The sequence below is a fragment of the Nostoc sp. C057 genome, assembly GCF_013393925.1.
Classification (GTDB): Bacteria; Cyanobacteriota; Cyanobacteriia; order Cyanobacteriales; family Nostocaceae; genus Nostoc; species Nostoc muscorum_A.
On the sequence record NZ_CP040281.1, the window covers coordinates 2,958,435 to 3,073,777 of the forward strand.

Here is a 115,343-nt window from a genome sequence, read left to right on the forward strand (position 1 = left end):
ATCTGACATCTTTTTGGCTCAACGCCAGCATATAAAAGCGACCATTGCCATTTAAAATTGGCAGCAGTGGTTTGATGTGAAATCGGTCTGTAACCACAACCAACTCTTGAAAATCAATTGGCAGCGTATAATAGCGAAAAATATTTTCAGAAATAAAAATCGCTAACCCTGGCTCTCCCTTTTGCTCCCAAAACTCTTGGGTATCAATTTCATGGGATTTTTCCAATAATGCGATCGCATCTTTTTCCTCCAAACCCGCATCAATTAAACGAGTCTCCGCTTCCTTGACCAAATTTTTAAAGCGAATTGGATTTTGTCGCACTTCTGGCCCGGCTGGGTGCATTGGCATATAAATTGAAACACAATTCCCTTTTGGCTGTTCTATTAATGTCTTTATTTCTTCTCTAGAAATTAATTCCATAAGATACCCCTCCTATAAACGGATCAAAAACATCAGATCAGATCATCGATATTCAACGATCTGATAAGACATTATTCTCAGATGGTGGCAGTTAAAGTCTAACCGTTTGCTTCTGAATTTATTTCACCTTAAGGAGGGTTTAGTTGCATCTTTCTTTTGATAGGCAATATTCATCAATGGAATTACTAATGAAAACCCCAAATTTAAAATCTGAAATTGCTAGGAACATCAAATGTTTGGCGTGTTAGAGTTAGTGCTTTCTGACTTGATACCGATTCTACTACCTGGCTTGCTAAGACCTAAAGTTACTCGTTTCATAATCCAGTACAAACCTGCAAGTACCACAAAGGTGATAGCAATAATTACCAAGGGTTGTTTTCCCAGAATTTCTTCTACTCCTTTGGTAAGTACGGCATCGGGTTGAGTAATAAAATCCCAACTGTTGAAACGTAAAAATCGTCCCCAATAAACACCAACAGCGCAGAGAAAATGTGTAATTAACTCAACGCGCCAAATCCATTGACTCTTACCGATGCGATGTAAGTAGTAACCCCAATTAATTAACGATATTACGTAAGCTTCAAATCCACCGAGAATTACTAGCAAATACAGAGGTATGAGTATTAAAGTAATCATCCACACAGATTGAATTGTGCGGATATCATCTATCAAGTGGATTACATCGGTCAACAAATACGGTGCATTTGGTAAGAAAGCATAGAAAACTAAGAATCCTAGCCACCAAAGCCAAGTGCCACCGCGCCTCATGCGAAATAGCCACACACTCAAAGCCAAAGGTATAAAAGCCAGAAATAAATTCCAAGTCATCCAACTCATATTAATTTGCAATACTTGTATAATTCTGGCTATCAATTCTTCTTTCATAGGTGCTAACTCAGAAGATGTTTGATTGTTTTAGATTGACTCTGTAATGTTAGTGTTAATAACCTCAGTGATTGACTGATGAAATTTTTTACCCCCAAGGAAATTTATTTACTCTAAGACCAGACAAGGCTTTTGTGTCGCTTAAAAGGAAATGCACACTTAATATTATGTCTGAAATTTCTAGTTTTTATGTGTTTCATACTGGGGGATGAAATTTATCAATCAATCAGCTTAAATCACTAGTATAGCCAGAAAATCATCAGGGTAAAATCTACCACTGAGACGAAGCCTGAGCAAATAAAACGCCACTAATAACTTCTAGTGGACTTTTTTAATTGCAATGTTGCCTCTGTCCTGGGTATCATACATATTGATTCCATTTTGTCCTGCTAGAGTTCCAGAAGCACCTTAAAACTTTTGCCAAGACCACACCCCAAACTCTCTCAGTTTACAGGGCTATGCTGTACATACAAGTCTTCTAGAGTCGTTTCACAGGCTTTTGATCCGCTTAAAAAAAGAGGTGGTTTCATACGAAGAAAGAAAAATACATAAGTCTAGATTTTTCATTTTGTGGCACGGCTTTTCCCCCTCTCCAAACCTCTCTCCGCTTCGGGGAGAGGCTTTGAAACACCGTTTTAGTTTTCCTCTACTTGTATAAAACCACCCTAAAAAAAGGCTACGGTGTACACACAAGTCTTTAAAAGTTGCCCCACAAGCTTTTGATCCCCCCAACCCCCCTTAAAAAAGAGGGCAAAAACCTCTCAAAGTCCTCCAATTTATCGGAGGATTTAGGAGGAGCTACAACATTTTGGTTTTGTAGAGAGATGTGTACACCGTAGCTAAAAAAGGGGGGCAAAAGAAGCTCTCAAATCACTAACGTACTAGTACTCGACTATGGGGGCCGATCGCTTGTTTGGGTGAAGCGGGTATTGTGCAGCTATTGGTAGAATCCTGTAAACAAGCAGCTTGAACAAGGGTTGCAGGGTTAACCATTACTTGATTACCCTCTAAGGAATTACCGTTACTGAATTCCATATTAGGTGTAGTAGAAAGGGATGGAGAATTACTCCTTGTAGCTGTCGGGGAAGCGATCGCACTTCCATTATCAACTACTGGTGTAACAGTGAATTCATTTCCACCATCAACTATTGGTGTAACAGTGAATTCACTTCCACTATCAACTATTGGTGTAACAGTGAATTCACTTCCACCATCAACTATTGTTGGCAGAGTAGATGTACTACCACCGCTAATTACTGGCGGGGGAGTAGGTGTACTATCACCACTAACTACGGGTGTAGGAGTTGGCGTACTACCACCACCAACTGGTGTGGGAGTTATAAGAGTTGCATTTGCAGGTACTTTGATGGTTATCCTCGCTAGGGGGGAGTTAGTCATTTCCAAAGAAGTCACCTTTGGCGAACCTGGGATATCGGACTTGAAATCAAAGACAGTGGGGGTTGCACCACCATTGCGATCGCTATATCGGACTCCATATCCACTCACTTCAAAGGTTCCTTGATATTGATTTCCGGTTTTTGGATCGGTCACAGTACCAGTGTATAAGGCTTTTGTGAGATTAAATTCATCCTGAACTACTCCTTGAAATGTGGTTCCTGCTAATCTTCCCTGGTATTTATAGGGTGTTAACTCACCACCAGAGAGAATCGGCGAATTCAGAACGCCATTAAAGGAGACAATCGGAATGCCTTTAAAGTCAACAAAGTAATGCAGGCTACCATCAGAGCGTGTTTGTACCTTCACATAGTCTGACTTGTATACAGGAACGTAATTAGGATTGTTCTTTGTACCTAAATTCCGTGAGTAAGTCCCTGCGTCATCTGTATCAACACGAGTCGTACTGCCATTGAAATTAGGATTAATGCTGGGAAGTTGGATAGTACCTGATAATGTACCAGTGCTTTGAATGGTGATTTGAGCAAAAGCACTTGTTCCAGATGAGGCGATGATGGCTGCGGCTAAACTGCTGCTACTAACAACTGCACAACCCAATTTAGTTAATGAATCTAATTTCATGAAAAATTTGCTCCTTTAATCACATATAAAAAAATACGCGCAGCTTCTCGTTCCTTCTATTGGGCGATGCAAGCATTTCATACTGAATTAGTCAGTACAAAAATAGCGCTTTTTATTACATTTTCATCGGTATAAAGTTAAAACCGGAAAGTTGCTCTTAATGCTCCAACGACTAAAGTATCGTTAGCAGCATTGTGATCGGGATTGAAAATGACGAATAAGCCTGGAGTCAGGGCGATATTATCACTCAGTTGGGCGCGGTAAAAAAGTTCTACGTGAATTGATGTGTCACTACGTCCACCTGCTGTTCCCCCATCAGAAAACTTGGGAAAATTGAAGCCATCGGGTAAAGTACTCGAAGTAATTTTGGGCGGTTGTCCGACGAGAACGCCCCCTAAATTTCCAGGACGCAGCAAATTGGGAAAGGCCGCGAACACCATCCAGTTTGTAGTTTCTACACTTCCAGGAAGGTTGAATGGTTTGGAAGAAGTAAAGCCACCCCAACCGCCCAATTGCAAGTTAGGGTTGATTCGCCAAGCAACGGTAGCGCCAATGGCTTGGGTATCAAAAGCTGTTGCATCTGCAAAAGGCGAAATCAGTTGAGAATCGCCGATACCACTTCCTAATAAGCCATCTGGGGAGTGGGAATAAAGATAATGTACGCCGATATCGATGTTATCGGTGGGCGCTAAACTTAACTGAGTGCCAGCAGTAAATCTACCGCCGAATAGTCCGCCCTGATTGATGTTGCCAGAAAAACTAGGAATTTCTGCACTATAAACGCCTTGCAAACTGATGCGATCGCTAATTTGCCAATCAAAGCCTATACCACCAGTGCCGTTGCCAATACTTAAAATCGGGTTACGCTGACCAAATAGAGAAATTGCACCGTCGCTAGAACCTTCTAAAGGACTAATACCCCGAAAAGTGTTGATGGGGTTGACTCCCGCCGTACCTACGACAATTCCGAAGTTATCCGAGACGACAAATCGATAAGATAAGTCACTAACAACTAGATTGTTGTCTGTATTTGACTCGAAACCCAACCGCCCCATATTGGTAGATAGCAACGCTGCATTAGAACCCAAATTACCCGCAGATAGCCCTGTTAACAGCAAATCTCGCCCTGTAAATGAAGTTGCTAAGGTTAGTTGGGCACTACTTGTAAAAGTCAGATTGGTTTTTCCCTGACGTTCAGGAACTCCATCTCTAGGAAACAAATCCACATCGGGGTTATTGGTTCCCTGAACGCTAAAAACGGCTTGACCAAATAATCTGGTAGTTGTGGAAAACTGATTGGCTTGTAATTCAGTAGTCCGGTTTTCTACAGCCTCAACACGCTGCTGTAATTGCTGCAATTCTGCTTGAAATTCGCTTTGCAACCTTTGCAGCAGGATTAAATCTTCACTATTAACAGTATTAATTTTATTATTAGCGTAGGCGTAGCCCGCCGCAGGCATCGCTTCGTTAATCTTCTCTAAACAAGCGTTTAAACCAGCCGCAAATTCATAACGACTGATGGTGCGGTTTCCCAGATAATTCCTATCGTGGTATCCCGCAATGCAGCCATAGCGTTCTACTAGAGATTGCAAAGCATCAAAAGCCCAGTCGGAAGGTTGCACGTCTTTAAGTTGTGACACCGATGTGACTTGAGACATTTGGTTGTCTGAGTCTGGAGGCTGAGGAGATAGAGAGAATTCTTCTGTGTTTTCCTGGTTCTGGACAACTTCTATTACAGCTTGAGTATTTTTTAACTCAGGTAAATTAGGGGAATTTATAAATTGAATTTTTTCTCTGCTTTTTTTAAGTATATTTTCGTACTTATGCTTTGTAGCTGATGAAGTAGTTATATCTGGCTGCACAAATTCAGGTGGTGTAATTTCAGCAGGCGATAGAACTTGAGATAAATTTTCTTGTGTTGACTGCTGCACCAGATTATCTGGCGTGATTACAGGCTGTTCTGGTAAATTAAGGGCAGAGATTGGCCCTGTTGCTAGCACACCCGCCATCAGTAGACTAATATCACTCATGGTATTTCATTTGACTTACACCAATATTTCTTTTGACAGACAAAGTTGGTGTATATCAGGAAATTTCATGAAAAAAGAGTGATAAAAATTACTATGGCTGTGGTTGGGGAGAAGGGGGCGGGGGGAGCAGGGGAAGCAGAGGGAGAAGAACTATTTATTGATTCTTCAGCCATACCCAATGCCCAATTCCCAATTCCCAATTCCCAGATAAATTATTCTGGCTCGCTACAATACTTATTCATCTGATTGACTAACGTATCTGACTTCTTGCCAAGAGTTGTAGCTGTTGTCAGTGCTGAGTCAATTTCGGTTCTAGCCTTTTGGATTTTTTCTCTACCCGATTCTGAAGCTTCTGCTGTCTTGGTTGCACCAAGCGCTCTACCGGCTTTGGCGATCGCTTGACTAAGATTCTGAAAAATATTGACAAAACCGCTTTGATATTCTTTCAGCTTGGGATCTTTTAAATTCAGTTCCTTAATCGATTTAGTCACAAATTCTAAATCTTTAGACAGTTGTATGCTGGTGATGACTTGCCTTCCTTTATTGTTATCAATCAGAGAAGTTCCGGCATTTACAACTCGAATCAGTCGCTGGCACTGAGAAACTTTATTTTCGCTGCAACTGGTAACGAACAAAGCGATGCTCAGGCTAACAGGAGCAATAACAGTATATTTATGTAAAACAGACATTAACACCCCAACAGCAATAAAACCCAAAATATAGTATCTAATATTACGGGCAATGGGCAGAGAGAATAGTGGATGATTCTTTAAACTCCACTTCTGTGCCCATGCCCGAATGACACTAAGATAAGCGCAAACCCCTTATTAACCGGCTTTTGAGTGTGGGGAGTGTGGGGAGAGAGGGGAGTCAGATTTCTTCCCCATCCTCCCACACCTCCCACACCTCCCTCAGACAAAGGTTTCACGTTTTCCTAGTACCATTGGCCCATGCCCCAATCTCAAATTACCAATCTATGGGCAAACCTAACTGGTCTAAAGTAGCACCATCTTGCAAAAGTGGCTGAATATTGCCGTCTATTTGAATTCGACCACCAGACAGCACTAAAGCGCGTTGCGTAACTCTACCTAACCAATGTAGATCGTGGGAGGCAATTAACATCACCTGCACTGGTAACTTTAACAACACTTGCGCTAAATGTCTTCGCCATGCTGGATCGAGACCGTTAGTCGGCTCATCCAAAATTAGAATTGTCGGGTCTAGGGCTAAAATTGAGGCTAGGGCAGCAAGGCGTTTTTGTCCACCAGAAAGTTCGTGAGCGGAACGATTAGCGTAGGCTTCTAGTCCGAAATCAGCTAATAACTGCCGGGCGCGATCGCTAGCCTCTGCTGGTGAGATTCCGTAGTTGCGTGGGCCAAAGGTAATATCTTCCAAGATGGTGGGCATAAATAGTTGGTCGTTGGCATCTTGAAAGCTAAAGCCAATTTGACGACGTATTTGGGGTAGAGTTTTGGTTTCTAGCGGGATGCCATTAATGGTAATTTTCCCCGTTTGGGGTTGTTTTAAGCCGATTAGGTTCTCTAGCAAGGTGCTTTTTCCAGAACCAGTTGCTCCCATCAAGGCGACGCGATCGCCTTTATTCAAAGTAAAAGAAATTTCTTGTAATACTGGCTCCTGGCGAGAATAGGCATAGGCCAAGTTCTCAACTTCAACGACAGTTACGTGGGGGTTGTGGGTTGGTGGTTGGGGATTAGATGTCAATGATTTCAAGATTCACAAACTCAATATTGCGGAGTGAGGATTGGGTTAAATTTTGTAAGAAGTTAGGGTTACAGTAGCAGCGATCGCACAAGCTAGTAATACGGCAAAACGCTCTTTCGGTCTGAGAGGAGAATCGATGGGCAATTGCCCGTTGTAACCGCGAATTACCATTGCCCCATACACTCGTTCTGCCCTATCTAGACTGCGGAGATACAAGGCTCCAATCATGGCAGCACTAGCGTAGCGCAACCATCCCGTAGTTCCATTCAGACCACGTAATTGAGCGCTGCGCTGCATCCGCGTTACTTCTGAGAGCAAAATTTCCATATATTGCCCAGCTAACAACAAGTTTTCCTTTAAAGGTGCTGGTACGGGTAAGCCTTTCAGGGCAATACCAAAGCTGTGGGGCGGTAAGGTTAACAAAAAACTATTCATAGTAACTAGACAAACCAGCGAACGAAGCAGTAAAAAGCTGGCTCTTTCCCATCCCAAAGGCAAGGCTAGCAACGACAAAAAAATCAATTCTGTACCGAGTAATCCTCCCAAGTGGCGAATTGATACGCGCAACAGCCAAGCCCACAAAAGTGCGATCGCGGCATATACACCTAAGCAATACCAAGCATGATATTTTAGTAACGCTGCTCCCACCACAATCACTAGAGACAGCTGCAAACGTAACGGTAAAGAAAGTTTAAGCATTCTTCGGTTTCACCACCTTGGCAATCCCAAAGGCTACAGCAAAGCAAACTGTAGCTCCCATAAGTCCAGCGATACTAGTACCAATCGGCCCCAAACCCTTAATAGTATAGTCAGCTAAGGGAGTCGGCACAATTACCCGGACTTTCGCAGCTAAATCAATGAAACCTGTATTTTCAGCGACTTTTTCTAAACCATCAGGCCAGGCTGAGGCAAAGAGTGACAGCACTCCTGCAATCAAGAAAATGGTGACAATAGGCACTGACCAGCCGCGAAATTCCTGCTGTTCCCCTGGTAACAAATCTGGTCGGGCTGTAGCTAAATAAGTCAGCACACCCCCAGTAATTATCCCTTCGCCAATGCCAATCAAAATATGTACGCCAGTCATAGCTGGTAAAACTATGGCTACAGGTGCAGTACCAGAGAGGGCTAACTCAATAGCACAAGCTATAGCAGCTACCACTACACTTACACCAGCAGCTATACCAGCAGCTAGGGGTAAACGCCCTTTAAATCCCCCCAACAGCCGTTGCAAGGTTTGGGTTAAAATCCAACCTACCCAAACACCAACTACTGCCATATTGAAAATGTTTGCTCCCAAGGCTGTAATGCCACCATCAGCAAATAGCACAGCTTGAATAATTAAAACTGTGGCAATACACAATGTCCCTGCCCACGGACTACCCAAAACGATCGCAGCTAAGGTTCCTCCTAATAAGTGACCACTAGTACCTCCTGCTACCGGAAAATTGATCATCTGGGCGGCAAAAATGAAGGCAGTGGTTAATCCCAGTATGGGCGCACGACGAATACCAAAAGCTTCTTGCGATCGCTCGAAGGCAATAAAAAGTGCTGCTACACTGGCTAAACCAGTAGCCCCTGCCACCGGAACAGAAACAAATCCATCAGGAATGTGCATGATCTACCCTGTATTTTTTAGATGTTTATTTACTCAATACCAGCAATAAACAAAGGCATTAAATTAATAACAAACAAAATTTTCACCTTTTTTGCAATGCCCTCTTGGGGGATTTTATGCTGTTACTTTTGAGAGATTTACAATCCAATGGCTGCTAAATAGTATACTTAATTTACACGAATATTAATTTTTGTTAATTTTATTTTTATATATGTCGAGAAATTCTTGGAAAAGTCCAAATCTCTTGACTTTAAGAAGCTAATATGTATCTGATTGGGACATTCTGAATGCCAAAAAGCTTGCTAGTATCGTGCTTTTTATCTATGAGGCTACTACACAAACATTTTGGATTTTGAATTGCTTTCTAGCTCTTATGGTTGATAAGATAATAATCGCCATTTAAGGCGGGTTTCATTGATTTTAACTACACTTTTTATGGCAACACAGCGTTACTATGACCTAAAAATATTTAACTATATAGCTAAATATCAAGGTAATTTAGCTGTATTCAATAATAACTCAGGATTCAGAATTCGATTACTTCTTAATCTGTACTCATTACTTTTTTGTTGACCACCAATTTTAAAATTTGGTAAACTAGTATTTTTTTTACTTATAGTTATTAACCAACTAATGATTTTAGATTAGTATAACTAATATACTAATCTAAAAAAGTCTTTACATAGTCTCGACCAACTGTATATTTGCTGACTTCGCTGCCTTAATGGTACAGTATTGATTAATTTTTGGGATAAAAAATTGTGTAAGCGTTGATACGTAACACAAAATAGTGGTTAAACTTAAAATTCAGTTGAAGAAGGCAGAAGGCTTAATTTAGAAGGGGTTTGAATCCCCTCCTAAATAGGATGAAACTTAGCTAGCGCATCACTAATGTTAAATAATCACAACGAGGGATTTGAGATTTTGATTTTTGTTCTTAGATTTTAGAACGAACTTAAATCTCAAACGTCAAATCTACAAATCCATTGGTATAAGGTCTGGCAATGAGAATTATTTTCAAAGGTGCATTTTATTTTTACAAAAAAATTATCTCGTTGCTACCTACATCTACTGACCCTTGTGTACAGATTGTAGATACTAGTTCTGCCTCACAAAATAAGCACTGGTATAATTATTGGCAAGCTCGCCTCCCACCTTCCTGGCTTCACCCTTTGCTGATTTTGATGTGGTTGCTCATCGGCATTAGCTTACGCCTAACCAACTTGACAACAAAGTCTCCTTGGACTGATGAGTTTTCCACCTTGGTGTTTAGCTTGGGTAACAATTTTTTATCAGTACCCCTAGATCAGGCGATCGCACCTGATATCTTATTACAACCACTACAACCAAACCCAGCAGCTAGTATTGGTGATGTCATCCATAACTTAGCTACACAAGATAGTCATCCACCTCTGTATTTTGTGCTGGCTCACCTGTGGATGAAACTATTTCCTAGTGAAGGAGGATTAGTATCGCTATTTGCAGCGCGATCGCTACCTGCTATATTCGGTGCTGCCTCAATACCGTGTGTTTACGTATTAGGTAAAGTAGCATTTCGTTCGAGAATAGTGGGACAATTGGCTGCTGCCACGATCGCAGTATCACCCTACGCCGTATTTTTAGCACAAGAAGCACGTCATTATACTTTGGCAATTTTATGGGTAATTGGTTCTCTCACCTGCTTAGTAATTGCCACACGTCATATTCAAAACCGCACACCTTTACCTATATGGGTAGTACTTTCCTGGGTAGCAGTTAATGCTTTAGGTATTGCTACTCATTATTTTTTCACCTTCACCCTCTACACAGAAGCCGTAGTTTTGATTTCTCTGGCTTGGCTTCAATTGCAAACTAGCACCAAATTTTCTCTCCTCTTCTCTTCTCTCTGGCGGCGAATTTATGCCGTTGCGGTAGGTACTTTGGTGGCGGGTTTAATTTGGATACCAATCTTGTTAGAGAACAAAAATCGTGGAATTTTGACCGAGTGGATTCGAGGTTCGCGCGTTGGACTAGATTGGTTAAGCCCAATTTTTCAAGCTTTAGGAACATTGATTGCAATGATTTCCCTGTTACCGGTTGAATCTTCTCAAGCTTTGGTGGTGATTCCTTCTGGAATAGTGATGCTGGCTTTCTTTATTTGGGCAGTACCAATTTTGCTGCGTGGGATCAAAATTCAACTACAGCATCCAGAAAACCGGATTATGATTCAGGTGTTTATTGGAATTGCGGTTAGTGCGATCGCTTTATTTTTGATCTTTACGTACTTTTTGGGTATTGACCTGACCAGAGGCGCTAGATATAACTTTGTTTACTATCCTGCGATCGTTGTCTTGCTAGGTGCAAGTCTTGCAGTTTGTTGGCATCCTCCCCAAGAATTGATGGAAAGAGAACAAGGGAAAAATGGCATACAAAGCATAGGTAAATGGGGAATAAACGGTAAAAAAGCCGTGATGTTAATTTGGCTGATGGGATTTTTTAGTGCAGTCACAGTAATCTGCAATCTCGGCTATCAAAAATATTATCGCCCTGACCTGTTTGTGCAACTCATCCAACAAAGATCCCCAGTACCAGTACTGATTGCCACTACTCACAAAAGTTATATACACACTGGGGAAATGATGGGAGTAGCTAGGGAGTTGAAACTTGCCAATTCGCCCCAAAATTCTTTGTTTCTCCTTGCCCATCAATATCATGATCCGAATACTTCCACCATTGCTTTAGAAAATACTTTAAAGACGCTACCACGACCTTTTGACTTGTGGTCGGTAAACTTTCATGCGCCAGTAGCAGAAGCCGTCAAAACCTGCGTCGCTGATACTAAATCTTTGCCAAGCGTAGACGGCTACGAATACGAACTTTATCATTGTTAGCAGAGTTAATAAACTGGAGAGTGTTGAGCCTGAACAATTCAAATTGAAAGTCTCTCTCCTAGAAGGCTGCTGTGTACACACAAGTCGGAAAAACTTCATCCACCAAAGATTTGCAGTGCGTTACGCTGGCATGACAAAGCTAAATTGTTGCAATTATGGCGATGCCTACGCATTTGTTATTTCGGCGAACTCATCTTAAAATTTTCTCAATATCTTGTGGGGTGGGCATCTTGCCCGCCCTGATTATGCAACTTGAATGCCGATTAGCTTACAGGCAGAAAGTAGTATTGAGAAAGCACGTTAAGAAAGTACGCGACACTATCCCTCTTTTATCAGTTTTGAAAAACAATAATCTTGTTGCTAACAGGACAAAACTGTTATGAAAATTCTTTTAGTTGAAGATGAATATCGGATTGCAAAAGCACTTGCAGAAGTACTAATTGACCAAAATTATCTTGTTGATATTGCTAGTGATGGTCAAGCAGGATGGGAGTTTGCTAAAGCCTTTCCTTATGACTTAATAGTATTAGATTTGATGTTACCAAAGTTGGATGGTATAACTTTGTGTAAACAACTACGACAAGAAGGCTATTCTACACCTATTTTGTTACTAACTGCAAAAGACAGTAGCACAGACAAAGTAATCGGGTTAGACGCGGGAGCAGATGATTTTGTTGTCAAACCCTTTGATTTACAAGAACTAATGGCTCGGATTCGTGCTTTATTAAGGCGGGGAATTACTATTTTACCCCCTGTGTTTGAGTGGGAAAAATTGCGTTTAGATCCAAGTAATTATGAAGTGACATACAATGAACAACCAGTACATCTGACTCCCAAAGAATATAGAATTTTAGAATTGTTTTTACGTCACAGTCATCAAGTGTTTAATCGCAACGAGATTCTGAAACATCTTTGGTCTTTTGAAGAGCCACCAGGAGAAGAAACAATCAAGGTTCATATTCGGAGTTTAAGACAAAAATTGAAATTTGCTGGAGCTAATGTTGATTTTATTGAGACAATCTACGGTTTAGGTTATCGACTCAAACAAACTTTTTAAATTGATGCTTCAGGCTTTAGGCAGGCGGCTTTTATTTTCATATTTAGGTGTAATGGTAACAATTTGGGGGACTTCTACTACAATTGTTTACCATTTTTTATCTTATAATCTTTATCAAAAATTAGATAGTGAAATTATCACTTTAGCAAATGCAGCTGCTCACAACTTAATAGCAGCGCCAGTAGACAAAAAAGCAATCAATACTAAAATACCTCGAATTTTAGATAATGATGATGATGGAGATTTAGATATTCCTTGGCAAGATTTACGTGAAAATCATCAAGGAGTAGAATGGTTTGATGCTAATGGTCGGCTATTGGCTAAAGCGGGAACCACTATTTCTCGAATGTCTTTTACTGCTAACTTTGACATCAGCCAACACCATAAAATTCGCAGTATTACTATTCCTGTTTATCTACATAGTTTAACTGGAAGAAAAAAAAAGCTTCAAGGCTATGTGCGGGTAAGTGAATCTACAGAAGAATTAGAAGAAGAACTAAATAGAGTTTTATGGGGATTTGAGTTAGGAGGATTGATTGTAATAATTCTTAGCGGCTTAGGTGGTTGGTGGCTAACAAGACAATCTTTACAGCCAATTGAGCAAAGTATCCAGCAATTAAAACAGTTTACTGCCGATGCTTCTCACGAGTTGCGTAGTCCTTTAACAATTATTAAAACTTCGGTTGAAGTGATTATGAGTTATCCAGAGAGAATTCATCCAGCTAATTTAAATAAATTGGAAGCAATATCATCTGCAAGTAATCAAATGACTCGATTAGTAGAAGATTTACTTTTATTAGCTCGAACTGATGCAGTAACGAGTCCTAAAATGATTGCATGGATCAGTATTCCTTTAGATGAATTATTAGAGGATTTGGTAGAGTTTTTGGAACCGCAAGCGGTATCTAAGGAAATTACTCTCAAGTCAGAAATATCAACCGAAGTTTTTATCAAAGGTGAAGCTATTCAACTAAAGCGATTATTTTCTAATTTGTTGCAAAATGCCTTGCACTATACACCTAAAGGAGGGACTGTCATAGTTTCTCTAGTTAAACTTGAGCGGTTTGTAGCCATAAATGTTCAAGATACTGGTATTGGTGTTGCTCCAGAACACATTCCGTTAATTTTTAATCGCTTTTGGAGGGCAGATCAAGCTAGAAATCAGCGAGAGGGAGGCTTAGGTTTAGGATTAGCTATTGCATTAGCGATCGCTAGAACTCATGGAGGAGATATTACCGTCACCAGTGAAATCGGTATTGGTAGCTGCTTTCAGGTACGTTTGCCATTAGCTTCTTAGTTTAATTCTTAGGGTTTTGCCGAGTTTTTTTACCAAATAAACCAGACATATTTAATCCTGTCACCAACAATCCCAAAAGTCCTAATCCATTCAAAATTGGGTAGATTCCTTGCAGATGAAAGATTTCACCTGTATGGATACTTAAGAGGAAGCTAGCTGGAACTCCTATACCAATAGACCACTCGCGGACAAAGGTTGTTAATATCCCAGTCAGCACGGTTAACATCAGTGGCACAGATAAGATGATGCCAAGGATACGATGATACTTACGAAATAAACGTTTCATGGTATTTTTCCGGTAGTAGAAACTTTTTCCCAATACAATGTAGGCTCAATATCACCAGAAATGCAAATGAGATGAGAGAAATCGAGTCTTGTCAGACAAGACTCGAAGTCAGCAATTGGTGTGAGGAGTCTTGATAGACTCTGTTCTTAAGGTAAAGCATGACAAGTAAAAAACTCGGAAAGAGAAAATATTGGTTCTTTCCGAGTTTTTTACCTTGATAGCTTTAATATTTGAATAACAAAAATATTACCTAATATTTTTGTTCCTAGTCAGCATAATTTATAAACACTAGTACAGGTCGAGACCCAAAATTAAAGCATGGGTGACTTTTGATTTCCGCCTTGCGGTACTAGTCTACACAAACGAGTTTTGATGAGGAGTTGAGAATGAATCGTTTTAATCCAGTACTGATAGTTGCTGCAATCAGCATGATGACTTTGCTTGGATGCAATAAGGGTGACGAACCTACTGCACAGACACCACCTACCGGGAGTTCTATCTCCGATACAACAGCCACTCCCTCTGCTACAACCACCCCTGATGTTCCCACTCCCGCTGCGACAACCTCCCCTGGTGCAGCAGCCACTCCCACTAAAACAACTGAATTTCAAGGTCTACAAGGTGTTGTTACCAATACTAAGGCCGCAGTTCAGGCGGGAGATTTTACTAAAGCTAAAGGGGAATTTGATAAATTTGAAGATTTCTGGTCAAAGGTTGAGGATGGAGTTAAAACTAAATCTCCCACTACCTACAAAGAAATTGAAGATAAATCCGATGAGATTAAGGCAGGGCTGAAAGCCTCTGCACCAAATAAACCAAAATTGTTAACAGCCTTAGAGGTTCTTAACAAGGATGTCACTAGTGTTGCCAAGCCTTAAGAGCTAAATACATAGACTGAGTATTTGTTGGCTAGTTTGCTAGTAGTACGTCAAGTTGAAATTGATGGATAAGCAAGTTTGTAGTAAGGACTTTAGTCATGATTATTTTAAGCACTTTAGTGCTTACTACAAACTATCAAAATTAATTTAGACATTGTACTAGTCCTGATTAATTTTTTGTGTGAGAAATAAAAATGTTAAAAGCAAAAGTTCTATGGAGTTTTCTTCAGCAGGCTCCATTCGTTGTGCTTGTTGCCTCAGCTGTTAGTTATGGTGGGCTGGCAATAGCATCTCCTGCAAATAATACTACATCAAAACCTGAAAATAACCAAACCGAGCAATCTCTAGAGTCTCCGGCAACTGCTAATGCTGTCGCGCAAGTTACTTCTGTATCTCAATTATCAGATGTGCAGCCAACTGATTGGGCATTTCAAGCGCTGCAATCATTAGTAGAACGTTACGGTTGTATTGCTGGATATCCCAATAGTACATATCGCGGTAATCGAGCGATGACGCGATATGAATTTGCGGCGGGTTTGAATGCTTGTCTACAACGCGTCAATGAACTGATTGCTACGTCAACTAATGATTTGGTTAAGAAACAAGATTTAGCCACATTACAAAAATTGCAAGAGGAATTTACCGCCGAACTAGCAACCTTACGCGGTCGAGTTGATGCGCTGGAAACACGCAGCGCCGAACTGGAACAGCATCAGTTTTCTACCACTACCAAACTCAATGGTGAAGCGATTTTTGCAGTAGCAGGGGTTGTGTCAGGAGATAATGCTAGAGGAGGAAAAATTAATCGCAATCCTATTTTAGGCGATCGCGTCCGTCTCAACTTTGATTCCAGCTTTACAGGCAAAGATTTACTCAGAACCCGACTGCAAGCCACAAATCTGAATGCCTTCTCTGCAAATTCTACATTTACACCAGAAGGTGACTTCCGGTTTGCTGGTGGTACTTTTGATAATGGTAACAACAATGCTGTTGGGATAGATGCGCTGTTGTATCAGTTCCCTCTCACTCAGAAAACAAATGTCGTTGTTGAAGCAAACGCAGGTGCAGCTGATGATTTTACTAATACAGTAAACCCTTACTTAGATGGAGATGGTGGTAGCGGTGCTCTTTCTCATTTTGGGACTCGCAACCCTATTTACTATCTAGTTAATGGTGCTGGTTTAGGAATTCAGCATCAGTTTAGCAAGAATCTAGAACTAAGTTTGGGGTATTTAGCTAACGATCCTGCTAATGCTCAAAATGGAAGTGGTTTATTCAACGGTGCTTATGGAGCCATAGCCCAGTTAACGGTCAAACCGACTGATAAATTCACCCTTGGTTTGACTTACGTTAATTCTTACAACAATGATTTCACTGCCAATGGTAGTACAGGCAGCAACCGTGCTAACCTGCGTTCGGCTTTACTGAATAATCCCAATTTACCAGATGATTTAGCTGCATTTTCTGGTGCCGATTTGCCAGTATCCAGTAATGCTTATGGTGCAGAAGCATCATTACAACTGAGTGATAAATTTATTTTGGGTGGCTGGGCTGGTTACACTAACACTCGGATCTTAGCAAGCAATGGAAGCGGAATTAATCGGGGAAGTCTTGATATCTGGAACTGGGCGGTTACTTTAGGATTCCCCGACCTTGGTAAAAAAGGGAATCTAGCTGGTATTGTGGTTGGTATGGAACCTTATGTGACAAGTTCCAGTGTTGCCCAAATTGGCAAAGACAAGAACAATTCCTATCATCTAGAAGCGTTTTACCAGTATAAGGTGAGCGACAATATTACCATTACTCCCGGAGTTATTTGGTTGACTTCGCCGGATAACAACAGCAATAACAATGATGCTGTCATTGGTGCATTGAGAACTACTTTTACTTTCTAAAGGTCATAAGGGATTTCCAGTTAAAAAACATCCCCTTGTAGGGGCGGACAGATGTGCCGCCCCTACTTTGTATCATGAGTATGTTTCGGTCAAGATGCCCAATACCCCATGACCAATCCCTAATGCCCCAATTCAGATGCATCTTATGGAAGTTCCTCAAATATCGATATCCATAGGAGACTAGAGAAAGAAGAACAAAATAAATATATGTGATGCGTTTTCAAGCACTGAAGGCTGTAACTACTTTAAGGAGGATTTATGCGTGCAGTACTGATGGCAGGGGGTTCAGGAACGCGGCTTCGCCCGTTAACTTGCGATCTGCCCAAACCGATGGTGCCAATCCTAAATCGACCAATTGCCGAACATATTATCAATCTTCTGAAGAGACATCAAATTACAGAAGTTATTGCGACATTGCATTATTTACCTGATGTCTTGCGAGACTATTTTCAAGATGGCAGCGATTTTGGTGTTCAGATGACTTATGCCGTCGAAGAAGACCAGCCTTTGGGTACAGCAGGCTGTGTGAAAAACATTGCCGAACTTTTGGATGAAACTTTTTTAGTCATTAGCGGCGATAGCATAACAGATTTTGACCTCACGGCTGCGATCGCATTTCACAAACAAAATAAGTCAAAAGCTACTTTGATTTTGACCAGAGTTCCCAACCCAATTGAATTTGGAGTGGTGATTACTGATCAAGAAGGACGAATTAGCCGATTTTTAGAAAAACCCTCTAGTAGTGAAATTTTTTCCGATACCGTCAACACTGGTACTTACATTCTCGAACCAGAAATTTTAGAATATCTACCAGCAAACGTTGAATGTGACTTTTCCAAAGACTTATTCCCCTTACTGCTAGCAAAAGATGAGCCAATGTATGGTTACATCGCTCAAGGTTATTGGTGCGATGTTGGTCACTTAGATGCCTATCGGGAAGCTCAGTATGACGCATTAGATCGGAAGGTAAATCTCGATTGCGCCTACAAAGAAGTTTCTCATGAGTTATGGGTAGGTCAAAATACTTACATCGACCAGACGGCTGTGATTGAAACCCCAGCAGTGATTGGTGACAATTGCCGCATCGGTGCAAGAGTGCAAATTGAAGCCGGAACCGTAATTGGCGATAACGTTACTATTGGCGCTGATGCCAATCTTAAACGTCCTATAGTGTGGAATGGGGCTTTTATTGGCGATGAAGCACATCTTTCTGCCTGTGTGATTTCCCGTGGCGCTCGTGTAGACCGCCGCGCCCATGTATTAGAAGCTGCTGTTGTGGGTTCGCTTTCCACGGTGGGAGAAGAAGCCCAAATTAGCCCTGGTGTGCGCGTTTGGCCAAGTAAAAAGATTGAGTCAGGGGCAGTTTTAAACATCAACTTGATTTGGGGCAACACCGCTCAACGAAATTTATTTGGGCAACGTGGTGTGCAAGGATTAGCGAATATTGACATCACCCCAGAATTCGCCGTGAAATTGGGATCTGCTTACGGTTCTACCTTAAAACCTGGTTCTAAGGTAACGGTTTCTCGTGACCAGCGTAATGTCTCTCGGATGGTGACGCGATCGCTCATTGCTGGTTTAATGTCAGTAGGTATTGATATTCAAAACCTTGATGCTACTGCTATCCCCATTGCCCGCACGGTTATACCCACAATGTCGGTAGCTGGTGGTATCCATGTGCGAGTCCACCCCGATCGCCCTGACTACATTCTGATTGAATTCATGGATGCTAAGGGGATTAATATTTCCAAAGCCCTAGAAAAGAAAATCGAAGGGGCTTACTTTAAGGAAGATATGCGGCGGGCGCTAATTCATGAAATTGGCGATGTATCTTACCCCAGCCAAGTCATGGAGCGCTACTGCACTGCTTTTGAGAAACTTTTGCATGTTCATACACTCCGCAACAGTCGGGCAAAAGTGGTGATTGACTATGTTTATGCGGTATCAGGGGCAGTTCTACCCCAAATGTTGGATAAATTTGGTGCTGATGCAGTAGTACTGAATGCCAGTGTCAATAAATCGGCGATGTCAATCACCGATCGCGAAGGACTACTAACTCAGTTAGGTCATGTAGTAGAAGCATTGAAAGCTAACTTTGGTGTGCAAGTCTCAGCTAATGGAGAACAACTGATTTTAGTTGATGAATCAGGCTATCCAATTCGTGGGGAAACTTTAACAGCACTGATGGTAGACATGATTCTGACGGCTAACCCCAGAGGAACAGTAGTAGTGCCGGTTCATGCTTCTAGTGCTATTGAACAAGTCGCCCGCCGTCATGATGGCAGAGTGATTCGCACCAAAGCCAACCCTACAGCTTTAATGGAAGCTTGTCAAAAAAATCCGAATGTGGTTTTGGGAGGTAGTGGAGAAACTGGTTTTATTTTCCCGCAACTGCATCCGGGATTTGATTCTATGTTCTGTATTGCCAAGATCATTGAGATGTTAACTATACAGGAGCGATCGCTGGCTGCTGCACGGTCAGAATTGCCCCGTGTAATTCACAAAACTTATACAGTCCGTTGTCCGTGGACAGCTAAGGGTGCTTTGATGCGTTACTTAGTGGAAACTCACCCAGCCCAAAACTTAGAACTCATTGATGGAGTGAAAATTTGTCAACCTTATGATGATAGTTGGTTGTTAGTTTTACCAGATGCCAGCGAACCACTGGTGCATCTGTATGCAAATAGCAACGATCGCGAATGGGTAGATGAGACTGTCAGAAATTACCGTACCCGTGTTCAGAGTTTTGTGGAAAGACAACAAGAATATCAACCAGCAGAAGTGTAATTCGTAATTCGTAATTCGTAATTTAATTCTTTAATTACGAATTACGAATTATGTTGAGGGGGTTCTAAATCATTGAGAACATTCGTTTAGGTAAGACCAAAACACTTGTAGAGACGGCGATTTATCGCGTCTCGAAAACCCAAAATTTTTGCCAGTAGCCATTTGAACCGTATTGCCCCGCTCCTGATTGAGTTGGAATGAACCGCAGCCCGCTTTTCCGGTTTATTCCCTGAAATCCTTTACAAAACTTAATTTATTCTAAATGATAAAAACTATCAATAAATCTGGTAGGATATCTCCAAGCTTATTGAGATAGATATTCATTAAGCTAAAAATATATTTCAACAAGCAAGGTAAATAAGTATCCTTGCGTAAATTATTGCGTTCCAAATTCATATACAGGTGGCAATATGTCGAAAAAAATCGGTCTGTTCTACGGTACTCAAACTGGCAACACTGAATCTGATGCTGAAAAAATTCGGGATGAGTTTGGTGGTGATGTTGTAACATTACATCCCATTTACGAGGCGGATACTACCACGTTTGATGAGTATGAATTACTGATTATTGGTTCTCCAACTTGGGATATTGGTCAACTTCAGAGCGATTGGGAAGGCTTTTATTCCGATCTGGATGAAATAGATTTTAGCGGTAAGTTAGTTGCCTATTTTGGTGATGGAGATCAATATGGCTATGCCGATAACTTTCAGGATGCAATGGGAATTTTAGAAGAAAAAATTTCCCGGCGCGGCGGTAAAACTGTTGGCTATTGGTCAACGGAGGGTTATGAATTTGAGAATTCTAGAGCCTTGAAAAATGGCAAGTTTGTTGGTTTGGCACTTGATGAAGGTAGTCAATCTGATCTCACAGACGAGCGAATTAAAACTTGGGTTGCTCAGTTGAAAACAGAATTTGGTTTGTAGAAATTAGGGGCTTACAGCTAGCTGTAAGCCCCTACTATTGATAGTTTAGAAATTATAGGTAATTTATGTCTGATTCATTTGATGTTCTGTGGTTAAATGCAAGTCCTATTTTGAAGCGTTTTGATAAACCGTTACTTGATTACTTATCTGGGTATATGAGAATTGCCCAGTGGGAATACCAACAAACCAAAGATGAAGCGAGTTCTATAGATCAAGCTGTGGAGTTGCTGTATGATTTTTTAGAATGGCGCGATCGCCCCGTGCATTTAGCGGGACATGGGATGAGTGGTGCGATCGCCTTAACCTTTGCTCGCCGATTTCCCCAAAAAGTGCGATCGCTAACTCTCCTGGCTGTAGCAGCTCAACCTGCAAACAATTGGCAAGCTCACTATTACTTTCAACGACAACTTTTTAGCATCAGCCGTGAGCTAGTTTTAGCAAGTACCGTTCGCAGTCTTTTTGGAAATCAACCACCTCATACCACTAAGAAGTTAGTAGCTGCCTTAGATAAAGATTTAGAACAATCTCCTTCACAACACTCTTTGTTTAAGTTGGTTTATTTACCCAAGGATGGAGTTTCTATGCCAATGATGGTATGTGGTAGCAAGAGCGATCCGGTAGTCAACCCAACTGTATTACATGACTGGTTGAATTGGTTGAAGCCAGAAGATAAACTCTGGGAATGCCCACAAGGGTATCATTTTTTTCACTACTTCTATCCTCAACAGGTTGGCGAAGAGATTTTGAGTTTTTGGAAACGCCACCCTTCGCATTTACTAGAAGCATCTGCACTATCTTTTAGCAGTTCTACAAATTAAGTTAAGACTAGAGAGATTCTATGTGAGGCTGCGCTTGATTCACGTAGGGGCAATTCATGTAGACGCAGAGCGGCTTTCCGCAGGGTATTGCCCCTACAGCCTGTAGTTTTGGATAACTCTTATAAGCGCATCTTGAAACAGAAATGGCATTAGATCCCTTCTAAACAAACTTGAAATTCATTTAGCTTACATCCCGATTTTTGGAATTAGCAACTTGGGTTTGGTAGTGCCGCCATTTTTCCTGTTGACGCGCTCTTTTCTCCTCGGTGAGGCTATCAAAACAATAGGCACAGGAGATACCCTGCTCATATTTTTGAGACATCTTATCTTCTTCAGAAATTGGATACCCACAACAGAAACACAACTCATAACTCCCTTCCTGCAACCCATGACTGACAGCTACCCGCTCGTCAAAGACAAAACATTCACCTTGCCATAAACTTTCTTGTGCCGGAACTTCTTCTAGATACTTGAGAATGCCGCCTTTGAGATGATAAACTTCTGCAAAACCTTGGGCAAGCATGAAAGATGAAGCCTTTTCACAGCGAATGCCACCTGTACAAAACAAGGCAACCTTTTTGTGTTTAGTTGGATCGAGGTTGTGTACCACATAATCGGGAAATTCTCGGAATGATCCCGTTTGGGGATTTTCTGCTCCTTGAAAAGTACCGATATTCACCTCATAATCATTGCGAGTGTCAATCACAGTTACTTCTGGATCGCAAATCAAATCATTCCATTCTTGGGGACTGACATAAGTGCCAACTTTCTCAGTTGGGTCAATTTCAGGCAACCCCAAAGTGACAATTTCTGACTTCAATCGTACCTTCATCCGCTCAAAAGGTGGAGTTTCAGTATAGGACTCTTTGTATTCTAGGTCTGCTAAACGGGGGTCACTACGCAGAAACCAGAGAACAGAATCAATCGCCTGACGCGAACCCGCAATTGTACCGTTAATGCCTTCTTGTGCCAACAAAATTGTCCCTTTGACACCTTGCGCTTGGCAGTAAGACAACAGAGGATCTCGTTTCTGGGCAAAATCTGGCAGCTTGACAAATTTATACAATGCTGCAATAATTTGAGTGTTTTCTGAATTCATCCCTTTAGTAACAAAATAATATAAGTTACAATAGCAACCTCAAACGAAGTTGCCTGCTATTTTAATTTTATGGGGGTTTAGCTCAGTTGGTAGAGCGCCTGCTTTGCAAGCAGGATGTCAGCGGTTCGAGTCCGCTAACCTCCATTGGATATAATTTATGTCAAATGCGATCGCTAGTAATACCCAAATAAAACACACCTAAATCAAAATCCCTTAATCTAGTACGGAATGGGGTTTGGCAATTATTAGGCGAAAAGTTAAGAGATAGGTAAGTTAGTATTACATCCAATCGTCTTATTTTCAAAGCTGTACTTAGTTAGAAAAATCTCTACATCATGAAATCAACTGTTACCTGACAAAACGTAGGTAATTTTGAGGTTCAAAATTAGCGGTTGAATTTGTTAGCAATGACAGCAGCCTTACAGCGCTTCCGGCTATTATGCAATACAATTTTCTTCTTACCTCTCTCCTATCATAGCTTTCAGCTTTGAGGCTGTACCTCATAGCCGCCGGAAGTGCTGTAATTAAATATTCTGCAAAAATATTTCTATTTTGGAGTTATAATCCACATTCTAAACCTCGTCTACCTTGAGAACCGTAGTTTTGTAGCGACTGTCTTAAAAGTCAAGCGATCGTTGTATCTTAGAAATAGTAATAGACCGTCCCAACCTTGGTCATAATAGACCGCTTCGTAGCATGGGTCACTACAACAATCTCTTTGACAGAACTCGAACAGTCGCCGGGGTCAAAGCTTTAAACACTGATATTTAAAGTATACAGTCCGTATCGGGCAAGGATGAGTTAAATCAAGGGGATGAATTCAAAACAGGGTACAGAAATTAGTTGAGAGTGAAATATGGAAAATATTTCTCAATGGGTAGGCATTGATGTGAGTATTTTAAATGCAATGGTTCGGGATAATTTGCCTTGGTGTCTAACTGACAACTTTAAACCAATTGTCAATGTTTAATCACAAGTCAACCTTTTTATACTTTGCTTGATGCCCAGAGCCAGCAATGTACGGCATCCGCATTGATGCTCCCCTATGACTGGGGTAAATTTTTCATGCTGTTTTTGCCTACACGAGAAATCCAGCAACTGAGGAAGATTCGGCGGCGAAGCGGAGTGTCTGGTGCGGGCTTTGACTATCTAGACTACAAGCCATAAGTCTTCTAGGCTGTACCAGACACCGCCGAATCTAGCGCAGCGTTCCTCTGTTGCGTCAATGCTCCAACCCACGTTTTTTTGTTAACGATCGCTTGACTTTTAAGACAGTCGCTACATCAATATATCTTTATATCTTTTAAAAAACTCTAGGTTTCAACATAGATGAGGTTTAGTTTGATTTTATTGTACCAACTTACTTAATAGCTAACTTTCACTAATTAACTGTAGCAAGGCTTCCGTTGATATCTTGCCACTCATCTCAGTACCTTCCAGCAGGCTATCTGCCAAATCTCGCTTGTGGTGATGCAATTCCACAATTTTCTCTTCGATAGTATCCTTTGCTACCAGGCGATAAATTGTCACCGGGCGTTGTTGCCCAATGCGATGGGCGCGGTCTGAGGCTTGGTCTTCCACTGCGGGATTCCACCAAGGATCTGTATGAATCACATAATCAGCCGCAGTTAGATTAAGTCCTGTTCCCCCTGCTTTGAGACTAATCAGAAAGACATCCCCTGAACCAGCTTGGAACGCATCGACCCGTTTTTTGCGCTCTGCCACTGAAGTACTGCCATCTAGATATTGATAATTAATACCTTGCTGTTCGAGATAATCGCGGATGATGTGCAAATGGTCAACAAACTGACTAAACACTAACGCTTTATGACGATTTTCCAGCAGTTCACCCAGCACCTCACCAAAAAGTTGCAACTTAGAACTGGGTAATTCAGTACCAGGCATCACTAAACTAGGATTACAGCAAGCACGACGCAGTTTCATAATCTCAGCTAAAACCTGCAAATGTTTCTTGCCTGCTTCTGCATCACTTTCGGTAAGTTTAGATATTGCTTGACGGCGCAATGCTTCATAGAATGCCTTTTCTTCTCGACTTAACTCTACATGAAGGAGAATTTCGGTACGAGATGGTAACTCTTCTAATACTTGATTTTTTGTCCGCCGCAATAGAAATGGTTGAATCAGTTTTTTGAGTTTATTACGTGCAAGTTTATCTTGATATTTTTCAATGGGGGTAGCAAAGCGTTGATTGAAGCTTTCAAAAGAACCCAATAACCCAGGATTAATAAAGCGGAACAAATTCCATAACTCACCCAGGTGATTCTCAATGGGAGTCCCAGTAGTCAGCAACTTAAAATTAGATTTTAGGTTCATCGCTGCCTGAGAACGCTTAGTAGTCATATTTTTAATCGCTTGGGCTTCATCTAAGACAATAGTTTGCCACTGTATCTGAGCAAGCATTTGCGCTACTTCTTCTTGCTGTAATAAACCATAACTGCATACCAACATATCTAATGGTTGTAAACCATCCAATAATTTTTGGCGGTTAGCACCAGAAAATTGAATAATATTGAGAGTTGGGGCAAACTTCTGCGCTTCACTCACCCAATTCATACATACAGAAGTGGGGGCAATAATTAGGGTTGGCCCTTCATGGGCATTTCTGAGAATGACCGCCAATGCTTGCAAGGTTTTACCGAGTCCCATTTGGTCTGCTAAACAAGCACCCACGCCCCAATGTGCTAGCCGCGCCAGCCAACAGAAGCCTTCCATCTGGTAGTCACGTAGTTCTGCTTGAAGGGTAGATGGCAGTTCCGGCTGGAGGTTTTGCACCTCCTTAAGACGCTGGATATGTGTTTTCCAGTGTTTATCTGCTTTTACCTTACCTACCTCATCGACAAAATCTTCTAACCCTAATGTTGCCAATGGGTGAAAACGAATACCTTTACTATGTTTTTCCGAAAACATCCGTAATTCGTCGAGGCGTTTCCGAAAAGCTTGAGTTAAAGCCAAAAATTGACCATCACCAAGGGGGATAAATCGGCTGGGGGTTTTCTCTAATAGTTCTAGTAGTTGCTGCATATCCAGCACTAGGTCGTTATTTAATTTCAACTCCCCTGTGGCTGCAAACCAGTCTTGCTGACGTTGAATTGATAAATTAAAGTCTTTCAAGTCGGCATTATGGCTAACACGCAGTTTTTCTCCTTGTGGCCATTCTATGACTACGTTATTTCCCAGCGCTTGCAGTTCTAGCAGCAGTTCTAAACAGTCTTCGGGATCGTCTATAATCCATTCACCATCTTGTTCTTCAGTTCGAGTCAAGGTGGCGCAGGCGGCTATAGCATCTTTGGCAAGTTGCTTTTCTTCAGACAGATTTCGTCTGGTTTGGAGACGTTTACCCTCAATCTCGGCAATTACAGTTTCACCACCTGTACCAGGACGGTAGTAGGGGCCACCTTGGGCAAAGGGGCGCGACAAAAGGCTGATTTTCAAGCCGGCATTGGCAGGTAAAAGATGAATATGGGGTAGAGTCTGGGCGGGTACTTCTTCTGCACCTTCTGAACCGCCACCAATGTCAGAATGTACGGTAACGATGCCAGAAACGGCATTTATGGCTGCTAAAACTTGCTTTTCTGCGATCGCAGGTACATTTAATTTATTATCTATACCAATAATCTCTGCAATGCGTCTGTGTTCGGTAGTAATTTCAATGACCTTGATGCGGGTTGGGGTTTCTTTGATATGCAGAATATTCTGTGATTCTGGTAATTTGGGAGAAAATTCCAAGGTGAGACGGCCAAGTTTTTCTTTTTTAACCAGTAGTTCCGGTTCTCCTTTAACAATTTCTACACGGATAGTAGGTGTATCTTCCCAAAAAACCAACGGGTGTCCAATTAAAGCAGAGATGGCTTTTTCACCGAAGGTATAATCAACTTTGCCGTAATAGCCATCACTATATGACTCAATACAACTACATACCCGCATATCTTGGGGGGTGATGTAATCAAACTCAGATAATGCACTGCTTAGACGCTTAAGGGCTATGGGGCGGCCTTTACTCCATTCCCCTTTGGCATTAACTTTTTGTTCCTTTGGTTGTAAGACACATCTGCTGGGATAGAAGGTTATGAACCATGCTAAACGCAGTTCCGATTCTGGTTTTCCTGGTGTTTGTGGTTCTTTTTGGAGATTTGCCAGGGCATTGAGGCACATTTCCCAAGCTTCTTGGGGTCGAATTAAATCTACGATGGTTTGAATATTGCTATCTTCTCGCAGTGCTTCTGCAAGTTGTTTATAGTTACTACTAGGTTTGAGTCGGGATAGGAGTTCTGCGGTTTCCATTGCCAACCAGTGATAACCGGAGGCAAGCGATCGCCGATACAATGGTTCTAGTAAATTAGGTAAGCGTTTTTTAGCACTCTCAGCATCCATCCAGTAAAGGCATAGCGAGCAAAACAAGGTTTGTAAGCTATTTTCTTCTTCTACGGAAGAAATATGACCACTGACTACAAATTGTTTTTGAGTAATATCACCTTGGTGGACTTGCAGTACCATTTTCAGTCTGCCATAAGTGAACCTGAGCCAATGATCTGATTGACGGGACATCAAACTGCTATATTCTTCTGCTTCTTTGAGGCTTTGCGCTGAACCATCTTTTAAAAGTGCGAGGATAAAAAATAAGCCCCCAATTGTATTGAAATATATTTGGCGTTTGCCTGTAGCCTTTTTGATAGCTTTCAGGGCATCTTTATAATATTTGATGGCTTGTTCATTATCACCCCGCAAAAAACTTAACCAACCCCAAAAGATCGCAGCGTTATTTTGATATTCATTTGATATCCGCCCCAGACTTTCTTGTGCTTCTTGGGTACAACCCTGTAACAACAGTTGTTCTGTCAAAATCAGATGTAGATAATCTGAGCAATGTTTTCCAGGTGTAGAGCATTCTTCTTCTAGCAGCATCAACGCATCTTCCGAAGCAGATAATTTTAAGGCTGAATTGAAGAGGATACTTGATATACCACTTTCATATAATCCTTGTGGTAGGGTGTTAAACCAATCTGCATCAAATGGATTATTGTATATCTGCTCAAAGATATTCTCTATTACTATTTTTTCTTCGCTATCACTGTACTTCTGATAAGCTTCAATTTGCTGATTAATAAAACTAAGGTCTTGACGATAAATACCAATGCGGATTTCTCTGATACACTGGCGTAAGTTGTAGAAGATCCGAGAATCCCTGTTCCAGTGAGTACGTATTGGTAGCTTCTCCTCTACTGCTGTGACGAGGATTTCAAACTGTCCGGTTTGTACAGCATGACGAGTAGCAATTTCTGTGAGTAACGGATGACATTCAGCACCTTGCCTGTTTTCCTGTATTAACAAGCCTGCTTTTAACAATTTATCAATTTGGGGACTAAGGGTTTTAGTACCCCAAGGTTTATTGTTTTCATCTAAAGCGTCAATTTTACTAAGACAACTTACGAATGAATTTTTGTCTATCGGTGCATAAATTACCGAAAATAACTGAATAACTTTTTGTAAGGAAGGATGTAATTTGAAGTATTTATCCGCAAGTTGTATTTGTAATTTTGTGGTATCAGTTGCTAAATTAATCATACTATTGGTCTGTTAAGTGAAGTTTGAAGGGTAAAGGAACGAACCACAGAGGCGCAGAGGGCACAGAGTTAGAGAAAAAAGAGATGTTTAAGAAGTGTCTCACCCGTCAAAGTTAGCTTGACAGACTACTATTTATTCAGTTCTTTAAATAATTCCATTAATTTCCGTTTACGTCCATGAGCGGCTTCTAGTTGTAAGCGATAAGCAGACCATTCAGTTTTTTGCCCAAGTTGGAGATACGCAGCTTTTGCTTTTTTGAGCCAATTAACCGCAGCATCATAACGGTCAGCTTTTCCTTGTTCTATAATTGGTTCTGCCCGTCTGCGAGCGTTATCAATTACCCAATCTGGACGATGGGAAACTGCTGCATCCATGACTCGATGAACCAGTTCTGAATCATAGTAAGTATCTCTTTCTACTGTTTTAATTGCATCATCAATTAATCCTTCATGGAGGAAAATATCAACTTGAGCTTCTCGTATTCCCCAATCTGGCCGATCTCGTAGTGTTTGCAGTAAATCTTGTTTGAGCGTCAACCAAGTTTCTCCTGCATAGTCTTGAATTTTACCATAGTCTCGAAACGATGGTCTGATTTTAAAAGCAATGATGCTGGCAGTTAAGGCAGTGGCATTATCTTCTAATCCTTGGGCTAAATCACTTGTCCAAGTAGCAAATTCATATAAACAGTTACCTGTTAAATTGATACCAGCTTGACATATTTCTAACGTTTCAACTAAATACCCATCTTCCCGCAATATTTTTGCTAGGGCAAAACCCTCTTCTGCTTTTTCCATCAGGATTTTAGCCGCAGACATGGCTTCTTCTACTCTTCCTAAAGCTGCTAATTGGGTTAGGTATTGCAGAGTCATTTCTTCTGCTAAAGCTAGATTTAAATACTCTGTATAACGATTTTGACGCTCAAGAATTTGCAAGCGAATCAATGCTAAATCATCAGCAAAGCTTGGTCGTTCATTTTCCCAAAGTTCTGCGGTATCATCTCCTTGCATGATCTGTTGCAGTGGTTCGTAATCCCAACCTTGACGCAATGCTTCTAAACTCATACTAAAGTCTGCACTGATTTCGTCTTGCCATGATTCCAACATCAACTGCAAATCTACTATTTCTCCTGTAGACATTTCTGCACACAAAATTGCTTCTGTCCACGCGCTATCAAGAGGTTCTGCGATGGAATAACTGTCTCCACCGTAATCTAGTAACTCGTCCCATTCTTCGGCATAAGTTTCGGTAATAGTTTCGAGAATTGCGATCGCATTATTGCCATCTCCATTTTCTGCCAACTCCCGCGCTTTCTCAATTACAGCCAGCAAATCATCTGTAAATGGGTCTTCTTCTGAACCATACTCTAATTCTTTCAATCCATCCCGCAAAATCCGCTTGACATGAGAGCGGAAAGGTGATGTGTCAATTTTGCTTTGGCGGGTAAAAGGCTGTTTTGTTTGCGGTTTTGGCAAGTCTATCAAACTGACAAACTCATCAATATCATCAATTATTTCTGGTCTATTTTCCACCAGTTCTTGTAATAATCGCTGAGTTTGAAGAAGATCGAGGCGATTTAATAACTGTTCTAGCGTTGGACGTTCTTCAATGATTTCTGATTGACGCGAACAGCTTAATAAGGTGGCAACAATATGTTTGCACCAACCATCATAATCATAAGGACAGGTACAACTTGCTGAGGTAATTCCACCTGCATCAAAACGAATACTGACTTGATATGGTGTAATTTCGCTACCCTCTATCTCTGCCTGAATCAGATTACCTCGTTTTTTTAGTTCAGCGATCGCACCCCTGCGGTAATATTCTTCACCACGACTGTAGGATGAAGTGTTGGAGTTATGGCGGATTATTGCTTCAGAAATTCCTGGAATCGACATAGCACCCAAGTATTTTATTTTTAGCTTACGCTTAAACTGCCTTTATTTTCTCTTGTGTCTGCTTCACATTAGAGCGCTTGTAGCTATTTTTAATCCGGTAAAGTACAAGTATGCAAATAAACCTAACCCCCTAACCCCTTTCCGAAGGAGGAAAAATTCAAAGCCTCTCTCCTTTTAAGAGCTACGCTGTATACCCCTCTTCTGTCACTCTCCGAAAACATTTGCCATTTCTGGATTCTAGAGCTTTTGTATAGCAAGCGATCGCGCGATTCTTTTCTAATAACAAATACAAGACTCATTTTTTTCTAATAGTATAGCTTGTATTGATTGCCTCATCAGGCTTCTAGCGATCGCCCTCCCGGAGAGTGACAGAAGAGGGATACACAAGTTATCGAATTACTACCAGTCCTCAAATTACCCCACCCTAACCCTCCCCTTGTAAAGGGGAGGGAACGAGATTTTCTTGTTTCCCCCCTTTACAAGGGGGGATTAAGGGGGGTAATTCGATTTGTGTGTACACCGAGCCTTTTAGAAAAGAGGTAAAAATCGTACCTCACTGGGTCAATAACCGCTATACAACTTTAAATATAAACTCATGCGTTTCATCAACAAAATCATTCTGTTCATCAACAAACTCATGTGTTTCATCAACAAAATCATTCTGTTCATCAACAAACCCATGCGTTTCATCAACAAAATTGTTCTGTTCATCAACAAACCCATGCGTTTCATTAACAAAATCGTTCTGTTCATCAACAAACCCATGCGTTTCATCAACAAAACCATAATTTTTGTGATAAATACTGATATTTATATCATATTAGACACCAACTTGTGAGGATTTTACTGAACTAGAACACCGCTTTAGTAAGGCAAACTAGCTCTAAAGCAATAAAAAGGATACATTTATGCCTGCTCAAAAACGTACATACCGCGTTTTAGAAAAAGCTGAATTAAGAGTGGCTGGACTTAAAGCAATTGATCCCAGCATGGATTTTGGGGATGCTCGCAACTTGCAAAACATGACACAATTAATTGAGCAGTACCGTAGCAAAATAGATGCTTATAATACTGCTCTAGCCGTGATTAACTCTTCTAGAACTGAGATGGAAGAATTAGACAAAGCCTTAAGTGACATAACTGAGAAAATGCTGATTGGAGTTGCTTTTAAATACGGCAAAGATAGCCGTGAATATGAAATGGCTGGTGCTGTTCGTAAAAGCGATCGCATCCGTAAAAGCAGAGCAACACGCTTAAGGGCGACTCCAAAAGAATTAGCCAGTGAAAATCCTAAAACTGCATATCTTAATGGACTGAATGGAGCGATCGCAGAATAAATTCATTCTCGTACAAAGTATGGAAGCGAGTAAATGGTTAATTTTAACTCTCCACCCCCCACACTCCAACCTTTTTCCACGGTAGTTTGACTGTAAATCGACTACCTTTGCCTAACTGACTTTCAGCGTGGACAGTACCACCATGCAACTCGACGATTTTTTGCACCATCACCAATCCTAAACCCGTACCTGCGGAACGACGGGTAGAGGCATTTTCAACTTGGATAAAAGGTTGAAATAATCGGAAAAGGTCATCGGAAAGCATACCAATACCCGTATCTACCACGCTAAAAAAGATATACTCGTTTGTGGAATTTGGCTGAACTTCAATCCAAACTTTGCCTCCGTCGTGAGTAAACTTGATAGCGTTGCTCAACAGGTTGATAAATACCTGGCGGATGCGGCGCTCATCAACTTGGATGGGTTCGAGTTCTTCAGGCATTTGTACACTCAGTTGGATATTTTTCTGTAACGCTAAATTTTTGACGAAACTGAGACTAGAGTCACATAATTCTGGAATGGAAGTAGCCGCTAGTTGCAGTTCTATCTTGCTGGATTCAATATCTGTAAGCTCAAGGATTTGGTTAATTAATTCTAGTAAGTTCTTACCGCTCGATTCGAGGGTATTTAGAAACTGGCGCTGTTCTGCGGTTACAGTACCGTAAACTTCATTTTGGAGTGCTTCTGCAATTTCAAGAATGGAGCTTAAGGGAGTCCTCAATTCATGGCTCATATTTACCAAAAAGGTTTTTTTGGCACGATTTGCAACTTCAGCAGCTTCTTTCGCCTCACGCAGAGCTGATTCTGCACTTTCGCGATCGCACACTTCTAATGTCAGGGCAACAAATTCAGCGATTGAGCTAACGAAATTTTGCTCGCTCACTTCCCATATCCGAGGAATATCAATCTGTTCATACAATACTGTTCCCACTACTTCGCCCCCAACCCAAATGGAGGTATTAATTAGGGATACAATATTTTTTGTTTCTAGAAATTCATCCCATAATTCTTGTATCCGTAAATCGGTGCGAGTATCGGTGACAGCTATGATTCGCGCAGATGTTAGGGATTTAAAGTAGATGGAATAATCTGCGCGATCGCGTTCTAAACCTGCCGAATGTTTCTGATTGCTACGTTCGTAGAGACTTATACATTGTAGTTTAGTGCGTTGACGCAGCCTGTCGTCGTCATCGCTATTGAATAACCACACACTTACTCGTTCTACCTCTAAAGCATTCGCGGCTTTCTCGGTAATAACTTTGAATGCTGTTTCCAGATTTCCTTCTGAAATTGCCTTATGATTTGCCAGTTCTGCCAACGCCCGATTATGCTGTTCTAGCTTTTGCTCACTATTAATACTTTTTTGAATCTCTTGCTGTAATTCTTCAGTTCGCTGTTTAACTTGCAATTCTAACTCTTCATTTTTGGTAATCTGTGCAGTAAAGGTTTTACGTAAATGCTGCATCATCTCATTGAAAGATTCACCCAGTATTTCTACTTCTTTAATGCCTTGCACAATCACCACTGAGTCTTCCCCTTTGGTGAAATCGGCTAAATCTTTTGCCGCCGTGCTGAAGTACAAAATTGGCTGAGTTATCCAACTGGCAGTAACAATTCCTAGTAAAATAGCTAATCCCAATACTCCCAGACAGAGAAAAATTGTAGTTTGAGTATTGCGATCGATTTGCCCCATAAAGTCTGCTTCTGGGACAGCTACTACAATTAACCAGTTGACATTTGGTTCGCCTTGTAACGGTCTAATTTCTAAAAATTGTCGTTTGCCGTCAAAAGAGAAATCTAGTTGCTGTAAACTCTTAATTTGGTCAAATTTACTAAATTTAGTTTCTAAATATTTAGCGCTTGCTTGAGTAAAAGCATTCCCGCTTTGGGAAGCTGCTAACCGAATCGGTTTACCATTTTGTAAGCGGAATGGTTCTTCGGCTGTGGAACTTGCCACTAATAGCCCTGATCGCTCGATAATAAAAACTTGCCCAGACTTGCCAACTTTAATATTTTGTAGCAAATCCCCAATTTGTGATACATGAGTTAGGGTGCTGTTGACACCGAGTAACTCACCTTGAGGGTTATATATAGGTTGAGATGCACTAATTAGCAGCGTTGGTTCGGTGATGGATGTAAAAATCTGACTAAAGCTGAATTTTTTAGCGGTAACTGCTGCTTGATAATTAGGACGCGATCGCGCATCATAGTTTTTGATTATCTCTGGTAGCTGAGTACGTTGACCAAAAGAGTCAATTTTGTAGGTGTAGAGGTCGTAACCAGTTGACTTATCAGCTTTTCTGAGTAAATATTGGCGATCGTTGAGCTTTTCCACCGCTAAGTGTTCTTGCTGTTCATTGCTTGCCGTTAAAGCAACGGCATCAGGAAAAATCTCTAACTGCTTGATTAAGTATGACTCCCAAGTTGCCAGATTTTCCATCTTCAGCAACCCGATATCAATAACATTTTGATTACCGCGCAGTACTTGACGCGGGGTTGAGAGATAAGCCTGTAAATTTTGCTCTACTCGATTAGCGACTTCATAACGCAATTCGCTAGCTACCTCATTGACTGCCATTTGCCCATTGCGGATTGATAAGTATGCAGTCAATCCCACAGCTAGCAAGATTTGCAGCAGAAACAACGCTACGAGAATGCGACGTAGAGGTACACCTTTAAATAGGGGAAAAACACCATTGTGACCAATATTTTTGTTCATAAGCCCACTCTCCCTTCCTGTCCTATAGTAGTGAGTACAACACCTCGACTTCTTTGGTCTGCGGGCTTATACATAGTTTGTACTCGGTCGGATCAAGTGCCAATATACCACTTTTGGCAAAAGAACAAAACTTTAGGGACTTCCAATTAAAAAAATACTCTTAACCCAGAACGGTGGGTTTTGTATTTCGACTTCGCTCAACACAAGTCTGTATAGCCGCGACTTCTAGTCGCCAGGGCTAGTAATATAAATTTATCAAGCCTTAACCCAAAGGTATTGCATTAGCACAACAAGAAAATCTGAGTCTCTTTTCTACCCAAGAACTGCTGCTTTAATCTTCTTACAGATATCCACCCAAGCTTTATTCTCTTGCGCTGAGTTCAGGCTGTCTAAAGGTTGATTGGGAGGGTGCGCTGACTGATACTTTTCAATTTCTGTCTCGTCATAGCCGCTAGAACTCAAAGGTATCCAAATAATCGTGAGTCCTTTAGCTTCCGCCGCATCCAACAATGGGGGTAACTCATTATCAGCAATAAAGTCTGATGCTAAAAAATCTGGGCTAACCAACAATACTGCCACTTTTGCTGCTGTTAAAGCATTTTCAATTTCTTCGCGCCACTTAGCACCAGGTTGAATTTTAGTATCGTCCCACACAAGCAGCTTTTGGTTGCGAATCATTGGTTTAAGGTGCTTCTGGAGTTTAGTCAGCCACTCCTGATCTTGATGACTATAGCTAATGAAAACTTGATTTCTGATTACGGGTTCAGACATAGGTATTTCCAAGTTTGGTTGAGTCGGTAAAACATCGTCAATCAATCTGCGGACATCTACCATATCACCGCTATCCTGGCACTGGATTTGGTAGCGATTATTGTCCCTGAATTTGTACAACACATCTCGGTTATAAAAATGAGGACTTTGACTATCATTACAGCTTTTACAGTTACAAGGAACAAGTGTTTGATATTGCAGACGTTCGTAAGACTTATGGATTTTTTCTAATTCATTGTTAATAACTACTAGTAGTTCTTTCTTACGCTTGCCTGCGACGCGGACTTGAATTTCTCGTTGATTGTAGTATTCAATTACTTCAGCACGGCTTTCGTATTTAGCAAGAACAACGCCTGTTTTCCAAACTAAGGTTTGTTGTTCAATATCAGAGTGCATTTCGACTATAAAGCGGGTGAGAATACCTTTCGGCATAAAGTCATATTTATAGCGCAGGATTAGGTTATTGGATTCATCCCAATTGAAATCAGGTTGGTTAACAGAGAGTAATTGAGGCGCAATATAAGTGCCGGGACGACTAGGAATTTCATAGGACAGTTTAAATTTCATCATTAGCCGCAGCAGTTCTGGTCGCATATCGGCATATTTGTCTTCATGCCAAATGTTTGCTAAATCATTGCGCTCAAATTGACCCAGCTTTTCAATCACTTGGGGATTATCTAACACTTTGTAAGCGGCATCTGTACCCCAAGTAGGTTTGAGAATAACGGTTTTTATTAAAAAGTCATCATCTTGGAAGTGAAGGCATACACCTAAATCATGCAGATAGCCACTGAGTTGAAGTTTATCCTCCTGTTTAGTAAAACCATGTTTCTGACAGATATTCATATATTCTTCCAAGCTAATATATTCGCGGGAGTCACCTTCTAAAGCTTCCCGCACTTTAACCCAGGTTTTGGGGAGTTCTATTCCTACATGAGGTAAGTTAGTAATATAATGCTTAATTTTATTTAAAATTTCTGACAGACCGCGATCAGTGGCTAAGTTTGTAGTAAGTGTTTCCTTAAAATTAGTGAACTCGCGCCGTAACTCCCGCTCGTTTATTTCTCGCTTACGCTCCTGCTTTTCATTTTTGACAATTAACAGAGGACTATTACCGCTCAGTAATTCAACCACATTTAACCAGTAATAAAAATCTGTGTCTTCTTTGCGAGTATCAGCAACTAAGGCATAAAGAGAGCGTTTTGTGAGGAAAAATTGATGGGTAGCATGGTAAATTTCTTGACCACCAAAGTCCCAAATGTTGACCTGAAATTCTCTGTTATTGTCAAGCAAAAATTTCCATTGAATAACATCAATGCCTACGGTGGTATTTTCATCTTGTTGTAACGTATATTTATTGTCTTGAATTTTTTTGGCTAGCGTAGTTTTACCTGCACCACCTTCTCCTATAATGAGTAATTTGGCTTCGTAGAGGCGATCGGTTTCTTGTTCTAGTTGTTGTCTGCAAAAGTCAAGAATTGCTTTAAACCCTTTCGTGATAATTTCTGGTGGAGGTGATTCTAAAGGATTATTTTCGAGGTGGAGGGTTTGCAGGTTGGTGAGTTGGCCTATTTCCGGTGGCAGATTGCTCAGTTGATTACTGCTGAGGTAGAGGGTTTGCAGGTTGGTGAGTTGGCCTATTTCCGGTGGCAGATTGCTCAGTTGATTACTGCTGAGGTAGAGCGTTTGTAGGTTGGTGAGTTGGCCTATTTCCGGTGACAGACTGCTCAGTTGATTATTGTAGAGGTAGAGGGATTGCAGGTTGGTGAGTTGGACTATTTCCGGTGGCAGACTGCTCAATTGATTATTGTAGAGGTAGAGGGTTTGCAGGTTGGTGAGTTGGACTATTTCCGGTGGCAGACTGCTCAGTTGATTACTGCTGAGGTAGAGGGTTTGCAGGTTGGTGAGTTGGCCTATTTCCGGTGGCAGACTGCTCAGTTGATTACTGCTGAGGTTGAGGGATTGCAGGTTGGTGAGTTGGACTATTTCCGGTGGCAGACTGCTCAGTTGATTACTGCTGAGGTAGAGGGTTTGCAGGTTGGTGAGTTGGCCTATTTCCGGTGGCAGACTGCTCAATTGATTATTGTAGAGGTAGAGGGTTTGCAGGTTGGTGAGTTGGCCTATTTCCGGTGGCAGACTGCTCAATTGATTATTGTAGAGGTAGAGGGTTTGCAGGTTGGTGAGTTGGCCTATTTCCGGTGGCAGACTGCTCAGTTGATTATTGTAGAGGTAGAGGATTTGCAGGTTGGTGAGTTGGCCTATTTCCGGTGGCAGACTGCTCAGTTGATTACTGCCGAGGTAGAGGGTTTGCAGGTTGGTGAGTTGGACTATTTCCGGTGGCAGACTGCTCAGTTGATTACTGTAGAGGTAGAGGGTTTGCAGGTTGGTGAGTTGGCCTATTTCCGGTGGCAGACTGCTCAGTTGATTATTGTAGAGGTAGAGGGTTTGCAGGTTGGCGAGTTGGCCTATTTCCGGTGGTAGGCTTGTTAAGCCTTTAAGAGAAAGGTCTAATTCTGTCACCTTGCCTCTGACAGCTTTTTCAATAATTTGCAGCAGTTCTTCGTTAGTCATTTCGGGTTTTACAGAGGCGATGCCTGACGACGAGTTGCTGCTTGGACGCGCAGCAGAGAAATTAAGCTAATTAATAATGTACCCTGTATCAAGGATTGCATCAGCGCAATGTGCATTAGCGTAGCTCGTCGTAGACATCGCAAGTTAAAAGGGTAGTTAGCAACCGCGTCTACACAGGCAAAACCCACCTTTCCTTCCCTACGGGACGCTGCGCGAACGGAACGCTGCGCGAACGTCGGTTAAGGAACCCTTGATTTTGTATTAGTCCACGGAGGTGGACTTTGTTTGTATAGCCGCGATTTCTAATCGCCTTGTATATTTGCTTTTTGTATTTGACTTTAATATTGTTGTGTGACCCTATGTAACTTGATGGCTATAGCTTTCCATATTGCCCAGCCTCTATCCAATATATAAATATGCCAGAAACTCAATCAAGTCCTCATCTACATACAAACACATCAACCAAAGCAGATACCTTACCTGCATCTGTTATCGCCTCTTCTACCTCTCAAGAAATCTACGATGTTGTAGTGGTTGGCGCTGGGCCTATTGGGTTAGCAACTGCCATTGGCTTACGTAAACGTGGAATTGAAAATGTCCTTGTCATTGATCAAACTCGCGCCTTTCGTCAAGTTGGACAAACATTGGATCTTCTCCCCAATGGATTAAAAGCTCTCAAACTTTTAGATCATAACGCTTACGAAGAAGTTAAAAATACTGGACTGGGTTTATTAAACTCCAAGCAGTCTAATGATCAAGAAACTGTCGAACCTACTCAAAAGCAACAACCTCCAAAGGCTTCACCCCAATGGGTTTACAAAAATTTGCAGGGAGAGATAATTCGGTCAACATCGCTTAGTTTTGATGACTGGTTTAAAGATTATGGCGAGGGTCGCGTATCAATTTCTTGGTACAATTTGCAGACAACCCTTAGACAGCTACTTCCACCAGACCAAGTTAAAGCTAATCACCGTTGCATTAATGTTGTAAATGAGCCGGAAAAAGGTTGTATCCGCATAGATTGTGTAGGTGATACAGCAATAGAAACCAACCCTTATGCCTATTGGATAGATGGGCAGAAAGATAACGATCCGCAACCCCAAAACTCAGATATTCTCCCCCAAGAATTAGCAACAAAATCCATTAGAGCTAAACTAATTGTTGCAGCAGACGGGATTAATTCTACAGTTCGTAGGCTGCTTTACACAGATACTCAACATCATGATTTTGCCCAACCTGAATACTCTGGGTTTGCAGCTATATTTTGTATGAAAATAGCTGAAGTACCAAAGGAATTGTGGGCAAAACTAGAAGAAGATTTCTTTCAAGAGTCACCACTTGTAACAATCACTAATGATGAAATAACTGGAAATTCTGTTTGTATAAATAACATCAGGATAATATTATTTCGCAGACCAACTGGTGAACTTGGGTACATAATACATCTTGCTTTGCCTTTAGACTCATTGCAAGGAAAATCAGAAAGTTCTTTAATTGACTTAGCTTTGCAGGAGTTGGAAAAAGCAGGGTTTCCTGATACGCTCAAGCAATTAGTGCGTCTATCTCCTCCTGCCAAAATGCAGCAGCGTCCATACTACGTTCACCACGCTAGCATTTTGAATTCTCCACAAGTTTCTAACCCAACTGACCTCAATCCTGAAGCTAATCCTACCAAAATTCCACCAGCCTGGAGTGTAGGGCGAATTGTCTTAGTTGGCGATGCCGCACATGGAATGCCTCCCTTCATGGCTCAAGGGGCTAATCAAGGATTGGAAGATGCACTAATAGTTACAACACTCATAGCTAAAATTGCTGAGGAGAATAACTGGAACGATCTGCAAGCTATAGCCAAAGCCTTCGAGAAATACGAGTGTCTTCGTCGCCCATTGATGGCATACGTCCAAGAAGCAACATTAAAGCGATCGCCCCATTCATCAGATAAAGAGTGGGAGGACTACAGCCAACAGATGTATTGCCGCAATTTCGACCAAGTAATAGAGGCGTTGTAGTTTACCGCCTGTGAAAAATTTTGATTACAATGCAGATGTCCACTAGGCGGCAATACTGCATAGGTTTTGAGTCGATCCCCCCAACCTTTTTAAGGGCTACGGTATACACACAAGTCCTTCTCACCCCCTCTAACTCCCCCTTGTAAAGGGGGAGAACCGGATATTTCCCCCCTTTACAAGAGGGGATTAAGGGGGGTAAAACCCGGATCTCAAAGTAACTCCGATTTGTGTGTACACGGTAGCCTTAAAAAGGGGGAGACTAAGAATGTCTTATTTTCCCCCTTTTTAAGGGGGATTAAGGGGGATCTCCAATGACTATGCACCTTAACGCACTAGGCGGCGTGCTGTCTATCCACGTAAATCCAGAAGATAATCGATGAGTAATCAACTACAAGACTACAATCCTAGCGGCGTAGGTGAAATAAATGGCAACCTCTTAGGTTTGCCTTGCGATTATGAGTCTGCAAACCTGATTGTCTTTGGTGTGCCGTGGGAAGTCACTGTTTCTTATGGCGCAGGCACAGCTAATGGCCCCCAGCGCATTCTTGATGCTTCAACTCAATTAGATTTGTTCGATTTCGATAACCCTAATGGTTGGAAGCAGGGAATTTTCATGGTAGAAATTCCCCAAGATATTTTAGAGAAAAATACATATTACCGAGCCTTGGCAGCAAAAATTATTGAGCGATTAGCCCAAGGGAAAGAACTCTCAGATACACCAGATTTAACATCTGTACTCACAGAAATTAATCAAGCTGGGCAACAGGTAAATCAATGGCTGTTTGAAAATTGCCAAGAAGCAATTAACAAGGGTAAGGGAGTCGCAGTTATTGGTGGAGATCACAGTTCGCCGTTAGGTTATTTCCAAGCATTAGCAGCTAACTACGCTAACTATGGCATTTTGCACATTGATGCCCACGCAGATTTACGCGATGCTTATGAGGGATTTGAGTTTTCCCATGCGTCGATTATGTTTAATGCGATGAAAATACCGCAAATTTCCAAGCTAGTGCAAGTGGGTTTGCGTGATATTAGTCATGATGAAGTGCAGATGATAGACCAATCTGATCGTCGCATTATTGCATATTACGACCCAGCCATTAAACAAAAGCTTTACTCTGGAACAACTTGGCTTGATTTATGCCGAGAAATTATCAGTCATTTACCTGAGTTTGTTTACATTAGCTTTGATGTCGATGGTCTAGATCCAAAACTTTGCCCAAGTACAGGTACTCCTGTTCCGGGTGGATTGGAATTAGAGCAAACATTTTTTCTGTTCCGGGAATTAGTCAAGAGTGGTAGAAAAATTATTGGCTTTGATATTTGCGAAGTCGGTGATGCCGAATGGGATGGTAATGTTGGAGCGCGGGTAGTTTACAAGCTGGCAAATTTGATGGATTTGTCCAAACAGAATTCGTAATTCGTAATTCGTAATTCGTAATTGGAACAGGAATTGTTGAATTCCTAAAATCGTTCGACTGAGACGTTCTGCGATCGCTCAGTCGAGCTACCTTCACACTTTTCGCGTAACATTCCACAGGAAAGCCGAAAATTTAAAATTAAATAATAAGCCCCTGACTTGATTGCTGGAGTCAATCTAAAATTTTTTGAATAACCTTGCTCTACTATCTAAGAATTTTAAGATAAAGAATAGCCCGTTGCCTTGTGAACGTATTGCACAACTTTTTGATATGATTCGGGATTACTCACAGGATTAATGATGATGGGGATAGTGCCATCTGGCAACCAGAAGGTTATCCTGCCATTCGGTTCATGACAAAAGGAACTGATGCAGTTGAGATTAATTACATATTCATTTTTTTCGTAAAGGATTTTCACCCAGTGGGCATGATCTAATTCTAAACTTGTCACACATTCTAAATAATCGAGAATCTTTTGATAATCTTCTAGGTTACTTTGTGGATTAATGACTATTGGAATGGCACTATCGGGTAGCCAAAAAGTAACCCTGCCATTCACTTCATAACAAAAAGCATGGACACGTTCAAAATTCACTACATATTCTCTCCTCTCGTAAAGGATTTTCACCCAGTACGCCACAACATCTCCTCAAGTCCGAAATTTACGAATGATGCACCCTGTATGTCCAAGTCTACTGAAGCCTTAAGTTTATGTTGCTGTGTACCAATTCAAAATCAAATTAATTTGTTTGAATTATGAATTGCTAAGAAACCTCCAATGGTGTTGGTGTACCTGAAGTTGACAGAGAAAGAGCGATCGCAGCTTGAATAAACCCTTTAAATAAAGGATGAGGGCTACTAGGACGCGATTGAAATTCTGGATGAAATTGGCAAGCCAGAAAGAATGGGTGCTTAGGTAATTCCACAATTTCAACTAACTGTCCATCAGGAGAAGTCCCACTGATCACATAGCCGGACTTTAATAAGAGATCGCGGTAAGCATTGTTGAACTCATAGCGATGTCTATGTCGTTCATAAATTACATCTTCTTGATAAAGCTTGAAAGCCAATGTATCAGGAAGAACACGACAAGGATATAGCCCCAAGCGCATTGTACCCCCTAAATCCACAACTTCCTGCTGTCCTGGCAATAAATTAATTACCGGATTCGTTGTATGAGCGTCAAATTCAGCACTATTAGCATCTGTTAATCCCCCTATGTGCCTAGCCCATTCAATTACAGAGCATTGCATTCCCAGGCATAAACCCAAAAAGGGAATTTGGCGATCGCGGGCGTATTTAATGGCGGCAATTTTGCCATCCACTCCCCGAACCCCGAAACCTCCTGGCACAACTACCCCATCAACACCCCCAAGATGAGTTTCAACTGATTCATTTTCCAAATCTTCTGAGTTCACCCAGCGTAGGCGCAGTTTGCCATAAGTGGAAATTGCAGCATGGTTTAGTGCTTCCACTACAGATAAATAGGCATCACTTAACTGCACATATTTGCCGACAATGGCAATTTCTAGCTCGTGCTTGGGAGTATGTAACCGTTGTACCAAGGTTTGCCACTGCGTCAAATCTGGTTGGCGTTGCTCCATTTGCAGCAAGCTCAGTACTTGTTCTGCCATTCCTTCCCTTTCCAGATTTAGGGGTACTTCATAGATACTTTTGGCATCTTGAGAAGTAATGACGCATTCTTCGGGCACATCGCAAAATCCCGATAATTTTTGCTTTAATCCCTTGGGTAAGGGGCGATCGCTCCGACAAACTAAAATATCTGGTTGAATACCAATGGATCTGAGTTCTTTAACTGAATGCTGTGTTGGCTTAGTTTTCATCTCACCCGCAGAAGCAATCCACGGTACCAACGTTACATGCATATACAGTACATGTTGCCGCCCAACCTCTTTGCGGAACTGGCGAATCGCTTCCAAAAACGGCAGTGATTCAATATCTCCCACCGTCCCGCCAATTTCTGTAATTACTACGGACGGATTTGTACTTTTAGCAACTCGCAGAATCCGCTCTTTGATTTCATTGGTAATATGAGGAATAACCTGTACAGTGCCGCCATTGTAGTCTCCGCGTCGCTCTTTATTAATGACTGCCTGGTAAATCGAGCCAGTAGTCACACAGTTCAAGCGCGACATTGAGGTATCGGTGAAGCGTTCGTAATGCCCCAAATCTAAATCTGTCTCCGCACCATCCTGGGTAACGAATACTTCCCCATGCTGAAAAGGGCTCATTGTGCCAGGATCGATATTGATATAAGGGTCGAGTTTGAGAATCGACACCGAATATCCGCGCGACTTGAGCAAACGCCCTAGACTTGCTGCTACAATGCCCTTACCAATACTGGAAACTACGCCTCCAGTTACGAAGATAAACTTAGTCATAGTAGTTTGAATTTCTAACAACTTCTAAAAATACATCCCGTCATTGTGCCACAGTTGTTGTGGTGTAATCTTCTATGATTTGCTGTGAAAAACCTTTTAGGATTAGTAATATTAGGCTGTATTCTCACATCCTCCGTAGCATTGGCAGAACCATCTCTTATAGTCGTTTTTCCTGAGACAAACTACCAGACGAGTTCCCAAAAAATCTTTTTTCTGGGGACTGCACCACCGGATGGTGAGGTTTTGATCAATAGTAAGCCAACTAACCGCAGCAAAGCTGGTCATTTTTCCCCTAGTTTCCCCTTGCAGTTGGGAGAGAATCTTTTTACTGTGCGTCGCCAGAATCAAGAACTTAAGATTAAGGTGATAAGGGTTAGCACTAGCCCTGAACTACCACAGGGGGTAGCCTTTGCTAAAGATTCCTTGACTCCCGCCGCTGATATTGCCAGACTACCAGGAGAACTAATTTGTTTTAGCGCGTTAGCGAAGCTTCCCGAAGGGATCGCACCCCCTAACGCCAACGTCTCTGTAACCCTGGCTAATCAAACGATTACCCTTTTACCTCAACCTCAACAGGCACAACTACCAAGTAATTTGGCAGCTCTGACAGGGCAAAATCAGCCTTATGCCCAGTCTAGCGTAGGCAATTATAAAGGTTGCACCACAGTGGCTACAGCCGCCGATCTGGGAAAACCTCAGTTTCAACTAACACTCAATGGCAAGACGATAACTCAACCAGGGACTGGTAAAATTCAAATCCTCTCAAGAGCAGAGTTGCCGGTTTCTGAGGTTACAGTAGAGTCAGGCGTTGCTCGCACTGGCCCAAGCACCGATTATTCTCGACTCACACCACTGCCTAAAGGCACACGCGCAACAGTAACAGGTAAGGAAGGTGAATGGTTGCGCCTAGACTATGGCGCTTGGATTAATAGTCAGGAAACTCGCATTCTACCTGGTGCAATTCCGCCACAAACAATAATTCGCAGTGTCGGATACCGTCAACTCCCTGGTGCGACAGAGATATTTTTCCCCTTACAAGTTCCCGTACCTGTGAGCGTGCAACAAAGTGAGAAAGCTCTCGCTCTCACTCTCTACAATACTACTGCCCAAACGGACATTATTCGCCTGGATGATGACCCTCTAATTTCTCGGCTAGATTGGCAACAGGAGGCTCCAGAACAAGTAAAATACACCTTTAACCTCAAAAAAGCTCAACAGTGGGGATATAAGCTGAGATACGACGGTACAACCCTGGTTTTGGCTTTGCGTCATCCGCCTAATATTGGGAACACAAGACGCAAGCCTTTAGCTAATCTCAAGATTGTACTCGATCCAGGGCATGGCGGTAAAGAATCTGGTGCCAGTGGCCCAACTGGATATTTAGAAAAAGATGTGAATTTGGTGGTATCTAAGTTGCTGCGGGACGATTTGGTGAAGCGAGGAGCAACGGTAGTGATGACGCGGGAGGACGATAAGGAGGTTTCTCTAGCAGCACGTCAGGCAATTATTAGTAAAGAAGAACCTGCGATCGCTATTTCCATACATCACAACTCCTTACCCGATGATGGCGATGCTGAAAAAACCAAGGGATTCGCCGCTTTTTGGTATCAACCCCAAGCCCACAGCCTGGCAATATTTTTACAGACCTATGTTGTTAAAAAACTCGGCAAACCTTCTTATGGTGTGTTTTGGGACAACCTAGCGCTGACACGCCCAGCAGCTGCGCCATCGGTGTTACTGGAATTGGGTTTTATGAGCAATCCCGATGAATTTGAGCAGGTAGTGAACCCAAAAGAACAGAAGAAAATGGCTGATGCGATCGCTCAGGGGATTACTGAGTGGTTTAAAAGCGTTCGATAGATCGGGAGTTAAACTTACGAGCTATAGCAATCCTATTTCTTGCGCCAAACTAAAGACTATAGGGACAATTCATGAATTGCTCCTATAGGGTTTTGGCTATTATTTGCATAAGTCCTGGATTTGTGAAAATTTGCGGTATTCAGATCGCCAACTTCGTGAAAGTTGTCAGCGATTTAACTTTTCAGTGCTTCTACCATGCCAAAACAACTTTGATTGCGGCTAAAAATATATCAAATCTTATATTTTGAAACCGTATGTATTTTAAAATCGGCGGTATGGTGGGAGCGATCGCTATCTTATTGAGCAATGGTAGTGCGTTCACCGGAGGTGTTGGCGCAGCGATCGCCCAAGATGCACAAAGATATATTACTGTGGGGCATGATAAATTAGGAAACAGCGTAGCTTTAGATACAAAAACTATTAAGGGTACAACGTACAAACTTTACGGTATGTACGGAGATGGCATCTTCGAGACTACATTCGATGCATCATGTTCCGAATCACGGCTTTTTCGGAATCACATTGCCATTTACAGTTCAGAGGGACAGCTACTTCAAGAGGATAAGGAGAAAGGAGAAATACCTTTTGTCGCCAATTCTTCACCAGGCAAAGGAATGAAAATTGTTTGTCAAAAGATTGGGGCCCTTGGTTGGTAAGTTAAGTAGGGAATGCCCCATTCCCACTTGCCCTGAGCGTTCGCGTAGCGTCTCGAAGAGAAGCCGAAGGGATTCCCAATTCCCAATTCCAGTAGAAAATACTAAGGACAAAACAACGTGTCACGCGTATCTCGTCCTGTGGTTGGATTAGTCCCTTTGGCAAGTTTGCACAATTTTTTTTGCTCATCCGAACGCAGCAGCGTATCGGTAAAATCTGCCCCATCAATGATTGCGCCATCAAATCTGGCGTTAGCAGCAAAAGCACCCTCTAACAGTGCATTTGTCAAATTTGCCCTAACTAAACGAGCCGAGTCTAAAGTGGAATTTCTCAAGTCAGCTGCCTCTAAATTTGCAGACTCCAAATTTGCTGCAAAGAAACTGACACCGTTTAAATTAGCATGGCTGAAGTTGCTCTGGCGAAGATTAGCTTTGGTAAAGCTGGAATCTGTTAAATCACGTCCTGAAAAATCAGCCTCGACCAAAATTTCTTTATTATATTCAAGTGCCAAAGCTGTTGGAGCAAAACCGAGCGTTGCGGTGATGCTAATCATTCCCCACAAGAATAAGCTGAGTATATTTGTCCAAAAGTGATAGTCAGTCTGACGCTTCAACCCGAATTGTGTTCGGGATGAGTCGAGTTTAGAACCTGCTGTGCAATCGCTTAACCTAGAATTCATAGAATTTATCATATTTTTCGTCAATGGCTAACCTTCCTCCATCTCATTATCCAGATATTGGTCATTTAGGAGAAGACCTAGTTGCCCAATGGTTGCAATCTACAGGTTGGATAATTCTGCATCGTCGCTTTTCTAGCCGTTATGGAGAAATCGATATTATTGCTCAATATAATGGACAAACTGGGGAAAAACTCCTTACTCAGCACTCATTATTGGCATTTGTTGAAGTTAAAACCCGCAGTTCCGGGAGTTGGGATGCAGGGGGAAGAAGCGCCATCACCCCACAAAAGCAAGCAAAAATCTCACGGACAGCTAGAATATTTTTAGCCCAGTACCCTGAAAAGGCGGATTATTCTTGCCGATTTGATGTTGCTATTGTCTACTGTCAAAGGATATCAAAAAATCAGACTGCGGTTATAGCAACTCAGGAAGCTCTTGCTACTTCATCAACAGATGAATATAAGTTTAAGCTGCAAGAATACATTCTGGCAGCTTTCGACTCTTCAATTGATAATGGTTAATTGGTAATGGATAAAATATCTTAATTACCAATAATTATCTACTGGCGTTACAACCAAACGGTATTACGCCAAAGTTTCTGGACAGTAGCCTAAGCCCCTGACAAACTGTTGCCGGAAAGCTTCGATTTCGTCTCTCTCTGGACTACCATGAGAAACGATCGCTACCTGATAGCGACGCATCACGTCCACAGGGCATTGTCCCGCTTCTAAACTCCAAAGTGCCATTTGCACCCTCATTGGTGGTTCATAGCTAATTCCTAATTCATTTAGAAAAGCGCGAAAGTCCCCATCTTCTTGGGGCGAGACTTGACCTCTGAGTTTGATCCTAACCACCCAGCCATCAATTTGATGAATTACGGTGACGAACGAAACTGGTGTCTGGGGTCTAGCGTGCAGGTGTTGAACGACCCTCAGGGTTAGACTGGCATTTGCCAGATAATACAAGTATTCCATGTTTGTTGGTGCTTGGGATCAAAGCCAATCCTACATATCTATATTCGTCAATCAGTGCCTGTTCCCGGTAGGGTAAAAGCCCCCGTTTTTAGATGGGGAGGTTTACCCAATTTTTATGTTAATTTTTCCGTGTTACTTAATAGTAACAATCTTATAGCCTCGCGACAAAATTGGGCAAAGATGCCTTAAAGTTCCTTTAGAAGGGAAAGCTAAAAACAGCTTTTTGTCAGAGAGTATAAATACTAAATAAAGCAAAAACTAGTACAAGCCAAGTTGAAAGATACATCTAGCCCCAAAGAAAAAAATTTTGAATTAGATTGCTCAGTAGCAGGCTATGACTACACACTACCTCCAGAACTCATTGCCCAAAACCCAGCAGTTCCTAGAGATAGTTCCCGGTTACTGGTAGTTAATTCTCCCACTACAGGCGCTGAAACAGAAGCATCTCACCATATTTTCCATGATTTGCCTGCACTGCTACGCTCTGGTGATTTGTTGGTCATGAACAATACAAGGGTTATTCCAGCTCGGCTTTATGGTCATAAAACCACTGGTGCTAAAATCCAGGTGTTGCTGTTGGAAGAACGGCAGTATAACTGTTGGTTAGCTTTAGTTAAGCCAGGAAAAAGCTTCAAACAGGGAACGAAGATTATTTTTGAAGCAAAGCAGGGGACTGGGGATTGGGAAGATTCTTCCCTAGTCCCTAATCCCCAGTCCCCAGTAAGCAGTCAAAAACTGACGGCTACGGTTTTAGAAACAGATGCAGCAACTGGGGGGCGTTTGTTGCAATTTGATGTGCCAGAGGGAAAGCCTTTGGTGCAACTGTTAGAGGTATTTGGTGAAGTACCGCTACCACCGTACATTACTGCCTCCTCAGCTGCTGATGAGCAGTATCAGACAGTTTATGCCGAACAGCCAGGAGCGATCGCAGCACCGACGGCAGGATTACACTTTACTCCAGAATTATTACAAAAGCTGCGCGATCGCAACATCAATCAAGCTTTTGTGACGCTACACGTTGGTGTCGGCACTTTTCGCCCTGTGGAAGTGGAAGACGTAACTACCCACCAGATGCATGAAGAATGGATTGAAGTTCCCGCCGCCACAGTAGAGCAAATTCGCGTCACTAAAGCAGCTGGCGGTCGAATTATTGCTGTGGGAACAACGGCAGTAAGGGCTTTGGAAGGGGCGGCTAAATCTGGGAATTTACAACCATTTTGCGGTAAAACAGACTTGTTTATTTATCCCGGCTACCAATGGCGGGTGGTGGATGGTTTGATTACCAATTTTCACCTACCACGTTCCAGTTTGCTGATGTTGGTAAGTGCGCTAATTGGCAGACAACGGCTATTGAATATATACAACGAAGCGATCGCTTTTGAGTATCGTTTCTATTCCTTTGGTGATGCTATGCTAATTTTGCCGGAAGCCATAAGAGTTCTGAGTCAAGCATGAGGGCAATGTTCCCTGTTCCCTGTTACCTATTCCCTACCTGACTTTGCACGTTATGTGGAAAAGTCCACGAAAAACCTAATCCCCTAACCCCCTTCCCGATGCGGGAAGGGAGAAATTCAAAGTCTCTCTCCTAATAGGAGAGAGATTTAGAGAGAGGTTTTCCAGATGCCGTGAAAAGTCAGATTCCCTACCTACCTACGCAAATACGTTAAGTAATCAAATCGGATTCCTATAGGAGTAATTTTATGCGTGACTTCATAATAAAATTGGTCAAAACTATCATCCAGATAATGAATGCTCCGATGCTCATATTGTTTATCGTCACTACAAAGAAAGAAGTGATTCTTGTGGATGTAAGACGATGGTCAAAGATAGTTGAGCTAGTTGATACTTCTGACTGGGTTAACTTGCTATATTTGCTTTATAAATATCCCGAATTCAGAAGTCTTTACTATTACAGAATTAAAAAAGGTAACTTTCTAGGATTGGTACTGATGCATATTATAAAATTCTTTTATAAAGAATGTCCAAGTCTATTTTTATATTGCGATAATATTGGTTCTGGACTATTTATTCAACATGGCTTTAGTACTATAGTAAATGCAAGAAGCATTGGTGATAATTGCTGGATTAATCAACAGGTGACAATAGGATACAGCAGTAAAAATAATTTTCCGACAATTGGCAACAATGTAATCATAAGTTCAGGTGCAAAAGTGATTGGCAACGTCACTATAAATGATAATGTGATAGTAGGAGCAAATGCAGTTGTAGTCAAAGATGTTCCCAGTAATTGTGTTGTTGTCGGTGTTCCAGCTTATATAATCAAGAGAGATGGCGTGAAAGTAAAAGAGCAGTTGATTTAAATTTGTTTATTAACAGATTATAAAACCTATAGAATATCGCACTAATTACGGTATGCAGAGCAACTGAACAAGGAGAAGGGTGTTTTTACAAAAGTCGGATGCTCCCAAAGTGAGAAATTCTTAATTTTTTGATTTGCAATTTTTCATGCTGTGGTGGGTACTCTGACTTATAAAGATATGAGCATAAGTACATCTATGTCACTCCTGTCTAGAAAAAGTCAAACTCAGCCCTGGTTACACTTCTTATTTCACCAAAACTCTGTTCAGAAAAAGCCCCTGTTCAGACTTCTGTTTGCTTTCTCTGCGTTTTTGGTCTTAGCTGCACCAACAATTACTAATTTTCCAGGAAGCAAGCTGCTAGCAGAAACCGCAATTTCTCAGGATCTTGAAGCAGCTAGCTTTTTCCAACAGGGAGTCACGCGCTATAACCGCAAAGACTTACAGGGTGCAGAATATGCCTTTCGTCAGGCGTTGCAGCGAGATCCTAACCTTGGGGCTGCGCTAAATTATCTGGGTAATATATTCATGGAGCAAAATCGCCTAGATGTAGCTTTACAAGAATATACAGAGGCGATTAGGATTAATCCTAATTTTAGTGAAGCTTATTACAACTTAGGGCTAGTGCTGCATCGTCAGGGACAAAAAGATGCTGCGATTACGGCTTATCGTCAAAGCCTTGTGATAGATCCCACAAAGGTAGCAGCGCTGTATAATCTGGGATTGGTGCTGTATGAACAAGGACAGCTACCGGAAGCGATCGCAACATACCAGCAAGCGATTAATTTAGATAGCAGCAATACCAACGCTTATTTTAACTTAGCGATCGCCTTGCAACAACAAGGTCAAACAGAGCAAGCGATCGCAACTTATCGTCAAGCCTTGCAGCTAGATCCTCAAAATGCCACAGCTTATAACAACATGGCAAGTTTGCTAGCAATCCAAGGCCAAGCTTCTGAAGCTATTTCTGTTTATCGGCAAGCTATTCGCCTAAATCCTAAAAACGCCTCAGCTTACTATAATTTGGGAGTCACTTTATATAATCAAGGCGACATCAAGAAAGCTAATGGAGTCTTGAAACGTGCCCATACTGAGTATCGTGAGCAAGGTAACATTGAGCAAGCTCAGAAAATAGAACAACTAATGCAACAAATTGCCCAGAAAATTCAGCCACAACAGCCTCAAGCCAGTCAAACAGCTACTCCTTCTCAAACTCCAGACAACACAAGTAATGTAATACAAACACCTGAGCCACAAACGCCAAATCAACTAGAAAACCCTGTCTCAGTTGAACAACAATCTACTTCAACGAGTTCCGGACAATAAAAAAATCAGAGTTAGAAATAAGTTAATAACTTCTAACTCTGCCAATTTTCGATTTTAAGTAGCAATTTTGATGTGCTTACAGTGCAACTTGGATTGAAGGAAAAATCTAAAATCTAAAATTGAATGACTTTTAAATTTTTTAAATCGGCAAACGATTGATATCTTTATTGCAGCCAATAACTACCATTGCTGAACCACGTTCTAAACGTTTGGTAGGGTCAGGATTAATTTGAAATTTACCATCCTGACTCACCGCTAGCAAATTTAAACCGTAGCGGTTACGAAGTTGAAGCTCGGTGATTGTTCTGCCGTGAAATTCATCAGGCACAATCAACTCTACAATACTGTTATCTGGGTCTAGATCAAATCGATCTAAGATTGCTGGTTTAGTAAGTGTACGCGCTAGGGCGCAACCTGCTTCATACTCAGGAAAAACAACATGATCTGCTCCTACTCGCCGTAATAGTTTACGGTGAACTTCGCTAGAAGCTTTGGCAACTACATGAGGTACGCCAGCCTCTTTCACATTTAGGGTGGTTATGATGCTTTCTTGAACGTAGTTGCCAATCGCTACAATTACAGTATCAAATTCAAAAATTCCAGCTTCTTTTAGTGCGGCTGGTTCTGTAGAATCTAATTGCAAAGCATGACCAACTATTCCCTCAGTTAATGCTTCGGAAACTCGTTTTTCATCAATATCTGTTGCCAGCACTTGATAACCGAAGTTATGCAATGTAGAACAGACCGATCTACCAAAACGACCTAACCCAACTACAGCAAATTGGTGGTTATCTTTACGTAAACTGCGAAAAAAACTTAATGATGAAAGATTCACCCTTTTTATCCTTATAATGGCTCCCTGTATTTAGGGCAAAAAACGGTTATGATACTTGAATTAAAAATTTTATTTTTTGCCTTCCAATGTATATTTTATCAGTTTAGTCATTAGTCATTAGTGAGTTTTCAAGAATTATTATCCCCGCACTCGCTAACTATCCCACAAGTAGATTTTCTTCAGGATAGTGAATTCTACTAGGGCGTGGATCTCCTAGTACTGCGGACATCAGTAGTAAAACACCTACCCGTCCAATGTACATGGTGATAATTAGGATGAGCTTTGCTGTTATAGAAATACTTCCTGTAATACCTGTTGAAAGCCCCACGGTGGCGAAGGCTGATACCACTTCAAACAAAATTTGAATAAAATCCAACGTTGGATCTGTAAGGCTTATTAAGACAGTAGCTAAAATCACGGTTGCTACTGAAGCTACCAACACACCCACGGCTTTCAAAATTAAAGATATTGCTATCTTGCGATCGTATAATAAAACTTCTTCTTTACCCTGAAGAATCGTTTTGGTGCAACTGGTCAAGACTCTAAGAGTTGTTGTTTTCATACCTCCTCCCGTACCACCTGGACTTGCACCAATAAACATGAGTGCAATCGTAATAAATAGACCGGCATTGGTCATTTTGCCAATATCGATAGTGTTAAAGCCAGCAGTTCTAGGAGTAACTGATTGAAACCAAGCTAGTAATATCTGGTCACGAAAATTTAGAGAACCAAATGTTTCTTGATTTCTGATCTCTATACAAAAGAATGCAATTACTCCTATTACTAACAATATAATAGTTGTACTAGTTGCAACTTTAAAATCTAGAGAAAATATTTGTTTATGATTTTTTTTGAAAAGGCAATCGCGCAACCAAAGGTACATTTCCAAAATTACCTGGTAGCCAATTCCCCCAAAGATAATTAACATCGTGATGGTAAAGACTACTAAGAAAGATGACTGATACCCAATTAAGTTATCTTTAAATAAACTAAATCCAGCATTATTCCAAGCGTTAATACTATGAAAAATTGCTAACCAAAGTCCTTTACTCCATCCATACTCAGGAACAAAAGCTGGTAGAAGTAAGAATATGCCTGTAATCTCAAAAATTAATGTTGTAGCAATAATTGAACGGATAACTTGGGCGCTACCACTCATCCCTGGTCGATCTAAAGCTTGTTGAATTGCTATTTTTTGCCGCATATCAAACCTACGGCCAATAAGCAAAATCAAAAATGTGGTAGTTGTCATATAGCCCAACCCGCCAATCTGAGCTAATAGTGCAATAAACAATTGACCCCAAAAGGAAAAATAAGTACCAGGATCAACTACTGATAAACCTGTGACACAAACTGCGGATGTCGAGGTGAATAGTGCCACAATCAGGTTATTCCATGTACCATTGCTAGTTGAAAAAGGCATCATCAACAGGATAGTACCGACAGCAATGACAGCCAAAAATCCCAAACAAATTGTCCGAGCAACAGTCATAATTAATTCGTAATTCGTAATGGGCTTCTTTGCGAGACGCGAAAAGCGAATGCCCCGCTACGCTAACGTAATTCGTAGTTAAGAACGTTAGATTTAACCTGGGTTTACGCTTTTTGGATATGTATCTTTTTTGGATAGCTGGTATAATTTTGAGCAAGAACAGTTTGTTCAGGTAAAACTGAGAAATTTTTCTAAAGAGGATTAATTCCGGTTTAGCTTTCTTAGAACAAAAATACCCTTATTTAATTAAAAACTATACATGGTAGTCTACCAGTATGTTTTTTTGAATTCTACTTCGTCTCAATACTACTTTTTCATGAGTGCAACACTTTACGAGCAAATTCAGCAATTTTACGATGCTTCATCTGGTCTGTGGGAACAGATATGGGGCGAACACATGCACCACGGCTATTACGGCGCTGATGGTACCCAGAAAAAAGACCGTCGTCAGGCTCAAATTGATTTAATCGAAGAATTGCTTAATTGGGCAGGGATACAATCAGCAGAAAATATCCTAGATGTGGGTTGTGGAATTGGCGGTAGTTCTTTATACCTAGCACAAAAGTTTAATGCTAAGGCTACAGGGATTACATTGAGTCCTGTACAAGCAGCGAGAGCAACGGAACGCGCCTCAGAAGCTAATCTGAGTCTGAGAACACAATTCCAAGTCGTAAATGCTCAAGCAATGCCCTTTGCTGACAATTCTTTTGACTTGGTTTGGTCGCTGGAAAGTGGCGAACACATGCCAGATAAAACCAAGTTTCTCAAGGAGTGTTATCGAGTATTGAAGCCTGGCGGCAAGTTAATTATGGTGACTTGGTGTCATCGACCAACTGATGAGTCTCCATTAACGGCAGATGAGGAAAAGCACTTGCAGGATATTTATCGGGTGTATTGTTTGCCTTATGTGATTTCTTTACCAGAGTATGAAGCGATCGCACACCAGCTACCATTACATAATATTCGCACTGCTGATTGGTCAAGTGCTGTCGCCCCTTTCTGGAATGTGGTAATTGATTCGGCATTCACTCCCCAAGCGCTTTGGGGTTTACTAAATGCTGGTTGGACTACCATCCAAGGGGCATTATCATTGGGATTAATGCGTCGCGGTTATGAGCGTGGGTTAATTCGGTTTGGCTTATTGTGCGGCAATAAGTAGAATTCCACTTCAGCAAAAAGATGTAATCTAGGAGCATTAAAGTAGATGTTCCTAGTGATACATTATTATACTTAAATACAAGATTTGGAGCGATCGCAAAACTTGTAAATTCTAATGCAGATATCGGGGAAACCTTCTAAAATTAAGTTTCTTATTGTTAAATTGCTGAAATGCCACTCGAACTGCAAAACCTAACAGGCGGTTACACCACAGTCCCAATTGTTCAAGACATTAACCTCACTCTGCAAACAGGAGAATGGTTGAGTTTAGTTGGTGCTAATGGCTCAGGTAAATCTACTTTATTAAAATTGCTGAGTCGTATTCTCTCCCCACAGCAAGGAACAGTTCTACTTGATGGCAAAGCAATTCATTCCCAACCCCCAAATCTAGTTGCACAGAAACTCGCATTATTACCGCAACAACAAACTATTCCCGTAGGCTTAACAGTGCGACAATTAGTAAGTTTAGGACGCACACCACATCAATCTTGGTGGCAATGGGAATTAAACGCCCAAGATTGGGTTAAAGTAGAAGCTGCAATTAAAAAGACGCAACTAGAAAAATTGAGCGATCGCTTAGTTGAAGAACTTTCGGGTGGTGAAAGACAACGCGCTTTTTTAGCTTTAGCACTGGCGCAAGAACCAAAAGTTTTATTATTAGACGAACCGACAACTTTCTTAGATATAAACTATCAATTACAACTATTAGAACTACTAAAAAATCTGAATCAACAGCAAGAATTAACTATTGTTACCGTTCTACACGAACTGAATCTAGCGGCACGATATAGTTCTCGCATTGCTTTATTAAAACAAGGTCATCTTTGGGAAGTTGGCAAACCTGAAGAAGTTCTGACACCAAGTGCGATCGCTCAAGTATTTGGTGTGGAATCTGTGATTATTCACACACCTGTGGGTTTACAAGTTTGTGCAATTTCTGCTGTATCGTTATGAGCCAATTACTTTTCTGATGCAAGTCAGCCAAATGTACCCTTGGGAAATGCCTTCTTTATCTGAAATATTTATCGACGGATTAACTTATCAATAACTTTGTTATTGTCACCAATTGGTTGATCAAAATTGAAAGCTTTATTAACAATAACTTGCTTGGGTAATTGAGCGCCATTTTGGACATATATTCCTGGCAATACACTCACTTTAAACTCTTTAACCTCTTTAACCTCTTTAGATTCATTTACCAGACTTACTTTAAGCTCATGAAGAACTCGCTGCTGTTCTTTGACAATTTGGGTTAGTTCGTTTAGTTGCTGAGTATGTAAGTCATCCAATTTTTCATGGAGAAGTTCAATATTTTGTCCAGCCCTTAAATTCACCTGATGGTCAATTTCGGAGTTTTTCCGATCAGTATCAGACTGGCGATTTTGACTCATCAAGACGATGGGTGCTGTGTAGGCTGAGGCAAATGAAAACACTAAATTAAGCATCATGAACGGTGATTCATCCCAGTGGGGAACCCCAGGCATTAAGTTGATACCAACCCATCCGACCAAAACAGTGCTTTGCCCAATGAGAAATCCCCAAGAACCCACTTGCGCTGCAAATTTATCAGCAAGGCGTTGTCCGCGAGTCAGTTCTTGAGTGGAAGTGTTTTGAACTGCTGGTTGTATCTCCACAACTTGAGGTTTTTGAACTACTTTGGCATCAACATTGTTAGACGATACTTTTTTGAATGGATTCATGTTGCACCTCTTGGCGTTATTTCTGTCTGTGTTTATCCTGATGACTTTTAATCTACGCTGGTTAAACGATAGGAGCAAATATTGTTTTTTTTCAAAATGATAGAAAAAAGTGATGGTAAGCAAAAAACCATCTTCAGATAGATCCCTAAAGCTGCGTCAGCAAAAATATTCATCTAAACACTTAGATAGCCCATTCTGTAAAGGAATGAGCTATCTAGTAGGGAAATAACGAGCAAACTGAACACTCATCCTAAGATTTGGTTTCTTGGGTCTGTGCGTCGATAATTACACTCCAGTCATCATTTGTCACAGCAGCTTCAAGCTGACGCTGACGTTCAGCTATGCTCGCATCTATTGTTTCTGACTCTTTAGAGAGGGTTGTGTCAGCCATTGCTTTCCGCAGCTTTAGCTTTTTCTCTTCGTAGGCTTGACGTTCCGCCTGCGACATTACTGCCTTTGTAGCTTCGCCTACTGTACTAGCCCACATTTCGCTTTCGGACGCATTACCAGGTGGTGTGGTTTCGAGTTCTGCTATCCACGCATCTCGCAAATCTTCCATATCTTGACGCTTGGGGAACTTGAATGCTTGCACGCGCACAAAAGCACACTTTTCCTGACCATTTTGGGTGACATGACTATTTAGGGAAAGCAACACATTCCGAGAATAGCCAATGTACTGCACGCGGCGTTCTGCATCTAATACTGAGTAAACACCAGCAATTTTAGCGTTCTGAGCAGATGCACTCCAAGTCTCAAGGTCAATGATTTCAGTACCATTGTTTGCTAGTTCAGGGGTTATACTCACCTCAATGGCAGTGTGTTCGTCATCGGAACTATACAAAAATTCATGTAACCCACGGTGGTTTATGGGGACATTTTGATGTTCAATTGGCGGGTTGTGCTGGGTTTCCATCGTAGTTGATCTCTGAATTATGAATTAGCGACGCAAGCAAATATATGCCTTTAGAATATTGAAGCTTAAATCTACTCACATCCCCAAATTCTTGCTGACAAAGCAAAAACAACTATTAGACCTTATATGAATCAATTGACACCTAAAAATTGGATATTCATCAAACAGCGACTTACCCCCTATTTATTTTTACTACCCGCCTTGGTTCTTTTGGGGTTAACAGTCTTTTTGCCTGCGCTGCAAGCGTTTTACCTCAGCTTTACTAGCTATGAAGATATCGCCCAGCCGCCACAATGGATAGGTTTAGCCAACTTTCTTAAACTTTGGAAGGATGCAGTTTTTTGGAAAACCTTAGAAAATACCTTTTTATATCTTGTGGGTGTAGTCCCAATTTTGGTAATTGCTCCCTTATTGCTGGCAATTTTGGTAAATCAGAAACTGCGGGGGATGAATTGGTTTAGAGCAGCCTATTACACCCCAGTAGTAATTTCAATGGTGGTTGCAGGAATAGCTTGGAAATGGCTGTATGCAGAAAATGGATTACTGAATCAGTTCTTAAAAGCTTTGGGGCTTTTTCCAGAAGGTATTCCTTGGCTAACTAGCCCAGCGAAAATTTTTGGCATTATACCAATTTCTCTTGCCAGCGTTATGGCTGTCACCGTGTGGAAGGGACTAGGCTACTATATGGTGATTTATTTAGCGGGGTTGCAATCAATTCCTGCTGATGTATACGAAGCTGCTGCGATCGATGGTTCCGATGGTATCAGCAAACATTGGGATATTACTATACCTTTGATGAAGCCATATTTAGCATTAGTAGCGGTGATTTCAGCTATTTCTGCAACCAAAGTTTTTGAAGAAGTATACATTATGACCCAAGGGGGCCCACTCAGTAGCTCAAAAACGATTGTTTATTACCTATATGAGCAAGCTTTTAGTAACTTAGAAATCAGCTATGCTTGCACAATTGGTTTAGTGCTATTTTTGATAATTTTAGGGTTATCAATTTTGCGATTAGTTATCAATCAAGAAGGTGGAGATAATATCACAATCTGAATATTTACTTAATTTCAGAAATATTGAAACATGATACAAAAATTTACATTCTTTATTATCAGTGCTTGAGGACAACGAATTGACTACAAGCATTGTGCAGCGCTCAATTACGAAACGTTGGCAGACTTGAATTACCTTTGTAGGTATGTGCGGAATCTTAGTAATTCCAGCATAAATATTATAGTGGCGGAAAATAAAGTGACATAATATACTTGTTGAATTGCCATCTGAACAGTCTATTAAACGCACATAACGACGCGCATCAAGACTAATTGAGATTTTCTACCAAATTTAGGATAAAAGGTGCGAAATCCATACTGGATTTGACTTGAGTAAAATACTTGTTTAGAGCGCGATGGGCTACACCCCACCATAGGCGATCGCAATTTACTACGAAAAAGTAAGGGTTACACAAACATTTCAATTAGTCAGCGAACCGACAGAAGGAAACTTGACAACTCTTTAAAAAAATTAATTTATACTAGAAGACCAAATATAAGAACGAAGGTTATAAATTTTAAGAAATTACTAATTATAGGCTATATTCAATTTTTGTCTGATTAAAAATACTTTTAATATCAACAGGTTGCCTAAGTAAGTTACACTTTGTGGGTACATAGGAGCTAAGAGAATGTACGGTCTAGTTAACAAAGCAATTCAAGATATGATTTGCAAATACCACGGTGAGGATACTTGGGAAACCATTAAACAAAAGGCTGCACTTGAGGATATTGACTTTTTTATTGGTATGGATGGTTATCCTGACGATGTTACCTATTGCTTAGTTGAAGCCGCTTGTGAAGTATTGAGTATACCTGCACACGAAATTCTGAAAGCCTTTGGAGAATACTGGCTTACTTATACTGCCGAAGAAGGCTATGGAGAGCTTTTAGCCAGCGCTGGAAATTCCTTACCCCAGTTTATAGACAATCTTGACAACCTTCATGCTCGGGTGGGTTTGAGTTTTTCGGAACTTCGTCCCCCATCTTTTGAGTGTGAACACAACAGTGATAAATCTATGGATCTCCACTACCAATCGACTCGGCAAGGATTATCTCCAATGGTGATTGGTCTACTCCACGGCTTGGCAAAACGCTTTGACACCAAGGTGGATGTTACCCAAATTAGTTTTCGTGAACAGGGAGATCCTCACGATATATTCTCTATTAAATATAAAGATTCTCAGTCTGATGACAAATAATAATGCTATCGGGTCAAAGCAATTCAGTCTTAGTGCTGACCAATTTGCAGCATTGTTTCCCTTCCATCTGGTTATAGATCGAGAGATGAAGATTGTCCAGGCGGGTGAAGTGCTTCAGCGCATTTTAGAACCTATTACCATCCTCAATAGTTCCTTAGAAGAACATTTCCGCATCAATCGCCCCAACTGTCCAGTTAGTTTTGAAGCCATTTGCCAGCAGACGCGATCGCTCTTTCTCCTGCAATCCCACCACAAAGATATGCAGCTAAAGGGACAGATAGTGTATGTAGAGGACGACAATCATTTGGTATTTCTTGGCTCTCCCTGGATTACTGATATTACCGCTCTAAAAAAGCTAGAACTAAGCATTGATGATTTTCCTTTATATGATTCAGTTTCAGATTATCTGTTTCTCTTACAAGCTAAGAATTCAGCTTTAGCAGATGCCAAAAAACTAACTGCGAAACTCACAGAACAACGGGTAGAATTAAGAACCACAGCCTCTCGATTGACAAAGCTGATTGAAAGTTTACAGGTTGGTATTTTGCTAGAAGACGAGAACCGACACCTTGTTCTGGCAAATCAAGAGTTCTGCAATCTATTTGGTATTCACCTTGCTCCAGAAGCTTTACATGGACTGGATTGTCAGGAAGCATCCCAAATGAGTAAACAACTTTTTGTTGAGCCAGAACAATTTATCCAGCGCTTAGATAAGATATTGAGCCAAGGACAAATAGTTCTCAATCAGGAATGGCAACTTCAAGATGGACGAATCTTTGAACAAGACTATGTACCGATTGTGGTTGATCAGAAATTTTATGGTCATTTGTGGAAATATCGTGATATTACCCTCAGGAAACAATCAGAAAATGCCCTGAGATCGAGTGAAGAGCAGTTAAAATTGGCGCTGGATGCAGTAGACGAAGGGCTTTGGGACTGGAATTTAGCAACTGGAGAAGTTTATCGTAGCCCACGCTGGTACACAATGCTGGGTTATGACCCAGAGGAACTGGAAGACAATATTAAAATTATTAATAGGTTGATCCATCCAGAAGACCGACGGTTGGTGCAACAACGGCTGATAGCTCACCTCAGGGGTAAGACACCTTTCTATGAGGTGCAAGCACGCTTTCTCACAAAATCAGGAAAATGGAAGTGGATTTTGGATCGCGGTAAGTTGGTAAACCGTGACTCCCAAGGAAAATTCTTGAGAATAGTCGGAACTCATTTAGATATTACCGAACGCAAAAAGGCAGAAGAAGCTTTACAGGAGCAGTATCAACGCGCTCTTCTTCTCAAGCAAATTACTGAAGAAATTCGTCAGTCCTTGCAATTGGAAAAAATTCTCCAGACAACAGTAACGGAAGTTCAGCGTATTTTGCAAGCCGATCGCGTTCTAATTTTCCAAATTAAATCTGATGGTTCTGGTGAAGTTGTTCAGGAAGCAGTAGTCCCAGAATGGTCAGTGATTTTAAACAAGGATATCTGTGATGTTTGTCTTCAGGATCGATACTTAGATTTGTATCGTGACGGACAGATTACAGCCATTTCAGATTTAGGGCTAACAGGATTTAAACCCTGCCAAATTGAGCAGTGTCAGGTGAAAGCTAATCTGATCGTACCAATTTTGGTGCGGAAAGATTTGTGGGGATTATTAATTCTCCATCAGCACAATCGCCCCAGGCAATGGACTGAATTAGAAATGGATCTCCTCAAACATCTAGCAGATCAAATGGGTATTGCCCTCACCCAAGCACAATTGTTGGCTAAGGAAACCCGTCAAGCCGATTTGCTAGCACAGCAAAATGAAGAGCTTAACTTTGCCAAGCAAGCAGCCGAGGCTGCCAATATGGCCAAGAGTAATTTCCTCGCCACGATGAGCCATGAAATTCGTACTCCGATGAATGCGGTCATCGGCATGACTGGATTACTTTTGGATACTTCTCTTAAACCTGAGCAACTGGATTATGTAGAGACTATCCGTAACAGTGGCGATGCCTTGTTGACTATTATCAATGATATTCTCGACTTTTCTAAGATTGAGTCTGGCAATTTAGAGTTGGAAGAACAACCCTTTGACTTGCAAGTTTGTGTGGAAGAAGCCCTGGATTTGCTCGCTCCGCAAGCAGCTTTGAAAGGCATCGAACTGATGTATGAATTGCAACCGCACATACCAACTCTGATCATTGGTGATATTACCCGTTTGCGTCAGATTCTCTGGAATTTAGTGAGCAATGCTGTCAAGTTCACGAATGCTGGAGAAGTCGTTGTCACGATCACTGTACAGCAGCAAGTTCTCAAGCAGGAAGCCACAACTGCCGATCACGTATATTACGAATTTCTATTTGCGGTCAGCGATACAGGTATTGGTATACCTAGCGATCGCCTAGATAGACTGTTTAAGCCCTTTAGTCAGGTCGATGCCTCCATGACTCGACGTTATGGCGGTACTGGCTTAGGATTAGCGATCAGCAAGCGCCTGAGCGAAATTATGGGGGGCAGAATGTGGGTCGAAAGTGGAACTGTTAAAGGTTCTACCTTCTATTTCACACTAATGCTGCAAGTTGACCCTTCTGCCATTGATAATTCTTTGAGTATTTATACAGAGCTTGTCGGCAAGAAATTACTCTTGGCAGTAGATAACATCAATTTGAGGAAATGCTTAACCTGGAAACTTCAGAGATGGGGAGTAAATGTCCAACCTGTAGAATTAAGTGCTGTCGTCCCGTGCTTAATACAACAACATCCCTTTGACGTAATTATATTGGATATCGATAGCCCGCATCTGAATATCCTCGATCTGACGGCTCAAATCCGGGCTATACCAAGACGGCAAGGTTTACCTTTGGTGATGTTGAGTTTTAAAGGCAAGCAAACTTTAGAGGTAAGGCAGGTAGCCTCTGAATTTACTGCCTTTTTGCATAAACCTGTGCGACAGTACCAGTTACACAATACACTCTTACAAATTGTGCGTGGTAGTTGGTCTACCCAACGAGTTGATTCTAAAATTAGCATTGCTTCTTACTCCCGTTTGCCTACACCAAATCTCCCAACAATTGATGTCCAGCTTGCCCAAACTTTGCCACTCAAGATTCTCTTAGTTGAGGATGTGTTGGTAAACCAGAAAATTGCTCTCAAGATGCTGCAACGGTTGGGTTTTCGAGCGGATGTGGCTAATAATGGGTGTGAAGCTCTAGAAGCCTTGCAACGGCAACGCTACGATATTGTGTTTATGGACATCCAAATGCCGGAAATGGATGGCTGGGAAACAACTATTCGGATTCGTCAAGAATTCTCTCCTAATGTTCAACCCTGGATAACTGCAATGACTGCTCATGCTCGCCTGGAAGATCGTCAGGAGTGCTTAAGGGTAGGGATGGATGATTATATTAGTAAGCCGATTCGCATTGAGGCGCTCGAAGCGGTTCTGAAAAAGTTTGATATTCAGCAATGTCAAGATTCAGAGTCTCCCGATCTGATTGATTTATCTGAATCTGCATTACTCTCTAAATCCTCAAATTCCGATCTACAAGAGGCAATTGACCGACGTTTTCTGCAAGAACTACAAAACATGGGAGGCAGTGATGGTGAGCAGCTAGTCGCTGAACTGATCCAAATTTACTTAGAAGATACTCCTATTAGAATACAGACAATTAAAGAGGCCATTGCTGCTGAAGACCGATCAAAGTTGCAAAAAGCAGCTCATGCTTTGCGATCGCCCAGTGTTAGTATTGGTGCTGTTAAGCTGGGCAATATCTGTGAAACCTTAGAAAATGCTGCGATAACTCAATCATTAGATCAAATCTCTGGGCTGATTAATCATCTAGAGAGTGAATATAAAAATGTCATTACGGCTCTTCAAAGCCTTTATTCTTCTTAAAGTAGGACTTACGCAGCAAGTACGAAATATAGGGACAATACCCTGCGAGTACTCCGTTGGAGAATTCGTAGAGTAGAAGACGTTTTACATCTACATGAATTGCCCCTACGGGAAATCAAGTTAGGTTAGCAGACCATTAATCTCTATAAAATATGGCTCAAATATCTAATTCCCAAGCAGAAATTTTAGTAATTGATGATGATTGTATTATCCAATTAGGGCTTGCTGAAAAAGTTATAAAAAAGCCAGATAAGGATTAATTAGTTTCCGAAATGAATTGTAATGACAAGTAAGTCTGCACGATAAAATACATAATTTAAAACCGCGTTTGATACTCCACTACTGCACGACTATCATCAGTTAAATTAGTGGAAGCACGCACACGAAATTCATCGTTTATCCGGTAATTAACACCCCATTGGAAGGGATCATTTGTTGTCAAAATCTTAATACTGGAAACAGATATTTTGGTAGAAATATCGACCCCAGCCTCGGCTGCTAATTCCAAAGTTGAACTACTTCTTCCAGCTTCGGGATTCTCAGAAATAACGGTAGGGAATATCCGCAGTTCACTTAAACCAAAGGTACTCCCAATCTGGTTAAAAGCAGACTGAAAATTATTGAACACAGCCGAACCTGCAATGTTAATCAGTCCCAAAGTACTGTCACCACGTCCTTGGGTGTCTACAAATCCACCTCCTAAAAGAGCAACAATTTCGGTTTGACTACGTGACGGACTACTTGTTAATTCTAAATTTTCATTGAGTTTGCTGGCTAGACCGTTGATAGTGGCTTCGACTCGAACACTCTCTAAGGCTGATAAACCTGTGGAATTTACTTTACCGAAGTCATTACTTTGAGTTACGTCGAGTACTTTGGCAAATAGGCGAATATCTAAGTTGGGGTCGCGGGGTTCAGAGGGACTAAAAGTTGCGGTGTGTTTATAACCACGAGCAAGGTTAAATTGGGTAGTAAATAAATTCACCCCTCCTTGTTCTAACTGGATAGTACCATTGGGTACGGGCTGATTGATCGAGCCGTTAACGATGAGATTACCAGTGGCGCGGAAGTTGAGAATAGGGGGACGGGTAATTTGGACATTTTTACCGAGTTCTAAATCTAGATTATTAAATCTAGCGATACCTGATGGCAAGCCTTGAGCCAACGCATTTCCCTTGCCATTCCCAATTTCATCTTTACTCTGCTTGTTATCTTTTGTGGGTGATACACCGAGACTACTATTTGCAGATGAAGTCGCATCGGTAGATTCTGCCAGCAATACCTGACCGTCAAATAAACTTACTTTACCGCCAATCGCTGGGTTAAGGGCAGAACCAGTAATCTGCAAATTGCCGCTAGCGCCTCCTTGGTAAAGTCCCTTGAGATTTAAGGCTAACTGATCGAGATTAACAGTTAGGGGATTGGTGATACTCACGTTCTGATTGTTGAAAATGGGAATTTCTCCAGCAACCTCCACCTTCCCACGGCTAAATCTACCCTGAAGGTTTTCTACTAAGATGCTGTCAAAATTAAACAGTACTTTACCTGTGACACGTCTCAGCTTACCTGGTAATGCCTGAGCTGAAAAAGTAGCATTATTAACAGTAGCAATTCCCTCAACTTGGGGTTTTTGCAATGTTCCGCGTACCTTAAGGTCTACTTCTCCTTCACCTTTTTCAAAAACCACTTGATTCGTCAATGCATTTAACAGTCCTAATCCTTCGTTTTCTAACTTCACATCCAAACTGATCTGCTCACTGTCTGGTGCAACGGTTGCAAAAGGCAATTTATAAGGGATACTGCCAGTAATATCAACAGGTTTTGGCCCGGCAACTGCTACAGTACTACCAAAGTTTAAGCGTCCGTTGGCATAGCTGAAACTTGCCCTTGCTGATTCTATTGCTTTTTGATTCAATAATCCTTCTGTGATTTGCAATTCCCCTCTAGCTTGGGGATTAGCAATACTACCTGCTAAAGCTGCTGTACCATTAAGATTCCCTGTAATTCCAACTGGCAGTTTTACAAAATTATTCAGTAGTTGCACTGGAAAATTATTCACCCGCAACTGGCCAGATTGTTCATCACCGCCAACGTTACCCGTAAAAGCAACCAACCTGTTTTGAGATTCGATTCGTAAAGGTCGCAAACTCAAAACACCGTTTTCAAAGTTGCCTTCGGCAATCACTTTGTCAGCAGTATAATAACGATTTCGTTCTTCCTTTTTACCCCAAGCGAAGTTTTGTCCATTCAAATTAAAATCCACTGATAATCCATTGGCTGTAGCTGTATTTACAGCCACTTCCCCGTTGAAAGTCCCCTTTAAGTCTGCCAAATCTGGTATTGGAGTGGAGTTAAGTCGCTGTTCTTGCTGTTCTGCTACCAAAGTTTCAATTTCAGAAAACCGTTGGATTTGGGTTAATAAAGGTTGATTTGGTACTCCTTGGGGGGTAGTGGCTAGATCCTCTGCTGTGCCGTAGATTGCTGCTGAACCACCTGGCAAATTTTGTAAATCAAATATCTGTGTTAAAGCCAAAACATCTTGGATCTCTCCTTGGCTGACCTTCAGTTTACCTTGTAGTTGAGGCCCTTTAGAGCTTTGGGCAAACGTACCGACAAGGGCGTAGCTACTTTTACCTTTGACAAATTCGCTGTTGGTAAGTGTGCCTTTGCCATCACTGTAGCGGAATTGAGCAGCTATTTGATCGCCGCGAAGCCGGCCAATTTGCGGATTAGCGATCGCTAAATTCCCAGTTGCTGCCAATGTCTGCTGATTAAACAGCAAATCCCCAGTTAACAACCCAGCTATCTTACCAGCGCCCAATCGAGTAATTGGTGGCGGAGTCAAATTCAATATTTGTAAGGGGAAATTTGCAACTTTTAGCGCCCAATCATTCCCTTGAACATTACCTGTAGCTGATGCTTCCTGCCATTTTACTAAAAAGGATTTCGGGCGATTATTGGCATCTAAATTAAAGGCCAAGTGATCGCTATTTCCTGCCAAATTTAAATTTAAACCGCGTCCCTGGGCTGAATCAATGTTTCCAGTTAACAACGGCTCAAAAGCAATATCTTGAACAACTAAGTCTCGTAAATTAATTTGTCCTACCACATTTGGCAAGGGCAGCTTACCAGTGACTTGTCCATTAAAATCGATTCTACCTGCCACAGCAACCTGATTAGGAAGATTGATCGGTAACTGTTTTAAGTTGTAATTCTGCGCTTGGACGTTGAGATTTAAAGCAGTAATTTCCGGTATACCTGCTTTTTTAGCATTGGCTAATATGTTACCACTCACACTTAAACCGGGAGCAGTTGCTCGCTCAATGGTCAGCCTTTCACCACTCCAAGCGATCGCAGCCGTGAGGGGTTGCTCAAGACCAGGAAGCCCTTGGGATAATTGCACCTGTCCAGCAGCACGTACATCAGCTAATTTGGACGAGCCTACATTGCCAGCTAATTGCAACTGACCGCCAAATTGCCCCCGCAATTGCTGATTGAACCGATTTAACTCCACACCGTCAGCATTAACTACAGCTTGATAGCGACCATTAGCCAATTGGATATTAGAAGCTGCGATCGTTCCACCTGCAACATCCAGCCGTCCTTGACCACTAGCTTGGATAGTTTGCGGTTGGAAGGATTCAACAGAACCCGCCACGTTTGCTTGACCAGTTAACGTCCCTCGTAGCTGTGGTGGTACTGCTGCCAACTGCTGCAAAGGTACATTATTTGCCTGAACTTGTGCCTGGTATACACCATTAGCCACTTGGATATTAGAGGCTGTAATCGTCCCACCCGCAACATTTACCCGCGCCTGACCCATAGCTTGGATAGCTTTAGGTTGGAAAGATTCAACAGAACCCGCTACGTTTACTTGACCAGTTAACGTCCCTTTAAATTGCGGTGGTACTTTTGCCAATTGCTGCACAGGAACATTCTTAGCCTGAACTTGCGCCTGATAGCCACCATTAGCAAGTTGGATATTAGAGGCCGTAATAGTTCCACCCGCAACATTTACCCGCGCCTGACCACTGGCTTGAATAGTCTGTGGTTTAAAAGAATCAACAGAACCTGCTACATCGAACTGACCACTTAATGCCCCTTGAAACTGCTTTGGTACTTTTGCCAATTGCTGCACAGGAACATTTTTAGCCTGAACTTGCGCCTGATAGACACCATTAGCCACTTGGATATTTTTAGCTGTAACCGTACCATCGCCAATAGCAAGGCTACCTTCACCATTGCCACGCAGGGTTTTCAGGCTGAAATTATCTCTGTTACCTGCGATTTGGAACGTACCCGCCAAAGGATTATTTAAAGCTGGGGGAGACTGTTTCAATATTTGCCCTAACCGCACACCATTAGCTACAAGTTGAGCAGAGAAGCTTTGGTCTTGCAATTGGACATTAGAAACTGCAACTGTGCCGCCACCAATTTGAACTCCTGCGCCATCAGTGCGAATCGTGGCAATTTTAAATGGTGCTGTGTTCCCTGAGAGGATGAGACGACCATTAAACTGTGCGTCCGCCAAAGAGACATTTTGCAGTTGACTTTTGTCTACAAATGGTTCTAATTTTACCCTAGAGGCAACAGCCACAGCTTGCCAACGCTCGTTAAGATAACTACCCGTTGCCCGAACTGTACCACCGCTTACATTAAGAGCCACATTACGGAAAGAGACATTGCGATCGCTCCCAATCGCAACTTCGCCAGTTCCAGGGTAAGTTCCGTTAGGGGCTTGAAACTGTACCAAAGTTTGGACATTGGTAGGAGCGCCAGTTAATTGGGCTGTAGCTGAGACATTGCCGATTTGGAATGCAGGTGTTGTTTCATAAACTTTTGCGATCGCATCCCCTGGAACATTCTTGGCAGCGAAATTTAAATCCAGTTGCGGCGTTTTACCAAGTTGAATTGTGCCAGCACCCGTGATTTCACCACCAACTTTAGCTTTACCTTGAATATCTTTCAGGGTAATTAAAGAGGAACTAGAACTAGTAACAAGCTCAAATTTACTACTGATGCTATTGAAATCAAGTTTATCAATGCGGGCAGTTTGAATCGTCGCAACTGTGCCTGAGATAATTGGCTCTTTAGTTGATCCGGTAATCTGCAAATCTGCTTGTACTTGCCCAGCGATTGGCACAGGTAGTTTTACCTTGAGGGTATCCTGGGCATTAGCCAAACTCACCGCATTTACACGCCCTGCCAACTTAAAACCTGCTTGAGTGTCGATGATTCCCGTAGCCACTACAGGAATTTTGCCGTAGTTGGTAGTAACATTGCTTAACTGCAACTCCGTTCCCTGAAAACGGAGATTTCCTTGGCTATTACTCAACAGCTGCGGGACTTTGGGTATTTGAAGTGTTACCCCTTGCACAGCCGCATTGCCATACAATAAAGTCTGTTGCCCTGGTGTCAACCGAATTAACAAGTCGCCATTGGCTCGACCCGCCTGTAAGTTCACTGGTAACTTAATCAACCGAGTAATATCCGCAGCCAGCAAATCTTGTGCTTTCACTTGAAAGTTGCCCGCTAGCACCTTAGAACGTGTCTCTCCCTGAATGGAAATATTGCCACCACTGTCTGCTTGCCCTCCTACTTCAAACCGGATTAACTGGTTGTTTGCTAAAAGTTGGGCAGAACCGTTCAGTTGAGAAAATGTTACGGGAGAGGTGGGAGACGCAGAAGATATTCCCTCCCCTGCTCCCCCTGCCTCCCCTGCCTCCCTTCCTCTCTGCTGCGGCAGCAAGGCCAGCTTGGCATTACGAAACCGCAAGTAGTCCAAATCAGTTTTAATTGCACCGCCTCCACCTGACGACGCTATGCTAGTGGAAACCCAGCGCCCTTGCTCATCCTGCTGAATGTAAATATCTGGGTTGACTAAGGTGACATCTAGCTTGAGGTGGCGGTTAAAGATTAGTTGTAACGGGTTAAAACCCACCTCTACAGATTCGACTGTCGCCCGATCTGGATCTGTGGGTGTGGCGGGGATAGCTGAAGCGCCAAACTGCACTCCCGTTAACGAAAATTGTGTGACTTTTCCCAGTTTTACCGGACGGTTGAGTGTAGTAGTCAGACTTTGTTGTGCCAACGGCGTTAACTCTGTTTGGACAAAAGTCCACAACCGCCAAATACCGATGATAACTCCTAACAGTAAAAGTCCACTCAAGGCAATGCTACCCCGACTCAATACCAGCAACCACAGACGCTTGCGGATAGGGGAGGGGGAGTGAATATCTTGATGGGGAGATTTAGTCATTTGCTTTCACTGTATTAATTGCCGGATGTCGCTGGCACACACAAGCATTAACTGACACATTGATTCAGTATGCCATTTCCAGGATACGCCAAGTAAAGCAAAGACCTCATTAGTTAAGTTACGGTATTTGCTTGATCCAATACTTATGCTTAATAATATTGGCGTTTTCAGGAAAATCTGATCTTAATAAACTGAAAATTGTTCCTTTGACTTTCGCACAGGTACAACCTAGAACTTTAATATGAATAGACTTTAAAAAAGACAGATGATTACACCAATGCGTGTTTTTGTGTTAATTTTTAACGCTCGAACGGAAAATGAGGGGATTCACACGATTCGGGAAGGCGATCGCAATAAAATTCTGATGTTCGAGTCAGAAGACGATGCCACACGTTTTGCCCTAATGCTGGAAGCTCAGGATTTCCCCGCACCGACACCAGAGCCAATCGATGCTGAGGAAATCAAGGAATTTTGCGAAAGTGCTGGGTATGAATGGGAAATCATCCCAGAAAACAGCAATTTAGTTGTCACTCCCCCAGAACTGAACGTAGAACAAACTGACTGGCAAGCAAACGCCCAGAAGGAGGATACTGTTGAAGACACCTTCCCTCTCAATCAACAGCCACTAGAAGAACCAGAATTATCTGATTCTGAACTAGAGAAGATGCGTCGCAAATTGGAAGGATTGCTTTAATTAGTCATTAGTCATTAGTCATTGGTGAGCCAGTGCGGTCTTGGGGGTTTCCCCCATGAGCAACTGGTGAACCCGAAGGGTCATTGGTCATTGGTCATTGGTCGCTAACTGACTAATGACAACGGACAACGGACAAAGGACATAAGGATAAATGACAAACTTGCAAGAACGTGGGCATCTTTTAACCGAGCTGGTAAATCCTAACAGTCTTAACTTAGACCAGCTCAGTTCTCTGGAATTGGTAGAACTGTTTAATAGTGAAGATCAAAAAGCAATTGCAGCGGTTGCAGCGGCGAAAGTTCAGTTGGCTGAAGCGATTGATAGCACCGCAGAGCGTTTGCGTCACGGAGGACGCTTATTTTACATTGGCGCGGGTACAAGTGGCAGGTTAGGCGTGCTAGATGCTGCTGAGTGTCCACCTACTTTTTGTACGCCCCCAGAGTTGGTACAGGGGATTATTGCTGGTGGTGCGGGTGCGCTGGTACGCAGTTCGGAAGATTTAGAAGATAGCATCGAAGATGGTGAAGCTGCGATCGCTGGGCGACACATTACTCAGCTAGATGTAGTTGTCGGTATTACTGCTGGTGGGACAACACCTTATGTCCACGGTGCCATTCATGCGGCTCGTCAACGGGGAGCCAGTACTATTTTTATCGCCTGTGTTCCGGCTGAACAAGTTAGCATTGATGCTGATATTGACATTCGCCTATTGACAGGGCCAGAAATCATCGCTGGTTCAACTCGCCTGAAAGCTGGTACAGTCACGAAGTTAGCTTTAAATATCCTTTCCACAGGAGTAATGGTTAAACTAGGTAAGGTTTATGGCAATCGTATGGTGGATGTAGCAGTAACAAATCAAAAGTTACGCGATCGCGCTTTACGAATATTGCAAGACCTCACAGGCTTAAGTCGGGAAGCTGCTGGTTTTTTATTAGAACGTAGTGGCAAGTGGGTTAAACTAGCATTATTAATGCACTGGACTGGTTTGGAAAAAGAGGATGGCGATCGGCTTCTTTCAGAACACCAAAGTAATCTTAGGGCAGCTGTTATGAGCTATCAAAACCACAACCAATCTTAAAGACATTTTCCTAAATAAATACTCTACAGGTGGCTGCTACTTATCTGAGCAGCACACCTTTTTTTAAAGATAATATTCCCTAAAAAAGCTCGCTTCAATTAACTTGTATTAATAAATGTAAAATTAAATAAATATTTTTAACATTCACAGCCAATTATAATAAATAAATTTAAAAATTCCTCAATATTACTAATCATTTTAAACAAAAATTCAGAACTTATACGGATAGAATTCCGTATGAAAATTATTAAAATAATCAGTTAATACTGAATGCATCCTAATGATCTGGACTATAGCAAGCTACTTGATTCGTAAAGTCTACCGATAACAAACTGTATGAAATCGGATTTATATATTAACAGGATTTTTGCTATTTTCTCATCATTGTCTTGATTTTAATAAACTTGATTTTGACTGCTATATATCAATTTTGATGTGTCTTCTGACCACTATACAACTAGTGTGGGTTTTTCAATAACTGGCTTTTTAATACAAGGAATAAAATATGACCCACTCGGAACTTATTCTTTCAAATAATTTAGTTAATGAATTTAAAACTTGTACTCAACTGCAATATAATGGCAAATTAAATATTAAAAGTTCAAAGGGTGGCCAATGGACTTTTTATTATCGCCTGGGACGTATCGTTTGGGCAACAGGGGGTACTCATCCCTTCCGGCGCTGGCGTAGACACATGGCTCAAAACTGTCCTCAGATTGATGTTGATAAATTGCTGTTGCGTTCACAAGACATATCAATAGATTACTGGGATTACCGCCTTTTAGAAATCTTTTATAAAAAACAGAGAATTCAGAGGGAACAGATTCAGTCTATTGCCGAAAGCACCATAGCAGAATTACTATTTGACTTAGCATTGCAAGGAAATTTCGCTTCTATAACTTGCAATCGTAGCCAAGAAGTTATCCTCGAAACACCGATGAGCTTTACGAGTGCAGAAATGTCTGTAAAGCACATGCAAGATTCATGGAAAACTTGGTCAGCCGCAGGTTTAGCAAATTTTTCTCCTAATTTGGCACCGGTTTTGCGGCGACCAGAACAACTCCAGCAGATGGTAAGTCTATCTGTCTACAAAAACTTTTTGAATTTAATCAATGGCAAATTCACTCTCTTAGATTTAGCTGTGAAAATGAAGCAGAGTGTACTACCACTCACCCGTTCGTTGCTTCCTTATATCCTTAAAGGAATCATCGAATTGGTAGAAGTACCTGATATGCCGTTAGTAGTGACTGAGACCAACAATAAGCCTCACACTACACAACCAAAGAAACCGAATGCTCCATTAGTGGCCTGCGTAGATGATAGCCCTCAAGTCTGTAAAATGCTAGAGGATATTATTACTTCCAATGGACTAAGGTTTATTAAAATTCAAGATGCTGTACAAGCACTCCCAACCCTAATTCAAGATAAACCAGACCTAATTTTCTTGGATTTGATTATGCCAGTTGCCAGTGGTTATGAAATCTGCACTCAGTTGCGGCGAATATCAGCCTTTGCCAATACACCAGTGATTATATTAACAGGCAGTGATGGTCTTTTAGATAGAGTTCGTGCCAAAGTAGTCGGTTCTACAGATTTTATTACTAAACCCGTAGCGCCTGACAAGGTAATGAGTATAATACGTAAGTATTTACCTACATTGAGTGTTCCCATTGAGAAGAGTAAAGCCAATGTATAGGAATCCGCTTTGATTTCTGTTCGCGCAGCCTGGCGTAGCCATAGTTACTTGCTTTAACTAGTAATAGGCAATAAGCAATGCGAAAAGAGCCTTTTTGGGTTGCACTAAGTTTTTCAAAAATAGAATATAAGTTCTAGATAGGTTTGTAATTAGGGAGAATGAATAATTTTTATTGATAATTAATCATCAGTTAGTCTGATTGGCTTAAAAATTTCATTTCTCAGTATTGGACTATAACTCAGTAATACCCAGAACAAAATTTTTACAACCTATAGACTTTCTCGCGTCCATAAACATAAAAAGAAGCCAGAATTCAGAAGGAATAATTAGGTAGCAATATGAAAGCTACTTAATTATTTTTTTGTAAATATTTAAATATTTGTTTAATTATATTCCTATAAAATTACGCCTTAATTATGACGAATAATGCTTTTATTCTTTCTTGATAAAATTCTTTAATATTCACAAATATATATATTAAATTCTATCCGCTACGTACTTTTTCTGAGGTTAATAGATAAAGATTGAATCAAAATTAGACAAATACAACTTTTTGTATTTATAGCAGTCCTATTTGAGTTGTGAAATATTGATTATGACAAAGAGCTTAGGGCTAGTCTCTAGTCCTTTCTATGTCAGGAATTACACATTTAAAACCTAAAACCTCGTTGGCGCACTCCCACTAGCTCCCTTTTTTAAGGGAATTGGGGAATCTTTTGTGCGTAATTCCTGCATGTCTTTGTTCATGAATCATTTAGGATTTGTATATCTAATTTGTCTACATTCTTAAAATTTTTTAAAGGGTAATTATCATGAATACTGTTTTAGTTGTTGAAGATGGCTTAACAGATATGGAAATAATCAGCCGTTACTTGCAACAAGCAGGTTATTCTGTAATTAGCGCCACCAGCAGCGAAGAAGCTCAAGACAAAATAGATAAAAACAAGCCAGACCTCATATTTCTCGATGTAATTTTACCAGGAAAAAGTGGCTTTGAAATTTGCCGAGAACTGAAAAATAACCCCGACACTAGCAAAATACCTGTGGTTTTTTGCTCTACCAAAAATAGTGATGTAGATAAAATTTGGGGTAATATGTTGGGCGCTGATGGTTATCTATCAAAACCGATTGATAGAGAAGAACTAGTGGTAATTTTAAAGCGATTAATTCATTAATTAGTAAAAAGGCAATAAATCAACGAACATTAAAGGTCACTATTTCTAATATATAAGCTCTACAAGATCGAATAACAAAGGCAAATAGTGGCTAGATATAAACAATCAAGAACAAAGGATAAATAACTTTGGAAACCAAGGAAAAATTTTTAAGTTTTAATTTGGGAGTGAAAGATACAGCTGTCATTTCTTTACAACACATCACAGAAGTTTTGCAAGTATCATTACCTGAAATATGTGGTGTTCCACAGATGTCCAGTAGCATTTTGGGTATTTATAACTGGCGTGGTGAGATGCTTTGGTTAGTAGATTTAGAGGCAATGTTAGGTTATCCTCCAATTTCACAAGGAGCAAATTTAATTTCAATAATGATGGCGATTGTTCTGGAAAACAATGGTAAGTATTTAGGACTATTGGTGAAACAGCTTATAGATATTGAATGGCTGGATATTCAACAAATGAAACCCCCAAGTCCCGAACTATTCTATCCTAAAATATCACCTTTTTTACAGGGATACTTTATTAATGATTCCGAGGATATGATTTTTAATTTGGATGCGATCACGATCATCCAATCTCCCATCTGGAAGATTCACAATTAAAAATTTCAAATAGATGATCGGGGATAAGTTTTGGACAATTTCTAATTTTTAATAAGCAAATAATAGTCCATTCTTACCTGCCAACTATCCACTTATTATCCATAACAAACTTTGAGGTTAATCAAATGACATTTTTGTATAGCAACAGCCATGAAAATGAGCATCTTATATCTGAAGTAGAAAATTTGAATGGGAACGCTAATATAGCAAATATTGCTAGTAATGAAATATCTTTATTAAATGCCATCGCTCAGGAATTTAAAACTTGGCGGCGACAGTTGCAAGACATCGCAACTCATCTGCGCCAAGCTCCAGACATTGATACACTACTCAAAATTACTGTAGCCCAAATTAGAGAAAAAATTGGCTGCGATCGAGCCTTAATCTATCAGTTCACTTCCCTTGATTCAGGTAATGTTTTAGCAGAATCTCGAACATTAGGTTGGACACCGACTCTAGGCGAAAATATTCCTGGAATTATTTTTGGTTTATATACTAACCAAGACTATATCGAACCTGTAGTTATTGATGATATCAATCAGATTCAACTTACCCCTTATCAAAAGCAACTACTAGATAAATTTCAAATCAAAGCTAGTTTGAGTTTACCGATAGTAGTAGAAGGTAAAGTATGGGGATTGCTGGCAGTAAATAATTGCTATTCAACGCGGCAGTGGCAAGAAATAGAAATTAGTCTGCTATCTCAAGTTACAACAGAACTGCTCTACAAATTACAGAGTTTTGAATTCAAAAGAGAAGAACAACAGCGAATACTAGCAAAAAAATCTGTAGCTAAAGTCATCGACAAAATTCTGCGGGCATCAAATGTCGATAAGATTTTTCAAACAACCACTCAAGAAGTACGTCAATTACTAAAATGCGATCGCGTCGGTGTCTATCGCTTTAAACCTGACTGGAGTGGCGAGTTTGTCGCTGAGTCAGTTGGTAATGGCTGGATAAAGATGGTCAGCCCTGATTTTTATATGGTCTGGGAAGATAGCCACTTGCAAGACACCCAGGGAGGACGTTATGCCAAGGGTGAAAGCTTTGTCGTCAAAGACATCTATAAAATGGGTCATGCTCAATGCCACATTGAGATTTTAGAGCAGTATGAAATGAAGGCTTACATCATTGCACCCATATTTTCTGGAGAGAAATTATGGGGCTTGCTGGCAGCTTATCAAAATTCTGGGCCTCGTGATTGGCAACCTTGGGAAGAAAGCTTTGTAACCCAAATTGGACTGCAATTTGGTGTGGCTATCTCGCAAGGCGAATATCTCGAACAAATGCATAAGAAATCTGAACAACTAGCTCAAATAGTTGAACAAGAAAAAGCTTTTACTAAGATAGTAGGACGCATCCGGCAATCTTTAGATGTAGATAGCATCTTCAAAACAACTACTCAAGAAGTGCGTCAATCATTACGATGCGATCGCGTCGCCGTCTATCGCTTTAACCCTGAGTGGGGCGGTGAATTTGTGGCTGAGTCTGTGGGTACTGGTTGGACAAAACTAGTAGGCCCTGATATTAAAACCGTTTTAGACGATACTTACTTGCAAGATACTAAGGGAGGGAGGTATGTCAAAGGTGAAAACTTTATCGTTAACGATATCTATGAAGTAGGGCTTGCTCCCTGCCATATTGAGATTTTAGAGCAGTTTGAAGCCAGAGCTTACATAATTGTTCCTATATTCTTTGGGGATAAATTGTGGGGTTTGCTGGCAGCTTATCAAAATTCTAGCCCCCGTGAATGGCAAACCTGGGAAGTGAATTTTTTGGTTCAGACTAGCTTGCAATTTAGCCTAGCTAAATCACAGATAGATTATTTAGAATTAGTTCGGTTGAAATCTGAAAAGTTAGCTCAGATAGCGGAACAAGAGAAAGCTGTTACCAAGATCAGTAACCGTATCCGGCAATCTTCAGATGTAGAAGAAATCTTTAAAACAACCACTCAAGAAGTAAGGCAATTACTGCGATGCGATCGCGTCGCAGTCTATCGTTTCAACCCTAACTGGACTGGCGAATTTGTAGCGGAATCAGTAGGCCATAATTGGGTAAAACTGGTAGCTCCCGATATCAAAACTGTCTGGGAAGATACCCACTTGCAAGAAACTCAGGGAGGTCGATATAGCCAAGATGAAAGCTTTGTTGTAAATGACATCTATCAGGTAGGTCATTCTCCTTGCCACATTGAAATTTTAGAGCAATTTGAAGTCAAAGCTTATGTAATTGTTCCTGTATTTGCTGGGGAGCAATTGTGGGGTTTGCTGGCAGCTTATCAAAATTCTGGAACTCGTGATTGGGAAGAATCAGAAGTCACGTTGTTAGCACGCATTGGGAACCAATTAGGACTGGCATTACAACATACCGAATATTTGCAGCAGGTACAAGCACAGTCAGCAAAATTAGCAGAAGCAGCCGCACGAGAAAAGGCAGCCAAGGAGTTACTACAACAACGATCTATTCAACTCTTAACAGCCCTTAGACCCGCCCTTAACGGTGACTTAACAGTACGCGCACCCATTACAGAAGACGAACTAGGCACGATCGCTGATGCTTACAATAATACCCTGCAAGCGCTGCGGCAAATAGTTCTTCAAGTACAAGGGGCTGCTCAACAAGTTGCTCAAACTTCTACCAAAAGCGAAGCTTCACTGGCGGGACTGACTAATCTGGCACAACAACAATCTGAGGAAATTACCACAGCATTAGGCGAAATTCAACAGATGGTGGACTCTACTCAAGCTGTGGTGGCGAATGCCGAATTAGTGCAAGTTGCGGTGCAACAAGCCAATGAAACTGTAGAGTCTGGCGATACAGCGATGAATCTGACTGTACAAGCAATCCAAGGAATTCGTGAAACCGTTGCTCAAACCAGCAAAAAGATTAAACGCCTCAGTGAATCTTCGCAAAAAATCTCCAAAGTGGTGAATTTGATTGGTAATTTTGCCACACAGACAAACGTACTGGCTCTGAATGCGGCTATTGAAGCTACCCGTGCCGGTGAATATGGCAAAGGCTTCGCAGTTGTAGCCGATGAAGTCCGTTCTTTATCTCGCCAGTCAGCAGCAGCAACCATCGAAATAGAAAAATTAGTCCAGGATATTCAAGCAGAAACCGGGGAAGTTGCAGTAGCAATGGAAATTGGTATTCAGCAGGTAGTAGAAGGCACAAATCTTGTCAGTGACACTCGCCAAAACTTGAATGCGATCGTTTCTGCAACTGCCGAAATTAGTCAGCTAATCGAGCGGATTACCGCAGCGACTCAAAAACAAATGACCCAATCTGTAACAGTCACAAAATCAATGCAAGATGTAGCAGAAATTGCTAATAAAACTTTTGCTGAATCTCAAGAAATTGCGACTGTGTTTCAAGATTTATCAGGGATGGCGCAAGAGCTATTAACAACTGCTAGCAAGTTTAAAGTCAAATAGATTTTAGATTTTAGATTTTGGATTATAAATGAGGAAGATTTTAAGCGGGGAATAAAACAGCTAGCATTGCGAGTAATCCGCTTAGTAGAAGCCCTTCGACAGAGCTGAACGGCAGAGCAGATAATCCGTTCAGAAACATCTATGGGAGCTAACGAGCGGTCAGCTTGTCGTGGGAAGTCAACCGCAGATGTCATTGCTAAACTCAGCTTGGTAGAGGAAGAAACCGATGAAAGTCTTTATTGGATGGAACTTATTGTTGAGGTTGGTTTATTACCGCTAGAAAAAGTGAGCAATTTGATGTCAGTAAACACTGAAATTCTGACATCAAATTGCATCAATCAAAATTTTACGTAACAAATCTAAAATTTAAAATCAAAAATATGATTACAGATAACGAAATTCGCGAACAAGGATACATCTACTTTCTAGCTGAAGCTCCAGAATTAGTACAGATTATTGAACAAGAACTATTTAGCTTATCGGAAGGTTATAGCACTGCTAAAGTCCATAATTTAATGCGGGCTACTCATACACTTAAAGGTGGCGCTGCTAATGTTGGGCTAGAAGTTATTAAGATGATAGCCCATTTTTTGGAAGATGTGTTTAAGGCTTTATATAACCCAAATGTAGTAATTGATGCTGAACTACAAACACTTTTATTACAAGCCTATGAGTGTCTTAGTATAGCATTAAATACTGAGCTAATAGGCAGCACTGTGAATGATGAAGAACTAATAAATCGAGCAACTTCAGTGTTTTCACAGTTACAAGAAAAGCTAGGTGATGCGTTTGGTGATGAGGCTCATATTCCCACTTCTGAGGAATTGGGATTTGATATTGTCCAGTCAGTTTTTGAGGTGGGAGTAGAGCAACGTCTAAACAGTATTGCTGAAGCTGTTAACAATCCACCAAATAATAACGAATTTATTGAATTATTACGGTCCCAAGCTGAGGTATTTTTCGGTTTAGCAGAATCTCTAAATTTGCCTGGATTGGGAGAAATTTCTCAAACAATTTTATCAGCACTGCAAGCAAATCCCACTCAGGTACAGCAAATCGCTGAAATTGCCCTTGCAGATTTACAACAAGCACAAAAGTTGGTATTAGAAGGTGATCGTACATCTGGTGGAGAAACTTCTCTAGCTTTGCGAAAACTCACGCTAGTCGTAAATAATGAGTTATCTGAAAAATTACGAAATAATTCATCTGCTGAAATCTTTGTTATCAATGAAGAGCAATTTTACCAGTTTCTTACTACATCTGACAATAATAAAAATGAATCTGTAAATCCAACAACTGCCAAGTTTTATCTAAAAGTAATTCGCTACATTTTGGGTTGGTTTAATCACGAGATAGAAGTACCAGAAGCAGAGCTTAATTTAGATTTACTTGTTCCCAGGTTAGGAAGAGAAAATCTACTTGATTATATTGAAAATTGGCTGAGAAAGTTTCTTGATTTTGTTCAAGATGAACAAGATAGCCAAAGTCTTTGTATTTATAGACATGGGATAATTTTAATCATCCTATTTGCCGTCACAAAGTTTCAGAATTTTGTTAATAAATCTGACGGCTATATCTCAGTCATTAAAATATTACAAAATCGAATTCATAGATTAGCAGAAGAGTATAAAAACTATCCTCCTGTTACTACCGAAGAAAAAAATTGGCTTGATATTTCCAAACTGCAAACGCTGTTAGTTTTTAAAGAAATATCTAAATCTGTATCTTCTCAAACTACTGATAATTTTCTAGAGACAATATGGGGGGGAGAAGTTAGCCAAAACCTGACAGAGCCAGTGGTGACAACTCTAAATGATGATTATTCAGAAAAAGTTGATTCATTAAGTCTAAATGAGCAGGTAGCTATAGGAGTTACTGAAACAGCCATTGAAGTTATGCCTGATTTAGCTACACAGCTCAACAAAGAAATAGAAGATAAATCACAGTATGTTCAAACTAAAAACTTTCGTCAACCTTCATTTATTCGAGTAGATACAGAAAGACTGCAACACCTCAATTATTTAGCTGGAGAATTACTGATTCATCAAAAAAGACGTACTTTGCAAGATGAACAAGTTAAAGAAATAATTGATCAATTAATACGGCAAATTACTAGACACCAAAAAACTTTAAATGAATTACGCGATCTCCCATTACAAATACCAAATAGTACCTCACAACAAACGCAAAATTTTGCGGTGAAATTTGACTCTTTAGAAATGGATGTATATACAGAATTTCATACAACATTGCATGAAGCAATAGAAGAAATACTGCAACTACAAGAAACCACAGAATCTCTTGAATTGCTCGTGACGCAAGCTGCTCAAATTAGTGACAAACAAGAGAATTTAACTCTTAATATTATAGAGAGCTTAGTAGAAGCACGAATGTTGCCTTTGGGCAATATTCTAAATCGTTTCCCCCAGATGGTAAATAAGTTGGGGAATGTTTATGCCAAACTTGTAGAATTGAAACTTACTGGTACTGAGGTACTAGTAGATAAAGCGATCGCAGAAAAACTCTACGATCCGTTATTACATTTAGTACGTAATGCTTTTGACCACGGGATTGAAGCTTCACAACTTCGCCGAGAGCTTGGGAAACCAGAAAAAGGATTAATCGAAATCCGCGCTTATCACCAGGGTAGCCACACTATTATCGAAGTTCGGGATGATGGTCAGGGATTGAATTTAGACAGAATTCGCACAAAAGCTGCTGAATTATATCCCATACAAACTGAAGAAAAAATTAGAAGCTATGCTTCTAATCTGGCAGAACCTGAACTTTTAGACATGATATTTTCACCTGGATTTTCTACTGCCGGTAAAGTGACTGAAATCTCTGGGCGCGGTATGGGGTTAGATATTGTGCGGACTCAGATGAACGCACTTAATGGCTCAATTTCAGTTCAATCCTTACCCAACCAAGGAACAATATTCATACTCAAAATTCCTTTTTCTATGACTACAGAAAAGTTAATGCTAGTTCAAGCCAAAGGTGTTATTTATGCCCTTCTTTCGGACAGTATCGAAAAAATATTGATTCCCTCCGAGCAGCAAATTAAAGAAATTGAAGGTCAAAAAGTCTTGCATTGGAACACAGACAATGATGAGACTATGGTCAGCCTCCGTCACCTTTCAAAATTGATTAATTATAATGATTCATTCTTGAATACTGCTGTTACATACAACACATCAAATACTGACGACCCAAGCATAGCGAAAAATCCAGTGCTTTTGCTCCGACGAAATCAGGGAATGTTTGCTTTGGAAGTTGACCATATAATTGGTGAACAAGAACTGGTCATCAGACCTTTAGGAAATGCGATCGCACCGCCAAAATACGTTTATGGTTGTAGTAGTTTACCCAATGGTAATCTCATCTTAGTGATTGATGCTTCATTGCTGGTCAAATCTAGCGAGATCCAACAAACAACACTTGATATCATGGCGTTACCAGTAGCTTCTCCCTCAAATAAAAAAGCCTTGGCGATATCGGGAGACACTTTTGCATCTACACCATTACTTACTGCATCTACTTCCATAAAAACGATAGAAACTCAACCCAGTTATTCTCAAAAGCCAGATCATAAATCACCAAAAGTTGTTTTAGTAGTAGATGACGCAATTAGTTTGCGCCAAACTATCTCTCTCACTCTACAAAAATCGGGCTATCAAGTAATACAAGCTCAAAATGGTGTAGAAGCTCTAGAAAAGTTGCAGTTACATCCAGAAATTCAAGTTGTCGTCTCCGATTTAGAGATGCCACGAATGAATGGTTTTGAGTTGTTGGGCAATTTCCGTCAATACCCCAAATTAGCAAAAATCCCTGTGGTGATTCTCACTTCTCGCAGCTCTAAAAAGCATCGCCAACTTGCTCAAGAATTGGGTGCAAAAGCTTACTTAACTAAGCCTTATTTAGAAAATGAATTTCTTTCTACAATTAAGAGGCTAATTAACAGTAATGCAGATGATCTAAATGATTTGCTCATGGTGGTAAATCATTAAAAATTAGTAATTCGTAATTACGGATTACCAGGTAAATTATTTGGATCTACACCTAAAGAACGTAAATACTGCGCTAATTGTTCAGCCCTTTGCCGCTCTTGTTCAGCCCGCGATCGCTCCTGTTTTGCCTGTTCTGCATCTGTCAAATAGCGGTTTCCCTGCTCATCATACCAACATAAAAACTGCTGTTGTATGCCGGCAATTACAGCCTGGTGTCGCCCAATACCTAACCCCACTTCTGGCATAAAAAAAGGCTCACCTATTTGTAGCTGGTAGCTTCCATCTATCAATTTATACACTTCAAAAGGTTGATGTTGGTCGCGTCGCCAAAATTCAGGGTTATAAATTCCGTAGTACAATACACCAAGTTTTTTATATATATCTAGCTTCTCGTCATATTCACCTCCTGGGGTATGGGATACCATTTCTAATGTGAATATCGGAACTACCCCATTTTCTTCCCAAACAGCGTAACTTTTGCGTGATTTACCACCCTTTTTCCGTTCTACTCCCACACTTAAAAAAGCATCCGGCACTACAGGTACTCTAGGATTTACGCCTGTGGTGTGATACAATCCCATGTCTACTCCGAAGTACCAATCCAGGCGATTTGCCCAAATGGAGTTGAGTAAGAAGAGTAAAATATTTGGCAAAAAATTTTGATCCTCGTTATCCACTGGCGTATCGTCTGAACAGGGAAGTTCATCAGTCGTTGGTAACGCATTTTTGAGATCAGGTGAGAGCATAACCGTTGTCTCGCTGGCGTTTGATGCCCTTATTATAAATGAGCGACCAAAAGTTTAGCGTTTGGGTGCAGGTTCGCCAAACTTAATTAAAAGTGCGATCGCAATACTAACAAGCAAAATTAACGTCATACTTAAAGCGGAACCAAATCCCCAATTTTGGGTTGCTCCCAGAAACTGGTTATAAACTAACCTTGCTGCCGTCATACTAGAAGCACCACCAAGTAATTCTGGATCGACAAAATCTCCCAAGCCTGTAATGAATACAAGCATTGAAGCAGCCGTAATTCCAGGCAGAATTTGCGGTACCGTTACCTGGAAAAAAGTTTCCATCGGATTTGCACCTAAATCAGCCGCCGCTTCTAACAACCGCTTGTCTAGCTTTTCGAGAGAAGCATATAAAATCAAAACCATATAGGGTAACAAGCTGTAACTCATACCAATAAATACAGCTTGACTCTGGTTAAGTAATTGCAAAGTAGGCAAGCCTAAAGTGCTGAGTAAACTGTTCAACAAACCAGTAGGACGAAGAATTGTAATCCAAGCATAAGAGCGAAGTAATGAGGAAGTCCACAAAGGCAAAACAAAGCCTAATAGCAGCAAATTACGCCAACGCTGCGGCGCTATTTGAGCAATCCAATAGGCGACAGGGAAGCCTAAAATTAAACAAATTATTGTAGTGCCCAACGCAAAAAATAGCGATCGCACAATTACTTGTAAGTAAAGGGGGTCAAATATTCGGATGTAGTTTTGGAATCCGTTGGGATTAACCAAATCTCCCGGTCGAATGTCTGCAACTAAACTTAACTCGAAAATTATCAAAGCTGGCAGCACCAACAAAAGTAATAACCAAATCCCCGATGGTGCAAGTAATATCAAAGGTTGCAGCCAATTTCCTCGCAGGCGAGGCAATTTTTCTATTTGGGAAATTCCATTTTTTTCAATATTCATTACTTATAAATCTAACTCCTAACTATTTTAACTGCTAGTTAATTGAGTCCAATAGCGATCGTAAACCTCTTCAAAGTCTCCTACAGGAGTAACACGTTCACAGTTTGCTAAAAGTGATTCTGCGGGAAATAAATTAGCATTGTCTTGGATTGTTTTTGGCAATTGCTCAAATCCAGCCCTATTAGGCGTAGAAATACTCAAGCGTTGACTGATTTGGGCTGCTAATTCTGGTTGCAAAATCATGTTGATCCAAGCATAAGCTCCAGCTAAATTAGGGGCTGTTTTCGGAATAACAATAGTGTCTGTCCATAATGAAGAACCACTGCGAGGAATCACATATTTGAGTTTAGGGTTTTCTTGAGCAATTTTTACTGCATCTGCTGAATAGCACATTGCTAATAGCAAATCTCCTGCCAGAATTTGATTTTGCCAAGCGTCAGTGTCAAAACGTGCGATCGCAGGTTTTAGCACCTTCAACTTTTCATAAGCTTGTTTGATTTCTTGTTCGTTTTTGGAGTTGTAAGAATAACCTAGCATCCGTAAGGTCGCACCCATAACTTCTCGAACATCATTAAGCAAGGTCATCCGTTGATTAAGTTCTTCTTGGTTCTGCCAAAGGTAATCCCAGTCTTGTGGTGCATCTTTGATTTTTTCGGAATTGTAAAGCAAACCTGTTGTCCCCCAGTTAAAAGGGATGCTATATCGGTTATTGGGGTCATAGCTAGGATTCTGAAATCGGGGGAATAAATTCTCTAAACCGATTAAGCGATCGTGATTTATCTCTGTTAACAAACCTTTGTTTACCATCTTCTGCACCATGTAATCAGATGGGTTGATGATGCTGTAAATGCCACCACCTCCAGCTTGCAACTTGGCCAGCATGACATCATTGGAATCATACACATCCGCTAGCACTTTCATACCAGTTTGGGTGCTAAAAGTTCTCAGTAATTGGTTGTCAGTATATTGTGTCCAGGTAAAGACATAAAGTTGGTCACGTTGACCATTCGTATTAGAATTAGCACGGACTTCAGCCAATCTCCAGCCACAACCAGCTAAAGATAAGCTAGAAAGTGCTGCTACCCCTTTTAAAAATCGCCGTCTGTTAGCCATTAAGTTAGAAGTTATTCATCGACAACTTCTAGATTACGGTATACTTTGTATTCCCTGGCCTAATTTTCTGGCATCAATGTATCATTCTTCACTTTAGAGCTTAGTTAATTTATAATAGTTTTCTTCACTCAATGAGATCCCTGCATGGAAGGAATTTTTTATCATACGGGTATCAGTAGGACAAGAAACCAGAATTTTTTGCAGATGGAATTATGTAGATTTTGAATATATAGCTTAAACTAGTAGGTTTATCATCATATTTCTTATAGCTTCAATCAATCGGCTGTTATGCTCTTCCCAAGAAAGCCAAACAAGTTTGTAGAGAATTGCGGCACAAAGTATTTAAATATGTTGTTAAACATTTGTAAACTGTTAGCAGCCGAGTAGCCGCGTGTCACATCTTGTTAAGGAATTATCATGAGACAACTTGTTATCGTTGAGCGCGTATGCCTGATTGGTCATATCGTGTCAAAAGCCTTCGGACTGGTAGGGATGCTACTGGTCATACCTAATGCCGACATAATTTTCAACTTATCGCAGGTTGGAGAAACTGCCGTACAGTTAAGTATGGCAGGCGGCGGTGTAGTTGATATCATTTTGGGGACAATAGCTGTCTCTATTTATGCCTACCGGACGCTGGGATTGGGAACTTGGCTAGCATTTATGCTGCCGGCTATGCTTATCTCTTTGGGAAGTGAACTACTGGGAACCAGCACAGGTTTTCCATTTGGAGATTATAGCTACTTGAGTGGCTTGGGTTATAAGATTGCAGGGCTAGTTCCTTTCACAATCCCTTTGTCTTGGTTCTATGTTGGACTGTCGTCTTATTTAATTGCGAGAACTGGTTTGAAAGTGGCTCAAAAGCCCAGTTGGGGTCGCCATATTGCGGCTATAGCTGTTGGTGCTTTACTCTTCACTTGCTGGGATTTTGCCCTTGAGCCAGCTATGAGTCAAACTTCTCTGCCTTTTTGGTATTGGGAACAACCAGGAGCCTTCTTTGGCACACCTTACCAGAACTATGCAGGTTGGTTTGGCACTAGCGCCCTGTTTATGAGTGTGGCAGGCTTGTTGTGGAGAAACACATCGATTAAATTAGAGCGATCGCAACTTAATCTCCCCTTAGTCGTTTATTTGACTAATTTTGCCTTCGCCGCCGGGTTAAGTTTGGCTGCTGGGTTCTCCATTCCTGTATTGCTCGGTTTATTGCTTGGTGTGGTTCCCGCCGTGGCTCTGTGGTTAAGAAGTTCAACCACAGCTACTCAAGTTGCTGTTGAACCAGTAAGCAAAGAAGTATCAGTAGCAAAGGTTGAAGTTGCTTTAAAATAGCCTAGAAATTGCGGAGTGGGGAATGGAGAATGGGGAATAGAGTAACAGGGATTAGCAATTCCCAATTCCCTATTCCCAATGCCCATTTATTTTGTATAGTCGCACTTTTAATTGATAAGTATTTTGACAACAGTAGACAACTCTTTAATAGTAGAAAGTGCCATATCCTTTTTATTGCTACTTATTCAAGTACCAGCAACGGCGATTCTGTTTTCGCGCTTGTTAAAGGGGCCAAGAAGGCTGCCACCAATCAAACCGCAACAGCCAACGCCAGAGCTTTTAGGTAAGGTTAGTGTCGTAGTTCCCACACTGAACGAAGCCCTTCGCATTAGCCCTCTGTTAGCTGGTTTAAGTCAGCAAAGCTACGAAGTTCGGGAAATCCTTGTTGTAGATAGCAACTCCAGTGATGGTACACCCAACTTAGTAAAAGCCACACAGCAAAAAGATCCGCGCTTTCGCGTGATGACAGATGATCCTTTACCCTCTGGTTGGGTGGGGCGGCCCTGGGCGTTGCATAACGGTTTTCTATATAGCTCTGAGGGTAGTGAGTGGTTTTTGGGGCTGGATGCTGATATTCAACCACATCCTGGTTTAGTTGCGGGTTTAGTGAAGACGGCCGAAGCACAAGGCTATGACTTAGTTTCCCTTTCGCCCCAGTTTATCCTCAAATATCCAGGGGAATGCTGGCTACAACCAGCTTTGTTGATGACTCTACTTTACCGATTTGACCCTGCTGGCATTAATACAGAGCAGCCTGAACGGGTGATGGCAAATGGGCAGTGTTTTTTGTGTCGTCGCTCCGTTTTAGCTGCTGTGGGTGGTTACAGCAGCGCCAGTAGTTCTTTTTGTGATGATGTCACCTTGGCACGAAATATTGCAACTCTTGGGTATAAAGTGGGCTTTTTAGATGGCGCAAAGGTGCTGAAAGTACGAATGTATGAGGGGGCGATAGAGACGTGGAAAGAATGGGGGCGGAGTCTAGACCTTAAAGATGCAACTTCTCGTTCTCAGTTGTGGGGAGATTTATGGCTACTCACATCTGTTCAAGGTCTACCCCTTTTAATTGTCCTCAGTTTTTTATTGATTTCTCCCTCACTCTCGTACTCGTTAGAGATGCAATTAATCGCGTCTCTACCTACTCCCCTACTTCTTCTACTGGGACTGAATTTATTCTTGGTAGTGATTCGCTTTGCGATGCTAATTGCGATCGCACCTTCCTACGATCGCAAAAGTGCTAAAGGTGGCTGGTTATTCTGGCTTTCCCCTTTAGCTGATCCCCTAGCTGTGCTGCGAATCTTCTTATCTGCGTTCCACAAGCCACGCGAGTGGCGAGGACGCAAATATATATAGTGGGGAATTGGGAATGGGGAATTGGGAATTGGGAAGAGGACTTGGGGACAAGGAGAATTGGGGACAAGGGGAAAGACTTGTTTCAAGTTCTCACCTCTTTTCCCCTTGTCCCCTTGTCCCCCTTGCCTCCCCTGCCCCCTTGCCCATTCCTACTCCTCTTCACCTCCTACTTGATCCCCGCGTTCCAGTTCCCAAAGAATTTGATTTCCTTCACGGCGTACCCGTGACACTATCCAGTTTCGCCAGCGCCATTGATCTCCCCGACTGGTAACAGCGCTGGCGTGGACATCCATCAAGTCTGCTAACTCAGAACTGGTGATTAAGTAGCCTTTTTCTGAAATTTCGTCAGCGATACGCAGAGTTTCGACCAAGCTGCGGAGTTGCGAAACCCTCATTTCTGCCGGTTTTTCATCGATAGTGGCCGCAGTAGGCCCAGTTGATGGTTCCATAACGGTTATTTCTAGTGCAGAAGTACTGATTTCTTGGTGACTTTGGTTAATTATTCGAGACTTTTTTTCATAATCAGCTACTTTTGCTACATTTAGTTCATTTGTGGAAGGTAAAGATTTATAAAAATTTGTAGAAGTAAATTGTTGTAGCGAAGGGATTTTGCCACTAGCATAAGTGCGAGCGATCGCATCACAACGTTCGTTACCTATGTTACCAGAATGTCCCCTGACGTGTTGCCATTTTACCTGTTGGGTATTGAGTTCATCAAGAGTTTCTAAAAGCTCTTGGTTTTGGACGGGTTTACCATCTGATTTTTTCCAGCCTTTCTTTTTCCAGCCTTTCACCCACTTGGTAACGCAGTTAATCAGGTATTCGCTATCGGTATGGAGGGTGATTGGTTGGGCTTGTTGAGATGTTTGCAGGAATTGGAGGGCTGCGATCGCAGCTTGCATTTCCATTTTATTATTGGTGGTATGAGCCGATGCATCGCCCATTTCGTGGATTGAGCCATCGCTAAAGTAGACGACAACTCCCCAACCACCAGGGCCAGGGTTCCCGGTGCAAGCGCCATCGGTGTATATACTTTGGATTGTGGGTTGAGTGGACATGGTTTAGGATATCGAACCCCAAAGGACGAGCAGTTAAAACTGAAGATGCGATTTGGTTGGTTGCTAGTGCGATCGCTGTGCTACTGATAAACTTTTCTAAGTTGCGATCGCTTTTTACGTTGTAGATGGTCAATAGTACCTTGGATTCTACTATGGTTTTACTCTGTGTAAATTACTAAAATTTGTCTTCCCATCATGCCTAATGCCACTCCAATCATCACAATAAGTGTCAACTTTCCACCAGGAACGAGTGGTTGATTTGTGTTATCTGAGTTTTCTTGTTCTTGACGTTGCTTCCAACTCATTAACACCGGAATAATTCCACCCAGAACTGAGATACTGAACGTTCCAGTGTAATCTAGAGCAGTAAAAAAGATGCTGGGATTGAGCGTTCCGAGAGTCATCGGCGGGAAAAGAACCAGTGAATACAGGGGGAAACGGCTAGAAAGCTTTCCCTGTCCAAGAAAAATATCTTCGAACAAATCCAGCAATCCGTACACAAATCCAATGAATGATGTGACGATCGCAAACTCTGAAAAAATAGATACTAAAACTCCTAACCATTCTCCCGCACCGCCTGCTCGGAGAATTTGCAGTGGGTCAAAAACAGTTCTACCATCAGATGTGTCATATTGCATATCAGGACTGACGCTTCCTAAAATTACGGCATTCCACGCCAAGAACATAATTAGAGGAATCACAGAACCAATTAAGATAGACTGACGAATTTTGCCGGCATCCCCTTCGAGTTGCGTCACAACTAACGGCACAACGTTTTGAAAAAATAGCGCCACAGACATCACTGAAATAGCACTACCAAGGGCACTCCAGTTCTGAAATAAGAGTTGGGCACTCTGAATGTGCCTTCCTGCGAAAAACAATAATCCCAAAAAAGACACGATGACAATTCCGACAAAGGCACTATTTAATTTCTCAATAAACTTTTCTCGCCCAAGATACATAATGCCACCAAATAACAGCGTGAAAGTCGTTGTGCCCATCCACGTTGGTAATATCTGCACACTCCAGATTTTTGCTGCCGCATATCCTAAAATCTCTCCACCTTGGGTAATGTATGCCACCAAGAGAGCATAATGCATAAATAAATATGCACCGCCAGCCATTTTCGCTCCCAGCTTACCAAGGATTTTCTCAACAACTCCCAAAAAACCTATGCTTACACGCCCTTCTGTTCGCATCGTGTTTAAGGTAACTTCTGCAACCAATAACCCTGAAACTAAAGCGTAGAGCCAAACAGCAATCAGTCCAGATGTGGATGGTATAATACCAGAAGGCAGAGTAACGGCTGGTAAGGCGAGAATTCCAGCCCCAACAGTGGTTCCCGCAATCAATGCAGTACTCCCCAATACACTACCCGGTTGATGATTAAGCTTTTTTCCATCAAATTCAAGATGAGAAAACAACCGAGTGACTTGCTCTGAATCTTTGAGAACAGTCTCTATGGGAAGCATACTGAATACCCGTACATAAACCCGATTAACAATACTAGCATCTGGAAATATTCTTCGCAAAAACACTGATATTCCTATTTTTGCAGAGAAATTTTAGCGAAAAATAAGCGATCGCCATTTCATCGCTAACACAACTTTTTAAGCAAAAGTGTAATTTGTAGTGCTTGAAAAAAGTTATTTCATAATCAATTTGATTCTCAAAATAAAACTACCTCTAACTTTCACTTGAGCTATCGGAATTTAAAGGTAAAATTACTGTAAATGTAGTACCGACTCCAATTTGACTTGTAACACTAATTTTACCCCTGTGAGCATCAACGCACCTTTTAACGATTACTAAACCTAACCCAGTACCCTTAATTGATTGGACATTTGAGCCTCGGTAAAATGATTCAAAAAGTCTAGCTTGATCTGCTTCTGGAATGCCCATACCTTGATCTTGAATATAAAAAATTGCTACCTTCTTAATAGGATCGCATATTAAATTAAACTCAATTTTGCCACCTTGTGGAGAATATTTAATCGCGTTTGAGAGGAGATTCCCGAACATATAATTTAATAGTCCTTCATCCATTACAGCGTCAGTGCGATCGCTATGACAGGTAAAAACAATTTCACACACGCTACTTTCAACAATAGAAAAATCTTTGATTAACTCCAAACAGAATTGCTCTAAGTTAAGTGGAGCAGGGTTATATACAAGTTTTTTTGCCTCCGCTCGACCCACAAACAGCACTTCTTCCATGAGTTTTTCCATAGACTGCACAGCACCTTGAATTCGCTTTAAATAAATTCCTCTTTTTACATCTGTCAAATTTGCTCCTTTCATCTCTATAAGCTCTACTGCCGTTTGAATAACAGTCAGGGGATTACGGAACTCATGAGATACGGTAGAGATAAATAAGGACTTAAGACGGTTAAGTTCTTGCTCCTTTTCTAATGCTTTCTCTAGCACTTTTGTTTGGCGGCGATCGCTAAGATCCCAGAAAACAACTACTACACCATTTATTTTATCTGGCCCTCCCTTCAGTGGCGAAGCACTATCACCAATTGGAACTCTTTTTCCGTCTCTTCTAATCAGAGATGTGAATTCCTCTAAATAAACAACTTGCTGCTCTCGCAGCACTTTTGTCACTGGGTTTTCTAATATAGTATCTGTGGCTTCATCGACAATATGAAAAATATTTGCTGCCTCATTTCCTAAAGCATCTTTTTGCTGCCAGCCAGTTAGTGCCTCAGCTGCGGGATTCATAAATGTCACATTTCCCTGCTCATTTGTAGCGATTACAGCATCGCTTATTGAGTTTAAAAGGGTTGCCAACTGATCTCGATTCTGCCGTAGTTCACGCTCTAACTGGTGTTTTAGAAGACCGATTTCAATTGCTATCTTTAAATCTTTTGTAGTAAATGGTTTAACAATGTATCCAAAAGGTTGGGTAATTTTGGCTCTTTCTAAAGTATTATTATCACCATAAGCAGTTAAAAATATTACAGGAACATCTAACTGCTCGCGAATATGGCTGGCAGTAGCAATACCATCCATTTCACCTTTAAGAATAATATCCATTAATACTAACTCTGGTTGAGTTTCCAATGCCTTAGCTATGGCAACTTTTCCAGATGAAGCTGTTCCCGTAACAACATAACCTAGCTGACTGAGTTGGCTAGAAATAGCCCTAGCAACAATCACTTCATCTTCAACAACTAAAATCCTAGCTTGACCCATTTGATATTTACTGATGCAAGGTTAACTACTTAAATTTGATTTTGAATCCTGTTCCATGATTACGTTCTAGGGTGATGTTGCCTTCTAGCTGTTCTGTAACCAAGTCATATACTAAGGACAGACCCAAAGAATCAGTATTTGTCCAATCTAAATTATCTGGTAAACCAATTCCATTATCTTGGATAGTCATCTCGATACTATTATTGATATTGCGTAGAGCAATACTGATTGTACCTACTTGTTGATTCGGAAAAGCGTGCTTGAGAGCATTGGAGATTAATTCGTTAATAACCAATCCACAGGCAATAGCTTGATCGACATTCAAATTCACTGAATCTATATCAGTTTCTAGAGTAATTCTATCAGGCCATATTTGATAGGAAATTAGCAGGCTTGCTGCTAAATTACTTATATAATCGGCAACATCAATCTGCCCAATATTAGCAGAAGTGTACAAATTTTTATGAATTAAAGATATTGACTCAATTCGGTTTTGACTTTCTCGAAGAACTTTGATAGCTTCAGGATCTTTGAGTGTTTGAGACTGAAGTTGTAATAAACTAGAGACAATTTGCAAATTATTTTTAACTCGATGATGAACTTCCTTTAACAGAACTTCTTTTTCAGCTAAGGCATTTTTTAATTTGACTTGAGCTTTTTGTCTTTGAACAAGTTCAGTTTGAGCTTGCTCAAAGATGCTGGATTGTTGAATTGCGATCGCTAATTGGACTGTCACTTGATCGAGCAAATCTAATTGATTTTTTTCCCACTCACGAAAACCAGAACATTGGTGAGCAATCAGTAAACCCCAAAGGTGAGAGCCAGGGTTTTGAGAACTTACTTCTAGTAAAATGGGTACAACTAAATTTGCTTTGACTTCAAATTGTTCTAATAAGCGAATATGACAGTCAGTTAGTCCAGCTTCATAAATATTAGCGATCGCTCGTTTGTTTACTTGGTAATATTCCGCTCCTTTGTCTGTTTGAAAACACGTATCATAAATCTCTACCCCCAAAGAAACTCTCCATCCAGGTTCTACTGACTCCGCCATGATTGTACCGATCATTTCTGAGTCAAACTGATAAACTACTACTCGATCAACCCCAAGTAAATCTCGCACTTCTTGAACTGTTGCATTCAAAATATCTTGGAGATTCAAAGATTGACGAATTCGTTGAGCAACAGTTCGCATCAATTGCTCGCGTTCGGCTTGACCTTTTAGAGCCAGTTCAGTTCGCTTGCGCTCCGTGATATCTTGACCAATAGTGATAATTTGACCATTTGAAAGTTTAACATTTGTCCAAGATGTATCTAGTAAATCACCATCCCGAACCTGAGTTCTGAAGTCAGCCCAATTGTGTTGTGCAGACTGCATAAAATTAATCACACCCTGTCGATACTCAGCATTAGGATATAATGCTTCCAAAACATCACCTGCTTGGAAGTCTTTAAATTTCCAGCCTAAAACACTTTCCCATTCTTGATTTACCCACTGAAGTTTACCATTGGCATCAATAAGTGCAATCATCAATGGTATACTCTCAAAAATTCTCCGCAAAAATTCATTTTGCTCTTGAAGTTTTCTTTCTATTCGTTTGTGTTCTGTAATGTCTCGGATATTAACTAACCGAGCATTATAATTGGCATAGTTTATTGTATGCGTGACAACCTCAACATCAAGAATTTGTCCGTCTTTTCGTCGATGTAGCCATTGTCCAGAAAAGTGCAAGTTAGTGTGCTTTTTTCCTAAATATTCTCTGAAGATAGGTATATTATCTGGAGGGCAAATGTCAGTTATTCGCATTTGCAAAAATTCTTCTCGTGAGTAGCCGTAGTGGATAACAGCAGCTTCATTGACATCCAAAAATTGCAGATTATTCTGGTTATATATCCACATTGGGTTAGGATTTTGAGAGAAAAGAAGTACTTCTAGCTGTTGGCTTTCATTTTCAGGAAATAGCATTAGTGGTTGTGTGAAAAAATTTTGTAAAATACTAGATTTAATTGGCTTCAATCTCAAAATAAAATTAACAGAACTTACGTATTAAAAATCTGAAATCCAGATATCTCTTGAGCTATGCCACTTGCTCTACTTGAGGAGACCCCAGACGCTCACAGGCTCTCTAATGCTTTTAGTATCTCCCTATGGGAGAAGACCGCAGTAGTTCCCTTTTTTTTTGATAGAAACAAGATGAGTTTTAACACATCTTCTAAATATTAATTAAATGTTTCTAAAACTTGTAAATTAAAATCGTGGTTTTCCTAATGTTAGTAATGGGATATTAAATTAGCTAAATCCATGTTCAAATTAAAAAATAATTTGATTAAAAAGTTCTAAACCAAAAAAAATAACTATTTCTTCTGGATTGTGTAACATGAACGCCATCGATTACAGGCGTTCATGTTACACAATCCACAAAATTGGATAATGTACTTACTTATTGAAAATCCCTTAACCAAAGTTTTTACTCCACAACACTGTTAAAATATTTATGTTTTATTGGAATAATTTATTCCATCTGAATAAGCACTTGAGGTTGCTTAAAGGTGATATGAAAATGTGTCTATAAAAGTGATGCAAAACTACAGCCTGTAGGGGCAATTTATGAATTACCCCTATGTAAATAAAGCGTAGCCTCACCTAGAATTAGTATGAGTTTCAAAAAAGCTCATATTCCCCATCAGTATTTTTATCAAATTATGGACACTTTTTGCAACATAATTGATAGATGAGTTTATACCAATTTTTTGTGAAACAGCACAAAATGAGTCAGTTTTGGTAATACTTGGGCTTAAGACCCTTGTTATATCTAATTTAGATGTGTTTCAGGTAATTTGCGGTAGCCGGCGGTAAGCTTATGCACATCTACGTTTTATCTTGGGTGTCCCAATGTAGTGATATATAGAGCAGCTTCATCAGCAGGAATACCCAAAACTTCATTTACTTGGTCATCAAAGAATCCACCGATACCGCTAACGCCTACATTTAGGTGCATTGCGGCTAAATTCAGGCGCTGTCCCAAATGACCGGCATCCAGATGTAAATAACGGTAAACGCGATCGCCATATTGAGCGATCGCAGCTTTCAGATCGGCTGTATGGAATAATACTGCTGCTGCATCCCGCCCTAATTCTTGCCCCAAGCAGAGAAAATGTAACTCTCGCCGGAAATTTTTAAACCGAATTTGGCGTAATTCTTGGGCTTTTGGCGCGTAATAGTAACAACCTGCCTCCAGTCCTTTAACTCCGCAAACAGCAATAAATGTTTCTATTAAATTCAAATCAAAGTAGTCTGGAGAAATATCTAAACTTTGGTCGATGTAATTTTGCGGTTGGTAAGTGAAGTCGAGGAGACTTTTTAATTGATCGAAAGTTAAATCATCACCATTGTAAGCGCGGGTAGAGCGCCGCTTATACATTGTATTTTCCAGTTCTGACAGCTTTTGTCCCCAGTCTATAGGTGTAGTGGTGGTGGGAATTTTCAAACAGAAAGGAAAGTTATATTTATCCTCTAAAGATTTTTCTTGTTTGATGACTGGTAGATTGAGATTGCCAGTTATACCTGATTGAATTTGGGTGTGTCGATGGAAATATGTCAGCAATTCACCATCGGGGATTTGAGGATAATTGGTTTCGGTGGCGGAAGGTAAAGCAGTACATCCCAATGGCAAATTTTGATTGACATCTAACAAGTCTGCCAGAGGTAAGACAGCGATCGCACCTTCTTGTTGCGGATCTATATAAAGCAGATCGTTTACCGATTCATCCACAAAGCCGCCGATTAAATGAGGACGAAAGTCAGTAATCGCGCCAGCCAATTCGATATTACCCAATAGATGTCCCGTATCTAGAAAAATCCGGCGATAAGCCCGATCTTCATAGCGCCAGGCAGAACGATAAAATACCGCAGTGACAATAATTGCTAATTGGGTGTTTTCTAAAGAAGGATGCCAGAAACAAGCTGCTTGAAGAGTTTGCCAAACATCACTTTCCCAATAATGCATTAGTGAATGAGTCCGACACTGGTAGTTATACAAACCAGGTGGCAATAACGACGTGCCACGGGAAACCACATACACCTCGGCAGGGTACAATCCGCCGGCACTGGGAGCAGCGCGTAAATATACCGCACTACCCATAGAAGGCATTCTCGCTGTCAATCCATAGCTGCGAAACAGCAACCGTGAAAGTCTTTGCCACCATTGAGCATCTGGGTTGTTGGCAAATCCCTCTGATTTTTCTTGGATATAGGGTTTGAGATCAATATTAGAGCCAATTTTGTACTCTTTGAAAGGCACTGGCTGTTTAGTCCAGTCTAACTGCTGACTTTTGGAGGCAAGAGTCTCAGGGTTGTATTTAGTCCGTTCGTGATAATGCTGGGCAATTGATTGGTGTAATTCTGGCATAGTACTTTTAATATCCTTGGGGCATTCTTTTTTTGATCTTGGCATTCATTAGCCTCATTGTTTCGTGTCAATTCGTACAATCCTCATAGTCACAAAGTGGTAATTGGTAACAACTGCATTGGGAATGGGGAATTGGGAATTGGGAATCTGGGCAAAAATAATGTAGAGACGTAGCACTGCTACGTCTCTACAAGGGTTCTGGATAACGCATATTTAATTTCTGGATATGTCTAATATTTTTCATAACCGCCGAATCGCAATTTCTAACCCTTCACAGACACCACTAAGAAAATCTAAATCTAAAGTAGCGATCGCATCACTAGGTTTGTGATAATGGGGATTTCGCAAAAATGCCGTATCTGTCACCATCATTGCCGGATAACCCAAATCCCAAAAAGGTGCATGATCGCTAAGTCTGGTTTGGGGAACTATTAAACCTCGATTCGGCACAGGTAGCCATTGACTAGCTACGCCAGCTTTGCGAATATTACGGCTCATACCAATTAAGTCAGGCAATGTCCGCAAATTGCCAATTAAAGCAATAAAATCACCTGTATCAGGATAGAAGCGTTCCAGAGGAGGGGGATAACTTTGAGAACCAGGCGTAGAATCCTTATAGCCCAGCATTTCTAGGGAGATCATTAAGCGTAGCTGTTGCTTTTGTTGGTGCAACAAGGCTGCATAATCAGCGCTACCTAGTAAGCCGTATTCTTCCATATCGAAAGCAACCAGCCTTAAAGGATATCTTATAGCTTGGGTAGCAAACTTTCTCGCCAATTCCAGCAAAACTGCCACACCTGTGGCATTATCATCAGCCGCAGGTGTTCCCGGAACGCCATCATAATGAGCGCCAATTAAAATCGGTGGCAAATCTTTTTTTTGCCCTCTAGCTTGGGAGGGTAAATTTAATATCAAGTTCTTACAAGCTTTACCCCTGACTTCAAAGGTGTGGATTTCCACACTCCCCCATTGGGAAAATTCCTGGCGGATGTATTCTTGGACGAAAAAATGTCCAGCTGTTGCCATGTAAGGATCGCGTTCTCGCGCGATCGCACTCAGGGAAGTTTGTAATCGCTTTGTTAAATTCAAATGTTTAAAATAGCGGTAATATTAAGGTTTTCAGGCACTCAAAGAAGCAGAAATTTCTTATTAAGGTGCATTTAGCAACTTACAGATTCAGTGCATAGAAGTAACCGGATAACAAGAATTGAGGCTGCTTGGACACAGCAATCATCGTCAATGCTATCCTAGTCTTGCAACTATCTCCTCTAGCTGTACTTCTTAGCTCACTGCCTTAATGATGACTATTATACCATTGAGGTGTTTTCATCCCATAGCACAAAGCTAGAGGTAGTTCCGCCCAATCATAATAAATACATAAGACACTTTAGGAGAAGAGTAACGCATGGGCAAGGTAGTCGGCATCGACTTGGGTACAACCAACTCAGTAGTCGCCGTTATGGAGGGTGGCAAGCCGGTGGTGATTGCCAATGCAGAAGGAATGCGAACAACCCCCTCCGTAGTTGGCTTTAGCAAAGAAGGCGAAAGGGTAGTTGGGCAAATGGCACGCCGCCAAACCGTCCTCAATCCCCAAAATACCTTTTTTGCAGTGAAACGCTTCATTGGGCGTAAATATGCCGAACTTAGTCCAGATTCTAAGCGTGTACCCTACACCATCCGCAAAGATGAAGTAGGTAATATTAAAATTGCTTGTCCCCGTCTCAATAAAGATTTCGCCCCAGAAGAGATTTCGGCAATGGTGCTGAAGAAATTGGCAGACGATGCTAGTCGCTATTTGGGTGAACCAGTCACAGGGGCAGTGATTACAGTCCCCGCTTATTTTAACGATTCTCAACGGCAAGCAACCCGCGATGCTGGCAGAATTGCCGGTTTAGAGGTGTTGCGGATTCTCAATGAACCAACTGCTGCATCTTTAGCTTATGGATTAGATCGGGGTGACACGGAAACTATCTTAGTCTTCGACTTGGGTGGCGGTACTTTTGACGTGTCGATTTTAGAAGTGGGCGATGGGATATTTGAAGTCAAAGCTACCAGTGGAGATACGCAACTTGGTGGTAATGACTTTGACAAAGTAATCGTAGATTGGTTAGCAGAGCAATTTCTGGAAACTGAAGAAATAGACTTAAGACGCGATCGCCAAGCTTTGCAACGTCTGATGGAAGCTGCGGAAAAAGCCAAAATTGAGCTTTCTGCTGTCAGCGTTACTGATATTAACTTACCCTTCATCACCGCTACGGAAGATGGCCCCAAACATCTAGAAACTCGTTTAACTCGTTCCCAGTTTGAAGGTTTGTGTGGTGATTTGGTAGGGCGATTGCGGACACCAGTGAAACGCGCCCTCAAAGATGCCGGACTTTCACCTAGAGACATTGAAGAAGTTGTCTTAGTTGGTGGTTCTACACGGATGCCAATGGTGAAACAGCTAGTGCGGGACTTGATTGGTACAGAACCTAACGAAAACGTTAATCCCGATGAAGTAGTGGGAGTGGGTGCAGCAATTCAAGCCGGAATTCTTGCAGGCGAACTCAAAGATGTGCTGCTTTTGGATGTCACACCCCTTTCTTTGGGATTGGAAACCATCGGCGGCGTGATGAAAAAACTCATTCCCCGCAACACTACCATTCCAGTCCGCCGTTCTGACATTTTTTCCACGTCTGAAAATAACCAAAATACTGTGGAAATTCACGTAGTTCAGGGCGAACGAGAAATGGCAGGAAACAATAAGTCTTTAGGACGTTTCAAGCTGTATGGTATCCCGCCAGCGCCACGAGGAATTCCCCAAGTTCAGGTGTCATTTGATATCGATGCTAATGGTATTTTACAGGTAACAGCCTTAGATAGAACCACTGGGCGAGAGCAGAGTATCACCGTTCAAGGCGCTTCCACTTTGAACGAGTCAGAAGTGAATCGGATGATTCAAGATGCACAGAAATACGCCGATGTCGATCGCGAACGTAAAGAAAGGGTAGAAAAGCGGACTCGTTCTGAGGCGCTGATTTTCCAAGCAGAACGGCAACTTAGAGAAGTTGCACTTGAATTTGGTATGCAGTTTGCCCGTAGCCGTCGCCAAAGAATTGATAATATTTGCCGAGACTTAAAAGAGAGTCTGAAGGAAAATAGCGATCGCGGTATCGATCAAGCCTACGCCGATTTGCAAGATGCTCTCTATGAGCTAAATCGGGAAGTCCGTCAGACTTATGCTGAAGATGAAGATGACGATTTGTTAGGTACTATCCGTGACATTTTTACTGGCGGTGATAAGGATAAAGAACGCGAATTTCCTAGAGATACATATCGGGAACGCGATTCATTTGGTAAGGACTATGGCAGAGATTACGGTAAAGACTATGGCCGAGACTATGGCCGAGATAATAATAGCCGAGACAGCCGTTCTTCCTCTTATGAAAGCCGTCCTCCACGCAAATCTCGTCCCAGCTACCAAGATAACTGGGATGATGAAGATGACAATGATTGGTTGTAGTACTTTTAATAAAAGTTAGGAGTTAGGAGTGAGAAGTTTAAAATTAAATCTTTCAACTCCTAACTCATAATTCATAATTCATAACTACTAAGTAATTTAAAATTTAAATAACTGAACTATGCAAAATTTGCCGAATTTCCGCGATTACTATGAGATTTTAGGAGTATCTAAAGACGCTTCTGGTGAGGAAATTAAAAAGGTTTATCGGCGGTTAGCAAGACAATACCACCCCGATCTTAATCCGGGTAACAAAGAATCTGAGGAGAAATTTAAGGATATCGGCGAGGCTTATGAAGTCCTTTCAGACTCAGCCAAGCGATCGCAATACGACCAGTTTAGCCGCTACTGGAAGCAAAAAGGCTTTGCAGGCAACAAACAAACGCCAAAGGCTAAAACTTGGCAAAGTGGCGCTAGCGATCGCAACGGTAATCAGGAAGTAGATCCAAGCCAATTCTCCGACTTTGAAAGCTTTATTAATCAAGTTATCGGTGTCAAAAATAAGAGTGGGACCAGTAAGTCTAGTAGTAATGGCAATACTAGCGATCCGTTTCGTTCCCCCAGAACAAAAGTTGCCTATACAGTTAACACTCCACCTCGGACAACGCGTCGAGATATAGAAGCCAGATTAACGCTACCACTGGAAAAAGCTTATCAAGGTGGTAATGAACGTATTCGTTTAGAAGATGGGCGATCGCTAGAAGTTAATATGCCACTAGGGATGGTAACAGGTCAAACCATCCGTTTGCGAAACCAAGGTGTTGGTGGTGGCGATCTATACTTAAAAATTACCGTTGAGCCTCATCCATTATTTAAGCTAGAAGGTTTAAATATTCTTTGCCAAGTACCAGTTACTCCCAGCGAAGCAGTTTTAGGAGGACAGGTAGAAGCACCAACTTTGGATGGCCCAGTGAAAATGACCATTCCTCCAGGAGTTAGGTCTGGTCAAAAATTCCGACTAGGGAATAAAGGCTACCCCGGCGATGACGGTAAACGTGGCGATCAATTAGTAGAAATTCAAATAGTTACACCGAAAAATATCAATCAAGAAGAACAGGAATTGTACGAAAAGTTACGGCAAATTGAAACTTTTAAACCCCGTGCTGATTTACTTTAAGTTATTTAGGGCAAGATATTTCCATATATCCTCAATATCTTGCGCTGCTTGAGTAGAAATACGAAATCGACTCATACAGAATCGCTGTTAGCCAAATTTTGCTGTCCTAGTGCTTTAATATTTGCAAAAAAAGCTGGAAGTGACTCGTCGTTATATTCAGTATACTGTCCACTATCGAGTTGCTTAATTAACCTTTTCCCCAAACCCAATGCCGAGTTAAGAATGGTTAACCGAGCAGTATTGAGACCTGCTGTGTCTTCTGCAATTCACAAAGGATTTAAAATATAAAAAATATCTTTGAGCAAAGTGACTCAAACAGCCGTGAATCATAACGGGGCAATGCCACAAAGCAGTAAATCAACTTATTACTCCCTGCTAGGACTGCATCCCTCGGCATCAGTAATTGATATTCGTCGCGCTTATCGAGAACTGAGCAAACGCTATCATCCTGATACTACAGACTTGCCTACTGCGATCGCCACTTCCAAATTTCAGCAAATCAATGAAGCCTACGCCACCCTTAGCCATCCAGAACGGCGGTTAAGCTACGATTTAAAAATTGGCTATTCCCGATTTGGAGTGATTCAACCACCCCCTGACTTGAATCATCCCGTCTCGCGTTCTCATGACTGGTCAAAATCAGCTTACCTCGATCCTAGCGATCGCCCCTTATCATCTGGCGAAATTTTTGCTTTATTTATGCTGGTGTTAACATTTGTAGGTTGTTTGTTATTAGCAGTTGCCATTGGTTTAACTCGTGGTGATGCTGCTTTTCAAACCCGTTTGCTACAGTCAACTCCATCTGTACAACAGCAAATTAACCATATATCGCAACTAATTACCCTTATGGTAATTAAAAATTAAAAAATTTCCTAATCCAAAATCCCAAATTCCTATGCCTCTTCTTCCCTCAGATACGCCCCTATATAATCATCCCTTGCCACAAATTGAACAGTGGCTAAAAGACCAAGGCTGTAAACAAGACGAAACCCAGAGGCATTGCTGGCATGTGCAACGGCCTAGTTGGCAAGCTGAACTATGGCTCGACGTTGAGCAAATCGTAGTGCGATATGTCCAATCTGGGGAAAATGGACAAGATATCCAACGCTCGTTCAAATATTCTCTCAGTCGGGATGATGTAGAACAAGCTGTGTTTTCTGGGCCATAAGTGAAGTGCTGAGTTCAGTTCACGGTAAAAAGGTAGGGAAATTAAGCCGCAATCACGTTCAAAAAAGAATGAACACCCAGCAATCGGATGCCATAAGTTGCCATTACTGCCCTTAACTCATCATCAGCACGTAAATCATCATCCCCAGACACAATAATCTCTGCTTGACCATCAATAGCCGTAGCAAGTATAGCTAAATCTTTGGGATCTCGACAATTAGGTGGAACCGTTTCCAACTCAATCCATATTGCTCAGTACTGCAACTGCTGTTCAAGTTGAATAGCAATACTTGGATTAATCCGTTCTCTTAACCGGGGGCGATTCCAAACTAGATGCAGTTCTTCCATTAGGGGTTGACTCATCACCAACTGGAATTTGTCCTGCTTCCAATATGGGCAATGTAACTCGGCCTTTGAGCAAAATACGAATCCAAATGTTAGTGTCGATGACCACTCGAAACTTCATGTTTGGTGAGATTGCTGGCGCACAGCCTTAATTTCAGCCATGATATTTTCATCTGTAATATCATCAACCGGGGGTTGAGCATAAAGTTCTTGAATTAAAGCCCTCAAATCTGAACGTAAATCCACTAAAACCAACGCTCTGGCAAACCTCTGCCCGTTCCTCTGGTTGCAACTGTTGCACAGCCGTAATGAGTTGTTCCAGGGTGATAGGAATCGATACCATATCAATAGCCATCATTGAGTTTATTAAATTGTAGTGCGATCGCCAATCTTGTAGCTTCGCTAACGCATCTTAGCGACTTAATAAACGTAATATTTTAAACTTTACCAAACCGCCGCTCCCGTTGCTGGTAGGCACATAAGGCGCGGTGAAACTCCGCCCGGTCAAAATCGGGCCAGAGAGCATCAGTGATGTAAATTTCTCCATAAGCCATTTGCCAGAGCAGGAAATTTGAGAGGCGCATTTCTCCACTGGTACGAATTAACAAATCTGGGTCAGTAATTCCGGCTGTATACAAGTGGCTCTCAAACACCTGTTCATTAATTTCATCGGGTTGTAGCAGACCTTGCTGGACTTGTTTTGCGATCGCCTGACAAGCTTGTAAAATTTCCTGCCGTCCGCCATAATTAGTTGCCACTGAAAACCGGATACCGCGATTATCCTTGGTTTCTTCCATTGAACGGGATATTTCTTGCTGGAGCGATCGTGGCAGAGCCTGCAAATTTCCGACAAACTTAATTTGAACATTCTCTTCGACCATTTCCCGCAGTTCTTGGCGCAAAACTCTTTGAAACAGAGTCATCAAAAAATCCACTTCTTCCTGCGGTCTTTTCCAATTCTCCGTTGAAAAAGCATAAGCTGTCAGCGCCTGAATCCCCCAATCCTGACAACAACGGAGTAAATCCTTAAGAGCATCTACTCCTCGCTTATGACCCATAATTCGAGGTAGACCCTGACGTTTAGCCCATCGACCATTGCCATCCATAATCACCGCAACGTGCTGCGGCAATAGTTCTCGTTTTAAGTCAGTAGGCAAATCTTGCAGTTTAGTTTGTTGTGCTGTCATTTTTTATCTCGAGAAGCGGTCGATGGTAATCCGAGTAAACGTGAAACCAGTGCTAGTGTCTTCCCACCTATGCGACGAACAAAACTCAACAGACCAGGAGCAACAGCTTCCCTATCCACGGTTGGTGACAAAAGAGCCTCTAATGACTCTTTTAGTTTCTTAATCGTCAGTGGTCTATTTAGAGTTCCCCGTTCCGCTAAGGAAATGGAACCCGTTTCTTCAGATACAACGACACAAATGCAATTTTCGACCCGCTCAGTAATTCCCATTGCCGCCCGGTGGCGTGTTCCCAACTGGCGCGAGGCTGTGCGTCCCGAAAGTGGTAAAATTATACCCGATGATACGATCCGTGAGCCACGGATTAATGTCGCTCCATCGTGTAACAAAGTTTTCGGCTGAAAAATTGTCTGGATTAGTTCTTTAGAAACCTCCGCATTTAGCTTTACTCCTGGCACAGAAAAATCTCGCTCATCAATTGGACCTGTGGTTTCCACAATTAGTAAAGCTCCAATCCGGTTTTTTGACAATTCTTTAACAGCCTCAACAATTTCATCAATTACACTATCAGATTTGGGGATTGCCAGCCGATCGGGTTGAAACAACTGGCGGAATTCGCCACGCCCCAATTGCTCCAAAAATCGCCTAAACTCTGACTGTAAAGCAACTGCCATCGCTACAGCACAACCAATCACCAACTTTTCTAGTACAAAACTTAAAAGAGGTAGTCCTAATCTGCCACTTAGTGCCGAGGCTAGCATTAAGATAATGAATCCTCGCACCATCCACAGTGTTCGGCGCTCACTAATAATAACTAGTATCATGTAAGTCAGCGCCAGCACTAACACAATATCCAGAGTCCCAAGCAGCAAGGACTGTGACCACCCCAGGTTTATCAGCCATTGCTTCCACCAATCTCTCATGACATCTGGATTACACTTTTGCCTCTAATTACAGTTAGTCATTTGTCATCTGTTATTAAACCGCGTCTACTGTGAAAACCGTAGTTTTTTGTAATGAGGCTAAAGCTCAAAACTCAAGCCACGACAGAATAATATACTCTCTTCAAAAACTCTAGGTTTCAAAATAGACGGGGTTTAGCTCCTAGCTAATGACCCTTACGGGTGACGTTCGTGCCTCTCTACGAGACGCTGCGCGAACGCTAGCGCTGCGCTAACGCCAGTCACTGATGGGGGAAACCCCCTTGGCGCTAGCCTCTCCCTTTGGGAGAAGACCGTGCTGGCTCACCAATGACCAAGGACAAATGACTAAATTTTCAGCCTTTCTGGTAGGCTATCTTGTCGAATTAAGTCTTGATAAGTTTCACGTTGCAAAATTAAATTCGCTTCGCCATTCGCCACCACAACTGCTGCCGGTCGGGGCAAGCGGTTGTAGTTAGATGCCATACTGTAATTGTACGCACCAGTTCCCATAACTACGAGAATATCTCCTGGTTCAGTCTTTGGGAGTAGTGCATTTTTAATCAGAATATCTCCTGATTCACAATGTTTACCAGCAATTGTGACTGTTTGAGTTAAAGGAGAAGACATTTTATTGGCAACTACTGCCCGATAAACTGATTGGTAAGTAATCGGGCGAGGATTATCGGACATTCCCCCATCGATCGCTACGTAGGTACGAATTTCTGGAATAACTTTGGATGAACCAATAGTATAAGCAGTGATGCAAGCTGTGGCAATTAGCGATCGCCCTGGTTCACTCAGTAATTTCGGCAAAGGCAGATTTTCGACCGCACAGGCTTCTTGGACAACTTCACAAATTGCCTTCACCCACTCTTCAATGCTGGGAGGATCATCTGATTCTGTATACTTAATCCCTAAACCACCACCAACATTTAACTCTGTAATATTTAAACCATACTTTCCGGCATCTCGTAGCCATTGCACCATCACAGCAGCTAAATCTTGATGCGGTTGGCGCTCAAAAATTTGGGAACCAATATGAGCGTGTACCCCTACGCAGTCAAGGGTGGGTTGTTGACTGACAAAGGTAAATACTTCATCTAAATCGTTGGGATCAAAGCCAAATTTGCTATCTAAGTGTCCCGTGCGGATATATTCGTGAGTGTGGCATTCAATACCGGGAGTTAGCCGTAGCATGATACGTATAGGGAGAGGGGATGAGGTAACATTTTCTCCCCCTGCTCCCCTGCTCCCCTGCTCCCCTGCTATTTCCACAAGAGTACGCAACTCATACCAGTTATCCGCCACAATGGTGACACCAGACTCGATCGCTAAAATTAATTCTTCACGAGATTTATTATTTCCATGAAGGTAGATTTTCTCAGGACTAACACCTGCTTGCAAGGCGGTGTAAAGTTCGCCACCAGAAACTACATCGATTCCTAAACCTTCTGATGCGGCGATCGCACAAACTGCTAAACAATTCCAAGCTTTTGAGGCGTACAATACTTGAGATTCGCCCTTGTAGTACTGCTTGAAAGCATCTCGGTATTGCTGACAAGCTGAACGCAGGGTTTCTTCATCTAAAATATATAAAGGTGAACCAAATTGCTTAATTAGGGTTGTGACATCACATCCACCAATTTCTAGGGAGTCATGATTATGAACTCTAGCAGTTAGGGGTAAAAGTTCCTGATTAGGCGAGAGATTTGGGTTAGTGTCGCGCCTTTGAGGTAAATATTGACTTCCAGAATGTTGAACCCCAGTGGGGTGAGTCGATACCATAAATATAAAAGTTGTCCTTGTTCAAATTACGGGCTTTGAGTTCGTCTCCCGATTCCCAGTTTACAAAGGGTTTGTAATCTTATTCAATAAATGTGATCTCATTAGACTTAGAAATTAAATTACTGACACCAGATAATCTCAGTGCAATTCTGGAACTAGATCAAGCCTGTTTTGGCGGACTTTGGACAATGGAAGGCTACAAACGAGAATTGGATAGCCCCAACAGCGATTTACTCGGTTTATTTTCCCCATTCTCCAACGTTAGTTTGTTAGGAATGGGTTGCTTTTGGTCAATTTTAGAGGAAGCCCACATTACAATTTTGGCGGTTCATCCCCAATATCACCGTCAAGGTTTGGGTGCGGCTTTACTATATTCACTCCTTAAGACAGCTTGCGATCGCGGAATGGAGCGAGCTACCCTCGAAGTCCGAGCTTCCAACTTGGCGGCAATATCTTTATATCAAAAATTTGGCTTCAAAACAGCCGGACGGCGGCGGGGTTACTACCAAGATAACGGTGAGGATGCGCTAATCCTTTGGCTCCCCGATTTACAACACTCCAAATTTCAAACAACTTTAGACCAGTGGTATGCCACAATCAGCGATCGCCTTAGCAAATCCTCTTGGCATTTACTTTTTAAGTAGTTGGAATTAAAGGCTTGCGATCGCCTTCAGCAAAAAAAGCAACTTTGCTGCGCTTAATTAGATTTAAATATTCTATATATAATAAATATATTATAAGAATAACTTATGTTAACTTATTCTGCTTGATATTTCTAAGTGTATATGGTATATGTAGGTGTTTGGGATTAAGTGAAAAACTCTCAATATAAGCAGTCAGTTATTTGTAATAAATCTCAAAAAGTCCCAAAAACGCTGGTGAACTAAAGCTCCTCAGTACACTAGCCGAATAAAAGCAGTCAATAGTTAACAATTAGCCCATCAACTAAAGTCATAGCTTCAGGATGTCTATAATCTGTTATACAGGCATCCAAAAGCTTTGCCTGTGCTAAAATCAGCATACCGGCACGACCGCAGGTGATGGGAAAAATGCCATGTTTGAACGCTTCACAGAAAAAGCCATTAAGGTAATCATGCTGGCCCAAGAAGAGGCCCGCCGTTTAGGTCACAACTTTGTCGGAACCGAGCAGATCCTCCTGGGTCTGATTGGCGAAGGCACTGGAGTGGCTGCCAAGGTGCTGAAATCAATGGGCGTCAATCTTAAAGATGCCCGAATTGAAGTTGAAAAAATTATAGGACGGGGATCAGGCTTTGTTGCCGTGGAAATTCCGTTTACGCCACGGGCAAAGCGAGTTCTAGAACTCTCCTTGGAAGAAGCACGCCAACTGGGGCATAACTACATTGGCACCGAGCATCTGCTGTTGGGCCTAATCCGCGAAGGGGAAGGTGTCGCAGCCAGGGTGCTAGAAAACCTCGGTGTGGATCTATCTAAGGTAAGAACCCAAGTCATCCGCATGTTGGGAGAAACTGCCGAAGTTTCACCAGGCGGCTCATCCGGGCGCACAAAAACCCCAACTCTGGATGAATTTGGCTCAAACCTGACCCAGATGGCGATAGACAATAAGCTCGATCCAGTGGTGGGACGCGCCAAGGAAATTGAGCGGGTGATCCAGATATTGGGTCGCCGAACCAAAAATAACCCAGTGCTGATTGGGGAACCAGGGGTTGGTAAAACTGCGATCGCTGAAGGTTTAGCTTCACGCATTGCCACCAAAGATGTCCCTGACATCCTAGAAGATAAACGCGTCGTCACGTTGGATATTGGTTTGCTCGTAGCAGGAACCAAGTACCGGGGTGAATTTGAAGAACGCTTGAAAAAAATCATGGATGAAATCCGCTCTGCGGGTAATGTCATTCTCGTGATTGATGAGGTACACACCTTAATTGGTGCAGGTGCAGCCGAAGGTGCTATTGACGCAGCGAATATCCTCAAACCAGCTTTGGCCAGAGGTGAGTTGCAGTGCATCGGAGCTACAACCTTAGATGAATACCGGAAGCACATCGAGCGAGATGCAGCGCTAGAGCGGCGTTTCCAACCAGTGATGGTTGGTGAACCTACAGTTGATGAAACAATTGAAATTTTATATGGTCTGCGCGAACGCTACGAGCAACACCATAAACTGAAAATCTCCGACGAAGCATTAGTGGCGGCGGCGAAGTTATCAGACCGTTACATTAGCGATCGCTTCCTCCCAGATAAAGCCATCGACTTAGTTGATGAAGCTGGTTCTAGAGTGCGCTTGATTAACTCCCAACTGCCACCCGCAGCCAAAGAGTTAGACAAAGAACTGCGTCAGATATTAAAAGAGAAAGATGACGCGGTGCGCTCTCAAGACTTTGACAAAGCTGGAGAACTGCGCGATCGCGAAATGGAAATCAAAGCCGAAATCCGGGCGATCGCTCAAAGCAAGACCAATGCAACTGGCACAGAAGGTGAAGAACCTGTAGTTACAGAAGAAGACATTGCCCATATTGTCGCTTCTTGGACTGGAGTACCGGTGAACAAACTCACCGAATCTGAATCTGAAAAGCTGCTGCACATGGAAGATACCTTGCATCAGCGTTTAATTGGTCAAGATGAAGCTGTGAAAGCAGTTTCACGCGCAATCCGTCGCGCTCGTGTCGGTTTGAAGAATCCCAATCGACCCATAGCTAGCTTTGTCTTCTCTGGGCCTACTGGTGTGGGTAAAACCGAGTTGGCGAAATCCTTAGCTGCTTACTTCTTCGGTTCCGAAGAAGCGATGATCCGCTTAGATATGTCCGAATACATGGAGCGTCACACCGTCAGCAAGCTGATTGGTTCCCCTCCAGGTTATGTTGGCTATAACGAAGGTGGTCAGCTGACTGAAGCCGTGCGGCGGCGACCTTACACCGTGGTGTTGTTCGACGAAATCGAAAAAGCGCACCCCGATGTCTTCAACATGCTGTTGCAAATTTTGGAAGACGGTCGGTTAACTGATGCCAAAGGTCGCACGGTAGACTTCAAGAACACCTTGCTGATTTTAACTTCCAATATTGGTTCTAAGGTAATTGAAAAAGGCGGTAGCGGTATCGGCTTTGAATTCTCCGAAGATGCCAGCGAGTCAACTTACAACCGGATTCGCTCTTTAGTCAACGAAGAACTCAAGCAGTACTTCCGTCCAGAGTTCCTCAACCGACTCGATGAAATTATCGTCTTCCGTCAGTTGAACAAGCCGGAAGTGACCCAAATCGCCGAAATTATGCTCAAGGAAGTATTTGGTCGTCTGACGGAAAAGGGTATCACCTTAGAAGTCACAGACCGCTTCAAGGATCGTTTGATCCAAGAAGGTTACAGTCCCAGCTACGGCGCAAGGCCATTACGTCGGGCAATTATGCGCCTGTTAGAAGATAGCCTAGCAGAAGAAATTCTGTCTGGTCGTATCAAAGATGGCGATACAGCCCTTGTTGATGTGGATGAAAATGGCATTGTCCAAGTTAGTTCTCAACAACGTCGGGAATTGTTACCCCAAGGTGTTGAGTAAGATTTAGGGTTTGGGATTTAAGTCTCAAATAAAAAATTAGAAAACGGTAGAGCAATAAATACTCTACCGTTTTTTATTCACTAAATATTCATTAACTACTTCAAATTTGGATCTAGTAGCATTTGGTCTGCGGTAGTATATTGTTCACTATTATCGAGGGTGGATTGGTAACAATTGAAGAGTTTTAGCTTTCCTGATCCAGTTTTGATAGTTATTTAGAAGTTATGAAATTGAATTGGGAGATTTCTGTGGAAGAAGTGAGGCGATTAAAATTGCATTGGTGCTTAATTGTAAAAATTGCTTAATTCATCAGATAAAAACAGAAAATTTCTGTTATTTTACCTTTTTGAACAGTAAAATTTAAACCTCCAGGGCTGGGTTCTTCAACTATGTAATTTAAATTGGTAACTTTACCATATTGAGATATTTCAGTTTTTCCATAAGTTCTAATCACTTTTGATTGTCTATCACCTACTTTTAGTCCATCTATGGTCGAATATTTAGAACTAGTTGCTTTAATTTGATAAACAGTAAAGTTACCTGGTTTAGCACCTTCATCTAAATCAAGTGTGATGCCTGTATATTTAAGAGTACGAACTTTACCAATAGCAGGTATAAAACCATTTTCTACTTTTACAGGTTTACCTAAAATTTTTCTGACTTGTGCCTCGGACATAGAAAGTTTCACTCCACCTATTCCTAGACGTTCAATAGTTATTCCTGTTGATTGATTATTAGTATTCTGAGAAATTTGATAGTTAGTAGTGGTAGCAGTTACTTGATTATGAGTGTAGCTAATCAAGGGAATAACAAAAGTAGCGATACCTACGGTGGGCTGCGCCAACGCCAGCAAAATTACTCTTAACATAATTACATACTCGACTATGACTTTACCGTGTGTATCAGTTTTATCACATGCTTGCCGACGTGTCTTCTGAATCAGACCTAAAGTGCCTTTAAAATGGGAGAATATAAAGAATCATTGGGGGGAATCAATCGTCATGAGTGTGATAGTTGCTAAATGGACGATTGACGAATATCACTGCTGATTGACGCTGGCATTTTGAGCGATCGCAAAGTTGAACTACTTCAGGGGGAAATTGTCGAAATGTCGCAGGAAGGGAAATCCTATGCTTATAGTAGTGGTGAAGCTGGTGACTATCCAGCAAACTTATTGGCTGCTTAACTAAAACTTATCAAGACACTTTGACAAACAAATACACATCATCACGCTGATATTTCAAATTAAATTTTTGATTGTTTTTTAGTTGATTGACCAAGCTTGCAGCAAACTCCTGACTACTTGACCAGCCGGGATGACGAATATTCAGTAATACATAATTAAAAGCATTTAAATCAGCAGGTGGGGAATCGGCATTTGTATAGGTAATCAATTTTCGGTTGCTTAAATGCGGAGAAATTTGTGCTGTGGTGTAAACACTTTCTTTAGTTTGAATCTGAGCGATCGCTTCTTGTGTAGCTTGATAAGTATCTATAGACACTAAATACTTACCTCCAAAATGGGTAAATTTTGCCAGACTTAAAAACGCCACCAATGACCACAGGACAATCCCTCGTCTATTTTGTAGCCATCCCCTACCTGCGGCGAGAGTAGAAATTACAGCCAATAACAGGAATGGCATCGCTGGAATAGAGTACTGATGTACCAAGTCTTTTTGAGGTTGGTAATCAGCTAAAATATTAAGTGCCAAACAAGGAATAGCTCCTACCAAAGGTTTTATTCCTTGTGGGGAAAGCCCCCAAATCAAAGGTACTAGCAGCAAAACCAAATATCCCAGGTTATCCAGTGAAAAAACCTTTCCCAAGATCAGTCCTGGCTGAAACACTATATTTTTTGCAATCCCTAAAACTGAATTACCTAAATAGCTGTAACGTCCCACTGCTCCAGCTTCTGCACCGCTAAAAAAAGGAATAATCAACTGAGTAGCAATCAAAAACCAGGACACACCAGCACAAATAGCAATCGCGCCATATAAACGCCGCTTTTCAAACAAAATTAACCAAACTCCCATTGCTGCAACGGTGAGGGACAATACCGCCTTGCATCCTAAGACTGGGAAAATACTTAAACAAAACCACCCTAGCCGATCTAACCGTGCTGCTAAAACCGCCGCCAATAGTAGTGGTACAGCTATCACTTCTGGGTGAAAATCAAATAAATTGGCGTTAAACACCAACGGATACAGGAGATATACAAATGCGACCGCTATTGCTTGGTTTTCCTTCAATCCAGCTTGGCGAGCTAGATACCAAGTAGGTAAAGCGCCTAATGCCAAGGCAGCTGCCTGCACAGCAAATAACCAGTAAACACTGGGCTAGATTTTATACAGTAAAGCCAAGGGATAGAATATCCAAGCAGCATGATCGCCCAAAATATGAAAACCCATGAAAGAACTAATAGGCAGTTGCCCTTGACTAATTAAATAAACTGCTTGGTCAAAAATTCCCAAATCAAAAGCGGTTGATTGAAACAACTCGTGTCGTAAGCTGCTGCACCCAAACAAAATTAAGGCACTCACGCCAATTATCCAACCAAGAGAACCCAGCTGATTCAGTTTTTTTCTCATGCCATCAAAAAAGTATTCATCGTGAGTATTTTAGATACATAATTAGCAATATTATTCACTAACCTAATCAGCCTTAAATGTATCGTCCAAATATTGTAAAGCTATTCACAAAAAGAACTATAATTTTCGCACCAAAAAAATGGTTATTTAGCTTACTAATAATATCTCTAGTTCTCTGGTTGATATTTTTGGGAAATTCCCCTTTACGAGACTGGGATGAAGGGACTTACGCTCTAGTCGCCAGAGAAATTTACCGGACTGGTAACTGGCTTTATCCCACCCTTCAGGGAGAACCATTTTTATTAAAACCGCCTTTGATGCAATGGTTAATTGCTTTGTGCTACCAACTAGGAGGAGTACAAGAGTTAACCACACGCTTACCTGGTGCGATTTTAACTGCCTTGGGTGTGCCTTTGCTTTATTTAGTGGGGCGTTTGGCTTTTAAACAAAATTTACCTGCTCTATTTGCTGCTTTAGTTTACTTGACAATGTTGCCTGTGGTGCGTCATGGACGACTGGCAATGTTAGATGGGATGACTATTTCTTTTTTCTTATTGTTGTTATTTTGTCTTTTAAAGGCACGTCAGAACCGAAAATATGCTCTAGGCGTGGGATTTTGTCTGGGGTTAATTATTCTGACTAAGGGAACGATAGTTTTACTATTGGGGGCGATCGCCTGTTTATTCTTGCTTGCAGATCGCCAATTAGCTTTGTTGAAAAGTCCCTATCTCTGGGTGGGAATTTTATTAGGAAATGCTCCTGCGATCGCTTGGTATATTGCTCAATGGCAACATTATGGTAATACTTTTTTAGAAGTGCATTTTCAAGCACAAGCTTTTGACCGCCTTACACAAACTGTTGAAGGTAATAGCGGGCCTGTTTGGTACTATTTATTAGAATTACTCAAATATGGTTTTCCCTGGCTGTTATTTTTACCTGGAGGACTTTATCTAGCTTGGAAAAAACGTTATGAAACTTGGGGTTCTCTAGTTCTTTTGTCCATAATTATTTACTTAGGAACTATTTCTTTTATGAGAACTAAGCTTCCGTGGTATGTCATGCCTGTATATCCATTTTTAGCCTTGGCAATTGGTGCTAATTTGAGCGAAGTTTGGCAGAATCGTCATTTTCGAGTGCGAAGCTGGACAATATTTCTAGCTATTATTTCTATTGCTGGTTTAGGAGGTTGTGTTTACTTTTTTATGAAAAAAGAGCCTATTTTGATAGTCATGAGCATTGTTTTGGTAATAAGTATGGGTATCGCAGCATGGCTAGTTAAACAGCGCGATCGCAACTTTATTCCTGTATTATTTACAGGGATGTATTTAGTTTTAACCCTGTTGGTAAGTTCGCAATCTTGGATTTGGGAATTAAAGGAAGCTTTTCCAGTCAAGCCAGTAGCAGCATTAATTCGGGCAAATGTTTCACCAGGAACACAAATTTACACCTCTTTTGCTTATGGCCGTCCCAGTTTAGATTTTTATAGCGATTGCAAGGTAACTGCTACAACTGTGCCACTTCTGCAAAAAATGTTATCAAATAAATCTTATTTGCTGTTAGATAATAGGGCTTTACAGCAAATAAATTTAACTGGTAGTAAAATTCTAGGAGCAACTAACGAATTTACACTAATTACTAAAAATTAATTATCCCAAAAGCTACAGATACCCGACTTTTCAAATCAGTCAGGTATCTTATTTATCGATAAAACACTAATAAATAATATTAATCAACCTAAGCTACCCAAAGATCGCGGGCAAATCGAATAGAAAATGTCAACATTAGTATTCCAAAAAAGTACATGATTGGGTATCCCCAACGAGGATAACGGGCAAGTAATAACCCGAATGCCATTGACAGCGATACAATACCGTAAGCGTAGCGTTCAGCCGAGGCTGTAATTCCAGTGTTTAAAATTAAAGCCAAGGAAGAGAACCCATAGACAACAGTAACAAGGGGAATTTTAGCACGTGATAACCATAGTAAATATATCCCACCAAAAACTAGTGGGATTTTTAGTAATTCATCTCCTGCCAATAACCACAACAATAGCCATAAAAAACATACTCCATTGCGGAATTTAACCATTCCCAGATGTAAACGAAAGCGCCATAAGAAACAGGCGCTACCAATAATTATTAATAATAATAACGGATGTAAAGGGTCTTTAATATAGCCAGCTTTAAAATTAGTGAAACCTATCGTAATTTGCATCAGCATCTGCCACCAACCCTGCCAAGCAAATCCTGCTGCATCACCACGCCACGCTTTTTGTGCATGGATGAAAGCCAAAGCATCGCCAAATTTAATTTGACAATAAAGACTGTACAGGGATATACCCAAACCAACACTTAAACTGGCAATATAGGCTTTTATACCTCTACGTTCTTTCCAAGAAACAAATAGAAAAGCCGGGATGAGAGCAACTCCAGGTAATCGTGTGGCTGTAGATAATGCTCCCCAAAATCCTGCCCAAATATATTGCTTTTTATCAAATGCTCGTAATGCAGATGTGGTACATAACAAAAATAGACCTTCAGTGTAAATTACGGTTCCATAAAGAGAATAGGGACACCATACTAAAGTAGCTGTTACCCATCGTGCTGTGCTTGTGCCGTAATGCTCATGTACCCAACGATAAAGTATTATTAAGGTAGCTAAAAAAGCCGAATTATTAACTAATATAGCTGCTACTTTAGGAGAAAAGCCAATAAACATAACTATACGACTTAATAAAGGAAATAA

The 115,343-nt window shown here is 41.3% G+C and carries 80 protein-coding genes, 1 tRNA gene and 2 pseudogenes (2 of these 83 cut by a window edge); 41 read left to right on the forward strand and 42 right to left on the reverse strand.

The features are described 5' to 3' along the window. From FD724_RS12930 to FD724_RS12965, 8 genes are all read right to left on the reverse strand, one after another. A protein-coding gene (locus FD724_RS12930) for a hypothetical protein (protein WP_179072909.1) crosses the window boundary here: on the reverse strand, nt 1–421 show its 5' portion. 752 nt of this gene lie to the left of the window's left edge; 421 of the gene's 1,173 nt are visible here — the first part of the coding sequence; its start codon is at nt 419–421; its stop codon lies off the left edge, out of view. Nucleotides 422–649: 228 nt separating this feature from the next. Next, nucleotides 650–1,306, reverse strand: a complete 657-nt coding sequence (locus tag FD724_RS12935; RefSeq protein WP_174708844.1) for a DUF1361 domain-containing protein — start codon at nt 1,304–1,306, stop codon at nt 650–652. An 873-nt stretch (nt 1,307–2,179) separates the two neighbouring features. Further along, entirely contained in the window at nt 2,180–3,343 is a 1,164-nt protein-coding gene (locus FD724_RS12940; protein WP_179072910.1) for a hypothetical protein, read from the reverse strand. Between the two features lie 137 nt (nt 3,344–3,480). After that, nucleotides 3,481–5,373 (reverse strand): iron uptake porin, encoded by a 1,893-nt coding sequence (locus FD724_RS12945; RefSeq protein ID WP_179072911.1) that lies wholly within the window; start codon nt 5,371–5,373, stop codon nt 3,481–3,483. A gap of 212 nt (nt 5,374–5,585) precedes the next feature. Next, nucleotides 5,586–6,062 carry a hypothetical protein gene (locus tag FD724_RS12950; protein ID WP_179072912.1) on the reverse strand — a complete coding sequence of 159 codons (477 nt, stop codon included), beginning with the start codon at nt 6,060–6,062 and terminating at the stop codon, nt 5,586–5,588. 277 nt (nt 6,063–6,339) lie between these two features. Beyond that, on the reverse strand, nt 6,340–7,104 hold the full coding sequence (locus FD724_RS12955; protein ID WP_179072913.1) for an energy-coupling factor ABC transporter ATP-binding protein: 765 nt from the start codon (nt 7,102–7,104) through the stop codon (nt 6,340–6,342). Between the two features lie 36 nt (nt 7,105–7,140). Continuing rightward, nucleotides 7,141–7,794 (reverse strand): energy-coupling factor transporter transmembrane protein EcfT, encoded by a 654-nt coding sequence (locus tag FD724_RS12960; protein WP_114085387.1) that lies wholly within the window; start codon nt 7,792–7,794, stop codon nt 7,141–7,143. Beyond that, the gene (locus tag FD724_RS12965; protein WP_179072914.1) at nt 7,787–8,710 is read right to left on the reverse strand and encodes an energy-coupling factor ABC transporter permease; all 924 of its coding nucleotides are present in this window, start codon (nt 8,708–8,710) and stop codon (nt 7,787–7,789) included. Before FD724_RS12965 ends, FD724_RS12960 begins: the two co-directional genes overlap by 8 nt. Nucleotides 8,711–9,714: 1,004 nt before the next feature. Between FD724_RS12965 and FD724_RS12970 the strand changes: the two genes are divergently transcribed. From FD724_RS12970 to FD724_RS12980, 3 genes are all read left to right on the forward strand, one after another. Then, on the forward strand, nt 9,715–11,580 hold the full coding sequence (locus FD724_RS12970) for a glycosyltransferase (protein WP_256874548.1): 1,866 nt from the start codon (nt 9,715–9,717) through the stop codon (nt 11,578–11,580). Nucleotides 11,581–11,959: 379 nt separating this feature from the next. Next, a complete protein-coding gene (locus tag FD724_RS12975) occupies nt 11,960–12,637 on the forward strand; it encodes a response regulator transcription factor (RefSeq protein ID WP_179072915.1) in 678 nt (225 codons plus the stop codon). Between the two features lie 52 nt (nt 12,638–12,689). Continuing rightward, nucleotides 12,690–13,934, forward strand: coding sequence for a cell wall metabolism sensor histidine kinase WalK (locus FD724_RS12980; protein ID WP_199346384.1), 1,245 nt, complete (start codon nt 12,690–12,692; stop codon nt 13,932–13,934). Between the two features lies 1 nt (nt 13,935). Here the strand turns inward: FD724_RS12980 and FD724_RS12985 are convergent, their stop codons facing one another. Next, nucleotides 13,936–14,220, reverse strand: a complete 285-nt coding sequence (locus FD724_RS12985) for a peptidase (RefSeq protein WP_179072917.1) — start codon at nt 14,218–14,220, stop codon at nt 13,936–13,938. 386 nt (nt 14,221–14,606) lie between these two features. Here FD724_RS12985 and FD724_RS12990 point away from each other — a divergent pair, with 386 nt between their 5' ends. From FD724_RS12990 to FD724_RS13010, 5 genes are all read left to right on the forward strand, one after another. After that, a complete protein-coding gene (locus FD724_RS12990) occupies nt 14,607–15,098 on the forward strand; it encodes a DUF4363 domain-containing protein (RefSeq protein WP_179072918.1) in 492 nt (163 codons plus the stop codon). A 194-nt stretch (nt 15,099–15,292) separates the two neighbouring features. After that, complete coding sequence (locus FD724_RS12995; protein WP_179072919.1) at nt 15,293–16,993, forward strand: iron uptake porin; 1,701 nt, start codon at nt 15,293–15,295, stop codon at nt 16,991–16,993. 258 nt (nt 16,994–17,251) lie between these two features. After that, nucleotides 17,252–19,780: a mannose-1-phosphate guanyltransferase gene (locus FD724_RS13000; RefSeq protein WP_179072920.1), complete on the forward strand. Its 2,529-nt coding sequence runs from the start codon at nt 17,252–17,254 to the stop codon at nt 19,778–19,780. A 410-nt stretch (nt 19,781–20,190) separates the two neighbouring features. Beyond that, nucleotides 20,191–20,703, forward strand: coding sequence for a flavodoxin FldA (fldA, locus tag FD724_RS13005; RefSeq protein WP_179072921.1), 513 nt, complete (start codon nt 20,191–20,193; stop codon nt 20,701–20,703). Between the two features lie 65 nt (nt 20,704–20,768). Next, complete coding sequence (locus FD724_RS13010) at nt 20,769–21,521, forward strand: alpha/beta fold hydrolase (RefSeq protein WP_179072922.1); 753 nt, start codon at nt 20,769–20,771, stop codon at nt 21,519–21,521. A gap of 181 nt (nt 21,522–21,702) precedes the next feature. Here the strand turns inward: FD724_RS13010 and FD724_RS13015 are convergent, their stop codons facing one another. Beyond that, complete coding sequence (locus FD724_RS13015; protein ID WP_179072923.1) at nt 21,703–22,620, reverse strand: rhodanese-related sulfurtransferase; 918 nt, start codon at nt 22,618–22,620, stop codon at nt 21,703–21,705. A gap of 71 nt (nt 22,621–22,691) precedes the next feature. On the opposite strand from FD724_RS13015, the gene FD724_RS13020 reads away from it, so the two are divergent. Then, nucleotides 22,692–22,764, forward strand: a tRNA-Ala gene (locus FD724_RS13020). Between the two features lie 1,227 nt (nt 22,765–23,991). Here FD724_RS13020 and FD724_RS13025 read toward each other — a convergent pair. From FD724_RS13025 to FD724_RS13035, 3 genes are all read right to left on the reverse strand, one after another. Beyond that, nucleotides 23,992–28,203, reverse strand: a complete 4,212-nt coding sequence (locus FD724_RS13025) for a DEAD/DEAH box helicase (protein WP_179072924.1) — start codon at nt 28,201–28,203, stop codon at nt 23,992–23,994. Between the two features lie 128 nt (nt 28,204–28,331). Then, a complete protein-coding gene (locus FD724_RS13030; RefSeq protein WP_179072925.1) occupies nt 28,332–30,098 on the reverse strand; it encodes an SWIM zinc finger domain-containing protein in 1,767 nt (588 codons plus the stop codon). A gap of 561 nt (nt 30,099–30,659) precedes the next feature. Next, nucleotides 30,660–30,851 (reverse strand): hypothetical protein, encoded by a 192-nt coding sequence (locus tag FD724_RS13035; RefSeq protein ID WP_179072926.1) that lies wholly within the window; start codon nt 30,849–30,851, stop codon nt 30,660–30,662. Nucleotides 30,852–31,006: 155 nt separating this feature from the next. Here FD724_RS13035 and FD724_RS13040 point away from each other — a divergent pair, with 155 nt between their 5' ends. Continuing rightward, complete coding sequence (locus FD724_RS13040; protein ID WP_179072927.1) at nt 31,007–31,435, forward strand: methyl-accepting chemotaxis protein; 429 nt, start codon at nt 31,007–31,009, stop codon at nt 31,433–31,435. Nucleotides 31,436–31,478: 43 nt separating this feature from the next. Here the strand turns inward: FD724_RS13040 and FD724_RS13045 are convergent, their stop codons facing one another. The 3 genes from FD724_RS13045 to FD724_RS13055 all read right to left on the reverse strand — a co-directional run bounded on the left by FD724_RS13045 (nt 31,479) and on the right by FD724_RS13055 (nt 37,684). After that, nucleotides 31,479–34,154 carry an ATP-binding protein gene (locus FD724_RS13045; protein ID WP_179072928.1) on the reverse strand — a complete coding sequence of 892 codons (2,676 nt, stop codon included), beginning with the start codon at nt 34,152–34,154 and terminating at the stop codon, nt 31,479–31,481. A 312-nt stretch (nt 34,155–34,466) separates the two neighbouring features. Further along, on the reverse strand, nt 34,467–37,496 hold the full coding sequence (locus tag FD724_RS13050) for a leucine-rich repeat domain-containing protein (protein ID WP_179072929.1): 3,030 nt from the start codon (nt 37,494–37,496) through the stop codon (nt 34,467–34,469). A gap of 8 nt (nt 37,497–37,504) precedes the next feature. Then, nucleotides 37,505–37,684 (reverse strand): hypothetical protein, encoded by a 180-nt coding sequence (locus FD724_RS13055; RefSeq protein ID WP_179072930.1) that lies wholly within the window; start codon nt 37,682–37,684, stop codon nt 37,505–37,507. Nucleotides 37,685–37,912: 228 nt separating this feature from the next. Here FD724_RS13055 and FD724_RS13060 point away from each other — a divergent pair, with 228 nt between their 5' ends. Together FD724_RS13060 and speB are read left to right on the forward strand one after the other, a co-directional pair. Further along, on the forward strand, nt 37,913–39,505 hold the full coding sequence (locus FD724_RS13060; protein ID WP_179072931.1) for an NAD(P)/FAD-dependent oxidoreductase: 1,593 nt from the start codon (nt 37,913–37,915) through the stop codon (nt 39,503–39,505). A gap of 376 nt (nt 39,506–39,881) precedes the next feature. Beyond that, nucleotides 39,882–40,925 (forward strand): agmatinase SpeB, encoded by a 1,044-nt coding sequence (speB, locus tag FD724_RS13065; RefSeq protein WP_179072932.1) that lies wholly within the window; start codon nt 39,882–39,884, stop codon nt 40,923–40,925. 218 nt (nt 40,926–41,143) lie between these two features. Here speB and FD724_RS13070 read toward each other — a convergent pair whose 3' ends face one another. Together FD724_RS13070 and FD724_RS13075 are read right to left on the reverse strand one after the other, a co-directional pair. Continuing rightward, nucleotides 41,144–41,566, reverse strand: a complete 423-nt coding sequence (locus FD724_RS13070) for a hypothetical protein (RefSeq protein ID WP_114084087.1) — start codon at nt 41,564–41,566, stop codon at nt 41,144–41,146. A gap of 124 nt (nt 41,567–41,690) precedes the next feature. Then, nucleotides 41,691–43,328: a CTP synthase gene (locus FD724_RS13075; RefSeq protein ID WP_179072933.1), complete on the reverse strand. Its 1,638-nt coding sequence runs from the start codon at nt 43,326–43,328 to the stop codon at nt 41,691–41,693. 84 nt (nt 43,329–43,412) lie between these two features. Between FD724_RS13075 and FD724_RS13080 the strand changes: the two genes are divergently transcribed. Further along, on the forward strand, nt 43,413–45,188 hold the full coding sequence (locus FD724_RS13080) for an N-acetylmuramoyl-L-alanine amidase (RefSeq protein ID WP_179072934.1): 1,776 nt from the start codon (nt 43,413–43,415) through the stop codon (nt 45,186–45,188). Nucleotides 45,189–45,442: 254 nt separating this feature from the next. Further along, nucleotides 45,443–45,844 (forward strand): hypothetical protein, encoded by a 402-nt coding sequence (locus FD724_RS13085; RefSeq protein ID WP_179072935.1) that lies wholly within the window; start codon nt 45,443–45,445, stop codon nt 45,842–45,844. A gap of 101 nt (nt 45,845–45,945) precedes the next feature. Here FD724_RS13085 and FD724_RS13090 read toward each other — a convergent pair whose 3' ends face one another. Beyond that, nucleotides 45,946–46,521, reverse strand: coding sequence for a pentapeptide repeat-containing protein (locus FD724_RS13090; protein ID WP_179072936.1), 576 nt, complete (start codon nt 46,519–46,521; stop codon nt 45,946–45,948). Between the two features lie 23 nt (nt 46,522–46,544). Here FD724_RS13090 and FD724_RS13095 point away from each other — a divergent pair, with 23 nt between their 5' ends. After that, nucleotides 46,545–47,042 (forward strand): YraN family protein, encoded by a 498-nt coding sequence (locus FD724_RS13095; protein WP_179072937.1) that lies wholly within the window; start codon nt 46,545–46,547, stop codon nt 47,040–47,042. Nucleotides 47,043–47,105: 63 nt separating this feature from the next. Here the strand turns inward: FD724_RS13095 and FD724_RS13100 are convergent, their stop codons facing one another. Next, nucleotides 47,106–47,495, reverse strand: a complete 390-nt coding sequence (locus FD724_RS13100; protein ID WP_069068139.1) for a hypothetical protein — start codon at nt 47,493–47,495, stop codon at nt 47,106–47,108. 273 nt (nt 47,496–47,768) lie between these two features. Between FD724_RS13100 and queA the strand changes: the two genes are divergently transcribed. The 3 genes from queA to FD724_RS13115 all read left to right on the forward strand — a co-directional run bounded on the left by queA (nt 47,769) and on the right by FD724_RS13115 (nt 51,139). Next, nucleotides 47,769–48,950 (forward strand): tRNA preQ1(34) S-adenosylmethionine ribosyltransferase-isomerase QueA, encoded by a 1,182-nt coding sequence (queA, locus tag FD724_RS13105; protein ID WP_372726508.1) that lies wholly within the window; start codon nt 47,769–47,771, stop codon nt 48,948–48,950. Nucleotides 48,951–49,195: 245 nt separating this feature from the next. Next, nucleotides 49,196–49,816, forward strand: coding sequence for a serine O-acetyltransferase (locus tag FD724_RS13110; protein ID WP_114084080.1), 621 nt, complete (start codon nt 49,196–49,198; stop codon nt 49,814–49,816). Between the two features lie 195 nt (nt 49,817–50,011). Continuing rightward, nucleotides 50,012–51,139, forward strand: a complete 1,128-nt coding sequence (locus FD724_RS13115; RefSeq protein WP_242060676.1) for a tetratricopeptide repeat protein — start codon at nt 50,012–50,014, stop codon at nt 51,137–51,139. A gap of 139 nt (nt 51,140–51,278) precedes the next feature. Here FD724_RS13115 and FD724_RS13120 read toward each other — a convergent pair whose 3' ends face one another. Together FD724_RS13120 and FD724_RS13125 are read right to left on the reverse strand one after the other, a co-directional pair. Then, entirely contained in the window at nt 51,279–51,974 is a 696-nt protein-coding gene (locus tag FD724_RS13120; protein ID WP_179072938.1) for a TrkA family potassium uptake protein, read from the reverse strand. Nucleotides 51,975–52,131: 157 nt separating this feature from the next. Beyond that, complete coding sequence (locus tag FD724_RS13125; protein WP_179072939.1) at nt 52,132–53,466, reverse strand: TrkH family potassium uptake protein; 1,335 nt, start codon at nt 53,464–53,466, stop codon at nt 52,132–52,134. A gap of 316 nt (nt 53,467–53,782) precedes the next feature. Between FD724_RS13125 and FD724_RS13130 the strand changes: the two genes are divergently transcribed. Both FD724_RS13130 and FD724_RS13135 read left to right on the forward strand, forming a co-directional pair. Continuing rightward, the gene (locus FD724_RS13130; protein WP_179072940.1) at nt 53,783–54,625 is read left to right on the forward strand and encodes a methyltransferase domain-containing protein; all 843 of its coding nucleotides are present in this window, start codon (nt 53,783–53,785) and stop codon (nt 54,623–54,625) included. 170 nt (nt 54,626–54,795) lie between these two features. Further along, a complete protein-coding gene (locus FD724_RS13135; protein WP_179072941.1) occupies nt 54,796–55,578 on the forward strand; it encodes an ABC transporter ATP-binding protein in 783 nt (260 codons plus the stop codon). A gap of 68 nt (nt 55,579–55,646) precedes the next feature. On the opposite strand, the gene FD724_RS13140 is transcribed toward FD724_RS13135, so the two are convergent. Further along, a complete protein-coding gene (locus FD724_RS13140; RefSeq protein ID WP_179072942.1) occupies nt 55,647–56,324 on the reverse strand; it encodes a DUF1003 domain-containing protein in 678 nt (225 codons plus the stop codon). Between the two features lie 250 nt (nt 56,325–56,574). Further along, complete coding sequence (locus FD724_RS13145) at nt 56,575–57,237, reverse strand: GIY-YIG nuclease family protein (RefSeq protein WP_179072943.1); 663 nt, start codon at nt 57,235–57,237, stop codon at nt 56,575–56,577. A gap of 126 nt (nt 57,238–57,363) precedes the next feature. Here FD724_RS13145 and FD724_RS13150 point away from each other — a divergent pair, with 126 nt between their 5' ends. From FD724_RS13150 to FD724_RS13160, 3 genes are all read left to right on the forward strand, one after another. Further along, the gene (locus tag FD724_RS13150) at nt 57,364–58,293 is read left to right on the forward strand and encodes a carbohydrate ABC transporter permease (RefSeq protein ID WP_179072944.1); all 930 of its coding nucleotides are present in this window, start codon (nt 57,364–57,366) and stop codon (nt 58,291–58,293) included. Nucleotides 58,294–58,924: 631 nt separating this feature from the next. Continuing rightward, nucleotides 58,925–59,494: a heme NO-binding domain-containing protein gene (locus FD724_RS13155; RefSeq protein WP_179072945.1), complete on the forward strand. Its 570-nt coding sequence runs from the start codon at nt 58,925–58,927 to the stop codon at nt 59,492–59,494. Then, on the forward strand, nt 59,484–63,374 hold the full coding sequence (locus FD724_RS13160) for a response regulator (protein ID WP_179072946.1): 3,891 nt from the start codon (nt 59,484–59,486) through the stop codon (nt 63,372–63,374). The genes FD724_RS13155 and FD724_RS13160 overlap by 11 nt, the downstream gene beginning before the upstream one ends. Nucleotides 63,375–63,690: 316 nt before the next feature. Here the strand turns inward: FD724_RS13160 and FD724_RS13165 are convergent, their stop codons facing one another. Continuing rightward, complete coding sequence (locus FD724_RS13165) at nt 63,691–69,633, reverse strand: translocation/assembly module TamB domain-containing protein (RefSeq protein ID WP_179072947.1); 5,943 nt, start codon at nt 69,631–69,633, stop codon at nt 63,691–63,693. Between the two features lie 265 nt (nt 69,634–69,898). Between FD724_RS13165 and FD724_RS13170 the strand changes: the two genes are divergently transcribed. From FD724_RS13170 to FD724_RS13205, 8 genes are all read left to right on the forward strand, one after another. Further along, the gene (locus FD724_RS13170) at nt 69,899–70,327 is read left to right on the forward strand and encodes a DUF3110 domain-containing protein (protein ID WP_012412248.1); all 429 of its coding nucleotides are present in this window, start codon (nt 69,899–69,901) and stop codon (nt 70,325–70,327) included. A gap of 151 nt (nt 70,328–70,478) precedes the next feature. Beyond that, nucleotides 70,479–71,405 (forward strand): N-acetylmuramic acid 6-phosphate etherase, encoded by a 927-nt coding sequence (gene murQ / locus FD724_RS13175; RefSeq protein ID WP_114084073.1) that lies wholly within the window; start codon nt 70,479–70,481, stop codon nt 71,403–71,405. 505 nt (nt 71,406–71,910) lie between these two features. Then, entirely contained in the window at nt 71,911–73,101 is a 1,191-nt protein-coding gene (locus FD724_RS13180) for a response regulator (RefSeq protein WP_114084072.1), read from the forward strand. A gap of 812 nt (nt 73,102–73,913) precedes the next feature. Then, nucleotides 73,914–74,276: a response regulator transcription factor gene (locus FD724_RS13185; protein ID WP_114084071.1), complete on the forward strand. Its 363-nt coding sequence runs from the start codon at nt 73,914–73,916 to the stop codon at nt 74,274–74,276. A gap of 128 nt (nt 74,277–74,404) precedes the next feature. Next, nucleotides 74,405–74,878: a chemotaxis protein CheW gene (locus FD724_RS13190; protein ID WP_179072948.1), complete on the forward strand. Its 474-nt coding sequence runs from the start codon at nt 74,405–74,407 to the stop codon at nt 74,876–74,878. Between the two features lie 125 nt (nt 74,879–75,003). After that, on the forward strand, nt 75,004–78,312 hold the full coding sequence (locus FD724_RS13195; protein WP_179072949.1) for a GAF domain-containing protein: 3,309 nt from the start codon (nt 75,004–75,006) through the stop codon (nt 78,310–78,312). Nucleotides 78,313–78,453: 141 nt separating this feature from the next. After that, the gene (locus tag FD724_RS40815) at nt 78,454–78,666 is read left to right on the forward strand and encodes a four helix bundle protein (RefSeq protein WP_256874549.1); all 213 of its coding nucleotides are present in this window, start codon (nt 78,454–78,456) and stop codon (nt 78,664–78,666) included. A gap of 26 nt (nt 78,667–78,692) precedes the next feature. Then, nucleotides 78,693–82,322 carry a hybrid sensor histidine kinase/response regulator gene (locus tag FD724_RS13205; RefSeq protein WP_179072950.1) on the forward strand — a complete coding sequence of 1,210 codons (3,630 nt, stop codon included), beginning with the start codon at nt 78,693–78,695 and terminating at the stop codon, nt 82,320–82,322. Nucleotides 82,323–82,339: 17 nt separating this feature from the next. Here FD724_RS13205 and FD724_RS13210 read toward each other — a convergent pair whose 3' ends face one another. Genes FD724_RS13210 through FD724_RS13220 form a run of 3 tightly spaced genes read right to left on the reverse strand, consistent with a single transcriptional unit; the run spans nt 82,340 to nt 85,129 of the window. Beyond that, nucleotides 82,340–83,068: a Uma2 family endonuclease gene (locus tag FD724_RS13210; protein WP_179072951.1), complete on the reverse strand. Its 729-nt coding sequence runs from the start codon at nt 83,066–83,068 to the stop codon at nt 82,340–82,342. Nucleotides 83,069–83,122: 54 nt separating this feature from the next. Continuing rightward, the gene (locus FD724_RS13215; RefSeq protein WP_179072952.1) at nt 83,123–84,016 is read right to left on the reverse strand and encodes an ABC transporter permease; all 894 of its coding nucleotides are present in this window, start codon (nt 84,014–84,016) and stop codon (nt 83,123–83,125) included. A 27-nt stretch (nt 84,017–84,043) separates the two neighbouring features. Then, entirely contained in the window at nt 84,044–85,129 is a 1,086-nt protein-coding gene (locus FD724_RS13220) for a PotD/PotF family extracellular solute-binding protein (RefSeq protein WP_114084065.1), read from the reverse strand. Nucleotides 85,130–85,546: 417 nt separating this feature from the next. Here FD724_RS13220 and cruF point away from each other — a divergent pair, with 417 nt between their 5' ends. Together cruF and cruG are read left to right on the forward strand one after the other, a co-directional pair. Continuing rightward, on the forward strand, nt 85,547–86,455 hold the full coding sequence (cruF, locus tag FD724_RS13225) for a gamma-carotene 1'-hydroxylase CruF (RefSeq protein ID WP_179072953.1): 909 nt from the start codon (nt 85,547–85,549) through the stop codon (nt 86,453–86,455). Nucleotides 86,456–86,578: 123 nt separating this feature from the next. Beyond that, the gene (cruG, locus tag FD724_RS13230; protein ID WP_372726509.1) at nt 86,579–87,805 is read left to right on the forward strand and encodes a 2'-O-glycosyltransferase CruG; all 1,227 of its coding nucleotides are present in this window, start codon (nt 86,579–86,581) and stop codon (nt 87,803–87,805) included. A 149-nt stretch (nt 87,806–87,954) separates the two neighbouring features. Here the strand turns inward: cruG and rnhA are convergent, their stop codons facing one another. The 6 genes from rnhA to FD724_RS13260 all read right to left on the reverse strand — a co-directional run bounded on the left by rnhA (nt 87,955) and on the right by FD724_RS13260 (nt 97,493). Further along, complete coding sequence (gene rnhA / locus FD724_RS13235) at nt 87,955–88,863, reverse strand: ribonuclease HI (RefSeq protein ID WP_179072955.1); 909 nt, start codon at nt 88,861–88,863, stop codon at nt 87,955–87,957. A 158-nt stretch (nt 88,864–89,021) separates the two neighbouring features. After that, a complete protein-coding gene (locus FD724_RS13240) occupies nt 89,022–90,335 on the reverse strand; it encodes an amino acid permease (RefSeq protein WP_179075500.1) in 1,314 nt (437 codons plus the stop codon). Between the two features lie 214 nt (nt 90,336–90,549). Then, nucleotides 90,550–92,061 carry an ATP-binding protein gene (locus tag FD724_RS13245; RefSeq protein WP_179072956.1) on the reverse strand — a complete coding sequence of 504 codons (1,512 nt, stop codon included), beginning with the start codon at nt 92,059–92,061 and terminating at the stop codon, nt 90,550–90,552. 25 nt (nt 92,062–92,086) lie between these two features. Continuing rightward, nucleotides 92,087–94,024, reverse strand: coding sequence for a PAS domain S-box protein (locus tag FD724_RS13250; protein ID WP_179072957.1), 1,938 nt, complete (start codon nt 94,022–94,024; stop codon nt 92,087–92,089). A gap of 910 nt (nt 94,025–94,934) precedes the next feature. Further along, complete coding sequence (locus tag FD724_RS13255; RefSeq protein WP_179075501.1) at nt 94,935–96,467, reverse strand: SagB/ThcOx family dehydrogenase; 1,533 nt, start codon at nt 96,465–96,467, stop codon at nt 94,935–94,937. 240 nt (nt 96,468–96,707) lie between these two features. Continuing rightward, the gene (locus FD724_RS13260; protein WP_372726523.1) at nt 96,708–97,493 is read right to left on the reverse strand and encodes a M28 family peptidase; all 786 of its coding nucleotides are present in this window, start codon (nt 97,491–97,493) and stop codon (nt 96,708–96,710) included. A gap of 379 nt (nt 97,494–97,872) precedes the next feature. Between FD724_RS13260 and dnaK the strand changes: the two genes are divergently transcribed. From dnaK to FD724_RS13280, 4 genes are all read left to right on the forward strand, one after another. Beyond that, nucleotides 97,873–99,969: a molecular chaperone DnaK gene (gene dnaK, locus FD724_RS13265; protein WP_179072959.1), complete on the forward strand. Its 2,097-nt coding sequence runs from the start codon at nt 97,873–97,875 to the stop codon at nt 99,967–99,969. A gap of 118 nt (nt 99,970–100,087) precedes the next feature. Further along, a complete protein-coding gene (locus FD724_RS13270; protein ID WP_179072960.1) occupies nt 100,088–101,083 on the forward strand; it encodes a DnaJ C-terminal domain-containing protein in 996 nt (331 codons plus the stop codon). A 339-nt stretch (nt 101,084–101,422) separates the two neighbouring features. Continuing rightward, nucleotides 101,423–101,947, forward strand: a complete 525-nt coding sequence (locus tag FD724_RS13275) for a J domain-containing protein (RefSeq protein WP_114083817.1) — start codon at nt 101,423–101,425, stop codon at nt 101,945–101,947. A gap of 31 nt (nt 101,948–101,978) precedes the next feature. After that, nucleotides 101,979–102,251, forward strand: a complete 273-nt coding sequence (locus FD724_RS13280) for a DUF3143 domain-containing protein (protein ID WP_012412225.1) — start codon at nt 101,979–101,981, stop codon at nt 102,249–102,251. A 41-nt stretch (nt 102,252–102,292) separates the two neighbouring features. Here FD724_RS13280 and FD724_RS40330 read toward each other — a convergent pair whose 3' ends face one another. The 5 genes from FD724_RS40330 to lysA form a co-directional block, all read right to left on the reverse strand. Continuing rightward, nucleotides 102,293–102,487, reverse strand: coding sequence for a putative toxin-antitoxin system toxin component, PIN family (locus tag FD724_RS40330; protein WP_256874550.1), 195 nt, complete (start codon nt 102,485–102,487; stop codon nt 102,293–102,295). 225 nt (nt 102,488–102,712) lie between these two features. Continuing rightward, nucleotides 102,713–102,841: a hypothetical protein gene (locus FD724_RS40820; RefSeq protein ID WP_256874551.1), complete on the reverse strand. Its 129-nt coding sequence runs from the start codon at nt 102,839–102,841 to the stop codon at nt 102,713–102,715. A 191-nt stretch (nt 102,842–103,032) separates the two neighbouring features. Next, nucleotides 103,033–103,782 carry an isoprenyl transferase gene (locus FD724_RS13295; protein ID WP_012412222.1) on the reverse strand — a complete coding sequence of 250 codons (750 nt, stop codon included), beginning with the start codon at nt 103,780–103,782 and terminating at the stop codon, nt 103,033–103,035. After that, nucleotides 103,779–104,702, reverse strand: coding sequence for a diadenylate cyclase CdaA (gene cdaA, locus FD724_RS13300; protein WP_114083815.1), 924 nt, complete (start codon nt 104,700–104,702; stop codon nt 103,779–103,781). The genes FD724_RS13295 and cdaA overlap by 4 nt, the downstream gene beginning before the upstream one ends. 345 nt (nt 104,703–105,047) lie before the next feature. Further along, complete coding sequence (gene lysA, locus FD724_RS13305) at nt 105,048–106,487, reverse strand: diaminopimelate decarboxylase (protein WP_179072961.1); 1,440 nt, start codon at nt 106,485–106,487, stop codon at nt 105,048–105,050. Between the two features lie 92 nt (nt 106,488–106,579). Between lysA and rimI the strand changes: the two genes are divergently transcribed. Together rimI and FD724_RS13315 are read left to right on the forward strand one after the other, a co-directional pair. Continuing rightward, entirely contained in the window at nt 106,580–107,131 is a 552-nt protein-coding gene (rimI, locus tag FD724_RS13310; protein ID WP_114083813.1) for a ribosomal protein S18-alanine N-acetyltransferase, read from the forward strand. A 410-nt stretch (nt 107,132–107,541) separates the two neighbouring features. Next, nucleotides 107,542–110,010 carry an ATP-dependent Clp protease ATP-binding subunit gene (locus tag FD724_RS13315; protein WP_069071487.1) on the forward strand — a complete coding sequence of 823 codons (2,469 nt, stop codon included), beginning with the start codon at nt 107,542–107,544 and terminating at the stop codon, nt 110,008–110,010. 301 nt (nt 110,011–110,311) lie between these two features. On the opposite strand, the gene FD724_RS13320 is transcribed toward FD724_RS13315, so the two are convergent. Continuing rightward, nucleotides 110,312–110,878: a hypothetical protein gene (locus FD724_RS13320; protein WP_179072962.1), complete on the reverse strand. Its 567-nt coding sequence runs from the start codon at nt 110,876–110,878 to the stop codon at nt 110,312–110,314. A 133-nt stretch (nt 110,879–111,011) separates the two neighbouring features. Between FD724_RS13320 and FD724_RS13325 the strand changes: the two are divergent. Next, nucleotides 111,012–111,187: pseudogene (locus FD724_RS13325) on the forward strand (Uma2 family endonuclease); the annotation flags it as partial. 19 nt (nt 111,188–111,206) lie between these two features. Here the strand turns inward: FD724_RS13325 and FD724_RS13330 are convergent. After that, nucleotides 111,207–112,598: pseudogene (locus FD724_RS13330) on the reverse strand (DUF2079 domain-containing protein). A gap of 77 nt (nt 112,599–112,675) precedes the next feature. Here FD724_RS13330 and FD724_RS13335 point away from each other — a divergent pair. Then, nucleotides 112,676–114,244 carry a glycosyltransferase family 39 protein gene (locus FD724_RS13335; protein ID WP_179072963.1) on the forward strand — a complete coding sequence of 523 codons (1,569 nt, stop codon included), beginning with the start codon at nt 112,676–112,678 and terminating at the stop codon, nt 114,242–114,244. An 88-nt stretch (nt 114,245–114,332) separates the two neighbouring features. Here FD724_RS13335 and FD724_RS13340 read toward each other — a convergent pair whose 3' ends face one another. Continuing rightward, nucleotides 114,333–115,343: the 3' portion of a hypothetical protein gene (locus FD724_RS13340; RefSeq protein WP_179072964.1), read on the reverse strand. Its footprint extends 255 nt past the window's final position; 1,011 of the gene's 1,266 nt are visible here — the last part of the coding sequence; the start codon falls outside the window, past its right edge — the gene reads right to left on this strand; its stop codon occupies nt 114,333–114,335.

Coding starts and splice junctions, on each gene's coding strand:
- FD724_RS13015 (WP_179072923.1), bottom strand. CDS start 22,620: ATGAATTCAGAAAACACTCAAATTATTGCAGCATTGTATAAATTTGTC.
- FD724_RS13240 (WP_179075500.1), bottom strand. CDS start 90,335: ATGCTTCCCATAGAGACTGTTCTCAAAGATTCAGAGCAAGTCACTCGG.
- FD724_RS13250 (WP_179072957.1), bottom strand. CDS start 94,024: ATGCTATTTCCTGAAAATGAAAGCCAACAGCTAGAAGTACTTCTTTTC.
- FD724_RS12980 (WP_199346384.1), top strand. CDS start 12,690: ATGGTAACAATTTGGGGGACTTCTACTACAATTGTTTACCATTTTTTA.
- FD724_RS13115 (WP_242060676.1), top strand. CDS start 50,012: ATGTCACTCCTGTCTAGAAAAAGTCAAACTCAGCCCTGGTTACACTTC.
- FD724_RS13025 (WP_179072924.1), bottom strand. CDS start 28,203: ATGATTAATTTAGCAACTGATACCACAAAATTACAAATACAACTTGCG.
- dnaK (WP_179072959.1), top strand. CDS start 97,873: ATGGGCAAGGTAGTCGGCATCGACTTGGGTACAACCAACTCAGTAGTC.
- FD724_RS12935 (WP_174708844.1), bottom strand. CDS start 1,306: ATGAAAGAAGAATTGATAGCCAGAATTATACAAGTATTGCAAATTAAT.
- speB (WP_179072932.1), top strand. CDS start 39,882: ATGAGTAATCAACTACAAGACTACAATCCTAGCGGCGTAGGTGAAATA.
- FD724_RS13255 (WP_179075501.1), bottom strand. CDS start 96,467: ATGCCAGAATTACACCAATCAATTGCCCAGCATTATCACGAACGGACT.
- FD724_RS13145 (WP_179072943.1), bottom strand. CDS start 57,237: ATGGAAACCCAGCACAACCCGCCAATTGAACATCAAAATGTCCCCATA.
- FD724_RS12990 (WP_179072918.1), top strand. CDS start 14,607: ATGAATCGTTTTAATCCAGTACTGATAGTTGCTGCAATCAGCATGATG.
- FD724_RS13165 (WP_179072947.1), bottom strand. CDS start 69,633: ATGACTAAATCTCCCCATCAAGATATTCACTCCCCCTCCCCTATCCGC.
- FD724_RS13170 (WP_012412248.1), top strand. CDS start 69,899: ATGATTACACCAATGCGTGTTTTTGTGTTAATTTTTAACGCTCGAACG.
- FD724_RS13205 (WP_179072950.1), top strand. CDS start 78,693: ATGATTACAGATAACGAAATTCGCGAACAAGGATACATCTACTTTCTA.
- fldA (WP_179072921.1), top strand. CDS start 20,191: ATGTCGAAAAAAATCGGTCTGTTCTACGGTACTCAAACTGGCAACACT.
- rnhA (WP_179072955.1), bottom strand. CDS start 88,863: ATGTCCACTCAACCCACAATCCAAAGTATATACACCGATGGCGCTTGC.
- FD724_RS13095 (WP_179072937.1), top strand. CDS start 46,545: ATGGCTAACCTTCCTCCATCTCATTATCCAGATATTGGTCATTTAGGA.
- FD724_RS40815 (WP_256874549.1), top strand. CDS start 78,454: ATGGGAGCTAACGAGCGGTCAGCTTGTCGTGGGAAGTCAACCGCAGAT.
- FD724_RS12940 (WP_179072910.1), bottom strand. CDS start 3,343: ATGAAATTAGATTCATTAACTAAATTGGGTTGTGCAGTTGTTAGTAGC.
- murQ (WP_114084073.1), top strand. CDS start 70,479: ATGACAAACTTGCAAGAACGTGGGCATCTTTTAACCGAGCTGGTAAAT.
- FD724_RS13245 (WP_179072956.1), bottom strand. CDS start 92,061: ATGGGTCAAGCTAGGATTTTAGTTGTTGAAGATGAAGTGATTGTTGCT.
- FD724_RS13125 (WP_179072939.1), bottom strand. CDS start 53,466: ATGACTGTTGCTCGGACAATTTGTTTGGGATTTTTGGCTGTCATTGCT.
- lysA (WP_179072961.1), bottom strand. CDS start 106,487: ATGGTATCGACTCACCCCACTGGGGTTCAACATTCTGGAAGTCAATAT.
- FD724_RS13150 (WP_179072944.1), top strand. CDS start 57,364: ATGAATCAATTGACACCTAAAAATTGGATATTCATCAAACAGCGACTT.
- FD724_RS13045 (WP_179072928.1), bottom strand. CDS start 34,154: ATGAACAAAAATATTGGTCACAATGGTGTTTTTCCCCTATTTAAAGGT.
- FD724_RS13110 (WP_114084080.1), top strand. CDS start 49,196: ATGCGTGACTTCATAATAAAATTGGTCAAAACTATCATCCAGATAATG.
- FD724_RS13100 (WP_069068139.1), bottom strand. CDS start 47,495: ATGGAATACTTGTATTATCTGGCAAATGCCAGTCTAACCCTGAGGGTC.
- FD724_RS13010 (WP_179072922.1), top strand. CDS start 20,769: ATGTCTGATTCATTTGATGTTCTGTGGTTAAATGCAAGTCCTATTTTG.
- FD724_RS13090 (WP_179072936.1), bottom strand. CDS start 46,521: ATGAATTCTAGGTTAAGCGATTGCACAGCAGGTTCTAAACTCGACTCA.
- FD724_RS12985 (WP_179072917.1), bottom strand. CDS start 14,220: ATGAAACGTTTATTTCGTAAGTATCATCGTATCCTTGGCATCATCTTA.
- FD724_RS13035 (WP_179072926.1), bottom strand. CDS start 30,851: ATGAACAGAACGATTTTGTTAATGAAACGCATGGGTTTGTTGATGAAC.
- FD724_RS12970 (WP_256874548.1), top strand. CDS start 9,715: ATGAGAATTATTTTCAAAGGTGCATTTTATTTTTACAAAAAAATTATC.
- FD724_RS13315 (WP_069071487.1), top strand. CDS start 107,542: ATGTTTGAACGCTTCACAGAAAAAGCCATTAAGGTAATCATGCTGGCC.
- FD724_RS13215 (WP_179072952.1), bottom strand. CDS start 84,016: ATGAATATTGAAAAAAATGGAATTTCCCAAATAGAAAAATTGCCTCGC.
- FD724_RS13210 (WP_179072951.1), bottom strand. CDS start 83,068: ATGCTCTCACCTGATCTCAAAAATGCGTTACCAACGACTGATGAACTT.
- FD724_RS13030 (WP_179072925.1), bottom strand. CDS start 30,098: ATGTCGATTCCAGGAATTTCTGAAGCAATAATCCGCCATAACTCCAAC.
- FD724_RS13335 (WP_179072963.1), top strand. CDS start 112,676: ATGTATCGTCCAAATATTGTAAAGCTATTCACAAAAAGAACTATAATT.
- FD724_RS12975 (WP_179072915.1), top strand. CDS start 11,960: ATGAAAATTCTTTTAGTTGAAGATGAATATCGGATTGCAAAAGCACTT.
- FD724_RS13050 (WP_179072929.1), bottom strand. CDS start 37,496: ATGACTAACGAAGAACTGCTGCAAATTATTGAAAAAGCTGTCAGAGGC.
- FD724_RS13270 (WP_179072960.1), top strand. CDS start 100,088: ATGCAAAATTTGCCGAATTTCCGCGATTACTATGAGATTTTAGGAGTA.
- FD724_RS13295 (WP_012412222.1), bottom strand. CDS start 103,782: ATGACAGCACAACAAACTAAACTGCAAGATTTGCCTACTGACTTAAAA.
- FD724_RS13180 (WP_114084072.1), top strand. CDS start 71,911: ATGACCCACTCGGAACTTATTCTTTCAAATAATTTAGTTAATGAATTT.
- cruF (WP_179072953.1), top strand. CDS start 85,547: ATGAGACAACTTGTTATCGTTGAGCGCGTATGCCTGATTGGTCATATC.
- FD724_RS12965 (WP_179072914.1), bottom strand. CDS start 8,710: ATGCACATTCCTGATGGATTTGTTTCTGTTCCGGTGGCAGGGGCTACT.
- FD724_RS13130 (WP_179072940.1), top strand. CDS start 53,783: ATGAGTGCAACACTTTACGAGCAAATTCAGCAATTTTACGATGCTTCA.
- FD724_RS13275 (WP_114083817.1), top strand. CDS start 101,423: ATGCCACAAAGCAGTAAATCAACTTATTACTCCCTGCTAGGACTGCAT.
- FD724_RS13155 (WP_179072945.1), top strand. CDS start 58,925: ATGTACGGTCTAGTTAACAAAGCAATTCAAGATATGATTTGCAAATAC.
- FD724_RS13320 (WP_179072962.1), bottom strand. CDS start 110,878: ATGTTAAGAGTAATTTTGCTGGCGTTGGCGCAGCCCACCGTAGGTATC.
- FD724_RS13075 (WP_179072933.1), bottom strand. CDS start 43,328: ATGACTAAGTTTATCTTCGTAACTGGAGGCGTAGTTTCCAGTATTGGT.
- FD724_RS13260 (WP_372726523.1), bottom strand. CDS start 97,493: ATGGCAACAGCTGGACATTTTTTCGTCCAAGAATACATCCGCCAGGAA.
- FD724_RS13160 (WP_179072946.1), top strand. CDS start 59,484: ATGACAAATAATAATGCTATCGGGTCAAAGCAATTCAGTCTTAGTGCT.
- FD724_RS12945 (WP_179072911.1), bottom strand. CDS start 5,373: ATGAGTGATATTAGTCTACTGATGGCGGGTGTGCTAGCAACAGGGCCA.
- FD724_RS12960 (WP_114085387.1), bottom strand. CDS start 7,794: ATGCTTAAACTTTCTTTACCGTTACGTTTGCAGCTGTCTCTAGTGATT.
- FD724_RS13000 (WP_179072920.1), top strand. CDS start 17,252: ATGCGTGCAGTACTGATGGCAGGGGGTTCAGGAACGCGGCTTCGCCCG.
- FD724_RS13195 (WP_179072949.1), top strand. CDS start 75,004: ATGACATTTTTGTATAGCAACAGCCATGAAAATGAGCATCTTATATCT.
- FD724_RS13280 (WP_012412225.1), top strand. CDS start 101,979: ATGCCTCTTCTTCCCTCAGATACGCCCCTATATAATCATCCCTTGCCA.
- FD724_RS12995 (WP_179072919.1), top strand. CDS start 15,293: ATGTTAAAAGCAAAAGTTCTATGGAGTTTTCTTCAGCAGGCTCCATTC.
- FD724_RS13085 (WP_179072935.1), top strand. CDS start 45,443: ATGTATTTTAAAATCGGCGGTATGGTGGGAGCGATCGCTATCTTATTG.
- FD724_RS13140 (WP_179072942.1), bottom strand. CDS start 56,324: ATGAATCCATTCAAAAAAGTATCGTCTAACAATGTTGATGCCAAAGTA.
- FD724_RS13060 (WP_179072931.1), top strand. CDS start 37,913: ATGCCAGAAACTCAATCAAGTCCTCATCTACATACAAACACATCAACC.
- FD724_RS12950 (WP_179072912.1), bottom strand. CDS start 6,062: ATGTCTGTTTTACATAAATATACTGTTATTGCTCCTGTTAGCCTGAGC.
- FD724_RS13135 (WP_179072941.1), top strand. CDS start 54,796: ATGCCACTCGAACTGCAAAACCTAACAGGCGGTTACACCACAGTCCCA.
- cdaA (WP_114083815.1), bottom strand. CDS start 104,702: ATGAGAGATTGGTGGAAGCAATGGCTGATAAACCTGGGGTGGTCACAG.
- FD724_RS13185 (WP_114084071.1), top strand. CDS start 73,914: ATGAATACTGTTTTAGTTGTTGAAGATGGCTTAACAGATATGGAAATA.
- FD724_RS13040 (WP_179072927.1), top strand. CDS start 31,007: ATGCCTGCTCAAAAACGTACATACCGCGTTTTAGAAAAAGCTGAATTA.
- FD724_RS13220 (WP_114084065.1), bottom strand. CDS start 85,129: ATGGCTAACAGACGGCGATTTTTAAAAGGGGTAGCAGCACTTTCTAGC.